The organism is Streptomyces sp. NPDC034099 (assembly GCF_055575415.1).
Genome location: NZ_JBVISR010000002.1, coordinates 1 through 115,343 on the forward strand (window position 1 = coordinate 1; position 115,343 = coordinate 115,343).

Genomic DNA, 115,343 nt, shown 5'->3' on the forward strand with positions numbered 1-115,343 from the left:
CCGAGGACGGACACCCCCCGGCGCGGCCCCGACCCACCCACCGAACCCAAGGCGCTACGCGCACCCCCACCGAACCCGCACAGGCGCCGCAGGCATCCCGCCCGGACGGTCAGACCCGCACCGCCCGCGCCACCCGTGTGCACAGCGCCGCGCGTGGCCGGTTGTCCGGGGGCCGGCGGCGTGGGTGGACCGTGTTGGCGAGGAGGACCGCGAAGGTGTCCGTCGCCCGGTCGAGGACCAGCATCGTCCCCGTGAACCCGGTGTGCCCCGCCGCCCCGCGCCCCGCCAGCTCGCCCATGAACCACGGCTGGTCCAGGGCGAAGCCCAGCCCCGGTTCGGCCAGCAGCAGCTCCACGAAGTCCGGCCCGAGGATCCGCGCCGGCCCGTGGGAGCCGCCCGCGAGCAGCGTCCGGCAGAAGACCGCGAGGTCCCGCCCCGTCGAGAACAGCCCCGCGTGCCCGGCCACCCCGCCCAGCGCCCACGCGTTCTCGTCGTGGACGACCCCGCGCAGCATCCCCCGGTCCACCTTGGCCCACGGCCGCCGCTGGTCCTCCGTGGCCGCGGCGTCCGGACACGGTCCGAAGCGCGTCGCCGTCATGCCCAGCGGCCGGGTGATCCCGTCCCGGACCAGGACGTCCAGACCCCGCCCGGTGATCCGCTCCAGCACCTGCTGCAGGAGCAGCATGTTCAGGTCCGAGTAGCAGTACGTGCCCGGCACCCCCACCGGCGGCTCCGCCCGCAGCCGCCGCAACCGTTCCTCGCCGTCGGCACAGTCGTACAGCGGGAGTTCGGGCCGCAGCCCGGAGGTATGGGTGAGCAGTTGCCGTACGGTGACGTGGTGCCGGGCCGCGGCGCGGAAGTCCGGCAGGTAGGCGCCGACCTCCGCGTCGATGCCGAGCGTGCCCCGCTCGAGCTGCTGCACGGCGGCGACCGCCGTGAACAGCTTCGTCAGCGAGGCGAGGTCGAACGGCGTGTCCACGGTCACCGGCACCCGCGAGCCCGCCGGCAGCTCCACGCCCGTGTCCGTGCGCGGGTCGTGGGAGGCGTAGCGCACGGCCCAGCCCGCCGCCTCCTCGACGGCGAGCACGGGCCCGCGTCCGACGGCCACGACCGCGCCCGCCGCCCAGGGGCGTTCGCCGGCGGTGAGGCCGTGCACCTGGCCGACGACACGACGGAGCTGCCCGGGGTCGAGTCCGGCCCGCTCCGGGGTGTCGCCGCGCAGTCTCGGAGCGCTCAGCTGTCCTCCCCCTTGCCTGCTCCCTGCCCGGCCGGGGTCCGGCACAGGGTGACGAGGAACCCGAGCGCCACCACCGCCGCCGCCAGCTGGACCACGGCCATCGGTACGGCGGTGTCCTCCCCCGCGATCCCGACCAGCGGCGAGGCCACCGCGCCGATGAGGAAGGAGGACGTGCCGAGCAGCGCGGAGGCGGAACCGGCGGACTTCTTGACCCGCATCAGCGCGAGTGCCTGCGTGTTGGGCAGGCTGATGCCCATCGCCGACATCAGCACGAACAGCACGGCGGCGACCGGCCCGAGCCCGACCTCGCCGAAGACGCCCAGGGACATCAGCAGCAGCACGGTCGCGGCGGCGATCACGACGACGAGGCCGAGGCCGAGCACCCGGTCCAGCCTGACCCGCCCGACGAGGATCTTGCCGTTGATCTGCCCGACCACCACGAGGCCGATCGAGTTGAGGCCGAACAGCAGGCTGAACGTCTGCGCGGAGGCCCCGTAGATCTCCTGCATGACGAACGGCGACGCCGCGACGTAGGCGAACAGCGAGGCGAAGGCGAAGCCGCCGACGAGCATGTACCCGGTGAAGGCCCGGTCGGCGAGCAGGCCGCGCATCGCGCGCAGGGTGTCGCCGACACCGCCCGCGTGCCGCTCCTCGACGGGCAGCGTCTCCGGCAGCCTGGCCCACACGACGACGCCCAGCACCACCCCGACCACCACGAGGACGACGAACACGCCCCGCCAGTCCGTCACGCGCAGGATCTGCCCGCCGATGAGCGGCGCGACGACCGGCGCGACACCGGAGATCAGCATGAGGGTGGAGAAGAAGCGGGCCATGGCCACACCGTCGTACAGGTCGCGTACGACGGCTCGGGCGATGACGATCCCGGCGGCGCCCGCGAGCCCCTGGACCAGCCGGAAGGCGACGAGGAGTTCCACGTTCGGCGCGACGGCGCACAGCGCGGTGGCGACGACGTAGACGGCCAGACCGGCCAGCAGGGGACGCCTGCGCCCCCACTTGTCGCTCATCGGGCCGACCACGATCTGCCCGAGGGCCATGCCGGCCAGGCAGGCGGTGAGCGTGAGCTGGACGGTCGCGGCCGGTGCGCTCAGGGACCGGGTGACCTCCGGGAGCGCGGGGAGGTACATGTCCATCGCCAGCGGCGGCGTGGCGGTCAGGCTGCCGAGGATGAGGGTGACGAGCAGACCTATGCGCCGGGCGGCGGGCAGTGTCTGCGGTATGGATGACGACTGAGATGTTTGCGGCATGTGCGTCGACGGCCCGCGCTCGGGCATGTGATGTGCCCCTCCCTCTTCTACAGATCCGCCACCTATGCTCTCAGCTCGTACGGACTCGAACGAACAAACTCGAACGACGCACGCACGACGAACGAACGACGAACGAACCTGAGCGAGGGTGGGGCAGGGTGTCAGCGGTGACCGGACAGAAGGTGCGCTGGGGGATTCTCGCGACCGGCGGGATGGCGGCGCGGTTCACGGCGGATCTGGTCGATCTGCCGGACGCGGAGGTCGTGGCGGTGGCCTCGCGGACCGAGGCGTCGGCGAAGGCGTTCGCCGAACGGTTCGGGATACCGCGGGCGTACGGCGCCTGGGAGGCGCTGGCGCGGGACGAGGACGTCGACGTGGTGTACGTCGCGACCCCGCACTCGGCGCACCGGACCGCGGCCGGCCTGTGCCTGGAGGCGGGCCGGAACGTGCTGTGCGAGAAGCCGTTCACGCTGAACGCGCGGGAGGCGGCGGAACTGGTCGCGCTCGCCCGGGAGAAGAACGTCTTCCTCATGGAAGCGATGTGGATGTACTGCAACCCGCTGGTGCGGCGCCTGAAGGCGCTGGTCGGCGACGGTGCGATCGGCGAGGTCCGCAGCCTCCAGGCGGACTTCGGCCTCGCGGGTCCCTTCCCGCCCGCGCACCGGCTCCGCGATCCCGCGCAGGGCGGCGGCGCGCTGCTGGACCTGGGGGTGTACCCGGTGTCGTTCGCGCAGCTGCTGCTCGGTGAGCCCTCGGACGTCGCGGCGCGAGCGGTGCTCTCCGAGGAGGGCGTCGATCTCCAGACGGGCGCACTGCTCTCCTACGAGAGCGGCGCTCTCGCCTCGGTGCACTGCTCCATCACCGGCGGTACGCCCAACTCCGCGTCGGTCACCGGCTCCGAGGGCCGCATCGACGTCCCGAACGGCTTCTTCTTCCCGGACCACTTCGTGCTGCACCGCACCGGCCGGGACCCGCAGGAGTTCCGCGCCGACCCGGCCGACGGGCCCCGGGAGAGCCTGCGGCACGAGGCAGAGGAGGTGATGCGGGCCCTGCGCGCCGGGGAGACCGAGTCGCCGCTGGTCCCCCTCGACGGCACGCTGGCCGTGATGCGGACGCTCGACGCGATCCGGGACCGCGTCGGCGTCCGCTACCCGGGAGAACAGGGCGAACCGGGCGTACGGGGCGAAAAGGGAGAAGCGGCGGAGCCGGTCGTCACGCCGGCTTGAGCCCCGGCTCCCCCGCCTCCGTCACGAAGGACCCGGCGGTGGTGAGCGGCGCGCCCTCGGTGGTGACGTGGGACACCGTCTTGAAGTCGGCGCGCGCCGACTCGCGGCCGAGTGCCACCGTCGCGTAGCCGCGCTGCCCGTTGAAGAACTTCAGGTGCGGGTTGGCGGTCATGAGGGTGTCCCAGTTGGACGGCTTCGCCGAGCCGTCGCCGCCGCTGGTGATCGAGGTGGTGACGATCTCGGTGCCCAGGGTCCGGGAGTCCGGGTCGTCGAAGTCGCGCTTGATGTCGAAGCCGTAGGAGACGTGCACGTCGCCGGTGAGGATCATGAGGTTCTCGATCCCGGCGGCCTGCGCGCCGGCCAGGACCCGCTCGCGGGAGGCCGGGTAGCCGTCCCAGGAGTCCATGGAGACCTTGGACGGCGTGGTGGTCATGTTGTGGCGCTGGGCGAAGGTGACCTGCTGGGGCACCACGTTCCACAGGGCGTTCGACCGGTGCCAGCCGTTGATCAGCCAGCGCTCCTGGGCGTCGCCGGTGAGCGTGCGGCTCGGGTCCTCGGACTCGGGCCCGGGGAACTGCCAGCCGTCGCCGTACGCCTGGTTGGAGCGGTACTGCCGGGTGTCGAGCACGTCGAACTGGGCCAGGCGCCCCCAGTGCAGGCGGCGGTAGAGCTTCAGGTCGGGGCCGTCGGGCAGCTGGGGCCGGCGCAGCGGCATGTTCTCCCAGTAGGCGCGGTAGGCGGCGGCCCGGCGGATGAGGAACTCCTCCGGCGGGACGCTGTTCTCCGGCGTCTCGTCGGCGTAGTTGTTCTCGGTCTCGTGGTCGTCCCAGGTGACGACGAACGGGTGCGCGGCGTGCGCGGCCCGCAGGTCGGGGTCCGACTTGTAGAGGGCGTACCGCAGGCGGTAGTCCTCCAGCGTCACCGTCTCGTGGTTGAAGTGGGCGGGCAGGGTGCCCGCGGGGTAGGCGCGGGAGCCGCCGGTGGCCTTGACGGCGTACTCGTAGAGGTAGTCGCCGAGGTGGAAGACGACGTCCACGTCCTCCTGGGCCAGGTGCTTGTAGGCGGTGTAGTACCCCTCGTCGTACTTCTGGCAGGAGACGAGGCCGAAGGTGAGGCCGGAGACCCGGCTGTGCTGGGCGGGCGCGGTGCGGGTGCGGCCGGCCGGGCTGACGTACCGGCCGGCGCGGAAGCGGTAGTAGTAGACGTGGCCGGGGGCGAGGTGGTCGACCTCGACGTGCACGGTGTGGTGGAACTCGGGGTGGGCGGTGGCCCGGCCCCTTCTGACGACGCGGCGGAAGCGTTCGTCCAGGGCCAGCTCCCAGCTCACCTCGACGCGTTTGGCGGGCAGTCCGCTGTCGGCCTGGTACGGGACCGGGGCCAGGCGCGTCCACAGCAGCACGGAGCCGGGCTGGGGGTCGCCCGAGGCGACGCCGAGCGTGAAGGGGTCGGCGGTCAGCTGCGCGGCGTCCAGCTCGGCGGCGCTCGCGGTGCCGGCGGCCGGCAGGTTCACGGAGAAGGCGAGCGCGGCGGCGGCGCCGGTGACGGTCAGGAAGCGGCGGCGGCCCAGGCTGCGGGCGGCGGCGCGGAGTTCGGGCGCGTGCGGGGACTGCGACTGGGCCGGGACCGGGGTCGGGGCCTGGTGGTTCGCGGGTGTCATCCGTTCCTCCCCTTGCGGTGGTTGCAAGGGGAATTCGAAGGGCCGGGAACGACCCGAGCTTGGCGCGGACATGGCGATCGCATGTCGGACGGATGAGTTCCGCATGTTCCGCGACCCGTACGCTGCCGACTCATGAACACCGTGAGAACCAGCGACGAGGAAAGCACCGGCGCACCGAAGGTCGCCGTCGTCACGGGCGCCGGATCCGGCATCGGCCGGGCGGTCGCCGTCGAGCTGCTCACCGCCGGCTGGTCGGTGGCCCTGGCCGGCCGCCGCCCCGAGCCGCTGGCGGAGACGGCCGCGGCGGCGCCGACGGGCGGCGGCACGGCCCTCGCCGTCCGCGCCGACGTGTCGCGCCCCGAGGACGTGGCGGCCCTGTTCGACGCCGTGCGCGACCGGTTCGGGCGGCTGGACCTGCTGTTCAACAACGCCGGGACGTTCGGCCCCGGCGGAGTGCCGGTCGAGGAACTGCCCTACGAGGCCTGGCGGCACGTGGTGGACACCAACCTCAACGGGGCGTTTTTGTGCGCGCAGGCGGCGTACCGGCAGATGAAGGAGCAGGACCCGCAGGGCGGCCGGATCATCAACAACGGCTCGATCTCGGCGCACACGCCGCGTCCGCACTCGGTGGCGTACACGGCGACCAAGCACGCGCTGACCGGTCTGACCAAGTCGCTGTCGCTGGACGGCCGCCGCTACGGCATCGCGGTCGGCCAGATCGACATCGGCAACGCGGCGACCGACATGACGGCCGGCATGCAGACCGGCGCGCTCCAGGCCAACGGGGAGACGGCACCCGAGCCCGTGATGGACGTCGCCGACGTCGCGCGCACGGTGCGGCACATGGCCCAACTGCCCCTGGAGGCCAACGTGCAGTTCGCGACGGTCATGGCGACGGCGATGCCGTACGTGGGGCGCGGCTGAGCTGATTCACACACATTCGGAATTTCAACATCCGCGGTATTGCGGCCGGTGGAGAACGTATGCTCAAATCTCCTTCACCGGAACTTCACACTTGAGGCGTTGGGCTTCCGCAAGGCCCTTCCGCAACGCTCCACGGACCATACCGAGGGGGGAGGCGGCAGCCGTTCCGTCCACCGGCACTCCGGTGGACGGAACGGCTGTCGCACCGTTTTCCCGGTTACGCCTGTCCGGTCTCGAAGCGGGCGATCCGCCCGTCCTCGTCCACGGTGAAGTCCCACCGGGTCCGCATCTCGCCCCAGGTGTCGTTGCGGTAGCGGGCGATGAGGGCGCGACCGCCGTTCGTCTCCCGGTCGACCTCCAGGTGACCGTTGGAGGAGAAGATCTCCTGGTCGATCCACTGGTCGAGGTTCCGGTCGTCCCCGTCGTCGGCCATGGTGGCGTCCGGCGCGAGCAGCGCGAGGAAGGCCTCGCGGTCGTGGGCGTTGACGGCGGCGACGAAGGCGCGGACGGCCGGGTCGCTGAGTCGCGTGGTCTGAATCGTCATGGCCGCAGCGTCACACCGGCCCCGCGCCCCCGCCACCGGGCCGCCGCCCTTCACCCACCCGCCGCCACCCGAACGGCGCCCGGTGACGGGCCCGGACGCCGCCGACGGGCGACGGTGGACAGATGAGCCGCCACCGTCCGCGAGGAGTCGACGTGAAGTGCTGTGACCGGCGTGATCTGGGGCTGCTGCTACTCCGCCTGGGTACCGGCGGCGTCCTGGCCGCGCACGGTGCGCAGAAGCTGCTCGGCTGGTTCGGCGGCGCCGGCCTCGGGGAGACCGGCCGGGCCATGGAGGCCATGGGCTACGCACCGGGCCGGGCCAGCGCCACCGCGGCGGGACTCGCCGAGGCGGGCGGCGGGACGCTGCTGGCGCTGGGCCTGGCCACTCCGGCCGCGGGTGCGGCCGCGGCCGGCGCGATGGCGGGCGCCGCGGCGGTGCACGCCCCGAACGGCTTCTTCGCCCAGGCCGGCGGCTACGAGTACGCGGTCTCCCTCGGCCTGACCGCCGCGGGCCTCGCCGTCTCGGGACCCGGCCGCCTCTCCCTCGACCACGCCCTCGGCCACGCGGTCAACCGGAACTGGATGGTCCCGGCCGCCCTCGCGGTGACGGCGGCGGCCACGACGGTGGTCGTGGGGGCGCGGAACAGGCGGCTGCGCAGGGCCGCCGAGGGGCGGCAGGAAGCACTCTTCGACTGACGCCCGCGGGAACGGGGCACGCTGCTCCCCATGAGCGACACGACGGACGGCGCGCGGGCCGACGACCTCTGGAACACCGTCGAGAACCTGTGGAAGTGGCTGGAGGCGGACCAGCCCGTCGGCGGCAGGGAGGGCCTGCTGCTGCGCATGCTGAAGCTGTCGGAGGAGGTCGGCGAGGTCGCCGAGGCGGTGATCGGCGCGACCGGCCAGAATCCGAGGAAGGGCGTCACCCACACCTGGGACGACGTGGAGGCGGAGCTGTGCGACGTCGTGATCACGGCGATGGTGGCCCTGCGGACCCTGACACCCGAGGCCCGGGAGGTCTTCGGCCGGCACCTGGCGCGGGTGGCGGCACGCTCGCCGGGCGGGTGAGGGGACGAGGCCGCCGGAAGGCCCGCACCCGTGGGAGTCGGTCACGGGTGCGGGCCGGTCGCAGCCCGCTCAGCCCGCGGTGCAGGACACGGTCGGCCAGGTCCAGTTGCCGTTGGCCTGGATGGTGGCCCCCCAGTTGCCGCCGCTCCCGTTCGACTTCGCGGTCAGCGTCTGCGCACTGGGGTAGCTCGCGTTGACGTTCCAGGTCGACAGGACCTTCGCCGGGGACGGCACGTTCATCGTCACCGTCCAGTCGGCGGCACCGCTCACCGAGACGTTGAGGTTGTACCGGTCGCCCCACCGCTGCCCGGCGGACAGCGCCGCGGTACAGGCACCCCCGCCGCCCCCGCCGCCGCCTCCCTCGCCGCCGCTGCCGTCGGGGGCGACCGCGCGGCCGGTCTGCGGCGAGATCATGCCGGAGCACAGTCCCTTGCCCGCCAGGGTCTGCGCGATGCGCGGAATGGCCGCGAGCGTGTTGGCGGGCCAGTCGTGCATGAGGATGACCTGACCGTTGCCGAGGCGTGAGACGGCCTGCACGATCGCGTCGGTACTGGCGTTGTTCCAGTCCTGGGAGTCGACGTCCCAGATCACCTCGGTCAGCCCGTACTTGGCCTCGACCGACCGGAGCGTCGCGTTGGTCTCGCCGTAAGGCGGCCGGAACAGCTTGGGCGTCCCGCCCCCCGCGCCCGCGATCGCCTGCTGGGTCCGGGAGATCTCCGAGTCCATCTGGGCCTGGCTGAGCTGGGTCATGTGCGGGTGGGTGTAGCTGTGGTTGGCGACCCACATACCGGCGTCGACCTGGGCCCGGACCAGGGACGGGTTCTGGGCGGCGTACTGCCCCTGGTTGAACATGGTGGCCCGCAGCCCGTTCTGCCTGAGCGCGTTGAGCAGGGACTGGGTGGTGCCGGAGGGGCCGTCGTCGAAGGTGAGCCCGACGTAGCCGTTGCAGGCCGCGGCCTGGGCCGGGGCGGCGCCGGCCACGACGGTGCCCGCGGCGGCGAGCGCGGTGACGGCGATGCCGGTGGCCAGGGTGCGCAGGGGGCGCGAGGACGCGCGTGGTCTGGTACGCATACGAGTACGCATACGAATGGTTCCTCCTCTTCGCTGGTGGGGTGGGTCAGCCCGCGCTGCAGGACACGCTCGGCCAGGACCAGTTGCCGTTGGCCTGGATGGTGGCCCCCCAGTTGCCGCCGCTCCCGTTCGACTTCGCGGTCAGCGTCTGCGCACTGGGATAACTGGCGTTGACGTTCCAGGTCGACAGGACCTTCGCCGGGGACGGCACGTTCATCGTCACCGTCCAGTCACTGGCGCCGCTGACGGAGACGTTGAGGTTGTACCGGTCGCTCCACTTCTGCCCGGCGGACAGCGTCGCGGTGCAGGCACCCCCGCCTCCTCCGCCGCCTCCCCCGCCACCGCCGCCGGTCCCCCCGACGTTGATGTTGGAGCTGCCACTGCTCTGGTAGCCCTCGGTGGCCATGATCATGTAGTAGCTGAAGTTGCCGAGCGGCATCCCGGCCCGCGCCCACGCGTCGAAGTGGTTGCCGGTGGTGATGGTGCCTCCGGTCCGCTTCGACTGCCTGACGCTCCAGTACTGGTCGAAGGTGCGGGTGCCCTCGACGGAGGGGGCGTTGTAGCGCGTCGTCTTGTAGATGTCGTACGTACCGCCGTCGGTGGTGACGGTGCCCTTGAACTCGCCCGTGGGCCGGTAGGTGCCCCAGTTGTCGACGATGTAGTACTCGACGAGCGGGTTCGACGTCCACCCGTAGAGCGCCAGGTACGCGTTGCCGGACGGGTTGAAGCTGCCCGAGTACTGCACGGTCCTGCGCCCGCCGTTGCTCCAGCCCTTGCCCGCGACGAAGTTGCCGGTGTTGCGCCACGAGGTGCTGTACTGGCCGCCGGAGCCCATGTTCATGGAGACGGTGCCCTGGCTGTCGGTCCAGAACGAGTAGTAGTAGCCGTTGTTGGTGCCCTCCTGGTTGGTCGTGACGACCGTGTCGGCCTGGGCGGTGCCCGGCAGCATCAGCGCGGCGAGGGCGGCGAGGGCGACGGCCCACGCGCTCCTGATGAGCAGGGTGACGGGACTTCGTCTGCGACGCCTCGGCGGGACGGGCAGGTTCATGGGGGGTGTTCCTCTCCTGCGGGTTCGGACATCGGCGACAGTGTTGACCTGCACCCATCAAGCGTCAACAGTTTCGGTAAATATTTCGAAACCTTCGACGCGCCTGGCAGCGACTCTGGCATACCGAATACGCAGATCAATCCGCACTCATCCCAGGACTGCGCGCCACAAGCAGAACCCCTTCACCAGGCCCACCGGAAAGAAAGGGGCACACCACCGAAAATTTCGACGAACCCGCTCCCTGGACAGCCCCGCCCCGGACTCACATCCTCGGTAGAGGCAGAGCACCGTTCCCCACAACGGAGGTTGGCGCTCGTGAAGCCATACCCGGCGAGTGGCCAGGGGTGTCAGGGGCCCCCGTCAGGCCGCCCTGCGTGCTGCTTCCGGCACCGGCCCGGGCATCTCCGCCCCGGCGACCGGCGACGGAGCGTAGGGCTCCGCGCAGGAGTCGAGCTCCCTCACACCGAATGTGCGCGCCCCAGATTTCATACCGCAGCGCGACTCCCGCTCGTCAGACCCCGACCACATGCACATCCACTGGCGCCAGAACCTCCAGGTACGCCTGCAAGTCCCCCGGATCGGTCGTGAAGACCACCGCGCTGCCGTGCCGGGCCGCGGCCAGGGCCACCCAGGCGTCCACCGCGTCCGGCCGCTTCTTCGCCGGCAGGGTCGCACTGCCCAGCGCGGTGCCGATGCGGCGCCAGTCCGCGAGATCCGGGCCCGTCGCGCAGGCCAGGCATTCCGGACGGCCTGTCTTCGTCTCTCGCACGGGCGGCTCGGACGTCCGGGCCTGGGGGACGGTGCAGTCCTTCAACACCCCGGACAGGGCGTGCACCAGCGCCGGTTGCGGACGCCATACCTGGGCGAGGACCGGACCGAGTACCAGGGCGCGGTGCGGGAGCGTCCGCAGTCCCTCGTGGAGGGCCACCGCTTTCGCCTTGCGGTCGGCGAGGGCGATGAGCATGCCGGTGTCGTAGACCGGGACCCGTGCGCTCACGCGGCGTTTCCCGGGCGGCGGGCGTGCCGGTCCCGGCCGTGGGCGAGCCCGAGGGCCTCCTCGACCTCGCGGCGCTCCTGCTCCGTCAATTCCGCGACCGGTTCCACGCTGGACTCTGCCGACAGCCCGTCGGCCGCCTGCTCCGCCCGGGCGATGAGCGCGTCCACCTCGGCGAACTGCTCCTCTATGGCGTCGCTCTCGGCCATCTGGCGCGTCGCGGCGTGCACCAGGTACGCCGAGACGTCCATGCCGGCCCGCTCCGCGTGCTGCCTGATGCGTTCGGCCTGATCCTGGTCGAGGCTGATGCTGATCCGCGTTTTCGCCACTAATTCATCGTAATACGCGTATGACAGGGAGGCCAGCGGCACGAACGGCGCCTTCATCGCGTCTCGCGGCACCGCCGTAACGGAGTGAGTCCGATCCTCAGGGCCGTTTGTTGAGTTTCTTGGCTTCGTTGAGGATGCGGCCCCGATCCAGAAATCCGACGCCGCGGTCTCTGAGGATCTTGTCGACGTGGTGCTGCTTGCTACCGGTACGGAGCAGACCTGCCGCCTCGGCCACCAAGCCGTCCAGCCGGCTTGTGGAGGCGGCTGTCACGCGGTCGTGCGCCGGGCGCGGCACACGGGTCCCGCCCGCCCTTGTCGCCGGGTCCGTTCCCGCCCGGGACACGACGGCGACGTGCAGGGGCCGGATCCGGAGGGAGAGGCGGACACCGAACCGCGCGGCTATCAGGAACGCGCCGAGCGACCAGCACACGAGGAGGATGCCGATGAACTTCAGGACGTCCAGGGCGAGCGGCCCGGTGTAGGTCTTCTCGTCTCCGATCGAGCCCAGCGGTGCCATGAGGAGCAAAACACCGGCGATCACACGCCAGTTCCGCTGCCAGAACGTCTGGGCGCCGGCCGGCTCGGGATCCCGGGCCGGTGTGGGCACCCTGGGTACGGAGAGGCGGTGGATGCGGCGTGCCGCGTCGTTGACCGGTGTCATCGCGCCGTCCAGGTGATACCTGAAGAGCGCGATGTTCCACTCCTGGGCGTAGGCCGCGGCGGTGGACGTGTAATCGCTGCCGGTGAAAAAGATCAGCTGTGCGTCGGATCCGTAGGGGCGTGCTCCCACAAAGCGTTGCAGTTCCGGACGTCCGACCTGGGCGGCCTGGTATTTCACCTGTCCCAGCGCGCCGGTGGCGCGGACATCGATGCCGGAGTCCGGGCCTCCGGGGCGCGAGGTGGCATCGCCATAGCCCCAGTGGCGCATCCAGCGGGCCGCGTTGAGTTCGGCCTGCTGCCACGACGAGATCTGCATCGGCTTCGGCGTCACAGCCCTTGGCGGTGTCTCGGCCACGTTCCCCCTCTTGCAATGGCTCCCGGCTCGGCAGGTCACCGTGCGCGGCAGAGCGGCACGCACACCCGGCAGAGGAATGGCAGACCGGCGCCGAACCGCCCCATGGTATGCGGGGCCGGGTGACCGCAGGAGCGGGAAGCGGCGCAAAGCCGACAGTGTGAGGGACGACGGAGCGGCTGTCACCACCGCATGCCGCTCTGGCGGGCAAAGCCGCAGAGGGCGGCAGACGAGTCGGGCTGTACGCCGGGTATTCCTGAGCACCCTTGTGACCTGCGCTTTTGCGAGCCGTATCGGTTGTGACCTGCTAGGACGGGTTGCAGAGGCGATCGGAGGCAGTCAGAGGAAACCGCTCTGATTCGACCCGGGTTCGACCCGAGCTGCTCGGAGCCAGCCAGAGGCAATCGCCATCTGCTTGGCCCCGAATCAGCCGAGGTCAGGACGGTGTCGAACCGGTGAGGACTCCTCTGGCGGCCCTCCGAGTCGTTCTCGGTCGAGCCGCGATGGGGACGCCTGCCTCTGATGCGGGGCCAAACATACGAAGGCCTCCAGGACGGCAATCCTGGAGGCTTCGCTTGGCACCGATTGGAGGTCGGTTCCGGACACCACCCGTGGTTTTAGCGGGCCTGAGTGGCGTCCACGTCCTTGCGAGACGACCCCACAGTGCCACACCACACCCACCAGGCAGACCCATCCCAACGACCCATTCACCCGAGCGAGCGACTGGGGCTTCACCGGCTGTCTCCGGCTGCGGCTGACCTGGTTCTGCTCGGAGACCTCACCGGCCGCTACGCGGCGGGAAGCTACAGCAGGCTCGGCTCCGACCGCCGGAGCGTGGTCCTGCGCGCGGACCGTCAGGGCGCGGCCGAGCACGGTCACCGCATCACTGCGGCCATCGCCTGCCATGTCGCCCGCGCCGGCGGCAGCGTCGACCAGCTCACGCAGCTCCTGCTGCACCCCGAGCACGAAGGCGGACGGCACACCCGGCACATCGCGCTGCGATCCGGGCAGTCGCGCGCCCTGGACTACATCCGCCGGGTGTGGGCCAGCGCCTCGGACGCAATCAGCACCACCATCGCACTGGGCTCCCGGCACGAGGCGTACGAGGTCCTCGCCGCACTGCGCGACCGGATCGAAACGACACCGTGGCGCGGGGAACGGGGCCGGACCGCGCTGCGGGTGCTGCGGGCGCACCTGAACTTCGCCGAGATCGCGGGCGGCCCCCTGCACCACGCCAGTGAGCGGCAGACCGCGGAGGAAGCCGGAGTCTCCCGCACGACACTGCGGGCCGTCTACGAGACGGTCCTGAAGCCGGGAGGCTGGCTTCGCCGCCTGCGAGCCGGTCGCGGCCAAGAGGGCTCCACCTGGTACCTGGGCGACGGCACCATCCCCGGACACGGCGACCACGCTCTGCTGTCTCGTTTCCGGTCCACTCAGTTCCCCCCCGACCCGGCACTTGAGGAGTGGACCACCCCTGAGACGGCCACGACGGCCGACATCGACTCCACCGCCCTCAGCCACCTGATGGGCCACGACGCCTTCGCCCACCACGCCCTCGGCAGTGCCGCTCTCCTGATCATCAGTGCCATGCACCTGCGCCCCGACCAGACCGTTGCCGAGCTCGTCGGTACTTCTCCGGTCTCCCGCGCCACCACCTACCGGACCCTGAAACGCCTCGCCGACCACGGTCTCGTCCAGCACACCGGAGGGACCTGGACCCTCGCGCCACGTGCTCTGGAGGGCTTCGGTATCCGGCTCCCGGACGACGCTGGCAACGGCCACACGCTGGCACAGGGCTGGGCCGACATCGCCGAGCAACACGGCACCTGGGGCATCGCGGCCCGGCGCAAGGCCCGGCACACGGCGGAACGAGCGGCATACCAGCAGGCACTGGACCGGTTTGCGGAGCACCGCAGCAGGGCCGTGGTGCTGGTCCGCGACGGTCGTCGGGTCCTGGTACCCCTGCCGCGCCCCGACGAGATCCCGCCCACGTGGCACGCCCCGGACGGGCGCGTCCTCGACCCGGTCACCGGCCGCCCGGCCGCCGACTGGCGGGTCGCCACCGACGGCCGCCTGATCCTCATCACCCCATCCGACCAGCGCAGTTACGACGAGCTGGCCGCTGCCCATGCCGAAGCCCTCAGCGAATGGGAGTCCGTCGCATGAACCCAAATCCCCCGGCCACGCCTGGCGCGAGCGAGGCGGTGACGCCCCAGGCCCTGCGTAAGCAGTACGAGTCCGGTGCCACGGTCGACGAACTCGTCACCACCAGCGGCCTGTCCTACGGCACCGTCCTCAATCGGCTGCACGACGCCGAGACCGTCATGCGCACCTCCTGGCAGACCCGCCGGATGCGGCAGAACCCACAAGCCCGACAACGACTCGCGGCCCACCTGCGCACCCTGTATGAGCAGCACGGCGCGACCCTCACCGAACTCGCCGCAGCGGCGGGAGAGACACGGCGCGGTGCCCGGCGCCTGCTGATCGAGGCCGGCGGCACCGTGCGCACCACCCAGCAGACCCTGAGGGTGCGCGCGGCAGCGCGGGCCGCCGAACGGTACAAGGTCGCGCTGTCCCTGCGGGCGCGGTACGAGGCCGGCACCACGGTCCCGGACCTCGCCAGGGAGCACAGCTACTCCGTCGCCACCGTCTACCGGCTCCTGCACCAAGCAGGAACCCGCATGCGGCCCCAGCACGACCACGGACCGGCCCGCGACACGAGGGAGCGGCCATGAGCCCCCACGTTCTCGCAGGTGTCCCCGGCGGCACCTGGCAGATCAAGCAGGCGGTCGTGCGCCATTCCGGCCGCGACAGGGCAGCACGGGCACCCCCTCGTCGACGCGCGCACCAAACAACATCCCTTCCCCTTCTCAGGAGATCAAGCACACGTGAACGAGAACACCCGTCACAAGACCCTGGCCGCGGCCACAGAACACGTCTGGGACACGTTCGTGATCGTCGTCGGCATGCTCAAGGGCGGCACCGGCAAGACCACCTCGGCCTGGTTCATCGCCCTCTACTACGCCGTCGTCCTCGGCCTGCCCACGTTGCTGCTGGACGCCGACGCCACCAGCCAGTCCGCCTACGACTGGTTCAAGGTCGCCCAGGCCGCCGGCTTCGAGATCCCCGCCAACCTGGTTGTCGAGCGGTACCCGTTCGACGACATCGCCGAGTACATCCGGGCCAAGCGCGCCGAGTTCGGCGCGATCGTGGTCGACGCCGGCGGCGGCAGCGCCCGCATCTTCCACGAGGCTGTTACCGAGGCGAACCTGCTGCTCGTGCCGGTCGCTCCCACCAAGATCGAGCGCCGCAAGCTCGTGGCCACCTTCGACGAGGCCGAGCGCGCCGCCGCCCGCAACGAGCACGGCGTCACCGCTCACGTCGTGATGGTCAGGGCCGACGACCGCACCAGCCTGCCCCGCAACGCCAAGGACAAGCTCCTCGACCCCGCCGAGGGTGAGGGCATCGGCCCGGACCGCGACGAGGCGTTCCCGCTCGCCGAGACCACCATCCATTCCTGGGTGCACTACATGGAGGCCTTCGGCGAGATCCCGACCGAGCTGAGCGAGTACGCCGAGCTGATGAAGGAGCTGACCGCAGCATGACCGAACGTATGAAGCCCCCGGCCCGCCGCACGGGCGGCCGTACCTTGGGCGGAACCAAGAAGACCACCCCTCCGCCTCCTCCCCCGACCGCCGAGCTCACCCCCGAGCAGTACGCCGCTGAACAGGCCACCCCCAAGGACCCAGGCCGTCCCACCACCGAACCGCCGAAAGGTGAGCCTGCTCCTTCCACCGTCCTCGACGAGGCCTCGAAGCAGGGCCGGATCGCAGCAGCGCCCGAAGAGACACAGACCTCCACCCAGCCGACCATCGAGGTGGTATCGAGCGGCAGCCCGGTGCGGGAGCCGGTCACCAGTCAGCCGGTGCGCACCGCCTTCGCCGCCCCCGAGGTGGGGATGGAAACCGCTGAGGAGCGGGTGGAGCGACAAGTGCAGCATGAGCCTCCGGCTGCCGAACCTACAGCTCCAGCGGTGCGGCCCGCGCAACCGACCGAACCCGCTGCGCGACACGGCCACTCCCCCATCACGTCCGCGGCTCCTGACAGGCCCACGGCCGCAGAGGTGGCAGTCCGTCCGGCAGCTTCTCCGGTCGCGGGCGGTACCGCGTTCCCGGTGCGGAACGATGGTCCGGGATCTCACCAGGAGCAGTACGTGCGACCGGAGGAAGCACCGAGCGAGGGAACGCCGTGGGCTCACGGCCCCGGCCGCCCGAAGGACATCCCCGCGACGGCCGTGATCCTCAACCAGCGCATCATCACGCGCGAGAGCCTCGACTCGTCCGTCCCCGCGGCGCTGAAGCTGAAGAAGCGGCTCAAGCGCTTCGCGCTGGACAACGAACTCGACCACCTGCCCATCGGCGACATCGTCTCCGTCGCGCTGGACGAATGGCTCACCACCCGCGGATTTTGACGCAGCGTGCATCGCCTGGGGTGGCCGCCCTCGTAGGGAGTGCGCGGCCACCCACACGCCCGACTATTCGACTAATCCAATAGGCGGCTAGCTATCCGTCTATCCGGACCAACCGGAGCAGCTCGTGCCCGACCTCGCCTATCAAGCCCGACGACTGCGTGAGCTGGCCGACGCCTTGGAAGCGCAGTCCCAGCCCGCCGACGACCCCTTCACGCCCCACCCGAACACGCTAGAGATCATCAGCAATCGCCGTACCCATCGCGGACAGCTCAACTACGCCGTTCCCGAAGTACTTCAGCTCCAAAAACGCATCCGCCGCTACAACGCCGACCACGACGTGCCCCACGGCGACATCGTCGCACTCGCCCTCGACACCTGGCTCCGTGCCAAGGGCTACCCACCCGACCTGACGTCGCCCAACGCCGAGGCCCGGTGATCCCTTGGGTGACCCAACTGCCGCGTCACGGGGCTCATTGCCCGTTATCGCCAGGGATCAGACAACACGGGCGCAGCTCGACCTCGTTCGCCTACGGGATGGTCCCGGTCACCCCGGCGGCAGTTCGAACCGCAGACGCATGGCCGTGCCGACGAGACGGTAGCCGGCGAGACCGGGGGCGCTGAACGGGTTGGGGAGAGGGGTGATGCGTCGGTGGGTGCCGTCGAGGACGTGGGAGACGTAGACGATGGTGTACGTCTCATCCGGGCGAAGGCGACTTGCTCGTTCTACTTCGGACTCGCCGAGTTCGAACTCGCCCCTGTCCCCGGTCGAGGCCTTTACCTCGTAAAGGAGGGTGCGATCCCCGTCGTAGATGAGGAAGTCGTAGCCGAGGCTGTCGTCGCCCGAGCCGTCGGCGAAGACGTATTGGCGTAGCCCGGACTTCCAGGATTCCTCGCGGGGGACGCCGTACTGCCGCTCCAACCAAGCGGCCACTGCCACCTCTCCTGCGAGTCCGACGGCCCTGTCCTTCTGCGGGTCCCGGGGGACGGCCCGGTATCCCCCGCCGCGACCGGCGACCGCGGAGGTGGTTCGTTGTCTCGGGAGTGCAGGTGCCGACGGTGTGCCGGGATGCGGGGAGGCGGCGAGTTGGTCGGGGGTGAGGTCGGCGGCGATCTGCCGTGCGAGATCACGCAGGTTGTCCGGGCCGATCGGGAGCGCGCGGCCGTTGAGGAGGAGCGATGGACCCGGGGTGGGCCGGAGAGGGGTGCTGCCGCTGGGTTGGACCGGTCTGAAGGGTGGGGGGTCGTTGAGGCCCAGGTCGGCCGCCCGGTCCGTGGCGGGCATGCCCTCGGGCCAGTGACCATGGGTCTGGAGCCAAGCGATCAGCGTACGGACGCCGATCGGCTCGAAGTCGAGCCGGCCCTCGGCGTCCATCGCCGACGCGACCTCAGTGGCCGACGGCAGCGAGGGACCTTCGTGGCCCTGACGGTTGAGCCATGCCTCCATCCTTGCGCGCAGGCGGGGAAGGAGCGTGTGGACGGTGTCGACGCACCCCTCGTGGACCTCGGCCACCGGACGCGGCGAGTGCTGCCGGGCTGGCGCCGGAGGCAGGTGGGTGGCGGCCCATGCCTCGGCCTGGGCGTCGAGCAGGTCGGTGGTGAGATCCCAGTGGGCGAGTCCCCACTGGGGGTCCGGCTCCAGTCCGGGGAACGAGCGGAGCCGTACGTACTCTGTGAGGGGGCTGCCCGCCTTGTGGGTCGTCACGTACGCGTCACGAACTCTGTCGGCCAGTCGGGCCCGGTTCTGCTGCAACCAGGCATGGAACTGCCTTTGGTGGGTCTCCGAGTTGTCGACCGTCGGCAGGCCCAGTGCCTGCCAGGCCCTGTTGGCCTCGACCAGGGGCACACCCAGGGCGGATAGCTTCCGCTGCCAGTCATTCTCGTCCACGAGCGCTAGCAGGTGGTCGGCGCGGTCGAGATCGAGTCGCGCCACGAGCCAGTCGTGGAGTTCTTCGCGGTCGTGCAGGTCCTCCTGTCCGCGCCGCAGTTCGTCGGCGAGGTCGGGGGCGACGCAGGCGAGCAGGGGGACGAGACGGGCGCTGCCGGAGCGGATAGAGGCACGGTCGGCGAGGACGGCCTCCAGCCGCTGCGGTGAGATGCCGACCACGGCGGCGATGTCCGAGTCGATGACGTCCGTGACGGAACGGTCACGGCGCTCCAGTTCGATGAGTGCCAGCCGTACCGACGTGGCCAGATACGGGGCGCCGATCAGGGTACTCAGGGCGGTGGAGGCGGTCTGGAGCACGTGCCAGTCGGAGGACGGCTGCGCGCACACGACAACGAGGCAGGGTTCCTCCGGATCGTCGTGCAGGAGGGAGCGGTCGGCGCCGGGGCCTTCGAGGGTGTGTCCGGCTATGTGTGTGACGGTGGTGCGGGCGGACACGGCACCGCAGGTCTCCAGCCGTCGTCGTACATGGGGTGCGGTGGGTGCGTCGGGGCGGGAAGACCGGTCATCGTCGAATTCCACCAGCGCGGCCAGGAGGGTGTGCAGCCAGGGTCCGGCCAGGGTGAGCAGCGGAGTGCGAGGTGCGTCGTCGATCGGCAGCAGATCCACGCGGATGTCGATCTCCGCCTCGCTCGTCCCGCGGACCGGGTGGCGTCCCTGTGCCACCAAGTGGGCGTGAACACGTCGGCCCAGAGCCCGGTCGTCGACGGGGAGGACAGGCACAGGCACCTGGTCGAGCAGTCTGCGGTTCTGAGTTCCCGCCACATCGGGCACGTAGACCGGTTCGGCCTCGCATTCGGCCGGGAGGACGTCCAGCATCCCGGCCCTACTCACGAGGAGTTCGGGCAGGTACCCGGCGTGCCAGCCTGGGCCGGTCTGGTGCGGGGGCAGCAGATCGGCCCAGGCCTGTTCGTAGGCCCTGCCCAGAAGGTGTCCGAGGCGACCCTGCCTAAGCCGGGGCATGCGGCGCAGCAGGGTGGGCAGGTGGCGCAGCCGGTCACCGGCGGTCTCCGGGCCGTCCCAGCGGCGTACTCCGAGCAGGCGCAGGCGCCTGAGGACGCGGTCCGACTGTCGTCTGCGCAGCGCAGCGGAGGCAACGGTGAGGAAGGCGGGCGGTGCCTCCGCCGCGGCCCACCACCACGCCAGGCCGGCCGTGGTGAAATCGGGGGCGTCCTCGTCGTCGCCCGTCTGGGGAATCCACGGCACTCGGCTCAGGAAGGCTGCCAGCGGGGTGGGCCACGGTGTGCCCTGCCGGTCCGAGCCGCCCGCGAAACGCAACTCAAGGGCGTCGGCAGGCCAGGTGTCCAGACCGTGGACGATCAGCTCGGCGTAGAGTCGGCGGCTCTCCTCGTCGAATGCGGCGTACTCTCGCTGGCCGGGGAGCATGGCCACTCTCTTGCGGGTCGGGCGGTACTCGACAGTCAGGTAGAGGTCGTCGCGGCGCTTGGGCCAGCGCTCGGCGGTCGACCGCCATTGGGCCCGCTCGTCCTGGCTCAGGCTCAGTGCCCACAGTCCGGGAAAGACGGAGGGGTGGTTGAGATACTGACCCTTCACCGCCTGTGACGTTGCCACGTAGGTCGGTAGCAGGCCGTGGCGGACACCCTGCTGTTCGAGGAAGCGCCGCAGGGTCTGTGCGTCGGTTCGGGTGCCGGCGCAGACGCCCTCAGCAGGACGGACAACCCGGTCGGTGGCGGCGACCAGAGCACGGGAAACTCCCTCGGTACGGTCGAGAAAGCGGGTCAGCGTCCGGTCGATCCCGCTGTGTCCTCCTGTCCAGCCGTCGCCGAACATGGCCTCCGTCGCGGGCACCCAGCCCTTGCGGCCCGGCACCAGCAACCCTTTGATCACAGGCCCCTTGCCGTGCCCATCCAGGGAGGACGCCCACAGAGCGCAGGCGAACAGAAGGTGCTCGCGCAGGGCCTCGTCGTCCTCACGGTCCTTGCGCATGGCTTCGCCCAGCACGTCCAGGAGGGCTTGCGGACTGTAGTCGCGTACCAGCCCCTGTTCCTCCAGCCAGGTGCGGCCGCGGGAGCGCCGGCTCGTCCTCCGTCCCATCCAGGCGATCTCCGCGTGGACGAAGGAGATGCTGTTCGCGAGTCCAGGCGAAAGATCGGGCAGCGCTGCGGACGGACCGTCCGAGCGGCGGAAGAACAGCCCGGGATCGCCAGCCGGAGCCAGCTTCCCATCGGTCGTGAGGACGATCTTCCTGCCCTTCAGCTCCTCGCCGGTGCGGGCGAAGCAGACCGAGAGGTCGTGGTAATAGTCCGCCCACTTCCCCGCATCGAACTCCCTCTGGGCGAGGGCCGATGCGACGCTCTCCGCCCAGCGGGCGAGCACGGAGGCAGGCGGGAGGAGCCCCAGTCCACGCGCCGTACCCAGCGCAACCAGCCGCTCGGCGCGCAGGGGGTGGAGCTGAGGGTCGATCACCTGCCGCACCCCGGCGGCGGCCACGGCCTGCGGTGTGAACACGCGGGCCTGGTCGAGGCCGTGCCACAGGTAGCCATGGCGGTACGAGGTGCGGGCCCCCGTGGGGTGCAATACCGGCATGAACGGGAGGTCGTCGAACTCACGGTCCTGTGCCTTGAAGGCCAGCTCCAGGCGCCGAGCCTGGTCGTGCTCCCAGCACATCAGGTCGACCAGAGCACCTGCGGGCAGGGCGACGTGTCCCTCGTCGACCAGCACGGCCGCCTGTGCGCAGGCCTCGGCCACGGTGTCGAGCAGCAGGTCGTTCCACTGCGTGGACTCCGCCATGGTGCGTCGGCTCACGTCCGTGTGGAAAGGAGCGTTGAGGAACCCGCGCACCGGGCAGGTCGGCTGTGCCCCCATGGGCAGGAAGGTATAGAGCCTGCCGCGCTCCAGCGGCTCGCCCGCGGGCACTGCCACGCTGACCACAGCCGAGTCACCCAGCGCCTGCCAGCCGTCCGTCAGCGGTCCTGATTCGCGGCCTACGGCAATGGCCTCGTGCGCGCGTTCACGGTGCACGGCGGCCGTCACCATGATCAGGCGCATGCGGCGGCGCAGGGTGATCTGCTGGATCTTCAGGCCGGGAGCGGTGAAGAGGAAGTCTACCTTGCGTGTGTAGACGCTGGGGCGCCCCCGGCCACCAACCCGGTGTGTCACGGTCACTTTGCCAAGACGGTCCAGGAAGAGTTCGAACGGCGCCCCGTCATCTGTCAGTTCACGCAGCTGGCGTGATGCTTCTTGCCTCGCGTCGGCGTTCCGGAGCGGGAGTCGGACCACGGTCACCAGCCCCCGTCTGCGGAAGGACACCACCGCGGCCGGGACATCGTCCACCGGCACCGGGACCTTCAACGACGAGAGATTCGCGCGCAGTTGGCCAGCGGCCTCCGGGCGGCCGGGCGCGGCCTGGTCCGCCAGCCATTCGAAGTCGTCATCCCGGGCAAAGCGGAAACAGAACCCGTCGAAGGCCTTGGAGGTGGATCCCACGACGCTGTACAACTCGGGGGCGGAGCTGAGTTGCAGGACGCTCTTGAATCCGACGCCCTTGTGGCCGATGCCCTCGTCAGGGCGCTTACTCGACAGGCCAATGCTGCACAGCGCCTCGAAGTTCTTGTACCCGAGGGGCCTGCCGCCGTTCGCCACGTACAGAACGCCGTGCTCGCCCTCGTCCTCATCGAGCACGATCTCGACGCGACCCCCGCCGTCCCGGGCGGGGTGCGCGTCATGTGCGTTCTGGAGCAGTTCGACGAGCACGCGCCCCTTGTACTCGGGCGAGAGCATCCGCTCGGTGATCTCCTTGATTTCGAGAGCGGCACGACGTCCGCGCTTCAGGTCGGCGAGACATCCCTCGGCCTCCATCACCGCCGTCGCTATAACCCGCTTACGCCTGGCCGAGCCGCCGGAGCCCGTGGACCGCCTCGCTCGCCTCTGTCCGTCGGTCACCGTTCCCCCTGGGTCCTCCTGTAGTACTGATCCCGACGATAGGGGTGACGACTGACATTCGGATGCACAACCCGAGGCACCGTGGTCGGCGAGGGCTCATCACTCCGTCGACCGGTACGGACCGCCCTCGAAGACCTTCTCCTCCGCCCGATCGGCAAAGGCATCGTTCCATCCGCAAACACGTCCCGCCGAGCACTCGAATCGCCTCCCACTACGTCTACTACGTGTAGAGGTAAGAGCGCCTTCTATCGCCTATGCGGTCTTGGCGACGTCTCCGAAGTGCCCCGGCGAGGGCCCAGTCTCACGAGAGGCTGGAGGCAGGTCACCCGGCATATGGGGTGCGATGACCGACTCATGGGTGTATATGGGTTGAATCCCTGCTGACGCGTTGTAAGGGGCGCGGTGGTTGGGTGCGGGCACTGGGGCGACTGGGCTGCCAGTCCGGACTGGTGAGGAACAGGAGCACGTGTGCACGTCGTGACCACCAAAGTGTGGGCCCAGCAGATCGTCTTCGGTCGCAATGTGGTGCGCCAACTACTGGTGCCCTCGGGCACTTTGGATGTGGTGGAGGCAGCCACCGGGCTGGAGGTAGCCAGCGTCCAGGGCAGGTGGCCTGCGATACGAGCCGGGGGTGGGGAGCCTGTGCAGCTGACGGCTGTCATACCCACCGTCAGAACGGGCGGGCGGGTGGGGTGGATTGGCGACACGGTACTTCGCTCGCCGCAGACGGTACTGGCCTCGTTTGTTGATGGCATCGGGTTCCGCGACCACGCCGAACCGCACGCCCTGCGACGTCCCCAGATCGGTGCCCTGCACTCGGTGATCGGCTACTGGGCCTCCGGGGTGACGGCTCCGGGAATCGTGGTGATGCCCACCGGAACGGGCAAAACGGAGACGATGCTCGCACTGCTTGTGGCCGCCCGTCCTGAGCGTCTGCTGGTGCTGGTGCCGACTGCGGCGCTGCGTGATCAAATTGCGGCGAAGTTCGAGTCACTCGGCATCCTGCACACGCACCAGATTGTCACTCCGAGCGTGATGCGCCCCGTGGTGGGAAAACTCCAGCACGGCTTCCACGACGCCTCCAACGCTGCAGCGTTCGCCTCGGCCTGCAACGTGGTGGTCGCAACCCCGCATGCACTTCAGGCCTGCGAGCCGGGGGCTCGCAACGCCCTGCTGGCCGCGTTCAGTCACCTGGTGGTCGATGAGGCCCACCACGCACCGGCGCCCAGCTGGTCACGCATTGTCGACGCCTTCGCCGATCGGCGTGTCCTGCTGTTCACCGCCACCCCGTTCAGAGAGGACGGGCGGCCCGTGCCCGGGCGGACGATCTTTCGGTTCCCGCTACGGGAGGCCCAACGGGACGGGTACTTCACCCCCATCAACTACCGGGCCGTGCTAAGTCTGGAGGACACTGACCGAGAGCTCTCGAAGCTGGCGGTAGGACAGCTGCGCGAGGACCGGGCTGCGGGGCTGGATCACATCGTGATGGTGAGGGCGAGAAGCATCGCGCGGGCCAAGGAACTCGGCGAGCTCTATCAGGCACTCGCGCCGGACCTGAATCCGACGGTTCTGCACGAGAGGGTGGCGGCCAGAGCGCGGCGTGCGGCGTTGGCCGCTCTGGCAGATCGGTCGTGCCGGATCGTGGTCTGCGTCGACATGCTCGGTGAGGGCTTCGACTTGCCGGCCCTGAAGATCGCCGCACTGCACGACGTGAAGAAGAGCCTGAGCCCGATGATCCAGTTTATTGGGCGGTTCACCCGGTCCACTTCCGCGGGCTCGACGATCGGAACGGCCTCGGTGTTCGTAGCCCGTGATCCGTCGGTGGCGCTGTCGCCGCTGCGTGAACTGCTGCGCGAGGATGCTGACTGGGACACGATCCTGCATGACATCACCGAACGGGCCACGGCGAGCGTGGAGGAGATCAGCGGCTTCGAGGCGTCCTTCACCGATGCCCCGGAAGAGGTGTCGGTCGCGGTGCTGGAACCCAAGATGAGCGCCATCGCTCACAGAGCTCCTGGCCATGCTTGGACTCCCGAACGGGCGTTGGAGGTCTACGGCGACGATCGGGTCCTGGACAGCACCATCGCGGTCAACACGGCTTCCACCGTTGCCTGGTTCGTGGTGGAGAACCGCAGCGAAGTGCGCTGGGGAGCCCCTCAGGCCCTGGAGCAGGTCACCTACGAGCTGATCGTCATGTACTTCAGCCGTGACCGAGGCCTGCTCTACATCCATGGCTCGAACAACACCGGCGACTACCGGGAACTCGCCCAAGCCGTCCTGGGCATGGACTCCCGACCGGTCACCGGAATGCCGACCTTCAGGGTGCTGGGTCACATGGAGCGCCTGATCCCCACCAACGTGGGCCTGCTGGATTCACGGGACCACTTCAACCGGTTCTCCATGCATGTGGGTAGCGACGTCTACGAGGCGCTGACCACCGCCGACCGGCAGGGCAAGAGCCAGACCCACATTGCCGCCTCCGGATTCCGCAACGGGGAGAAGACCACCATCAGCGCCGCCTTGTCGGGACGGTTCTGGTCGATGCAGACCGCCCCCAACCTCAAAGCCTGGACCGACTGGTGTGACGAGCAGGGGGCCAAGCTCACCGACTCCAGCATCGACCTGGCCACCGTCATGGACGGGTTCATCTTCCCTGAGGACCTCACCGAACGCCCGGAGGGTGTACTCATCGCGGCCGAATGGCCCTGGCCGCTGTTCACCGGCAACGGACCCGGCCCGCAGATCTCCCACGCCGGCACCGCCTACTCCGCCATCGACGTCGCTCTGGAAGTGGCAGACCACTCCCCTACCGGCCCCTTCCGGATCCGTCTGACCACTCCTGCCTGGCAGATCGCCTACGGTGCCGACTTCACCGACACCGGTCTGACCTACGCCCCCGACGAGTTGGACGGGCATGTCCGCTCCGGAATCCACGAGTATTCGCTTGAGGAATGGATCAATCGGAACAAGCCCACCCTGTTCCTGGCGGGCGACAAGATGATCACCGCCGAGGACCGGCTACTCGCCCCTCGCAAAGATCTCGATCCCTTCGACCGCAGCCGATTGACCGTCCTGAGCTGGGCCGGGGTGGACATCCAGAAGGAGTCTCAGACCGCCACGCGCGAACCTGACTCCATCCAGGCCTATATATCCGCCCACCTGCAGCAGTCGCAGGAGTTCGACGTCCTCATCGACGACGACCGCGCTCGCGAGGCAGCCGACCTGGTTGGAATGAAGATCGACGGTGACGAACTCGTCGTCACCCTGGTCCACTGCAAGTACTCCTCCGAACCAACCCCTGGCGGCCGGGTGGCCGACCTGTATGAACTGTGCGGCCAGGCCGTCCGTGGCGCGAAGTGGCGGCAGAACCACCTGGGCCCCCTCCTGAACCATCTGGACCGACGCGCCAGAAGCTTCCGGGCCCGCACCGGCGTCTCGCCCTTCGAGGTCGGCAGTATCGAGGAGCTCTACCGGATCCGTGAACTCGCCCCGCAGTTGCGTCCTCGCGTCCACACCGTGCTCGCCCAGCCCGGGCTGTCCGCATCTGCGTGCACCGCGGAACACCTGCGGCTACTGGCCGGCGCCGAGACGTACGTCCACGCCCTCACCCGGGGCACGTTCACCGTGTACTGCAGCACCTGAACGCATTCGACGAGCCGACACCCGTGCCGCATCCGCACCAGCGTGACCGGGACTGGCCCGTACGCCTGCACATCAACAACGTCGGCGGCGACACCGCCTACCACATAGAGCCCGGCGGCCACACGATCCTCGGATTGTCACCTCGTACCATCAGTGGCAGATTTACCGGATTCTTCCTGGGCGATGTGATTGACGAGTTGCCCCGGTTCTACATCGAGCCCTGCAGCGATGTCCAAGAGCGTCAGAACGCTGGGACTACGCTGTCCGTGCTCGATATAGATGAGGCCGCGGAAGCTCAGCCCGCTGCGTTCTGCGAGATCTTCCAGGCTGTATTCCCGCTCCTCTCTGAGGCGACGGATCTGCATACCCAGAGACAGGAGTCGTGGGTCCGGTGACGGTTCACGTGCTGGCACACAGCGACTCGACCGTCACACCTTTGCATGCACCATGAACAGCTGTGCATAACTACTGGTTGTAGCGGACAGCATCGCCCTGGCGGGCGGAGACAAGCCGACGCGCACGTCGCCAAGCCAGTGAGAAGGGGGCGGCGACAGGTCCAGCACGCAACTCCGTTTTTCAGGGCAGGCACATGAGCCAACCAATCGAGCCGTTCGATCGCTGGCACAAGAAATATCCAAAACCAGAGCGCGGTGACGTACCGTGCCGATGTGGCGCACCACGGCAGCCTCTGTACCCGTCTGCGGATCACGGCCGAGGGCATCGCTGGCAGGCCCGGTACACCGACTGCTCAGGAAAAGAGAAACGACCAGCGTTTGCCACCTGGCAGGAAGCCCGCGACTGCCTGGACAAGGTGCTCACGGAAGCCGAAAGGAAGACATCGCGCGTCAGCAATCCAGGCAGCCTGCAAGTTGCATACTTCGCAACCGAGATGATGAACAGGAGGCGCAAGCGGAAGAAGAATGCCAACACCTGCGACACCTACGAAAGCCATCTCCGCAACCACATCCTGCCTTTCGCCGGCCACCGCACCGCAGACAGCCTGCGCCGCCCCGATTCCATGGCCTTCGTCGACTACCTCCTCGACAAGCAAGGCATCGACTCGGCCTGTACCGTCGTCCAGATCTTCAAGACCTGGCGCATCCTCGTGCATTACATGCTGGACGAGGACGTCCCGCTCCCTCCCAACATCGTGGCGCGGATCGAACTCCCGGACGTTATCCCCCGCATCAAGGTCGCACTGTCTCCTGGGCAGGTCGCCGCGGTCGCAGGGGCGATGCGGAAGGTCGCGCCGCGCTATGAGGTCCTGATCTGGCTCGGGGCCTGCGCCGGGCTGCGCCAGGGCGAGGCCTTTGGGCTGAAGCGAAGTCAGGTGGCCTGGCAACACGACCTGCTTCACATTGAAGAGCAACGACAGCGAGGCAGGGCCGTCCGCCTCAAGACCAAGGCCAGTTACGCGACCTTGCCGGTGGATCGCTTCCTGATCGAGCGGCTGATGCATCACATGTCACGGTTCTCCGAGCCGGAGCCCGTCTCGCCAGGCGCCGAACGCCGCCGCCGGGCACGCGGCTACGTCGAGCCGCCGGACGAGGGCCTGATCGTCACGAACCGTTATGGCCGGCCCGTACTGATCAGCGACTTCCATCAGAAATGGCGAAAGGCAGTGAAGCAAGCCGGGCTTCCGGACAGGACCCGCTTCCACGACCTCAAGCACTTCTACACCAGCACGCTCGGCGGCTCCGGCAGGCACGATCCGAAGACCGTGCAGGCACTCTCCCGGCACGCCAAGTTCTCCGAGACCTGGGACACTTACGCCCACCCGCCCCTCGCCGTCGAGGAGGTCACGGTCACCGTATTCGGAACCGTGTTCTCACACATCGACACACCGGCAGGCGCACTACGGAATGGGGCAACACTTGCAGCACGGGCCTCGGACACGTCTTTCCCAAAACCTTTCCGGCGTGGGCAACTCCGAGCTTGACAGCATGCCGAAAGGGAGCGGTATGGAGATGTGGCTCAGACAACTCCGGTGATCTTGAATGCAGCCCAGAACAGCGGGTTTTCGGCGACCTGTTGGTCAAGGTGGCTTCGCCAATCCGGAAGCATCGCGTCGATTGCTGATTCGGCGGCGCACACCGGACCTGCCTCCGAGGACACTCGCCACCGGTGTTCACGTAGGTAGCGGATGGTGTCGCCGTAAGCGGTGTGGGAGTCCGCGCCGACGCCGAGGTATGCGTGAAGCACAGCGGAGAACACGACACCTTGCAGGTCAGTGATGTCCCACAGAGTGGAGATCACCGCTCTTGCGCCGCGGGCAAGAAACGCGGACTCGATGCTGCGCAGAGTCTGCACAGTACGACCGGTGCCTTCGTGCGTGCCCGTTCTGCAAGCGTTCAGGATGACCAGGTCGACACTGGAGAAGGCCCCGTCTGCGAGGACCCCGCTGGAAGTGAGCATGGCCGTCCCCAGTGAACCGCCGTGCAGAGCGAGTCCTGCAGCCCAGCGATTCGGATGTGTGAGGCCGTGTGCCGCGACGTGGACGATCCGGGCCATGGGCATCATGTACAGAGCGCGGTCCGGGGTCGCCTCCTCCTGCATGAGAACTTCCACGCTGTCGTGGAGACCGGCGATCACGTCGGCTTCGCACAGTGGCCCGCTGATCAGCTCGATGCCGGGGAGGTGACCACCGCCGTGTGCCACCACCAACACCTCGATCACGGCCCCATGCCGCTGGGAACTCTCGATGGCGGACACGAGTCGAGCCGTAGGGGCGTAGACCACCTGCTCGAAAGCATCGGTCAAGCTTGAGGTGCGAGCGCTGTCAAGCGGAGCTGCGTGGAGAGGCAGTAGCTCCAGCGGAGCCGTGGGGCTGAGCACCAACCGACGGACTTCATGGGGCGAAACGGTCTCGACGACGGCTTGTGCCAGCCCACCGCACTCGGCGACCAACTGCTCCAGGTAGTCGTGCCACGCACGTCGAGGGTGATCCGGTGCTTGTCGTGTCCATTCATCAACCGCGCCGGCCAGGGGTCCGAAGGGGAATTCCTCGCACGTGACCAGATCGAAGTGCGAGTGGCCCGCACGGCTCCGGCACACCGCAAGCTGAAGTGTTCCGTACCGGTTGATGAGGTGGACGAACGCCCTTTGTTCATCCATCAAGGGCTTGCCGGAACGGCCGCTCGACCTCGCCTTGCCGTTCCCTCGCCCCGTGGCCGCCCGAAGGAGTTCCAGAGTGCGCTGCCTGCCCTCGACAGCGGCCTTCAACTCCGCGCCCACCTCCAATGAGCTTTCCCCGTCGAGCAGGTCGGCGGCATGCCGAGCACGTACCCAGGCGAGGTGGCGTGCGGATGTCATGAAAGATTCGTACTCAGCGCCGTCGGACTCCAGGGCGAGCTCGTCATGAATGTCCTCGCCCTTCGCCGTTTCGCACGTCTGGAAGGCGACCTCGGCGCCCTGATCGTGGCCCTCAAGGGCGATCCTCTGCCTTATCGTCTGCGTCTCGTCCCCGACCAGCCGGCGGAGCGCCGCGATCGCGGCTTCCTTGGCCCGGGCGCGCACCTCTTCCGGCAGACCGAGCCGGATGCTGGCCACGGCCCTGAGCTCACCGTCGCCGACAAGCCGGACGATGCTGAGGCGGGCGTAACCAACGGTCGCAAGATGCAGCAGTTCCCAAGCGTGCTCCACCCAAGAGAGGGAGTAGGTGTACGGAGCCCGGAACGGAGGGTCGGGGTCGGCCGGAAGCGTGGGGAACTCGAACCACAGCCTCAGACCGTCACCGTAGTCCTCGACTCCGATGCCATACCGTGTTGGCGGCTCCATCAACTCCCGCACGGCCGCCATATGCGTGTCCGTCTCCAATGTGGCCAGCCAGACGGGGTGAGGGCCTGCCTGTCTGTGGAGGAAGCGGGTTCCGCACGTAATGATTTCCTCGGAAATCCAGTCGGGCACCGAGGAGTTCCGGGCGACGGCATCCGGTTGCCACAACAAAGCGTCATCTGGACTCAGTTCGGCTCGATGCATGCCCCGGCCTGCCCGAAGGCACTCCTCTCCGTACCGTTCATCCTCTGTCGTGGGCACGATCAGCTTGAGCTCATGTGCTGTGAGGAGAGATAACAGCTGACCCATCTGGGCATCCCACGCGTCGAGGTCTTTGCGTAAACCCGTCAAGAGTTCTGGTGAGAGGTCCCTGACGCGATGCAGGGTGTCTTCCAGATCGACACGGTGGTGCCAGCGCTTCAGGACCTCCGTGAGGTCCGGCCTGTCTGCCAGCCCCGGCCTTGTGCTCAGAAAACCATCAGGGAGGGTGATCTTCATCAAGCCTCTGGTGATGAGGGACTGCGCGCACGCCTTTGCCATTCCGGTGGCGGATTCGTGCAGGAGATCCGGGGGCAGGAAGGCGAAGGGATCTTCAGCGTTGTCCAGGACGGTGTCGACAAGCCGGTCGTCCTCAAGGCACCAGACCGCCGTGAGTGCGTCGCGGACCTTCTCCGGCGAGTGTGTCGACAGCTGGCGTCCCGCCCACAACTCGATCAGCACTGCATGGAGTCCGCCCACGTCCCACCACCGTTCCCACGGCACGCCATCACTGCGAACCGTGTGCAGGACAGGCATGACGAGGTCACAGGCCACCACCGATCCGGGTACCTCTGGGAGGACGAGGCCAGCCGATCGGAGCCGATCACCGATGGTCTGCGGAGATCTGCATCCGATGTCATCCGCGGCAATGCGGGTCAGCACGGCGGCAAGAGCCAGTTGGTCATCCGCGACCCACGAGGGGAACATGCGGGAACGGGCTGTCTCGGGTCTGAGTTTGTGGCAGACCCTCGCTGCGAGGCCGTCGGCCCATGTGGTGCGCATGCGAAGCAGATGGTCCCGCATCAGTCGTCCCGGTCTCCCCGACAGTGAGCAATCGCCACGCCAGTATGTCTGGGGTACCCCCAAGTCATCGCGGGTTCAGGGGACATCAGGCCATCAGGTCGCGAGGATCCTGCACCCGCAGTTCGGAAGGGCATAAGACGATGCCGCACGCGCCCACCACGGTCACCCAGGTCGTGATCGTTCTCCTTTTGGTACTCCCCGGCGTGACCTACCAGTTCGTCCGCGAACGCGCCCGTGGTCTGGTCCCGGGCCACAGAGACCTCGGAGAGCGCATGCTCCGAGCCGTGACCGCGGGTATCGCTCTCGACACCCTTTACGTCCTGCTCGGCGGCCCGTGGTTGGTGCACCTCGTCTACGACCGTCGCCGGGGTTGGCTGACCGGCGCGGCCGACAACCCTCGCATCGCCGCGCTGACAGCGACAACCCTGTTGATCGTGGTGCCGGCCGCTGCCGCCGGGCTCACCTCGTGGCTGGGCTCGCGAGGAAGCCGGTCCACCTACGACCCGATCCCCACATCATGGGACAAGGTCTTCCAGCGTCGGAGCCATTGTCTGGTACGTGCCCGTCTGAAGAGCGGTCACTGGGTGGGTGGGTATTACGGGGAGAAGTCCTATACCTCCGGCTACCCGGAAGCCGCAGACCTGTATCTGCAGACCACATGGGCCGTGTCCGGCGCCGGATCGTTCGAACGTCCGCTGCCGCATTCCGGCGGGATCTATATTCGGATGAATGATGTGGAGTTCCTCGACTTCGTCGAGGTACCTCCTGGGGCCGAAGAGGGAGACACGGCAGGTGACCGAGACACGACCGCAGTTGGACCCCAACGGGAAGAGGGGGTACCGGCCCGTCGGCAGCCGACCCGAGCCGACGCAGGCTCCGCCGACGCCGCCTCCGGTCGCTGAGCCGGACACCGGCGCCGACACCGGCACCACCGCCGACGAAGAGTGACGCGAGGCGTCCACCCTGCGGAACGGTCACACCTTCACCCCAGCCCGTATCAGGGTTCGCCCGCGTCACCCGAGCTGAGTGACATGCCCTTCCCGCAGGGCGTGGGCTAGCTTGGCAGGGGCTACCTGCCCCGGTTCGACCGTGCTGAAAGTGAGGCCTCAGGTGCACATCGCCCCCCTCGGTCCCGACGATCCCGCCGAGCTGGGCGGATACGAACTGCTCGGCCGGATCGGGCAGGGCGGCATGGGCCAGGTGTACCTGGGCGAGTCGCCCGGCGGGGAACCGGCCGCCGTGAAGGTGATCAAGCCGTCCGTGGTCGACTCCGAGACGCGGACCAGGTTCGCGCAGGAAGTGGAGATCCTCAAGACGATCTGGGGTGCCAGGATCGCCGCCCTCCTGGACGCCGACCCGGAGGCGGAGCGGCCGTGGCTGGCGACCGAGTACGTCGAGGGTCTCGATCTGAGCCGCCACGTGGCCGCGCACGGTCCGCTGCCCGCGCTGCTGACGGCTGCGCTGGGCGCGACCCTGGCCGAGGCCCTGGCCACGGTGCACCGGCAGGGTCTGCTGCACCGTGATCTTAAGCCGGCCAATGTGCTCCTCGGGCCGAACGGACCGAAGGTAATCGACTTCGGGCTCGCGGTGTTCGCGGAGTCCAGTGTGTCGCTGACCGCGCCACACACGGTCGTCGGCACACCCTCCTGCATGCCGCCCGAGCAGGCGAACGGCGAGAAGCCCCTGACACCTGCGGTCGACGTGTACGCACTGGGCGCGGTCCTGCTGTTCGCCGCCGCGGGCCATCCGCCCTACCGGGCCGACAACATCAACCTCCTGTTCCACCACGTCGTCGACCCCGCATTCGCGCCGGATCTGTCCGGAGCCCCGGACGAGCTCGTGCCGCTGCTCACCGCCATGCTGGCCCACCGCCCACAGGACCGACCGGATCTCGCCGAGGTCGTACGGCGCTGCCGCGCGCTGATCGAGGCACACGGACTGAAGGTCGCCCAGGCACGCCGCAGGCTCACCACGTACACGGCCGCTCCGACCCACGTCCTGGACGACCTCCTCGCCGTCGGCCGCGCGTCCGGGCTGGGGGTGCACACGGGGCCTGGGACGGCCGGGACTCTCTCCACGGCCGAGCCAGCCGAGCAGGAACGGGAGGTGACGGGTCCCAGGTCGGCCCGGCAACAGCAGGACAGCGTCCCGGCCAGCCCCGAGGTGCCATCGGACCCAGTTCAGGCGGGCCCGGAGGTGCCGCCGGACCTCGTCCAGGCGGACCCGGAGATGCCGCCTGACCCCGCCCCCGTCGGCCCGGACGCGCCACCGGTGCCCGCTCCGGCGGAGCAGCCCGCCGATCCCCGTCTTCTGTTCCGCCGTGTCGACGTGCCTCCGGAGCCGTCTATCGACCCCCGTGCCGCCTCCGCGTCGACCACCTTTGAGCCGTCCCGGGCCGGGGCCGCCGCCGGTCCGGGCAAGGACCCGGCCTCCGGGAAATCCGCCGGTCCGTTGTCCCCGCGCCGCGCGCCGGGGCGCGGCGGCCCGGACCGCCCTTCCCTGCGGAGTTCGGCGCAGGCCCGGATCACCGCTCGGCGGCTGCGCGAGGCGTATGCGGCCAGTACACCCTTCTGACCCGTACGCCCCGCATACCCGCGATAATGGGCGGGCCCTCACGAGGGCCCGCCCACACACGCACGATCGAATCGCCTCAGGAGGCCACGGGTGACCGCCGTCAAGACCAGCGCGGACCAGACCGGCGCCACGAGCGGCCGGGACCAGTACCCGGCGGGTGCCCTAGTGGTCGTGAGGGACGAGGAGTGGCTGGTCAAGAGCTCGATGCCGACATCGGACGACGGTACGCGCATAGAGGTCGTCGGGGTCTCGGAGTTCGTGCGTGACCAGGAGGCCGTGTTCTTCTCCGGCCTGGACCGTATTGAACTGCTCGACCCGGGCGCGACCACGCTTGTACGGGACGACTCCCCGAACTACCGCCGCTCCCGGCTGTTCCTGGAGGCCGTGCTGCGCCGCACCGCGCTGCCCCAGTCGGAACAGCGCCTGGCGCTCGCCGACTCGTTCCTCATGGACCCGCTGCCCTACCAGCGGCGCCCCGCCCAGCTGGCCCTGTCCGGTGCCAATCTGCGCCCGCGGCTGCTGATCGCGGACGTGGTGGGCCTCGGCAAGACCCTGGAGATCGGCCTGACCCTGGCCGAGCTGATCCGCCGCGGCCGGGGCGAGCGGATCCTGGTGGTCACCCCGCAGCATGTGCTGGAGCAGTTCCAGCACGAGCTGTGGACGCGGTTCGCGATCCCGCTGGTGCGGCTGGACTCAGTGGGCATCGAGCGCATCCAGCGGGAGATCCCGGCCGGCCGCAACCCGTTCACCTCGTTCAAGCGGGTCATCGTCTCCATCGACACGCTCAAGAACACCGACCAGTACCAGCACCATCTGGAGCAGATCCGCTGGGACGCGGTCGTCATCGACGAGTCGCACAACCTGATCAACCGCGGTTCACTGCGCAATCAGCTCGCGCGCACGCTCGCCCCCCGCACGGACGCCCTGATCCTCGCCTCCGCGACCCCGCACAACGGCGACGCGAAGTCCTTCGCCGAACTGATCCGGCTGCTGGACCCGGTGGCGATCCGCGACCCGGAGAACTACCGCGCTGCCGACATCGAGCACCTGTTCATCCGGCGGACGAAGATCAGCCCCGAGGTCCGCGAGCAGATGAAGGGCCAGTGGGCGGACCGGGGTCCCTCCCGCTCGGTTTACTGTCCGGCCACCCCCGCCGAGGAGAAGATCTTCGAGGAGCTGGCCGCGGTCTGGCTGCCCGTTGACGGCGGCGCCTCGATCAGCGCCGTCCCCCTCTTCCCCTACACACTGCTGAAGTCGTTCCTGTCCTCCCACGCCGCGCTGCGGGCCACGGTCTCCGCGCGGATCAGGACGCTGGAGAAGAAGGAGGACCGGCGCGGCACCGAGGCCGAACTCGCCGCCCTGTACCGGCTGTCGGAACTGGCCGCCGGTCTCGGCGAGACGGACTCCGCGAAGTTCGCCGCCCTGGTCCGGCAGCTGCGCGAGGAGATCGGGGTGGGACCCGGTTCCGAGGCGCGGGTCGTCGTGTTCTCGGAGCGGGTCCAGACCCTGGAGTGGCTGGCCGGGGTGCTGCCCGCCGCCCTCGGGTTCCGGGGCCGCGCGGCCCTCGACTGCGTCCGCGTCATGCATGGCGGGCTCTCGGACGAGCAGCAGATGGCCCGCGTCGAGGAGTTCGGCCTTGCCGACACGCCCGTCCGGGTCCTGCTCACCGGTGACGTGGCCTCCGAGGGCGTCAACCTGCACCGGCAGTGCCACCAGCTCATGCACTACGACGTGCCCTGGTCGCTGATCCGGATCGAGCAGCGCAACGGCCGTATCGACCGGTACGGGCAGGCTCACCCGCCGGAGTTCCGGGCGCTGATCCTGACCAGCGAGGTGGCGGGCGCCAAGGACGACACGGTGGTCGCCGAGCGGCTGCTGGAACGCGAGGACCAGGCGCACCGCTCGCTGGGCACGGCGGAGGCGGTGACCGGCCTGTACCGGGCGGAGGCGGAGGAGCGGTCCCTCATCCAGGACCTGCTGAGCGGCAGGACCGTCGACGAGTCCCTGGACACACACCGCTCCGCAGCCGACGGCCAGGACGCCGGTCTTGAGGACTTCCTCGCGGACTTCTTCGGCTCGGTGGACGCGACCGCGGGAACGTCCGGGGCTCCGGGCGCCGACGAGCACGCCGCGCCGACTCCGGCCGGAGCGCTGCCGTCGGCCGGCGCCGACGACGCGAGCCCGGTACTCCCCCGGCTCTTCGACTCCACCGCCCACTTCATGGACGAAGCGCTACGGGAGGTGTACCCGGACGCTCGCGACCGGCTGGACCTGGACCGCGACCAGCAGTCCGGGCTGCTCTCATTCCGCCCGCCGGCTGAACTCGTCCACCGCCTCAAGGCGCTCCCCTCGGACTATCTGCGCGAGCAGCGCCTGCGGGAGCGGCTGCTGGTGACCTTCAACCGCCGCCTCGCCGAGCACTCACTGCAACGCGCCCGCCAGTCGTCCACGTCGAGCTGGCCCGAGATCTCCCTGCTCACGGACCTGCACCCGGTCGTCGACTGGCTCACCGACAAGGTCCTCGTTGGACTCGGCCGCCAGGAGGCGCCGATGATCACGTCGAACGTGGCGGAGCCGGTCTACCTGGTCCAGGGCGTGTACTCCAACAAGCTGGGCCGACCCACCGTCGTGAAGTGGATGGGCGTGACCTGGCGGCAGTTCGTCGTTGTGGCGGAGGACGGGAAGAAGAACTACTTCTGGGAGGGACTGGCCGTCGACGACATGGTCTCCCTGCTGCGCCGCGCCGGCGTCGGCCCGGCCATGGCGAACAAGCGGGGCTACCGCGATCCCGAGCCCCTGCGCGCCGCCCTCCCCCGGGTGCTGGGGACGGCCGAGGCGTTCCTCAACGCCCACCGCGACGCCTGGGACGAACCGCTGCGCCGCCCTGTCGAGGAGTACAAGCTGCGGCTCGGCGCCTGGGAGCAGCCCACGCTGGACGGGGAACGCACCCGCGAACGCCTCGCCGATCTCGCCGACTCCCTGCTGACGACGGGCAGGCCCCTGCTGCGGGTCCTCGCGGTGCTGGTACCGGACTCCGAACCCGCCGGCGACCGCGGGAAAGGCAACGAAGCCCCGCCCGTCTCGCTCGCGACGTCGCCGTCCGTCTTCCGCTACGTGCCCTCGAACGCCACTCTGTGACCCCGGTCTGTGCCCCCCTGAGAGAAGCCCTGTCATGACGTACGACTCCCTGGTCAACCGTGGCGACTACTTCTCGGCTCACTACCTGGCCGAGGTGCTGCCGAAGGATCTCAAGTCGGGCCTGCTCCAGAGGTGGAAGGAGCGCGAGGAGGCGGCGGAGCCGCCCGCCGGTGACGACGGCGGAACCGAGGAGGAGACGTCCGCCGCGCCGACGCCCGGCCGTACCGAACTCCCGGTGACCCCGCGCGCCGGACTGCGGGCGCTGCGCCGGGACTACTTCCGCGCGCGGTCCTCGTTCGCGCTCCCCAAGGATGAGGACAACATCCCCGTGGCGCGGGAAGCCGACGAGGAAAAGGCCACGTACGGCAATCCGCAGTGGCGGGATCAGGTACGGGCGCTCAATGCCGAAGTACTGCGGGCCCTCGGATACGACGCCAAGCCCACGACCCACACGGTGGTGCGTGCCGGCCAGACATACGAGGTCCCCGTCGCGCACTGCGAGAAGGGCCTGGTCGCCCTGGACTGTGGCTGGGCCGCCGAGCCGGACGCCGCCGCCGACCCGAAGGGCCGGGGCCGACTGTTGGAGCCAGTACCACTCGACGGCCCGACACCAGTGGAGACCGGTGACAAGCTGGCCAAGTTCCTCTTCGCCTGCGAGGAACCGCCCCGGTACGTGCTGCTTCTCGGCGGCGGGGTGATCGTCCTCGCCGACCGCGCGGTGTGGGGCGAGGGACGCTATCTCGGGGTCTCCCTGGACACCGCGCTCCAGCGCAACGACACCCGGGCGGGCGGCGAACTCGACACCGTGGCCGCGCTGTTCGGCGCGGACTCGCTGCGTACGCCGGAGGAGGGCGGCGAGAACCCGCTGGCCGAGCTGGTCGGCAAGTCGGCCAAGCACGCGGTCGGCGTCTCCAGCGAACTCCGGGACGGCCTGCGCAAGAGCGTCGAACTGATCGCGAACGAGGTGCTCCAGCGGCTGCACGGGCAGGGCGTACGCCCCGAGGACATCGGCGAACTCCCCGACCTCGGACGCCGGTTGACCCGCGAGTCGCTGCGCTACCTCTACCGGATCCTGTTCCTGCTGTACGCGGAGGCCCGCCCCGAGCTCGGCATCCTGCCCGCCGACTATCCCGAGTACCAGCAGGGCTACGGGCTCGGCCGGCTCGGTGAACTCGTCGCCGAGCGCGAGCCGGTGGGTGACACCGCCCGCAACGGCTTCTACCTCTACGAGTCCCTGGACCTGCTGTTCAGCAAGGTCCAGGACGGCTACCGCCCGCGCCGCACGCACGGCGTGGAACCGGCCGACGACGACACGGCGGACGAGAAGACGAGCGAGGACGTCGGCCTGCGCTTCGAGCCACTGCACAGCAAGCTGTTCGAACGCGACGCGATCCGCCTGATCGGTGCGGACAGCCTCCCCGACCCGCGCCACGACTCGGACGAGGCCCTCGCCCGGGGCGAGTCCGTCCGCTACCTGGACACCCGGCTGCGCAACGCCACTCTCCACCAGGTGCTGCACAGCCTGATGATCACCCAGGGGAAGCGGGGGGAGCGCGGCGGCTTCATCTCGTACGCGCAGCTCGGCATCAACCAGCTCGGCGCGGTCTACGAGGGCCTGATGTCGTACAGCGGCTTCATCGCGGGCGAGGAGCTGTACGAGGTCGCCAAGCACGGTGACCCGAAGGACGGTTCCTGGCTGGTCCCGAAGTCTAAGATCGCCGACTACGACGACTCCGTGTTCGTACGACGCCGGGACCGGGTCACCGGTGAGGAGCTCCGCGTGCGGTACGCGCCGGGCTCGTTCGTGTACCGCCTCTCCGGCCGCGACCGGCAGACCTCCGCGTCGTACTACACGCCCGAGTCGCTGACGCGGGTCACCGTGCAGCTGGCCCTCCAGCAGCTCCTCACCGACACCACGGAGGCGAAGGACCTCCTGGACTGGCGGATCTGCGAACCTGCCCTTGGCTCGGGCGCGTTCCTCAACGAGGCGATCAACCAGGTGGCGGCGGAGTATCTGCGGCGCAGGCAGACGGAGTTGGGCCGCTCCATCGACACCGACCAGTACGCCGTCGAACTCCAGAAGGCCAAGGCCTACATCGCCCTGCACAACTCCTACGGCGTCGACCTCAACGAGACGGCCGTGGAACTGGCCGAGGTGTCGTTGTGGCTCAACACCATGCACCCCGGTATGGAGGCCCCCTGGTTCGGTCTGCACCTGCGGCGGGGTAACTCGCTTATCGGCGGGCGGCGGGAGGTGTACTCCCCCGACCGGCTGAAGAAGGGCGGCTGGCTGGGGACCACTCCGGAGCGCTTCCCGTTGGCGGAGGCAGTGGAGGGGGCGCCGCTTCCGGAAGGCTCGGTGCACCACTTCCTCCTCCCGGCGAAGGAGTGGGGTCCCGTCGCCGCCGAGAAGGAGGCCAAGGCACTCGCCCCGGCCCAGTCGAAGGCGCTGGCCGCGTGGCGGAAGACGGTCACGAAGTCCCCGACGGCGAAGCAGACGGCCCGGCTCCAAGGGCTGGCCCGCCGTGCCGAGTACCTGTGGGGCCTCGTAGTACGACGGCTGGAGCTGTCGGAGCGGGACATCTCCCGTCGCATCCAGGTGTGGGGAGCGGACGACGACTGGCTGCGCCGGCCGGAGGTCGCAGTACAGCGAGACACGGTGCTGGCCGAACTCCAGGCGGAGGACACCCCCTACTGGCGCCTCAAGACGCTCATGGACGCATGGTGCGCACTGTGGTTCTGGCCCGTGCAGAGCACGGCGCTGCTGGACGGTACGGACGAGCGGTACGCGCGGGCGAAGGCGCTGGCCGCGCGGGCGGCGGAGTTCGAGGTGGTGAGCGCTGAGGGCGGTGAGGAGACCGGCGTCGACGATGTCCTGCTGGCCTGGGAAGCGGATGCCCTACCAGGTTTCAGCGCCGAGCCCCAGCAGATGACGCTGACGCGGGATTCGGTGTCCCGCCGCCGCGCCGGCCGCCGCGCTGAGCAGATCAGGGGCGAGCGCCGCGACGTCATCGGCCTCGCCGACCTGGACGACTGGATCGACTTCGCCGAGGCGCTGCTGGGCACGCAGGATGTGCCGGAGGAGTCGCTGGTGCCGACGTTTCAGACGCTGAAGCGCCTGTCCGATTACGAGGACGAGCTGCCCGAGTGGATGGGCATGGACCGGTTCCAGTCGCTGGAGGAGCGGTTCTTGTGGGCGGGCGCGGCGAGAGATGTGGCCAAGGCGCAGGGGTTCTTCCACTGGGAGTTGGAGTTCGCGCAGGTGTTTGCGCGTGGTGGGTTCGAGTTGCAGGTGGGGAATCCGCCTTGGGTTCGGCCGCAGTGGCGAGAGGACCTGGTTTTGGCGGAGTTGGAGCCGTGGTTTGCACTGGTGGAACGGCCAGGCGCGGCAGAGTGGCGACTTCGCAAGGGAGATGTGGTAGGCGCGAGTGCAGCCGCTCAAGAATTCCTTCTCGCTGAGCTAGCAACACATACTGGGGCCGCCTCAATGCTGGGGAGCCCAACCACGTATCCCCTCCTCGTCGGTACGCAGGGTGACTTGTATCGAGCTTTCATGACGCGGGTATGGCAGCAGATCACGTCTCATGGCGGCGCGGGATTGATCCATCCCGATACACACTTCCGAGGTGTGCGCGAGGGCGCCATTCGGGCTGCCGCGTACCGGCACCTTCGAATCCATGCACATTTTGTAAACTCGGCGTACTGGGCATTCGAAGACCTCACTGACTCTCGCGAGTTCGGGATTCACATCTACGGCGATCCACAAGAGCCCGACTTCCTACATGTAAGCGAGCTTCGCAATGCGGAAGTCTTGCCCAATTCAGTCACACACGATGGAACAGGCCCGGCACCCAGCATTAGACACAACGGTTCCTGGGATATCCGCCCGCACCGTGAACGCGTAGTCCATGTGGATACTGCGCTACTGACCAGTTGGCACGCCCTGACAGGTTCAACGGGTGGGGTGGAGCAGGCCCCTCTGCTCTATCCAGTTCTTGTTGGCGAGCAAGGTGCAATCGAAGCGCTGGCCTCTTACAGTAAGAGTCTGAACGACTACGAGCCGATGATCTCAAGCGGTTACCATGAATCTAACGCCAAAAAGGACGGGCTGATCCGCTGGGCCAACCAAGCCGTACCCGAACTCTCGGATGTCATCCTGCACGGTCCACATTTCTCCTCGGCTCTCCCCTTCTCAAAGGAACCGAGGATCCCATGTAGAAGCATTCAGGACTGGAGCCTGCTCACACCTACTAATCTAGATGAGTCCTATGTACCCGTAACCAATTACGTACGGGCTACAGGAAAAGAGAGATACCTGCAGAGCCAAGATACCTGGCATGGTGAGCCTTACAGCCACTTCTTTAGGATGGCATGGCGGAGAATGATTCCCTTCAACTCCAGCCTAAGCCTCCACGCAGCCCTAATTCCTCCAGGCCCTACCCATGTCGATGGCGTGAATTCAGTCGCCTTGGAGAATAATCTCCTCACCGTCTTGAACGCAGGGTTCTGGGCATCACTGCCTCTTGATTATCTACTGCGCGTCACAGGTCGTTCCAACCTACTTAGCGGAGAGGCCCGCAAGATGCCAGCCCCAGAACCAACGCATCCGCTAAGCCCCGCACTGCTTCTCCGCACTCTTCGTCTGAACGCTCTCACTACGCACTATGCCCCGCTCTGGAAGGAACTGTTCGACCCCACCTGGGCAGGCTACGAGAAATGGGCCAACCCCTCCTGGCCGTACCTGAAGCCTCTCGCCGCCGGCCTCAATCCAACCTGGACGTACACCACACCACTCCGCACCGAGCACGAGCGCCGCGCCGCTGGTGTAGAGATCGACGCGCTGGTCTCCGTCTGGCTGGGCATCACGGCCGACCAACTCGTGGCGATCTTCAAGTCCCGATACCCGCAGCTGTACGACTTCGAATCAGTGACCTACTTTGCCGCCAACGGCCGCAAGATCTCGGGCGCATTCCACGCCTACGGCCACGGCCAGACCAAGCAGGACTACCTCGACCTCATTGCCCACTTGGAAGATCCGGAGCACACCCAGCCCCCCGAGGGCTACGAGGCTCCCTTCTACAAAGCCGACCGCGAGGCCGAGATGCGGGCGGCTCACGCACACTTCCAAGCGCGGCTGGACGCCGAGATCGCCGCAGGCCGCTGGACACCGCCCGCCCCCAAGAAGGCGAACGCGTAGTCGGCCAACGCGGCCTGACACAGGTCTGCACCCGGTACAGAACCGGGGGCAGACCTGTCGCCTACTGAGCAGCGAAGCCGACAAACGCCGCCCAGGCGGCAGCAGCGACCGAGAGAGCAGGTCGGCTCGTATCCTTGGAGTCACGAACACGGACCACATGGGCGCAGTCAGCGACCTCGACGCACTCTCCTCCAGCCCCACCGCTGTGACTGCTCTTGCGCCAGGTCAGTTCGTCCACCGCACCGGGGGTCTCGTTCACCTTCACACCTCTCCAAGCAGCTTCTCAACGAAGTCCAGCGACTCGCGCGGCGTGAGAGCCTGCGCACGGATGATGCCGTACCGCGACGCGATTCCCTGAACCTCCTGCCGGTCACTGACCATTGTGCTGCGCCCCTGCGCTTCCAGGTAAGCCACTTGATCACCTCCAGCGCGGTACAACAAGGTGAACGGCCCGTCCACGCCTGCGTTGTCCTCTCGGTCGAGTGGCATGATCTGGATCTCGACGTTCCGGAACGCTCCGACCAACATCAACTGTTCCAGTTGACCACGCATGACCGACCAGCCGCCCAACGGCCGACGTAAACCGCCTCGTCGATGACAAAGCTCAGCAGCGGCGCAGGCTTGCGCTCGAAGACATGCTGGCGTGCGAGACGGGCCGCAACTCGCTGTTCCACGGTTTCCTCGTCCAGCAACGGACTCCACATGCCGAACACCGCCCGCATGTACTCCTCCGTCTGAAGCAGTCCGGGCACCGCCTGAGTCGCGTACACCCACAACTCAACCGCCTCCCCCTCCAATCGCGCCGCATCCCGAAAGAACGCCGGATACTGTGCCCGAGCCACTTCCTCCTTCATCTCCTGGAGGACCCCGCCCGCGTCCAGTACCTCGTCCGCCCTGTCGATGAACCTCGGCGGTGCCACCCGGCGTCCCTGCTCGTACGCCGCGATGGTCGACACCGAATACCCCGTCAGCAAACCGAACTCGGCCCGTTCCAGACCAGCCCGGACCCGAAACCGCTTCAACTGCCGCCCGAAGACCCGCAGAACACCTGAGCCAGCGTCGGATTCCGGCTGCCGCCCCTCTCCGTCGCCGCTCTCCGGCGCCTCGTCCACAAGCCCCGTCGGTTCACTCATCCCCTTACCACCTCCCCCGGCCAACGCGCCCTCGAGCCGACCGTCACGCTCTGCCCCGCCTACACTCGCGTACCGCACACCTACAGCGACTCTCCGTGTGCGCGCCGTATCTGGTCACGCTAGGACGACACCGGCAGCGTGGGCCACATGAACAGCCGAACTTCCCCCACACGGCGAACCCCCGAAGCCGACACGGAAGCCGATGCCGATGCCGCACGCGAATCCGAGACCACCCGCCCCCTCCACGAGTTCGCAATGGCCTTCACCTCCTCCCCGCGCGGCGCACGCCTCGCCCGCAGGCTGGTCTCTCACCGGCTCGACACGTGGGGGCATCCGTACGGCGGCCGGGTCAACGACACCCTCACGCTGATCACCGCAGAGCTGACCGCCAACGCCGTACGGCACGGGCACGTCAACGGAAGGGACTTCCACGTGCGGCTCACCGAGCACACCAACTCTCTGCGAGTCGAGGTCACCGACACCCGGACCGAACGCGTGCCGCTGCTCTCCGACCGGGAACAGCCCGGCGACGCCGAGTCCGGCCGGGGCCTGCTGATCGTGGCGGGGCTGGCGACCCGCTGGGCGGTCGCCCCACGCGCGGGTGCGCCGGGGAAGACCGTGTGGGCGGAGTTGCGCCTGACGCGGGACACGCACGCCCCGGCCATCGTCGACCGGTTTCACGCCAACGGCCGGGACGACAGTCCCACTTGGCCGTCCGGTGTCAGTGGCGGCCACTAGTCTCGTTCGCCCGGCAAGGAGCCGGTGAATCCAGGGGGAGTACGAGACCGCCATGCCCGACAACCACACCGGATACCTGATCTCCGTCGTCGACGAGGATCCGCTGCGCGCCCGCAAGGACGCTCGGGAACTGCTCGCCGCGCTCGGCGAGGTGGACCCCACGGCCAGGCTGGACCTTCCCGAGCCCGGCAGTCTGGCGGGGGCCGGCGACAAGGGCGGGCCGTCCGCCGAGACCGTCGGGCTGCTGCTGAGCGCCGGTTCGTTCGTCGTCGCGCTGGTGCAGACGTGGCTGGCGCGGGTCCCGCAGCGCACCATCGTGGTCAAGCGGCCCGACGGGGCGGTCCTGCACATCACCGGCAAGGAGGCCCGCGAGGACGACACACTCATCGAGCGGTTCCTCGCGGACGACAGGGTCGACGACGGCACGACGGCGACGACGGCGGGCTGAGCGGCGATGACCGACAACGACCGGCACGCGTTGCTCGTCGGCGTCTCCACGTACGACAGCGAGACGTACGCCGAGCTCCCGGCCGTACGGGCCGATCTGCACTACATGCGGGCGGTGCTGGAGAACACCGAGATCGGCATGTACAACGAGTGCGCGCTGGCCGCCGAGCCGACGCGCACGGAGATGCTGCACGCGGTCGAGACGTTCCTGGAGGCACGGCAGCCGAGTGAGACGGCGCTGCTCTACTTCAGCGGGCACGGCGAGTACTGCGAGCAGGACGGCCAGCTGTACTTCCTGACCCGGGACACCGACCCGGCCGACCTGCCGGGCACGGCCGTACCGGCGGAGTTCCTGGAGCGGATGCTGCAGTCCTGCCGGGCCGCCTCCAAACTGGTGCTGCTGGACTGCTGCTCCAGCGGGTCCGTCGTGCAGGGCTGGACCGCGAAGGGCCCGTCGGGGGAACCGGACCGGCCCGCGCCGAGCACCCTGCTGCGGCCGACCGGCGTGTACTTCATCACCGCGTCCGACGCCCTCCAGGCGGCCTCCGCGTTGGCGCCGACCGGGTCGGACCTCGGCACCTCCCGGTTCACCGGGGAGATCGTCGAGGGGCTGCGCAACGGGCGGATCAAGGAGGGCGGCTGGATCACCCCGGACGACCTCTTCGACTACCTGACCGCCCAGATGACCCGCGACGGCGTACCCGAGGAGCAGCGGCCCACCAAGTCCACGATCAGGGCGACGCGGAGCCTTCCCTTCGCCCGGTCGGTGGCACGGCCGGTGCGGCTCCCCGCGCTCCCCCACGACGCCGCCGGAACCGTCCGGCGCTCCCCCGCGCTGCTGAAGGCCCGGGAGCTGGCGGAGGCGGACGAGCGGGACGGCGTCGACCGGCAGCGGCTGCTGCGGTACTACGCGGACTGCCTCACCGCGCAGGCGGCGGCCGGAATGCGGCCCGAACGGGACAGCAGCCGGAACAAGAAGTACTTCCTGCTGGCCCAGGGCGAGGAGACCATCCAGTCGGGGCGCGGACCGCACATCGTCGCGCCCGGAGCGCTGCTCGGGTTGCAGGAGGGGCGAAGCGGCCCGGACACCGAGGCGGGGACACGGCAGGAGTACTGGTACGGCTATCCGGCGATCACGCTGCCCGCGCGGGACGCCGGCCGGGGGCGGCGCGCGACGGTGGAGCTGGCGCCGCTGCTCATCCAGCAGATGGAGCTGGCGCCGGACGAGGAGGGCCGGGACGTGCTACGGCCCAGCGGGGTGCCGTCCCTGCACAGCGGCGTCGTCTCGGAACTCCTGGACGCGGGTGACGCGGCCGACCTGGTCGCACGCTGGCAGCCGGCCTGGCAGGAGGGCAACGACGCGCAGATGCTGCGCGCGATAAGGGAGTTGTTGGACGAGCTGGGGCTGCCGGAACTCGAACCGCTGGACCCGTCCGCGCTGAGCGACCGCACGGTGATGCAGGCTCTGCGGCCCGGCGCGCACAACGCGGCCGTGCTGCTGGTGCCTTCGGGCGCGGAGGCCATGGCCACCCAGGCACTGGTGGAGAACCTACTCCAGATCTCCGCGCGGACCACGCAGATCGCGGGCACCGCCCTGGACGCGCTGCTGAACGGCGGGGCCCGGCAGGTGCCTGCGCCGACCGCCGTCGCGGCGAGCCCGGTGACGCCGGTCGCTCCGGGACCGTGCAACGAGAGCCAGGAACTGGTGATTTCGTCGGCGATGACCCAGCCGCTGACGGTGGCGACCGGGCCGCCCGGCACGGGCAAGAGCGAGGTCGTCACGGCGGTCGTCACCACCTGTGTCGCCGCGGGGCAGTCGGTGCTGGTCGCCTCCACGAACAACGAGGCCGTGAACGTCGTCGCCCAGCGCTGCGACGACATCGCCCCCGGGCTACTGATGCGGACGGGCAACGCGGAGGCGCTGGAGCGGGAGGCGGCCAAACTGGAACGCCTGCTCGCCGAACCGGCCGGGGCGCCGCGGCGCGGGTCGGCCACCGTGGGCGGCGAGCTGCGCAACACCCGGGGAGACGCCGACCGACTGCGGGCGCAGGCGGCACATCGCGTCGGCGAGGAGGGACGGCTGCTGGAACTGCTCCGCAACCGAGAGGAGCGGGCTGCGGCTCTGGAGCTGCCCCTACCCCTACTCGAAGGGGTCTGGGCGGCGGATGTCGACGGCGTGGCAGCGCTGGGCCGGTGGGCGGAGCGGGCGCGGAAGACGGCCGTGGCCCGCTGGTGGCAGCTGGGGTCGTGGCGGCGCGGGCGGACGCTCGCCGCGCTGGTCACGGCGGGGGTGGAGCGCCCGGACGGCGCCGGACCGGCATGGCCGGAGTGGTCGACGGAACGACCCGTGCCGCCCGAGCTGCTGGAGTCCCTGGCCGGGACCGTGTCCGTGGAGCGGGAGGTGCGGGAACTCGTCCACCGGCACGGGGAATGGGACGAGGAAGGGCTCAAGCAGTCCCGGCTCGCGACGGCGGAGGCGCTGTCCGGGCTGTCGGCGGAACTGTCCCGCGCGCTGTCCGCCGAGGCCCTGAACCGGGCAACCGGGCTCATGAACCAGCGGCTCCAGGCGCTCCGCCGCCGCTCCGGCTACCAGCGCAGCCAGAAGAACCTGATGACGCACATCAAGGGCTGGGCCGTCAGCACCCACTCGGTGCGGCAACTGGAACTCACCCCGAAGCTGTTCGACCTCGTGGTCATCGACGAGGCCAGTCAGTGCTCCATCCCGTCGGTGCTGCCGCTGCTGTTCCGGGCCCGCCGGGCACTGATCATCGGCGACCCCATGCAGCTCGGGCACATCCCCGGCGTGTCACCGCAGCAGGAGCGTCAGGCACGGGTACGGGCCGGGCTGAGCGCCGCGCAGCTGGAGCATCACCGCCTCACCTACCACGTGTACTCCTCGTACCACGCGGCCGAACAGCACGGCGACAGCGCGCTGCTCCTCGACGAGCACTACCGCTGCCACCCGCGGATCGCGGACGTCGTCAACGGCCACTGCTACGGCGGCCGGTTGCGGGTGCTGACCGACGTGCGGCGGCAGGTGCCGGCGCACGACCCGGTGGGAGCGGCCGACCCGGCGCCGGTGCTCGGCTGGGTCGACGTACCGTCCGGGGAGTCGGCGCGCGGTGGCGACGGGCAGTCCTGGCGCAACGCGGAGGAGGCGGCGGCCGTGCGGCACGTGGTCGACGGACTGCTGGCGGGGCTTCCGCAGGACGCGACGGTAGGAGTGGTCACGCCGTTCCGGGCGCAGAAGGAGACACTGGCACGGATGTGGCGGGACGACGACCGCGTCCGGGTCGGCACCGTCCACACCTTCCAGGGCGGACAGCGGGATGTGATGGTGCTCAGCCCGGTGGCCGCGCACAACACACCGCCCCGGACGACACACTGGGTCGCGAGCCAGGTCAACCTGTGGAACGTGGCGGTCACCCGGGCCAAGTCGCAGCTGATCACGGTGGGCGGCCGTGCCTTCTGGCAGGACCAGAGCGGCCTGCCCGCCCTCCTCGCCGGGCGTTCGGCGCCTCTAGGAGCGGGCGACGACGGCACGACGGCCGAGGCCGGCGCGCCCGGCCCGGTGACCGAGGCCCGCGCAGACCTCGCCGACCGCCTGCAGCGGTACCTGGCCGGACGGGGCATCACCGATCTGGAGCGGGCCGTGCTGGTGGGCGGCCACCCGGTGGACCTGCTGCTCACCGACGCCGGCGAGAACACGGCGGTGCTGATCGACCCCGGCCCAAGGCCCGGTGCGGACCCCGCGCGGCACCTCCGGCTGACCCACGCGCGAGGCGACCTGCTCGCCGGACTCCCCTCCGGTGGTCACGGGGCCAAGCCCTGCCCCGTGAGCCGGACGGTGCGGGTGCCCGCCTGGCGGATCATCGCGGGTGAGAGCGCGCTGGCACCGCTGTTCGACTGAGCGCCGGGCAGGTCTGCTGGGCCGGGGCGGCCAGGCCCGGCGGCCGCTCAGCCGCCGGGCAGGCTCCGCACGAGGTGCGTCATGTGCTGGACGTTGCCCTCCCGCAACCACTCCGTGGGCCCGCCCACGCCCTCGCTGGTCGAGAGCGGGCCGTGTGCGCAGTCGCTCAGCCATTCCTCGCCCTGTCCGTCCCCCGCCCCTCTGAACTCGGGCAGTTCGACGATCCGGCGGGCCGCGCTCCGGTTGACGGCGATCCGGTCGGGCCCCCGGGTCAGCGTCTTGAACATGAGGTACGAACTATCGGTGGTGTAGCGGAGCACGCCCCAGGGCGGCCCGCCCTTCCTTCCCGGTGCCCGGGCCTGCGCGAGGGCGCTCGGGGGCTGTACCCCGTAATCGCCGTAACCGAGCAGCGGAGCATAGGCATGACCCGTCGCGCGCACCTCGTGCCACATGCGCCATTCCGCCCGCGACCTCTCGCACCATCCTTCCTCCAGCATGTCGGCGGTGACGCGGGGAAAGGCCCCTCCGAGCAGAGCGGCGCTCCGCCAGTCGGTCATGGGCATCAGCGCGTCGAGAGCGCGCAGCGCCTCCTTGCCCGCGTCGGGCCGGTCGTCGAGAACCGCGCCCATGTCGAGCAGCAGATCCACGGGCACCTCAGAACCGGTTCGGGCCAGCAGGTCCCGGACGTCCTCCCCGAGGCCGTCGTCCCACTCCCTCGGGACCCGCACCCGAACGCCCAGTCCGCGCAGACAGCGGCGGGCCGTCTCCACGGCTCCCGTCTGCTGCGCCTCGGTCCGCTCTGGACCGGTCACCGGACGGAGCCGCCCAAACTCGCAGTAGACGGACAGCGCTTCGGCGAGGGCGGCGGTCTGGGCGTCCTCACCGAAGGGAGCGTCTATCCATCCGCCATGACGGCTCACGGCGCTCACCGGGTCGACGTACTTGCCGACCACCGTGGGCAGTGTCTCCGGGGTTGCTCCGGGCAGCGGCGGTAGGTTCCACAGCGGCCCGATCGCGGCCCGGACGTCCGGCCACAGCAGTCGGAACGCCGCGGCGGCGTGCGGCCGCGTCGGCAGAACGGGAACATAGAGCGGTCCGGACATCGCGGCTCCCCCTCGGCACCGTCCGTGCGCATCCCTTCCCACCAGAGTCCGTTCGCCTCGGAGCACTTGAAAAGAGAGCGATTTCGGCCCGCGTGGCCGATGTGTTCAAGTACCTGGTGACGGTGTGACGTAAGTTGTACGCTTCGTGATGCTCGGTGGTCGGACGCGCCAAGTGGACGATGCACATGGGGAACTGAGCGGCACTCAGCGGCATGCCTCGGGACCGTCCGCCGTGCGCCAACCAGTTCGCTGCCCGGGCGCCACCGCCCGGCCGTTCCACGATGGGCGCGAGGCGTGAACCACCGGATACTCGGTCTGACCGTGCGGAACTTCCGCACCCTGACCGACACGAAACTGCCGCTCGGGCCACTGACCGTCATGGTCGGCCCGAACGCGGCAGGCAAGTCGAACGTCTTCCACGCTCTGGAGTTCCTGCGCAGCGTGTCCGAAGACGGCATCGAAAAGGCGCTGGAAGAGCGAGGCGGCTTCGAGACCGTGGCCTTCCGAGGCGGTTCCAGACCGGTGTCCCGGATCACGATCGGAATCGAGGGCATCTGGTCGGACTACGCGTCGAAGGAGCAGCCGGACAGCTATGAGCTGAGCGTCAACCGGCGGAGCGTGTCATCGCGCAGCCAAGTCCTCTACCGGCAGGAGCGGTTCACCCAGCACCCTCGTCGGGACACGCAAACCTCCCTCAACCTCAAGAGCACGACCGCGGAGATCAGCAGCTCCCTCGCGTCCGACGGCCTGAAGGACGCCGTCGGACTGGACCGGATGGCGTCCGCTCTCCACCAGCGACTGCCCTGGGTCGCGGACAGTCCGACCGCCCTCGCGGTGGAGGAGATCAAAGGACACCTCGCCGGCATCCGGGTCTTCGACCCGGATGTGCGGGCCGCGCGGAAACCCGCCCCGATCAGCAGCTCGGGGCGCCACCTGAAGGACGACGCCTCCAACCTCGCGGACTTCCTCAAGACGCTCCAGGCCATCAGGGACGAGCAAGGCCGCAGGCACATCTGGGAGGCACTGCTGCGGGACGTCAGGGCGGTGATCCCCCACATCCGCGAAGTCCACATCGTGGACACCCCAGGGACGTACGACCACCTCTCGATCGAGCTGGAGGAAGAAGGCCTGCGAGGACGCACCCGCCTGGAGGACGCCTCCTTCGGAACGGTGCGCGTCCTGTGTCTCCTGTCGATCTTCCACGACCCCGAGCCGCCGGTGCTCACCTGCATCGAGGAGATCGACCACGGCATCCATCCGCACGCGCTGGAACTCCTCGCGGCGCGCCTGCGGGAGGCGAGCCGCCGGGCGCAGTTCCTGGTCACCACGCACTCCCCCGTGTTCGTCAGCGAACTGACCCCGGACGAGTTCGTGGTCTGCGAGCGGGACGCGGACGGATCGTCACGCATCCCGGCACTCACACCGGACGAGGTGCGCGAGGTCATCGAAGCGTCCGAAGGCATGCCCATCGGGGAACTGTGGTTCGCGAACACGTTGGGGGGCGGGCTGTGAAAGGCAAGGGAAAGGCTGGCCCGAGGAAGAACCCCGTCATAGTCGTCGCGGGCGAAAGCAACTTCGACCGGGAGGTCCTGAGCCACCTGCTCAGGGCGTTCCGCCCGAACACCAAGATCGTCAACATCAAGGAGAAGACCTACCTCAGGGAAGCCGACAAGGAGCTGACCCCGCGCATCGACAGACTGCGCACCCTCGTCCAGGGCGCGTCCGCGCGGGCGGAGCTGGCGGGCATCGTGGTGCACGTGGACCTCGACCTGGTGAACGAGGAGAAGTACCACGAGGTCCGCGCACGCATCAAGAACGAACTTGAGAACACCTTCGAGTGTCCGTTGGCGGTGGCGCTGGCCGCCTTCGAGATGGAGGCCTGGCTCATGCAATTCCCCTCCGCTTTCACCAAGGTCAATTCCACCTGGGTCCTCAAGGCCAGGTACCAGGGCTGTGACCTCACCAAGGTCCACGACCCCAAGAAGGTCCTCAGAGAGCACTCGTGGCGACCCGCCTACGACGTGTCGGACGCCCCCCGCATCATGGAGAAGGCGCTCGGCGACGACGGAAAAGTCATCCCTCCCCGGGGGAGCAACCAGTCGTACGAGGACTTCGTCTCCGAGCTGGCCGCCTGGTAGCCAGCCCACCTGACCTGCGGCTCCGGTCGGTGATAGGCCGCCGGACCGACCGCACCGCGGATATACGGTGGTACCGATCACCAGGGCACCGGCAACGCAAGGGGGACCGTCGTGAAGCCCACCATGGCCGCCGCGCAGCTCCGCGGCAGTCTGACGCAGTACCTCACGACGACGTACGCCCTCGCCGACGAGACCACCCGAGGTGCCCTCGAACGCTTCCTCGGGCACCCGGAGACCGGCATCTTCCGCGGGCCCTACCTGCGAATCCGGACACCGTTCCATGTCGCCGACGACGGCTGGCGGCGCGACCTGGAGTGGTCGGCGGGATTCCCCGAGTTCGCTCCGTGGCGGCACCAGGCGAAGGCGTGGGCCCGGCTGTCCACGCTGCATGGACCCGCCCGGCCGACCCTGGTGACCACCGGCACCGGCTCCGGCAAGACCGAGTCCTTCCTGATCCCCGTACTGGACCACTGCCGGCGCCAGAAGGCCGAGGGCGTGCGCGGGATCAAGGCAGTACTGCTCTACCCCATGAACGCGCTCGCCACCGACCAGGCGGGACGTATCGCCGATTACCTGGCGCGTCCGGAGCTGGCGCAGGTCACGGCGGGTCTGTACATCGGCGACCGGCCCGACACCGACTTCCGCCGGGTGATGACACGGCGCGAGGAGATGCGGCTGACGCCCCCCGATGTGCTGATCACCAACTACAAGATGCTCGACCTGCTGCTCCAGCGCGGCGAGGACCGGGCTCTGTGGGAGGGCGCCGAGCCCGCGTACGTCGTACTGGACGAGTTCCACACGTACGACGGCGCACAGGGCACCGACGTGGCGATGCTGCTGCGCAGGCTCGCCGCCGCCACCGGCGCGGCCCGGCCGGGCCGGCCCCTGGGGTCGATCTGCCCGGTGGCGACCTCGGCGACCCTCGGCGAGGGAGCGCCCGGGAAGGAGGCCGGGGGCATCCTCGACGTGGCGGCCAGGGTGTTCGGCATGCCGTTCGCGGCGGACGCGGTCATCGGCGAGGAGCGGATGACCGCCGAGGAGTTCACCGGCGCCGTCGACTACGAGCTACCGGAGCCGCCGACCCCGCAGGAGGTCGTCGCGGTGTCCGGCGGACCGGACGTCGAGGCCCGGCCCGACCTGCTGGACCTGAACGCGCTCGCCACCCTGCTGCTGGGCCGGTCCGGCCTGGACGCCTTCCGCGTCGGAAGGCTGCTGAAGCGGCACGACTTCACCCTCGGCGTCCTGTCGCTGCTCGACGGCGAACCGCTGGACGAGTGGACGCTGCGGGACCGGCTGGGCCGGTTCGGCTACTCCTGGGGCCGCACCGCGCGCGAGAACCCCCGGCTGGCGCTCCAGGCGCTGTCCCGGTTCGTGGCGCTGCTGTCCGCCGCCCGCGACCCGGACTCCGACGAGCGCAGGCCCCGGCCGCTGCTGCACATCGAGGCGCACTTGTGGGTGCGGCCCGTGACACGCGTGCTGCGCGGCGTGGGACCGACCCCCGAGTTCCGCTGGTACGAGGACGACCGGACCGCGGCGCGCCGGGCCGCGCTCAACGCCGCGCCGCCCGGCGAGGACGACTCCGAGGCCTCCTCGGGGAGCATGCCGTCGTACTCGTCCAGCCGCCGCCCGGAGCCCCTCCCGGGCTCCGACACAGCGCCGCGCCCCGCGCAAGTGCACCTTCCGGCCGTGTACTGCCGCAACTGCGGGCGCTCCGGATGGGCGGCCCTGTCCCCCGAGGCCGACCCGCAGCAGCTCGTGACCGCGCAGGACCGCATCTGGCGGGCCGGCGTCGGCCGGGACAAGCGGCGGCTGCGCTACTTCATCGCCGCCACCCCCGGCGAGCGACGGCGGACACTCGACGCGCTGACCGGCGCCCGGCCCTCGGACGGCGGCGTGGACCCGCTGTCCGTCGTCGTCCTGGACGGCGGACGGGGCACCTACCGGCTGCCCACCACCGCGGACGACGGGGAGTTGGTCGACGCCTGGTTCGCGCTGGCCCTGCTCGACCGGAAGAGCGCCGACAAGGCCGCGAAGGACGACCGATGCCCGGCCTGCCAGACCGACAACAGCATCCGCTTCCTCGGTACCGCCCAGGCGGCCCTCGCCTCGGCCACGGTCACCCAGCTGTTCACCGGCGGCGACATCGCGCTCGTCCCGGAGGAACGCAAGACGCTGCTGTTCAACGACTCCACCCAGGACGCCGCGCACCGGGCGGGATACGTCGCGAACGCCTCGTACAAGTTCTCACTGCGCTCGCTGCTCGCGCACAACCTGGACGAATCAGAGGCACCGACCGCGCTCAACGACCTGATCGGCTTCGTCCTGGAGTCGGTGGACGACCCCGAGGCGCTGGCCGCCGTGGTGCCTCCCGACCTCCACGACGAGCCGGGGGTCGACCGGCTGCTGTCCGGCCGGGGCACGGGCGACGCGCGGACCTGGCGGCTGATCGGCGAGCGTCTGGCCTTCGCGACGGTCATGGAGTTCGGGCTGCGCAGCCGCATGGGCCGCACCCTGGAACTGACCCGGACCGCGGCGGCCGAGGTGATGCTGGCCGACCCCGACGGCGTCACCGACCTGGCCCGGGACGTGCACCTGGCGCTGCCCGGCCAGCTGCTGGCCGTGGGCGGGCTGCCCACCCCCGAACGCTACCTCGCCTATGTCCGGGGCCTGCTGGAACGGCTGCGGCTGCGCGGCGCGGTGCGGCACCACTGGCTCGACACCTGGATCAGGGAAGCCGGCACCAACCGCTATCTCATCTCCGGTCGCAGGCCCGACGGTATGCCCGCCTTCCCTGAGGGCGTCGCTCCGCCACGGTTCCTGCTCGACGGGCAGAAGGACGGATCCGAGTTCGACGCGGTCACCGGAAGGCTGGGCTGGTACCAGGACTGGACCCGCAGATGCCTGGACCTGGACGCCGCCGGGGCGACCGAGTACCTGCGCAGACTGCTGCCCCACCTCGCGGACGCGGGCGTCCTGTCGGCGCGGACCACCCGCGACCGGCAGACCCGGGTGTACGGGATCCAGCCAGGTCACATCCAGGTCCGTCTGCTCGACGACGCCGTCGTCAACAAGGCCTTCGTTGCCTGCGAGGACTGCGGCTGGCAGCAGGTCGTCGTCCCCGAGCGGCGCACCCGCTGGTACGGCCATCCCTGCCCCCGCTACCGGTGCAAGGGACGGCTCACCGCGCCCCAAGGCGACATGTCCTACGCCGGAGCAGAAGGCATCCGCCCCGACAGGCCCGTGCGGGAGCGGGACTACCGGCGGGACTACTACCGTCGCCTCTACCTGACGGGCGGCACGTTCCGCGTGGTGACGGCCGAGCACACCGGCATGCTCACCCGCCCCGAACGCGAGCGCGTGGAGCGCGCCTTCAAGGCGGGCACGCACTACACCGACCCCAACGTCCTGTCGTGCACCCCGACCCTGGAACTCGGCATCGACATCGGCGACCTGTCGGCCGTCCTGCTCGGCTCGCTGCCCGCCGGACCGGCCAACTACGTGCAGCGGGCCGGGCGCGCCGGACGACGCACGGGCAACGCGCTGGTGGTCGCGTTCGGCGGACGCAGGGCGCGCGACCTGTACTACCTGGACGAGCCGCGGGAGATGATCGCCGGGACCATCCTGCCGCCGGGCTGCTATCTGTCGGCCGTGGAGATCCTGCGCCGCCAGTACACAGCCCGGCTGCTGGACCTGGCGGCTCGCGGGGAACTGCGGACCTCGGACGGCGAGACCCTCGCGCCCGTGCCCCGGCTGTCGTCCGCCCTGTTCGGCGCCAGCGGATGGTGCCAGGATCTCGCGGACGCCGCCCAGACACACGGGGCGCGCCTTGTGGAGGAGTTCCTCGCGTTGTTCCCCGCCGACGGCGGCCAGGACACCGACACGGAGGGCGTCTCCGAGCACGCGGCGGACGAACTGCGCGCGTACGCGGCGGGTGGAATCGTCCGGGTGCTCCAGGAGGCCGAGGAGGACTGGACCGGCCGGCGCGAGGAGGTGCGCCGCAGAATCGCGGCGATCGACGAGGCGGCCGGGCAGCTGGCCCGCTCCGACGACTCACAGGACCGGGAGCGGCGCGAGCTGCTGGCCGAGCGTCGTGCCGCCGGGGACCTGCTGCGGGAGCTGAGTCAGTCCGCCGCGCACGCCACGCTGGTTGACCTCGGGCTGCTGCCGAACTACAGCCTGACGGACACCACCACCATGCTGGAAGCGACGCTGTACTGGTCGGAGACCCCCGACGAGGAGGACGCGCCGCAGGAGGAGGGAGCCCGGCCGCCCGGTGCCAAGGTGTACCGCAGTGAGACCCGGGACTACGAACGGTCCAGCGCGCTCGCCCTGACCGAACTCGCCCCCGGCAACAGCTTCTACGTCAACGGCTACCGGCACGTGGTGCGCGCCCTCGACATCGGCGGTCCCGACCGGCGTGCCTGGTCGGTGTGGCGGCTCTGTCCCGCCTGCGGTTACGTGCGGACCGAGAACGCCGAGCGTGACACGACGCCGTGCCCGCGCTGCCGTGGCCGGGAGATCGCCGACGCGGGTTGCGTCCAGTACGTCCTGCGCCCCCGGCGCGTGCTGTCCCGCGACAAGCGCGAGGACGCCAGGGTGCGCGACGACCGGGACGAGCGCGACCGCAGGCACTACGCGACCCTCACCACCGTCGACATCGACCCCGGCCGCCTCGTTCCCGGATCCTGGCGGCACGACGAGGCCGTGTTCGGCGTGGACTTCACCCGCCACGCCGTGATCCGGACCCTGAACCTCGGTCTCGACCGCGAGGACGGCAGCAGCACGGTACCCCTCGCCGGGGAGGACGTCCGCCTCAACCCGTTCTACGTCTGCACCTCGTGCGGCGGTGCGACCGCGGACGGCAGGCCCGTGGTGGATGTGTCCCAGCATGCGCTGACCGAGTCGGGGGCGACGAGTGTCCCGGCTTCCGCGCACCATCTGCTGTGGTGTCCGCGCCGTCGGGTCCGCGGCGCCGCGGCGGGCACGGCCGGAGTGCAGGGCGCTGGCCAGGACGTGCCCCTGCTGCTGGCCCACGAACTGACCACCGAGGCCGTCCGCATCCTGCTGCCCGCCTCGGTGGCCCGCGTCAAGGAGCGCCTCGCGTCGTTCACCGCCGCTCTGTTCGCGGGGATCGCGGCCCGCTACGGCGGCGATCCCGACCACATCGACATCGCCGAGGCCACCATGCCGGACGACGCGGGCGACCCGGATGCCGACTGGCCCCGGCGGTTCCTGGTCGTGTACGACCGGCTGCCCGGCGGCACGGGGTACCTGCACCGGCTGGCCTCCTCGGACGGCTTCCGGGAGGTGCTGCTCAGGGCTCGCGACGTCATCGAGCACTGCGCGTGCCGGGAGAAGGGCCTGGACGGCTGTCACCAGTGCCTGCTGCGCCGGGTGCCGGCCTCCGACTACGACAAGGTCAGCCGCAACGAGGTCCGGCAGATGCTGGACGAGCTGCTCGGTGCCGACGGAGAACGCTGGCGCACCTCACGGGTGACGACCACCCAGGACATCCCGCTCCAGCGGCAGGCAGAGAGCGACCTTGAGATCCTGTTCGTGGAGACGCTGCGGGACTGGGCGAAGCTGCCGGAGTCGAAGGCCACGGCGGACGCCTACACCACCTCGGCCGGCACCTACGCCCTGGACCTCAGGCTCACGGCACCGGATGGGTCCACCGTGAGCTGGCGTGTCTCCCAGCAGCGTGCGCTGGAGGACACCCGGCCCGACATACTCCTGGAGCGGCTGGACTCCCCCGGTCCCCGCGTCGCCCTGTACCTCGACGGCTACGCGTACCACGCCACCCGTGAACACGACCGGCTCGCGGACGACGCCAGGAAGCGCACCAGGCTCCGCGCCGAGGGGCTGCGGGTGTTCCAACTCACCTACCACGACGTGATCGCATGGCGGCGCCGGATCAACGACCCCGGATACACCGGAACCGACACGGACACCGCCGTCTGGACGCCCTACGGCAACGCCGGACAGCAACGCGCCCGCGACTACTACGACCGGGTGGGCCGCGGGCTGCCCGGCGAGCTGGCCGAGGCGATGTGGGTCAACCCGGCGCGGACACTCCTGGCCTACCTGCGATCGCCCGATCCCGAACGCTGGCGGCGGCGGGCCGAGGCGGTGGCAGCAGGCATGAGCGGGGCGGACGGGACCCGCGGTGCCGCCCTCAGCGGTGCCGAGGCCGCGACCGGCATCAGGGAGGCGCTGCGCGGGGGCCCGCCCGCCGGGACCACGGGGCCGGTGCGGATGCTGTACGGCTCCGATGCGTCGGGCTGCCGTCTGGTGCTGGCCGCCGACGGCAGGCGGACACCACCCGTGTGGACTGGTCTGGCCGTCCTCGACGACGGGGTCGCGGCCATGGAGGAGGGGCCGGCGCACAAGCGGCGCTGGCGCGCCTGGCTCTGGTGGAGCAATGTGCTGCAGTTCCTGGAACACGGCGGCGGTGACAGCGCGCAGCTGACGTCGGGCATGGTCGACGGCTTCCGTCCCGAGGTCCTCACCGTGACCGGCGGAGAGGGCTGGCTGACGTCCATGCGTGTCCCGGTCGACCGGGCCGAGCAGGAGCCCTCCGTCGTGGAAGTGGCCGCCGTGTCGGCCGTCCCCGCCGTACCGGCCGTCCCCGCCGTCATCGGGGACGAGAAGACGTCCGCACGCGAGCTGGAGGTGGCCGAGCAGCCCGGCGGCACCGGGCCCGCATTGGATCCCCGCTGGGACCGGGTCATCGAGTTGCTGGACCCGGAGGAGCCGGAACTCACCGCCCTCGCGCACACGCTGGCGTCGGCGGCGGCGCCGGTCCCCCGAGACGGCTACGAACTGGACGGTCAGGGCTGGCAGGCTGAACTCGCCTGGCCGGACGTCAGGATCGGCGTGGTCAGGGCCCCCCGCCCGACCGGCGACGAGCCGGACTACGAGGCCGAGGACCAGAAGCACGCCTTCGCGGCGGCCGGCTGGACGGTCCGTACGGCGGACGAGTGGGACGGCACGGAACTGATCGCCCGGCTCGGCGGCCGGGGCCGGAACGAGAACAGCACCAGCGACGGGGAGCCGAAGCGATGACCACCACCGGCGTCACACTGCGCCTGCTCGACAGGGCCGACAAGGAGATCCTGAAGCTGCCGCGCACGGTCAAGGGCGCCTTCTTCGACTTCCAGCACAAGTTCAGGACCAACCCGCACACCACCGGTCTCAAGCTCCAGCAGCTCAAGGGCGACCACCGGCTCTGGTCGGCACGCGTCAACGACGAGTACCGTGCCCTGCTGCTGCGGCTCGCCGACGACGACTGGCTGATCGTCTCCGTCAAGCACCGCAAGGACGTCTACAACCGGCTCTCGTACGGCGTCAACCAGGTCACCGGCGGCATCGAGTACGTCGATCTGGAGGTCGTGGAGGACAGCGTCCTGGGCAGGCTGCCTGGCGCGACCGCTCAGCCGCAGCCCACTCCCGAACCGCGGCCGTCGGCGCCCCTCCCGGAACTGCTGTTCACCGCCTGGTCCGACCGTCAGCTGACCGAACTCGGTGTCGCGGAACCCCTGTTGCCCGTCATCCGTACGCTCACGACGGAGGACCAACTGCTCGGGCTCGTCGAGTACGCGCCGCAGCTGACCGGCGAGGTGCTGATCGCGCTGTTCGACGGCGCGTCCTACGAGGACGTACTCGACCAGGTGACCAGGCCGGTGGCCGCCACCGAGCCGGTCGACCCGGACGACCTCGCGGCAGCCGCCGAGCGGCCGGCGACGGTCGTCACCACCACGGACGAGGACCTCCGGGGAGCGCTGGAGAGCGGTGACTTCGGCCGGTGGAAGAGCTTCCTGCACCCCACACAGGCCAAGCTCGTCGAGCGCCGCTACAGCGGTCCTGCCCGAGTCGGAGGCGGGCCCGGGACGGGCAAGACGGTCGTCGCGCTGCACCGGGTGCGCCACCTCGTCCGGCAGCTCTCCCCCGGGCACGACAAGCCCGTCCTCCTCACCACCTTCAACAAGAACCTCGCCGCGGACCTGCGCTCCCGGCTGCTGGAGCTGGGCGGCAACGAACTGCTCAGCCGGGTCGAGGTCAGCCACGTCGACCAGCTGGCGCTGCGCGTCGTCCGCGAGGCCGAACCCGGCAACGGCAAGCAGGCCATCGACGACGGACAGGCCGTACGCGAGTGGCGCGCGCTGCTCGACGAACTGGGCGAGGACACCTGGGACCCGGAGTTCCTGCACGAGGAGTGGACCCAGGTCATCCTCGGTCAGGCCGTCGGCAGCCGCACCGATTACTTCCGGGCCCGGCGGGCCGGGCGGGGCAAGAGCATCGGCCGCGCCGAACGGGCCGAGATCTGGCAGCTCGCCGAACGCTTCACCCAGCGGCTCGACCGGCTCGGACGGCAGACCTGGGACCAGATCGCGGAGCGCGCGGCACGCCTGGAGATGGGCCGCGAGCAACGCATCGAGAACATCGCGCGGCAGCGGGAGGAAGCGGGTGGCCTCGACAACATCCACCTCCAGGACGGCTCCGGGGGCTGGCTGCGCCACCGCTACCGCCACATCGTGGTGGACGAGGCCCAGGACCTGCGCCCCGCCCACTGGAAGATGCTGCGCGCCATGGCCCCCCGTACGTCGGACGACCTGTTCCTGGTGGGCGACACCCACCAGCGCATCTACAAGAACCAGGTGACGCTCGGCAGTCTGGGCGTCAACATCCGCGGCCGATCAGCGAAGCTGACCCTCAGCTACCGCACCACACGGCAGATCCTGCGCTCGGCCCTCGGAGTCCTGGGCGAGACGACCTACGACGATCTCGACGGCGGCACGGAGACCCTCGCCGGTTACCGGTCCGTGCTCAACGGCGGGCTCCCCGCCGGGCACGCCTTCCCTGACTGGGACGCGGAGCGGGAGGGCGTGGCCGCTCTGATCACAGGGTGGGACGCGGACACGGACACGGCTGTCCCGCACGAGCAGATCGCGGTGTGCGTCCCGACCAACCAGATGGCGACCGAGATGGGGTACACGCTGAAGCTGCACGGCATCGACGCGGTGGAGATCCGCTCCGACGGACCCAACGGCTCCACCGGCGTGCACATCGGCACGATGTTCCGGTTCAAGGGGCTGGAGTACCAGCGGATGATCATCGCGGGCGTGACCGACGGGCTCGTCCCGCGTGCGGACGTGAGCCGACTGCGTGACGTCGAACCCACGCGCTACCGGCACGAGATCCAGCGGGCCAGGTCTCTGCTCTTCGTGGCCGCGACCCGGGCCCGCGACAGCGTGGACGTCTTCTGGCACGGCAGGCCCAGCCCATTCCTGGACAGCTCGTGGGTGGAGACGGAGCACGGGGGCAGGTGACACCCGGCTCAGGGCGAGTCCCGCCTTGTGCCACCTGCGCTCCGACTAGCGCGACGCTGGCGCGGTTGCGTCGCTGTTGAGAGGGCGTACTTCGCAGCACCGTCGACGTGCCGTTCACGGACGGTGGCACCTACACGACCATCCCTCACTTCACTGCGGAGTATCACGCAGCAAACCAGGTTCTCGTGGAACACGTCGCCGCACCCACCCAGAGCACGGGCGGCACGCCCGGGTAGGTCGCCCTCGCCTAACTCCTCGCCCATCACCCACAGCGCGCGGGCCATTGTGGGTTCAAGCTGATCAACGAGGAGGCCGGGAAGGCGGACCGGACTGGCCCTAAGGACGCTCATCCCCAGTGTTCCTCCTGATAGCGCAGGAGGTCATCGCCATGGAGTTGCCTGGTGGCGTTGCCGACCCGGACCCAGAAGTCGGTGGCGCCGTTGCCGCCCTTGGCGGGCTTGGCGAACACCGGCCTACCTGCTGCGGCAACGCTGATCTGACAGACGACGTTGCCAGAAATTTCGGGGAAGTGTACGCGGACGGTGGTCGCTGTCGGGGTCGACAGGCTGCTGTCGAGGAGTTGGCGTACGAAGAGCTCGTACCCGTCGACGCTGGCCTGCGACTCCAGAGTGGCGAGGTCGTTCTCGATACCGAGGACAGTCCCGTCGTCAGCGACGCCGATATACAGGTTTCCGCCCTCGCCGTTCAGGAAGCCGCAGACGGCCTTGACGATGTTGTGCCGGAGGGACTTGTCGGCCTGCCGGGTGTGCACGTTCCAGCGGGCGCTTGCCTTGAACTCGGTGCCCTGGGACTCGCCGGCGGCGATCATGTCGGCCGGGGTGGTTGGGACGTACGTAGGGCGTTCTCCCGTGAGGGTTTCGAACGCTTCCCGCACGACCTTGGCGATTAGCTGGCGCCGCCGTTCCAGGAAGGTGAAATAGTCGAGCTGCTCCCAGCCGACCGGGAGCGCGTGCCACCGTACCTGCCGCTTGAGCGCCTCCGGGTCCATCGCGTCCGTGATTCTCGGCCAGTAGTCATGTGGTGCGTCGGTGTTGGACTGCTCGTCTGCTGGCCACGTCACGTAGGCCATGTTGGCGATGGCATTGACTTGGCGCCGGTCGGTGATACCCAGTCCGGCGAGTGTCTTGCGGTGGAACAGGTTGTCCCTGTCGACAGCCTTGGCTGGTTTGACTGAGGGGTCCAGCAGATCACGGATTCGTTGGTCGCCGAGGAGCATTTCGGCGTCAAGGATGTTGAGCGCCGCCTGGTAGGCGAACAGCACCGGTGAACGCGACGAGGATGTGTCCAACCGGTTCGGCAGGGAGATGTCCCAATAGTCGCCGGTGAAGTTCGCTGCGATGATCCGGTCGAGTTCCGCGGTGAAGGCTCGGCCGTCACCTGACGGCAGACTGCCAATGCGTCCCAGGTCGAACTCCATCTGTGACTCCGGTGAGTTGGAGTACCGGCCGGTGGTGTGCGCCATGAAGAACCACCGGCCGATCACGGGACGGAGTTCATCGGCCGTCAGCCCGAAATCGTGGCGTCCGATCAGCCAGATCGTGTAGCTGTACAGCAGGGTGTTGTCGGAGGTGATCATCTTGCGGCTGCGGAAACCAGCCGCCGTGACGCACTGGAAGAACTCGTGCCAGCTGGTCAGGTCCAGGACCTTCATGTGTGCTTGGGCGAGCCGGTCGAACTGCTCCTGCCGTCGAACGGCAGTGACCTTGCCGGTTTCGAGGTCCTTTCCTCGTAGGACGCTATAGACGTGCTGCAGCCGGGCGCGCCGGAAGGCGACGGCGACGGCTACACGCAGCAGTTGGTCCGGGCTGGGATCCAGAAAGGCGTTCCGAGGACTCGGACCGGGAAGTCCTACGATCACCGCGCTGCGGCTGAAGTCTTCGAGCTGGCGGCGCCCCTTCTCCCAATGCACTGACATCAGGGTGAGGATGAAGTCGGACTGGTTGAGCTTCACGCCTTCGGAGTTGATGCGCACGAAGATGTCGGCGACCTGCTCCTCGTTGGCCGAAGCGCCCAGCTCCACAACCTGGAAGCGAAACTCGTGCAGGTCCCGGACCCTGTCTATGCGTTCTTCGAGCTCATCCTTGGCAGCATCCGACAAAGGCTGTCCGCTGGCCTGTTCGAGCCGTTGAAAGAACTGCCGGACGGTGGGCTTGTAACCGCCTCGGGCCCAGAGCGCGGTGATGTCCGGTATGAAGTGAGCGTCACGCTCGATCGCCGCGTCCGCGACCTCGAACGTCTGGTCCTCCGGGTGGAACGCGATGCGAACGTTGATCTCGTCGAAGGACTTGGTGACGATCTTGCGCCCGGTGAGGACGGCGAACAGGGCAGTGAGCCGCTGCTGCCCGTCAACGACCAACAGCTGGGGTGTTCGATCGCCGGCTTCCGTTCCGATCTGCCGCGTCCCCACCTCAGCGCCGGTCTCCCAGAACATTAGGGTGCCGATCGGGTAACCCCGATACATCGAATCGAAGAGATCGCGGGTCTTCGCCGCGGACCAGACGAACGGGCGCTGAATGTCGGGGAGTCCGATGCGACCGCCTTCGATGTTATCGATCAAGTGCCGGAGCGTGTAACCAGTGTCTCGATACAAAGTAGGTGGCACAGCCGAGGGCTCCTGACGTTCGAGGGCAGCTGGTCGGCGGAAGCGGTCAGAGCGTGGGAACAGCATCAGGTTTCTACCACGCGGACACGCTGCAGCGTAGGGCCAATGGCACTCGCCACAAGGAGGAATGCACAGCGGCGGCACCCAACTAGCCTCGCCCTTTCACGAGGCGGGCTGTCCGGCTGGTGAAAGCCCGAGGCTAGAACAGCAAACACACTCAACATGCGATGTCATCGGAAACAAGTCCGTTGAGCAGCACCGGATCCGACTCGCCCCTGCCCCATGACACCAGCCCTCTACACATGGGACGCGCCGGACAATACTGCTGAGTGCGCTCGACGCTTCCCATCCCGCCGTCCGCCGCCTTCTGAGCCCCCTTGCACCCCCAAGATGTTCGAAATGACCCGTCTGCCCCTCGGCGGGTTGGACGCGCCGGACAATACGCGACGGCGAATTCGACCCGGATTCGACCCGAAGAGTTTGTTCAAGTGCTAAACATGGCCTCTGACCTGCGGAAACGCGAAGCGGCAGACGAGTCGGGCTGTACGCCGGGTTCTGTTCCGGAAGGTCCTCGCGGGCCTTCCGGCGACGGCCATCCATCTAGGGCCGGCGTTGCCACCGGCCTCCAGCGGTCTACCCGCGGACTCGGGCGGGCAGCCCTCGATCGTCCGCGCAGAAGCACCGAGGTGCTTCCTCTTGACCTTGCTCCGGGTGGGGTTTACCTAGCTGCCCAGGTCGCCCTGGGCACTGGTGGTCTCTTACACCACCGTTTCACCCTTACCGGGGGCCGAAGCCTCCGGCGGTCTGCTTTCTGTGGCACTGTCCCGCGGGTCACCCCGGGTGGCCGTTAGCCATCACCCTGCCCTGTGGAGCCCGGACGTTCCTCGGGAAGTCCCGTGAGGGACTCCACGCGGCCGCCCGCCCGGCTCGTCTGCCGTGTCGACCATGGTACCCGGCGGACCTCCCGCCCCGGACCGGCGGCGGCCGTCGCGAGGACCGAGCCGGCCAGGATCAGGGTGAAGGCGACGCCGATGCCGAGGGTCAGCTCCTCGTCCAGGAGGAGGGCGCCCGCGGCGACGGCGACCGCCGGGTTGACGTAGGTGATGACGCCGGCCCGGGTCGGGCCGACCTCCTTGATCAGCTCCAGGAAGGCCACGAAGGCGATCGCGGTGCAGACGACGCCGAGGCCGGCCAGGGCTGCCAGGGCCTCGCCCGAGGGCAGGGCGGGGGGCCGGGTCAGGAAGGCGGCGGGAGCGTAGACGACGGCGGCCAGGGTGAGGCAGGGGGTGATGAGCTGGAGGGTGGGGACGTCCTTGAGGTGGCGGGCGGCTATCAGCGGAGCGGTGGCGTAACCGACGACCGTCACCAGCACCTCGGCCAGCGAACGGGCGTCGCCACCGGTGAGGTGCGGCACGGTGAGGACGGCGACGCCCCCGAGGCCGAGGCCGAGGCCCGTGACACGGCGGGCGCCGACCCGTTCCTCGGCGCCGAAGAAGCGGGCCAGGAGGACGGCGACGATCGGCACGCCCGCGATCAGCAGTCCGGCGGTGGAGCTGGACAGGTGGCGTTCGGCGTCCGTCAGGGTCCACCAGGGGCCGATGATCTCGATCACCGCGAAGGCGAGCATCGGCTTCCAGTGGCGTCGCACGGTGCCGAGGAGGTCTCCCTTGCACAGGGCGAAGGGGAGCAGGAGGACCGCGCCGAGGGCGCAGCGTGCGAACACCACTCCGGACGGGGACACCTCGTCCACCGCCACCTTGATCATCAGGTAGGGAACGCCCCAGACCACTCCCATCAGGGAGAACAGGAACCAGCCGCGTGCAGTCATGCGGCGAGTCTCGGCCGTCTCACCCCACCTGGTCTTGAACGCTGTTGCGGTACGCCGCCGGGGTCACCCCGAGGACCCGCCGGAACCAGCGGGTCAGGTGTGCCTGGTCGGCGAAGCCCACCAGCGCCGCCACCTCGGCGGGGCGCAGGCCCGCCTCCAGGAGTCCGCGCGCCCTGGCCACCCGGTGCTGGGCGAGCCAGGCGTACGGCGGTATCCCCGTCGCCGTACGGAAGGCCCGCAGGAGTTGGTAGCGGGACAGGCCGAGGTCGGTGGCGAGGGCCGCGAGGGAGGGCGGGGCGAGGAGTTCGTCGGCGAGGCGGTCGCGTACGAGGCGGGCGACGCGGTCGGCGCCGGGGACCGTGTCGTCGGCCGCGCGGGCCGTGGAGTGGCGGCGGGCGAGCGCCGTGAGCAGCCAGGGCAGGCGGGACTCCGCCTCCAGGGGGTCGGGGCAGCGGGCCAGGTCCGTGTGGGCGGCGCGCAGGGCGGCGGCGAGTTCGGGATCGTCGAGGACGGGCTCGCGGAAGTGCGGGAGGGCGGCGGCGCGGGTGCCGTCGGTGAGCAGGCTCGGGGTCGCGTACAGGGCGCGGTACGAGTAGCCGTCGGGCGCGGCGGGGCCGCCGGTGTGCACCTCGCCCGGCTCCAGGACGACGAGGGAGCCCGGCCCGGAGTGGATGTGCCCGCCCCGGTAGGCGATGACCTCCAGGCCGCCGACGGTGACGCCGACCGTGTACTCGTCGTGGGCGTGCGGGGCGTAGACGTGCCGGTCGAAGCGTGCGGTGAGGAGGTCGAGGGGCGGGCCGGCCGTCCCCAGCCGTGCCCTGGTCCAGCGCGCCTGCTCGCCACGTGCGTCCACCGCCGCCCACCCCCTGCCCCTACGGGATCAGAGGAAGTCGGTGGTGTCCAGGTCGAAGGAGAAGGGGGCGGGCAGAGTGAGTGACTTGCCCAAGGGGCGGGTGCAGTGCTCTCGGTAGTCGTCCCGATGGTCGATCTTCTGCGGGGTACTGAACAGCGTGATCGAGGACGCCTGCCGGTCGACCAGCAGGTAGAGGGGAATACCGCCACCTGCGTAGCAGCGGCGCTTGGCCTCGCGGTCGACCCGGGGTTTGCTCGACGTCACCTCCAGGACCATGGCGACTCCCTGACAGGGCATCCAGGGGTCGGCGCCGCGAAACAGGCGCAGGTCGGCGGGAGCGAAGGTGGCGTCCGGGATGACGTGATCCATGGGAAGGTCAAGTCCGCCCCTGAGCTTCAGCCCCTTGTTCCCGGAGACGTCCATGTCCGTCCTGGCCCTCCTGATCACCTGCTTCACAATCAGGTTGATGTAGTCCTCGTGGTCCCCGTCCGGCGGAGGTGTCACAACGATTTCCCCCTCGATCAGCTCGGCCCGGAAGCCTTCCGGCGTCTCCAGGGCGAGGAACCCCTCCAGCAGGACATCCGCCTGTGTCAGCGGCTCATGGGCCATGGCAGTCACGTCACGCCCCTCCTTCGGTCGCTCGCCAGACTGGGACATCGGCTGATCACCTGTCCGAGAGATCGGGAACCGTTCCCTCGATCGTGGCACAGGAGCGAGGTCCCTGTCCGGAAGGCGAGCTCGCCGCGCTTGACCCTGTCGCAACGTCAACGTTTCTACTGGGGCCATGCGGATCGGAGAACTCGCCGGCGCCGTCGGCGTCACCACGCGGACCGTGCGGCACTACCACCACCAGGGCCTGCTGCCCGAGCCGGAGCGGCTGGCCAACGGGTACCGGACGTACACCCTGCGGCACGTCGTCGTGCTGGCCCGGATCCGGCGGCTGACCGAGCTGGGGCTCGGGCTCGCGGAGGTGCGGGACGTGCTCGCGGACGAGGCCGGGAAGGATCTCGCCGAGGTGCTGGAGGAACTGGACGCGGATCTCGCGCGGCAGGAGGCGGCGGTCCGGGAGCGCCGGGCGCGGTTGCGGGCGCTGCTGGAGACGGAGGGCGGGCTGCCGGCCGAGGGGCCGGTCTCGCCGGAGCTGGCCGGGTTGTTCGCCGGGATGGGGGACGTGTCCGGTTCTCCGATGGCCGTCCGGGACCGGGAGATGCTGGCGTTCATGGAGAGCGCGGTGGGCCCGGAGGAGCGCGAGGGGCTGCTGGCCACGCTGCGCGGCGCGTTCGAGTCGCCGGAGGCGGTGGCGCGCGCCCACCGGGCGTACGCCCTGCTGGACGAGCTGGCGGACGCCGATGCCGACGACCCCCGCGTGGCCGGGGCCGCGCGGACGCTCGCCGACTGCATCCCGGCGGAGCTGCTGCCTGCGGAGGGCGTCGACCTCGATTCCGACCACGGCGTCCTGCGCGCCATGTACGCCGACTTCGCGCCGGGGCAGGCGGAGGCGGTGCGGCAGGCGCTCGCCCTCGTGTCGCGGGAGCGGCGGTCATGACGCGCCCGGGTCCGGGCCCGTCCCTCGTCGCCCTCCCGCGCCTCATGATCCGGCACGAGCTGCGGCTGCTGGCCAGTCTGTGGCTGTGGGCGGTCCGGCGGACCCACGGGGCGGTGGCCGGCGGGTCGGTCTTCGGGTACGCGCGGGGGCAGGGCGCGATGATGTTCGGGTTCGCGTTCGTGTGTGTCGTCGAGTCCGTGATGATGTCCGTGCTGCTGCGGGGCCGGCCCGCCGTGCACCACGTGGTGCTGGTGCTGGACGTGTACACGGTCTTGTTCGTGGTCGGGCTGCATGCCGCGTCCGTGGTCCGGCCGCACGTCCTGGACCCGGCTGCCGGGACGCTGCGGATCCGGCGGGCCGTCCACGTCGACGTGCGGATACCGCTGGAGCGGATCGCCTCCGTCCGGCGTGAGCTGCGTACGACGCACGCACCGGCCGACGGCGAGCTGGATCTCGCCGTGGGGTCCCAGACCTCTGTCACCGTCGAACTGGCCGAGCCCGTCGCCCACGTCTCCTTCTTCGGGCGGCGGCGCGAGGTCCGCGTGGTGCGGTGTCACGCCGACGACCCCGGGGCGCTCGTACGGGCCGTCGAGCAGGCACGGGAGGGGTACGCCGTACCCTGACCGGGGGCCCGGAGCTTGTTGTGAAGGAGTACGTGTGCTTGTCCTGCTGCCGCCGTCCGAGGGGAAGGCCGCGTCCGGCCGGGGCGCCCCGCTGAAGACCGGGTCGCTGTCGCTGCCGGGGCTCACCGCCGCCCGGGAGGCCGTCCTCGGCGAGCTGGTGGAGCTGTGCGCCGCCGACGAGGAGAAGGCCCGCGAGGTGCTCGGGCTGAGCGAGGGGCTGCGCGGCGAGGTCGCCAAGAACGTGGAGCTGCTGACGGCGGGCGCGCGTCCGGCCGGGGAGATCTACACCGGTGTGCTGTACGACGCCCTGGACCTGGCCTCGCTGGACGCCGCCGCCAAGCGGCGGGCCGCCAGGTCGCTGCTGGTGTTCTCGGGGTTGTGGGGTGCCGTGCGGGTGACCGACCGGATCCCCTCCTACCGGTGCTCGATGGGCGTGAAGCTGCCGGGGCTCGGGGCCCTGGGCGCGCACTGGCGGGCGCCGATGGCCGAGGTGCTGCCGGAGGCGGCCGGGAACGGGCTGGTGCTCGACCTGCGTTCGGCGGCGTACGCGGCGGCGTGGAAGCCGAAGGGCGAGGTCGCCTCGCGGACGGCGACCGTGCGGGTGCTGCACGCGCCGACCCGGAAGGTGGTCAGCCACTTCAACAAGGCGACCAAGGGGCGGATCGTACGGAGTCTGCTGGCGTCCGGGACCGCGCCCGCGGGACCCGTGGAGCTGGTGGAGGCCCTGCGGGACCTGGGGTACGAGGTGGAGGCGGCGGCGCCCGCGAAGGCCGGGCGGCCGTGGTCGCTGGACGTGCTGGTGGACGAGGTGCACTGATCCGTCGATCGATGCGCCGATCGATCCGCCGATCGCGTCCGTTGCGCTGACTGCAACGGTGATTGCAGGGAGTGCGTTTGGGCGGCACGATGAGGGCATGAGTTCTCCGCTGCCCTCCTCCCCCGCCGCCTCGGTGCTGGATCTCGCGCCCGTCGTACCCGTCGTGGTGGTCGACGACCTCGCCGACGCCGTGCCGCTCGCCAGGGCGCTCGTCGCCGGTGGGCTGCCCGCGATCGAGGTGACGCTGCGGACACCGGTCGCCCTCGACGCGATCAGGGCCATCGCCGGTGAGGTGCCGGGCGCGGTGGTCGGCGCGGGCACGGTCATAACGGCGGAGCAGGTCGCGGAGGTCGTGGCGGCCGGGGCGCGGTTCCTGGTCAGCCCGGGGTGGACGGACGCGCTGCTGGAGGCGATGCGGGCGTCCGGGGTGCCGTTCCTGCCGGGGGTGTCGACCACGTCGGAGGTGGTGGCGCTGCTGGAGCGCGGGGTGCGGGAGATGAAGTTCTTCCCGGCCGAGGCCGCGGGCGGCACCGCCTATCTCAAGGCGCTCGCCGCGCCGCTGCCGCAGGCCCGCTTCTGCCCGACCGGCGGCATCTCCCCGGCCTCCGCGCCGGAGTATCTTGCGCTGCCCAATGTCGGCTGCGTCGGGGGCAGTTGGATGCTGCCCAAGGACGCGGTGGCCGGCCGGGACTGGGGGCGTGTCGAGGCGCTGGCCCGGGAGGCGGCGGCGCTCGGCGCGGGTGGACTCAGCGCAGGTGGGACGTCTCGTTGAACAGGCGGACGCTGGCGCCGCCGTCCGCGTAGTACGCCACCGCCGACAGCGACGCCGCCGACAGCTCCATCCGGAACAGCGACTCGGGCGGGGCGCCCAGGGCGAGTCGCAGGAACGTCTTGATCGGCGTGACGTGGGAGACCAGCAGCACCGTGCGTCCCGCGTACGCCGTGACGAGCTTGTCGCGGGTGACGGCGATCCGGGCGCCGGTGGCCGCGAAGCTCTCGCCGCCGCCGGTCGGTTCCGCGTCCGGGGAGGCCAGCCAGGCGTCCAGGTCGGCGGGGTAGCGGTCGCGCACCTCCCCGAAGGTGAGCCCCTCCCACGCGCCGAAGTCGGTCTCGCGCAGCCCCTCCTCGACCGTCACCTCGAGCCCCAGGCGGGCGGCGACGATGCCGGCGGTCTCGCGGGTGCGGGCCAGGGGCGAGGCGACGACCGCCTCGATCGTGCCGCGCCGGGCAAGGCTCTCGGCGGCCCTCTCGGCCTGCTCGCGGCCTACGGGCGACAGGGACGGATCGCTGCCGCCGCTCCCGGAGAACCGCTTCTGCGGGGTGAGGGGCGTCTCCCCGTGCCGCAGCAGGACGAAGGTGGCGGGGGCGCCCATGTCGGGAGGCCCCCAGCCGGGCGAGGCCACGGCCTTCGCGGCCCGCACGTCGGCCTCGCCCGAGGTCTCGGCGGCGAAACGGGTGGCGGGAACGCCGACGACGCCGCCCGTGGCCAGGTCCGCCGTCGACGTGGACGGTGACCACCGTTCGCCGCGTGCGCCCGCGTCCATCGCCTCGTTGGCCAGGCGGTCGGCGTGCTTGTTGTCCGCGCGGGGGATCCACTCGTACGTCACACGCCCCGGTGGGAAGACGCGGGCCGCCTCGGCCGCCAGGGGCTTCATGTCCGGGTGCTTGATCTTCCAGCGGCCCGACATCTGCTCGACGACGAGCTTGGAGTCCATGCGGACGTGAACGACGGCGTCCGGGTCCAGTTCCCTCGCCGCGCGCAGGCCGGCCAGCAGGCCCCGGTACTCGGCGACGTTGTTGGTGACGACCCCGAGGTACTCGGCGGCCTCCGCCAGGGTCTCCCCCGTCGCCGCGTCCAGCACCACCGCGCCGTAGCCGGCGGGCCCCGGGTTGCCCCGTGACCCGCCGTCGGCCTCGACCACGAACTCCCGCGCGGAACCGGTCACCGCGTCTCCCGCCGATCAGCCACCGACCGGCCCCCTACAGCCCGGAGTCCGCCGTGCGCACCAGGATGCGGCGGCAGTTCTCGCAGCGTACGACCGTGTCGGGTGCCGCGGAGCGGATCTCGCTCAGCTCGGTGATGGCCAGCTCCTGGCGGCAGCCCTGGCAGCTGCGCTGGTACAGCTTGGCCGCGCCGACGCCGCCCTGCTGCTCGCGCAGCTTGTCGTAGAGCTTCAGCAGGTCGTCGGGGACGGAGCCCGCGATGACCTCGCGCTCCTTGGTCACCGAGGCCACCTCGCCGTCCAGCTCCTCGACGGCCGCGTCACGGCGCACGGTGGCGTCGTCGATCTTGCCCTGCACCGCGCCGACCCGCTCGGTCAGCTCGGCGACCCGCTCCTGCGCGGACTCGCGGCGCTCCATCACCTCGAGGACGACGTCCTCGAGGTCGCCCTGGCGCTTGGCGAGGGAGGCGATCTCGCGCTGGAGGTTCTCCAGGTCCTTCGGGGAGGTGACGGCGCCGGAGTCCAGGCGCTGCTGGTCGCGGACGGCGCGCTGGCGCACCTGGTCCACGTCCTGCTCGGCCTTGGTCTGCTCGCGGGCGCAGTCGCTCTCCTCGGTCTGCGCGGCCACGAGCAGGTCGCGCAGCTGGGTGTGGTCCTTGGTCAGCGACTCGATCTCGGCGTGCTCGGGCAGGGACCGGCGCTTGTGCGCGAGCTGCTGGAGACGCGTGTCGAGGCCCTGGACGTCGAGGAGTCGGATCTGGTCGGCGGGCGCGGCTTTCAGTTGGGGGCTCCCATTGCGCTAGAGGTCGGGGCGGACGCCACGTGGGCGGTCCAGGGGTCGGTGACCGTCTTCGAGACGTGGACCCTGAGGTCCCAGCCGTTGCGGTCGGAGATCTCGTCGAGCTGGGCCGCGCCCAGCTCGCACCAGGGCCACTCGGTGGCCCAGTGCGCCGCGTCGAGCAGCGCGAGGGGACTGTGGGCGCGGTCGGCGGAGAACTCGGACGCGGGGTGATGCCGCAGGTCCGCGGTGAGGAAGGCGTCGACGCCGGCCGCCCGTACGTGGTCGAAGAGGCTGTCGCCGGAGCCGCCGCTGACGGCGACGGTGCGCACGGTCGCCTCCGGGTCGCCGGCGACGCGGATGCCCTGCGCCGTGGCGGGCAGCCGCTCGGCGGCGCGGGCGGCGAACTCGCGGACCGTCAGGGGGTGCCGCACCTCGCACACCCTGCCCAGGCCGCGGCGCCCCTCGGGGTCGCCCGGGTCCGGCACCAGGGGCCGTAGGACGGTCAGGTCGAGGGCACCGGCCAGCGCGTCGGAGACGCCCGGGTCGGCGGTGTCGGCGTTGGTGTGGGCGACGTGCAGGGCGATGTCGTTCTTGATGAGCGTGTGCACCACGCGGCCCTTGAAGGTGGACGCCGCGACCGTCGTCGTCCCGCGCAGATACAGCGGGTGGTGGGTGACGAGCAGGTCGGCGCCGAGCTTCACGGCCTCGTCGACGATCTCCTGGACGGGGTCCACGGCGAACAGGACGCGGGAGACCTGCTGGCCGGGCTCGCCCACGACGGTGCCGACCGCGTCCCAGGACTCGGCCCGCTCGGCGGGCCACAGGTTGTCCAGCGCGGCGATGACTTCTGACAGACGGGGCACGCGTGCAAGGCTACCTGGAGGTTCTGGGCCGTTGTACCCGCCGATGCGCACCCCGCCCGCCGCCGCGGCCGTCCGCTCCGGCGCAGCACACGCCGTGCCCTTCCCTCAGGCGAATCGTTCCTGTGACACACGTATGTGTGATGGGGGCGGCTGCCGGTCCCCCGCCCGCGCGTACGAAAACTAGCTTCGTCGCCGGAGGTGACCGAACGATGACGGCCTGTGCGATCGAGCCTTCGGCGGACCCCGGGAACGGCGGGGGCCCGCAGGCGGACTGCAGCATCACCGCGGAGGGTGCCTACGCCGCGCGTCTCGCCCGGAGCGGGGAGGGCGGCGACTCGTGGTACCCGGAGCGCTGGACCCTGGACGGCCCCGAGCCGTACGCGGTGCCGCTGCCGGGCAACCAGCCCGAGGAGCCCGGCACCGAGGTGCAGCCGATGGGCGACGGGCGGGTCCTGGTCCACCGGATCACGGCCGGCCGGCACGTCTTCGCGCTGCTGTACCCGACCGGGCCCGGTACCGGCGAGCTGCCGCTCGGCGCGGTCGAGTGCCCGGCGGACGGCCACGGGCTGCGGCTGCTGCCGCCGGTCCCGGGCGGCGACCGGGCGTACGCCCTCGCGGCCGGTCCGCGGTCGACGGTGCTGTGGCAGGTGGCGGGCGGTGCCTTCGGGCCGGAGCGGGCGGCCGAGATCCCCGGCCGGTGCTCGGGCGGGGTCTGGCTGGACCGCACCGGCCGGATGCTGGCGGTGGACCGGGAGACCGGCGGGCGGGTCAAGGCGGTCGTGGTGGACCTGGAGCGGGGCGGCGAGGTGTCGCCGCTGCTGCAGATCGCGGCGGACAGCGACGACCGGCTCCTGCTGGCCGACCCCGACAGCGGGCTGGTGCTGATCGGCTCGGACGCGCCCTCGCCGGGGCGGGAGCGGCTCGGCTGGGGCGTGCTGGGCAGCACGCTGCCGGTGCGCTTCCCGGAGTGCCTGCGGCTGCCGGACTGCGTCGTGACGCCGTTCGCCGTCCAGCCGGGGCAGGTGCTGACTCCGGAACGCTGCGCGGTGGCCCTGCGGGTGGACGGCGCGTTCGGCAGCTGGGTCGGAGTGTGGCGGCCCGCCGAACGGCACGTACGGCATCTTCCGGCGCCCGAGGGGTGGTTGACGGGCGCCGGGCTGTGGACCCGGGACGGCGAGCTGCGGCTGCCGTGCTCCACACCGCAGTCGCCGTGCGGCGTGGCCCGGCTGGCCGCACCCGGCGTTCCCGGCACGGGCGGCGAGCGGCCCGGGGACCCGGCAGAACCGGCTCCGGAGGATACGGCTCCAGGCGAAACCCGCGAACCCGGCGAACCCGGCGCGACGGACACCTCGGCGCCCGCTCCCGCCCCCGCTCAGCCCCGCCCCGTACCGCTGCAACAGGCCCCGCTGGCACGGCTTGTAACGAAGTAGTGCCGGTTGGCGCGGCCGCCTGGATTCCGCCCGAGGTGTGCCGGTTAGACTCGCCCGGCTGTAGGAAAGATCATGTTGACGGGGTGAATTCCTTCCGATGAACGACACCAGCACGACCCAGCCGATGCAGGCCGCCGGTGCCGACGTTTCCGAGTCCGACACCGGCCACGGCAAGCACCGCGGACCGGTCTCCAGCCAGGAGGGCGTGGCGACTCCCAGGGGCCGCCACCGCAGGCCGGCCGCGGAGTCCGAGACGGCCGCCTGACGGCACGGACCGGCACCCGCACAGGTGCAGGTCAGGTACAGGTACAGGCACGGAAAGCAAGCGGCTCCGGCCCCGTTCGTCGCATCCGGCGGACGGGGCCGTTGTCGTTCACCCGTACCGGACGACCGTGTCGGCGAGAACGGGCGCGTCGTCGCGCTCGACGGCGCTCACGGCCACCCGGACCTCTCCCGCCCCGGCACCACCCGCCCCGGCGGGCCCCCACATCCGCACCCGCAGCGTCTCCCCCGGGTACACCACCCCGGCGAACCGCGTGCGGTAGGCGCGCACCCGGGACACGTCCCCGTCCAGCAGCGTGTCCACGACCGCCTTGAGCGTGGCGCCGTAGGTGCACAGGCCGTGCAGGACGGGCCGTTCGAAGCCGGCGCGCGCGGCGAACTCCGGGTCGGCGTGCAGGGGGTTCCCGTCGCCGGAGAGCCGGTAGAGCAGCGCCTGGTCCTCCCTCAGGGCCCGTTCGGCGACGTGGTCCGGCGGCCCGGCGGGCGCCGGCGAGGGGCGTCCGGACGGGCCCCGCTCACCGCCCCAGCCGCCTTCCCCGCGGACGTAGACCTCGGCCTCGTCGGTCCACAGCGGTCCGTCCGCGTCGGTGACGTCGGTGCGCAGCACGAGGACGGCCGCCGTGCCCTTGTCGTACGCGGCGACGACGCGCGAGGCCGCGGTGGCCCGGCCGCGCACCGGAAGGGCCCGGTGCAGGAGCAGTCGCTGCCCGCCGTGCAGGACGTGGGCGAGGTCGACGTCGACGCCGGGCACGGACAGCGCGCGGATCACGCCGGGGGCGCCACCGCCGGCCACCGTCGCGAAGCTCGGCAGGACGTGCAGCCGGGACTCCAGGGTGTAGCGCAGCTCGCGCGGGTCGGTGGCGGGACGGCCGGCGCCGACGCCCAGGTGGTAGAGCTGGACGTCCTTGTGGTCCCAGGCGATCTCCCGGACCCGGGGTGCGGCGCCGAGTGCCCCGGCCGCGTCGATGGGCATGGCCCTCCTGCTCTCCCTGTCACGGCGACCCGGTCACGACAACCCGGTCACGGCGACCCGGTCACGACGACGATCACGGACAGCCCCGACCGTACGGGACACCGGCCACCCATGACATTTGTCATCGTCAACTCCGGACAACCGCATCTGCCGCCCGTCCCCGCCCGCTCCGTAGCGTCACCGGTATGAGACCGACACAGGGCGCCACTCCCGCCGTGTCCTTCACGGGGGCATCCAAGGCGTACGGCGACGTCCGCGCCGTCGACGGCGCGGACCTGGACATCGAGCGCGGTGAGACGGTCGCGCTGCTCGGCCTGTGCCCGCCCGACGGGGGCACGTGGAGCTGTTCGGCGGGCCTCCGGAGCGTGCCGTGCGCCCAAGGGGAAGGGAGCCGACATCCATGACCGGGACCCGAGGGCGGCTGCGCGGGATGTCGTGCCGCCTGGACGCGTGGCAGCTGGCACGGCAGTCCGATCCGGCCGAGGCCGGCGAGCGCCCGGAGCGGATCGGTCCGCCGCCCACCGGGTTCACGCTGCTGCCGTGGCTGCTGATGGGCCTGGGCAGCCTGGCGAACATCTTCCAGGGGAACAGCGCCAACCCCTGGGTCGGCGGCCTGGGCCTGTTCGTCTTCAACTCGCTCTACATCTACGTCGCCTTCCGCTCCTTCGACAAGGAGTTGCGCCGGTCGCCGTCCACGCGGCTGGCGCTGGCCGCCATGGCGCTGGTGACCTGCGGTCTGGCCCTGGCGTACGGGGGCAGTTGGCTGCTGTTCTTCCCGCTGCTCGGCCTGGCCGCGGGGGCGGCGCTGCGCGGCCGGTGGCTGGGCCGCTGGGGCTGGTCGCTGGCGGTGGCGGCGGGTGTCGTGGCGGGCGTCAAGGACGGCTGGAACGGTCTGAACATCGCCTACGGGACCTTCCTGTCGACGATGGTGACGGCCGCGATCCTGAGCCTGTCCGACGCCGTACGGCAGTTGCGCGCCGCCAGGGAGGAACTGGCCACCCGGGCGGTGGCGGAGGAGCGGCTGCGGTTCTCGCGCGATCTGCACGACCTGCTGGGGCACACGCTGTCGGTGATCGTGGTCAAGTCGGAGGCGGCCCGTCGGCTGGCGCCCCGCGACCTGGACGCGGCGCTGACCCAGATCACGGACATCGAGTCGGTCGGCCGCCAGGCGCTGACCGAGGTCCGCGAGGCGGTCACCGGCTACCGGGAGGGCAGCCTCGGCACCGAGCTGGACCGGGCGCGCTCCGCGCTGAGCGCGGCGGACGTCGACCCGGTGGTGCGCCGCTCAGGGCCGCCGCTGCCGCCGCAGGCGGAGGCGCTGCTGGGGTGGGTGGTGCGGGAGGCGGTCACCAACGTCGTACGGCACAGCGGGGCGAGCCGGTGCGAGATCGCGGTCGCGGGCAGCGGAGACCGGGTGCGGCTGACGGTCACGGACAACGGCGCGGGCACCGCCCTCTCCAGCCAGGGGACCCAGGGGCCGGGCACCGGTCTGACCGGGCTCAGGGAACGCCTCGCCACGGCGGGCGGTTCGCTGACGGCGGGGGCGGAGCCGCGGGGCGGCTTCTCGGTGACGGCGGAGCTGCCGGTACGGACGGAGGGGGAACCGGTGGGCGCACCGGTGTAGCCCGCGCGTCGTGCGACACCCCGGCCCCCGACGCACCCGCCCTCTACCCTTGCCCCGTGACCGACGAGACGCCCCGCGCCCATCCCGTCCGCGTCCTCCTCGCCGAGGACCAGGGCATGATGCGGGGCGCGCTGGCGCTGCTGCTCGGGATGGAGGCGGACATCGAGGTGGTCGCGCAGGTGGCGGCCGGTGACGAGATCGTCCCCGCCGCGCTCGCGCACCGCCCCGACATCGCCCTCCTCGACATCGAACTGCCGGGCCTGAGCGGCCTGGACGCCGCCGCCGAGCTGCGGGAGCGGACGCCGGGCTGCCGGGTGCTGATCCTGACGACGTTCGGCCGCCCCGGGTACCTGCGGCGGGCCATGGAGGCGGGCGCCGCGGGTTTCCTGGTCAAGGACGGCCCGGTGGAGGAGCTGGCCGGCGCGATCCGCCGGGTGCTGGCCGGAGAGACGGTCGTCGACCCGGCGCTCGCCGCGGCCGCGCTGAGCGCGGGGCCCAGTCCGCTCACGGCGCGGGAGTGCGACGTCCTGCGGGCCTCGGCGGACGGGGCGACGGTCGCCGACATCGCCGGAGCGCTGCATCTGTCCGAGTCGACGGTCCGCAACTACCTGTCCGCGGCCATCGGCAAAACGGCGACCCGCAACCGGGCGGAGGCGCTTCGCGCTGCGCGGCGGCAGGGGTGGCTCTGACCGGTCCAAGGGGCGGTTCGTCGACTGCGGGGCGGTGGGGGTTGATCGCGCAGTTCCCCGCGCCCCCTTGGGGCGCTCCACGTGCCCGGCGACACGGGGGCGACCCGAAAGGGTGCCGGGGGCCGTGCGTCGGCCGCGGGCCGGTGGGGATTGATCGCGCAGTTCCCCGCGCCCCTTTCAGGGGCGCTCCAGGAAGCCGGCGACACGGGGTGATCGCGCCCCGCGGCGGAGCCGTACATGGATAGCGCGGGTGCGCCGGACGGTGGTCAGGGTGTGTTGCGGGACTTCGGCTCGGGGTTCGGTCGTCCTGCTGGGAGCCATGCCCACATGAGTACGGCCGCGGCGAGCAGAACCGCCGCGCCCGTGCGGAAGACCAGCGCGTAGCCGTCCGTCAGGGCCACCGGGTCCGCGTCCTCGCCCCCGGCCCGGGCCGCCGCGATCGTCGACATCACCGCGAGCCCCAGCGAACCGCCCATCGTCCGGGAGGTGTTGATCAGCCCGGAGACCAGTCCGGCGTCCCCGGGCGCCGCGCCGGAGATGGCCAGCGAGGCCAGCGGGGTCGCCGCGATGCCCGCGCCCAGCATCATCAGCACGCCGGGGATCATGATCGCGGTCAGATAGCCGCCGTCCGCGGTCATCGTCGACTGCCAGCCGAAGCCGACCGCCGCGACGAGCGTGCCGAGCACGGCCACGTTGCGTGCCCCGAGCACCGGCAGGAACCGCGGGGCCGCCTTCGAGCCGAGGATCACCGCCAGGGAGCTGGGCACCAGGGCCAGGCCCGCCTCCAGCGGGGAGTAGCCGAGCACGTTCTGCGCGTACAGGGTCATGAAGAACCACATCGAGAACATCGACGAGCCGGACACCAGCATCGCCACGTTCGCCGACGCGACCGACCGCAGCCGCAGCAGCCCCAGCGGCATCAGCGGCGCCGCCGTCCGCGCCTCGACGAGGAGGAAGAGCCCGAGCAGCGCGAGCCCGGCCAGCAGCGGCACCAGGGTCGCCGTCGCCGCCCAGCCCTCGGACTCGGTCTGCGAGATGCCGTAGGCCAGCGTGGCGAGACCGGCGGTCACCAGCAGCGCGCCCGGCAGGTCGAGGCGGCGCCGTGGGCCGCCCTTGCTCTCGGCCAGCCACAGCGCGGCGCCGGCCAGCACGACCACGCCCACCGGCACGTTGATCAGCAGCACCCAGCGCCAGGACAGCCCGTCCACCAGGGCGCCGCCCACCAGGCCGCCCGCGGCACCGCCGCCCGCGCCCACCGCGGTCCAGGTCGCGATCGCGCGGGCCCGCGCCGCGCCCTCCGGCACCGCGGCGGTCAGGATGGTCAGCGTCGAGGGGGCGAGCACGGCGGCACCGAGCCCCTGCACGGCGCGGGCGGCCAGCAGCTGCCAGCCCTCCTGGGCGAGACCGCCGCCCAGCGAGGCCAGCGTGAAGAGCCCGAGCCCGACCAGGAACATCCGCTTGCGCCCGTACAGGTCACCGGCCCGTCCGCCGAGCAGCATGAACCCGGCGAAGGCGATGGCGTAGGCGTTGACCACCCACTGCAGCCCCTGTGCGCTCAGCCCGAGGTCGGCCCGCATCGACGGCAGGGCGACGTTGACGACGGACACGTCGAGCACGACCAGGAACTGCCCGGCGCAGGCGAGCGCCACGACCAGCCAGGTCGGTGGGGTACGGCGGCGCGGCGATACTCGGGATGCGGTGGAGGTACCGCTGGCTTCCAGCATGGGTGTCATGGTCTCAACCCGGCCGTGCCCCTTGCATCGGTATTTCGGCCCCGGACCGGCCTAGGTCCCGCGACCTACTCGTCACCCCCTGGCCATCCCAAGAGAAGGTCAAGAATTAGTTAGCGACTCGAAGCAACGGAATAGTTGCCCGGGCGCACGAGGTTCAGTCTGCACACATCCCGATCACGCACCGCATCCGCCACCTTCGGCCTGGAGGCCCCACCCCATGTCCCACACGACGACCGACGAACCCGCGCGGCGAGCGAGCGGGGCCACCGTCCCGGTACTCGCGTTCGCGGGCATCGTCGTCGCGGTGATGCAGACCCTGCTGGTCCCGGTCATCAAGGACCTGCCCCGACTTCTGGACACCTCACCCAGCAACGCCACCTGGGTCCTGACCTCCACGCTCCTGTCCGGAGCCGTGGCCACCCCGATCATGGGCCGGCTCGGCGACCTGTTCGGCAAGCGCCGCATGCTGATCGCCAGCCTGTCGGTGATGGTCGTCGGCGCACTGCTCAGCGCGCTCACCGACGCCCTGATCCCGATGATCGTCGGCCGTACGCTCCAGGGCTTCGCGATGGGCGCCATACCCCTCGGCATCGGCCTGATGCGCGACATGCTGCCCCGTGAGCGGCTCGGCTCGGCGATGGCGCTGATGAGTTCCTCGATCGGCGTCGGCGGCGGCCTCGCGCTGCCCGCCGCGGCCCTGGTCGCGCAGCACACCGACTGGCACGCCCTGTACTACGGCGCCGCCGGCCTCGGTGTCGTCTCCATCGCCCTGACCCTGCTCGTCGTGCCGGAGTCCCCGCTGCGCGCCAAGGGCTCCTTCGACCTGCCGGGCGCGCTGGGCCTGTCGGCCGGTCTGATCCTCTTCCTGCTGCCGATCAGCAAGGGCAGCGACTGGGGCTGGTCGTCGCCCACCACGCTCGGCCTGTTCGCCGCCGCCGTCGTGGTCCTGCTCCTGTGGGGCCTGATGGAGCTGCGCGTCGCGGCCCCGCTGGTCGACCTGCGCACCACGGCCCGCCGCGAGGTGCTGCTCACCAACCTCGCCTCGATCATGGTCGGCGTCTCCTTCTTCGTCATCTCCCTCGTCCTGCCGCAGCTCCTCCAGCTGCCCTCCGAGACCGGCTACGGCCTCGGTCAGTCGATGGTCGTCGCGGGCCTGTGCGTGGCCCCGCTGGGCCTGACGATGATGTTCACCGCCCCGGTCTACGCCCGCCTGTCGGCCCGCTACGGCCCCCGCACCACCCTCATCATCGGCCTGGTGATCATCGGGATCGGCTACGCCGGCGGCCTCGGCCTGATGAGCGCCGCCTGGCAGACCGTCGTCACCTCGGTGCTGATCGGCGCGGGCATCGGCCTCGCCTACTCCTCCCTGCCCGCCCTGATCATCAGCGCGGTCCCGGCCTCCGAGACGGGCGCCGCCAACGGCCTCAACACGCTGATGCGGTCCATCGGTACGTCGGTGTCGAGCGCCGTCATCGGCATGGTGCTCGCCAACACGGCGAACGACGCGGGCGGTGTCGCCGTCCCCACACTGCACGGCTTCCGCGTCTCCTTCATGATCGCGGCGGGCGCCGTCGCGGTCGGCCTGGTGCTGGCCTTCTTCCTGCCCCGCCGCACGACGGCGACGGTGTCGCAGCTGCGCGCGAGCAGCGAGGAGGACGCGAACCTGGCCCGCGCCGAGCAGGCGCTCGCCGGGGCCGGACAGCCGCCGCACGGCTTCCGCGGCCGGGTGCTGGCCGCCGACGGGGCCCCCGTCCCCCGCGCCAAGGTCACGCTGATCGACCGGCACGGACGGCAGGCGGGCGCGACCCTCTCCGCGGGCGACGGCAGCTACGCCCTCGCCGTGCCCGCCGAGGGCCCGTACGTCCTGGCCGCCCGCGCCGCGGGCCACGCCCCGCTCGCCCACGCGGCCACCCACGGCGGCGACCGCCCGGTCGACCTGGACCTGTCGCTGCCGGGCGAGACGGTCCCGGCCTGACCCCGCCCGGCCCCGGCCGGTCCCCGCACCCCCTGTCGCGCCACGCGGCAGGGGGTGCGGCAGCATGGGGCGCCGGCACATCCCGCCCCACCGGACCGGCGCCCCGTCCCCGCACACCCGCACCCGCACCCGCACCCGCACCCGCACCACCGAAAGGCCCCCATGACCGCGGCCCCCGACTCCGTCCCCGCTGCCTCCCCCTCCCCCGACGTCCTGGCCGTCTTCGAGGCCGCGAAGGGGTTCATGCCCGCGCACGAGGGCCGCGCGCTGTACGCCGCCGCCGTGGCCGCGGGCGGACTCGGGCTGCCGCTGCTGGAGGTCGGCACCTACTGCGGGCGCTCCACCGTCCTGCTGGCCGACGCGGCCCGCCGGGCCGGGGTCATCGCACTCACCGTCGACCACCACCGGGGCAGCGAGGAACAGCAGCCGGGCTGGGACTACCACGACCCGGAGACGGTCGACCCGGAGCTGGGCGTGATGGACACCCTGCCCACCTTCCGCCGCACCCTGCACCGGGCCGGTCTGGAGGAGCACGTGGTCGCTCTGGTCGGACGCTCCCCCCAGGTCGCGGCGGTCTGGAACACCCCGCTCGGCCTCGTCTTCGTCGACGGCGGCCACACCGACGAGCACGCGAACGCCGACTACGAGGGCTGGGCCCCGCACGTGGCCGACGGCGGGCTGCTGGTCATCCACGACGTCTTCCCGGACCCGGCCGACGAGTTCACCGGCCAGGCCCCGTACCGCGTCTACCTCAGGGCGCTGGCGTCCGGCGCGTTCACCGAGGTCTCCGCGACCGACTCGCTGCGCGTCCTGCGGCGAACCGGCGCGGGGATCTGAGGGCCCGGTTAGAGTCGCTGACGTGTCGTACACAGGCCCGGACTTCGAACCTCCCCAGCCCCGCCGCTCCCCGCTGCGCCGCCCGCTGACCGTGGCGGTCGCCGCGCTCGTGCCCGGGGCGCTGCTCGGCTGGGGGGTGTACGCGGCGGTCGGCGGCCCGGACGACGGGGGCGGCGACAGCGGCCACGCTGCGGGCGTACGGACGTCGGCGGCCGCCTCGCCCGACGCCCCCGGCTCCCCGGGCGGCGACGCCGAGAAGCCCACGGGTCCGTCACCGGCACCCACGTCCGACAAACCGTCCGCGTCCGCCTCGAAGTCCGCGCCCGCCGCGGGCTCCGGCGCCCTCAAGGGCAAGGTCGTCGTCATCGACCCGGGCCACAACCCCGCCAACTTCCAGCACGCGTCCGAGATCAACCGCAAGGTGAACGTCGGCACGCACTGGAAGGAGTGCGACACCACGGGCACGGCCACCGACGCGGGCTGGCCCGAGGCGAAGTTCACCCTCGACGTGGCCCACCGGCTGCGCACCCTGCTGGAGGCGCGGGGCGCGACCGTGAAGCTGACGCAGGACGGCGACCGTCCGTACGGACCCTGTGTGGACGAGCGGGCCCGGATCGGCAACGAGGCGAAGGCCGACGCCGCGATCTCGATCCACGCCGACGGGTCGGGGGCCGGCAACCGCGGCTTCCACGTGATCCTGCCGGGTCCGGTGCACGACGGGGCCGCCGACACCCGCGCGATCGTGGCGCCCTCCGCCGAACTGGGCAAGCGCGTCGCGGGCGGCTTCGTGCGGATCACGGGCACCGCGCCCTCCAACTACCTCGGCGACGGCACCGGTCTGGTCACGCGCACGGACCTGGGCGGTCTCAATCTGTCAACGGTTCCCAAGGTGTTCATCGAGTGCGGCAACATGCGCGACGCCAAGGACGCGGCCCTGCTGACCAGCGGCACGTGGCGGCAGAAGGCGGCGCAGGGGATGTCTGAGGGAATCGTGAGCTTCCTGCGCGGGTAGTGATCAGCGTCCCCATCCCTGCGGACAGCCCCGATGTCCGGACGATAGTGTCGTCCCTACGATGAGGGGCCACCCCCGCGCTTCACACCGGAACCTTTCGGCGCCATCGTGACAGCGACGCCTCTATTGACGACGAGACGACCTACGAAGGACCTGAAGTGAATATCCGCTCCCTCACTCGAGGCGACGGCGTGGTGATCGGAGCAGCGGTTCTGCTGTTGATCGCGTCGTTCCTCAGCCTCTACTCCGTCGAAGACGCCCCCGACAGCCTCGAACTGCCCAACCTGTGGGGCAGCGGGCCGGTCGTACTCAGCGTCGTGCTGGCGGGCATCATCGGCGCCGCACTCATCGTGGTGGCCCGCGGGCTGCCGCAGCCCAAGAAGGTCGTCGGCCTGGACCTCGGCCAGTTCGGCATCGCGTTCACGATCTTCGCCGCGTGGAGCGCCCTCGGCAACGTCTTCGACCCGGCGAGCGGTGTCGACAACGTCGGCGGTGGCTCCGACGGTCCCGACCTCGGCTTGGGCCTGATCCTCGCCCTCATCGCCACGCTGGTCATGGCCGCCGCCGCGGTGGCCACTCCGCTGCTCCCCGCCCTCAAGGGCACCCTGATCCCGGCCCCCCGCCCGGCCGCGCCGCAGCCCTACGGCGGCCAGCCCCAGGGTGGTTACGGCTACCCGGGCGCCCAGCAGCAGCCGTACGGCGGCCAGCCGGGCCACCCCGGGCAGCCGGGTCAGCCGGGTCCGGCCTTCGGCGGCCAGCCGCAGCCGGGCCAGCCCCAGCCGGGCCAGCCGCAGCCCGGTCAGCCGCAGCAGGCGCAGGCCCAGCCGGCCGGGGACTTCTCCCCGTTCTGGTTCGCCGTGCCGGTGCCGCGTCCGCTGTTCGCGGAGGACGGCTCCCCGACGCCGATCGCCGAGCTGGCGCCGGGCACCTGGTACCTGGCCGTCGAGCAGCGCGGCGCCAACCTGGTCGCGCAGACCCAGGACGGCCGTCGCGGCGTCCTGCAGGACACCTCGGGCATCCAGCGCGGCTGATCGCGCCGACGCCGCCGACACCTCAACGGCCCCTCGTCCGGACCCGGTTCCGGACGAGGGGCCGTCGGCACAGGTTTCCTCCGGGCCTGCGGGGCCATACGGAAGGCATGTCTAGATACCACGGTTCCACCTCCGCCGGCCGGGCCATCGCGATCGTCGCGGACATCATGGCCTTCATCCTCGGCCTGTGGATCCTGATGTACCTGTTGGACGCCAACCGGGCCAACGACCTGGTGCAGTTCGTCCATGACGCGGCCAACTGGCTGGCCGGCTGGTCGCACGACCTCTTCACCTTCGACGAGGACTGGGCCCGGGTCGTCGCCGGCTACGGACTGGCCGCGGTCGTCTACCTCTTCGTCGGCCACGCCGTCGCCAATCGCCTCGGCCGTCACTGACCGCCGGGCCCGGGCGGCTCAGACGCAGCAGTCCGGGTCCAGTCCCCTGGGCAGCCGGTCGCCCGCGAAGACCTGGCAGGTGGCCTCGTGGCCGCCGAGCGCGGCGACGGCGAGCAGCAGCGAACCGGCCGTCCAGGTGGTCAGCTCGCGCGGCCATATGGCGTCGTCCTCGAAGACGTAGCCCGTCCAGTACAGGCCGCTGTCCGCGTCCCGCAGGTGCTGGATGGACTGGAGGATCTCCAGGGCGTGGTCCGACTCCCCCACCGCCCACAGGGCGAGCGCGAGTTCGGCCGACTCGCCGCCCGTCACCCACGGGTTGGGGACGACGCAGCGCACGCCGAAGCCCGGGACCACGAAACGGTCCCAGCTCTCCTGGATGCGAGACCTGGCCTCCGTGCCGGTCAGCGCGCCGCCCAGCACGGGGTAGTACCAGTCCATCGAGTAGCGGTCCTTGTCCAGGAACCGCTCCGGATGGCGGCGGATGGCGTGCCGCAGCGCTCCCGCCGCCAACTCCCAGCCGGGCTGCGGCTCTTCGCGCTGCTCGGCGATGGCGAGCGCGCACCGCAACGCCTGGTGGATGGAGGAACTGCCGGTCAGCAGCGCGTCCGTGGTGCCGGTGCCGTCGTCGCCCCTGCGCCAGCCGATCTGTCCGCCGGGCTGCTGGAGGCGCAGCACGAACTCGACCGCCGCGTGGACGACGGGCCACATCCTCTCCAGGAAGGTGTCGTCGCCGGTGGCGAGGTAGTGGTGCCAGACGCCGACCGCGACGTAGGCGACGAAGTTGGTCTCCCGGCCGCGGTCGGTGACGTCGGCGAAGTCCCCGTCGGCGTAGGCGGCGTACCAGGAGCCGTCCGGGTTCTGGTGCCGGGCCAGCCACGCGTACGCCCGCTCGGCGGCCTCGTGCTCGTCGGCCGTGTCCAGGGCCATGGCGGCCTCGACGTGGTCCCACGGGTCGAGGTGGTGTCCGCGGAACCACGGGATGGCGCCGTCCTCGCGCTGGACGGCGAGGATGCCGCGGACGGTCGCGGCGGCCTCGGCCTCGGTGAGGACGCCGGGCAGGACGAGGTGTTCGGTACGGGGCGTGCGGGGCGAGCGCGAGGTCGTCACGCGGCGTCCACCGGCGGCAGGTGCGGCTTGGTCGCGTAGGCCACGAAGCTCTTGCCGATCAGCGGGTTCAGCGCCTGCTCGGCGACCCGGGTGGCCAGCGGCTTCTTCATGATGTCCCACACCAGCAGCTTGTGGTACGCCCGCACCGGCAGCGCCTTGTCGTTGTCGACGCCGAACGCGCACTTCAGCCACCAGTACGGCGAGTGCAGCGCGTGCGCGTGGTGGGTGCCGTACGGCTTGAGTCCGGCCTCGCGGATGCGGGCGAGGAGCTGGTCGGCCCGGTAGATGCGGATGTGGCCGCCCTCGACCTCGTGGTAGGCGTCGGAGAGGGTCCAGCAGACCTTCTCGGGACCGTAGCGCGGCACGGTGATCGCGATGCGCCCACCGGGCTTGAGGACGCGGACCATCTCGGCGAGGACGCCCTTGTCGTCGGGGATGTGCTCCATCACCTCGGAGATGATGACGACGTCGAAGGACTCGTCCGGGAAGGGCAGGGCCAGGGCGTCGCCCTCCATGGCGGTGGCGGTGGCGCCGGCCGGGGCCTCACCGGCCTCCTCCATCGCGGCGAACCACTTGGCGACCTCGCGGATCTCCTCGGCGTTCCGGTCCAGCGCGACGACCCTGGCCCCGCGCCGGTAGCACTCGAACGCGTGCCGGCCGGCGCCGCAGCCGAGGTCCAGGACGCGGTCGCCCGGGGCGAGCGGGAACCGGGAGAAGTCGACGGTCAGCACGTGGCCCTGCTTTCGGGGTAGACGCCGGTGTCACTGGGGGTCGGGGTCGCGGGCACGATCCTCGGGGTGGTCGTGGGGGCGGCGCCGATGGCCTCGCGGTAGCGGGCGACGGTGCCCTCGGCGGCGCGCGCCCAGGTGAAGTGCCGCAGTACGCGTTCGCGCCCGGCGGCGCCGAGCCTGATCCGCAGTTCGCGGTCGCCCAGCAGCCGGTTCAGCCCGGCGGCCAGCGCGTCGGCGTCGCCCGGCGGCACCGCGAGGCAGGTCTCCCCATCGGGTCCGGCGACCTCGGGGACCGCCCCGCCAGTGGTGGCGAGCAGCGCGGTGCCGGTCGCCATGGCCTCGGCGGCGGGCAGCGAGAACCCCTCGTACAGCGAGGGCACGCACGCGACCTCCGCCGAGCGCACCAGGTCGACCAGTTCGGCGTCGGAGATGCCCTTGACGAACTCGACGGCGCCTTCGAGGCCGTAGCGCTCGATCGCCTGGGCGACGGGCCCCTCGGCGGGCCGCTTGCCGACGACGACGAGGTGGGCCCGGGGATGCTCGGTGCGCGCCTTCGCGAGCGCCTCGACGAGGAAGACCAGGCCCTTGAGCGGCACGTCCGCGCTGGACGTCGTCACGATCCGGCCCGGCACCCGGGGCACCGACGGGTCGGGCGAGAACAGGTCGGTGTCGGCGCCGATGTGGACGACGTGGATGCGGTCGTCCCGTACGCCGAGGTGGTCGACGATCTCCTGGCGGGAGGTGCCGGAGACGGTGAGCACGGAGGGCAGGCGGCGCGCGACGCGCTTCTGCATCCGGGTGAAGGCGTACCAACGGCGCACGGAGTAGCGGCGCCCCCGGCTGTCGGCGGCGTCGAGTTCCAGCTGCCGGTCGACGGTGATGGGGTGGTGGATGGTGGTGACGAGGGGCGCGCCCACGTCGCCCAGCAGGCCGTAGCCGAGGGTCTGGTTGTCGTGCACGACATCGAAGTCACCGCGGCGGGACCGCAGATGGCGGCGGGCGCGCAGCGAGAACGTCAGCGGCTCCGGGAAGCCACCGGTCCACATCGTGCCGACCTCGAGCGCGTCGATCCAGTCGCGGTACTCGCCGCGCCTCGGGGTGCGGAAGGGGTCGGGCTGGCGGTAGAGGTCGAGGCTGGGCAGCTCGGTGAGGGACAGCCGGTCCTCGCGGCCGTCCAGGACGTCCAGGACGGGATAGGGCTGGGCGCCGATGACCTCGACGCGGTGGCCGAGGCGGGCCAGTTCGCGGGAGAGGTGGCGGACGTAGACGCCCTGGCCGCCGCAGAACGGGTTCCCCTTGTAGGTGAGGAGTGCGATGCGCAGCGGTGGCGAGCCGTCGGCGGCGGGCTCCGGACGGGGACCCCTCTGACTGGCCTCGGCGGTCACTCTGGGCCCCCTTCTCACTGCGCTGTCCCGCGACACTACGTCGGGAGGTTAATCTAGAACAAGTTTCAGACTTGATCGTCAGCGGCTTCGAATCTACCGGCAGGTAGCCGGGCTGTGACGAGTGGATCAGGTGATTCACGCCACGGGGGAGAAGGTGAGCGAGGTGGACCACCCGGGCCAGGCAGCGGAGGCATCCGGTCCGGCGCACCGCTCCTCCGCACCGCCCCTGACCGAGCGGCAGCGGGAGCGGCGCCGTCGCATCCTGCACGCGACCGCGCAGCTGGCCTGCCGGGGCGGCTTCGAGGCGGTGCAGATGCGGGAGGTCGCGGAGTCCTCGCAGGTCGCCCTCGGCACGCTGTACCGGTACTTCCCGTCCAAGGTGCACCTGCTGGTCGCGACCATGCACGACCAGTTGGAGCGGCTGCACGGCACCCTGCGCAAGAGCCCGCCCACCGGCGAGACGGCCGCGGACCGGGTGGCGCAGACCCTGATGCGGGCCTTCGGCGCCTTGCAGCGCGAGCCCCGGCTGGCCGAGGCGATGGCCCGCGCCCTGACCTTCGCCGACCGCAGCGTCTCCCCGGAGGTCGACCAGGTCTCGCGGCAGACCACGGCGATCATCCTGGACGCGATGGGCGGCCTGGAGAACCCGACCGCCGAGCAGCTGTCGGCGGTCCGGGTCGTCGAGCACACCTGGCTCTCGACCCTGATCACCTGGCTCGCCGGCCGTACCTCCCTGGCCCAGGTGCGGGTGGACATCGAGACGGTGTGCCGGCTGATCGACCTGACCGAGGCCGGGAGGGAAGCGGAGGCCGCGCACCGCTGAGGGCGACCGGTCACCCCAGGCGGGAGCGGATCAGCTCCTCGGCCGCGGGCAGCGCCGCCACCTCCTGCGGGCCCATGGTGGGGTTGGCCGCCCGTCGCCGCAGCGCCTCGGCGAGGCCGTCCGGCGTGAGGGCGGACGGATCGGCGAGCAGCGCGGCCAGCATGACTCCGGCGGGCTCGGCCATCGGGCCGCCGACGGCCGCCACCTGGGCGAGGATCACCGCGGACGTGCCCCAGTCCAGACCGGGGTCACCCTCCTCGGCGTTGGACCAGTCGATCACCCGGGGACCGTCGGCCGTGAGGATCACGTTGTCCGGGTGCAGGTCCAGGTGGAGGACGCGCACGCCCGAGCCGGTGGAGCGGTACGGGGGCACCTGGTGCAGCAGCCGCAGCAACCGCGCGAGCATGCCGCCGGCGTCCTGGGGCGTCAACGCCCCGTCCAGGCAGGCCCGCAGCATCGTCGGCCCGGACAGCCGCTCCATGACCAGGTCCCTGCGCGGGTCGGTCTCCGGCGCCTCCGGGCCGGAAGGCCGCACCCGTGGCACCGGGTAGCCGTGCGCCCGTACGTGTTCCATCACCGCGCCCTCGGCCACCGCGTCCCCGACGCCCTGCCGGTCGCGCCGCAGCACCCACCCCGCGCCGGCCTCGTACACGTCGGCCGTGCGCCCCGCCCCTATCAGTCTCCCCGTGCGCATGCCCGGAACGTATCCCCCGGCCGCTCCTCCCGTCCGGCCGCCCCTCGGCCCGGCCCCGGGGGGCGGGTAAAGTGGCGGCGTCGTCATCACCCGTACGGGGGGAAGCCGGTGCAATTCCGGCGCTGACCCGCAACCGTGAGCCGCCGCCGAGCCCCTTGAGACTCCCGGCCGGTGAGCCGGACTGCCCCGCACGGATGTGACCGGCTCACGTGCCCGGCGCCCGCCGGTGCGCGGGCACCGTCGAGGCATACGGGGCCGAGCCGCCGGGGGTGCCCCGTGCTGCCGGTCCCCGCACAGGGAAAGGCACCCGCCGATCATGAACGTCCGCCGTCGCAGCAGCGCCGCGGCTCTGGCCGCCATAGCCGTGATCGGCGCCGCCACCGCGCCCGCGGTCGCCGCCGATCCGTCACCGTCCGCCTCCCCGTCCGCGTCCGCACCGTCCGGGCTGTACGGGACCACCGACCCCCAGTACGACGGTGTCTGGCGCCAGTCCCTCGCGCTGCTCGCGCAGGACACGGCGGGCGTGGTCCCGTCCTCGACGGCCGTGAAGTGGCTCACGGACCAGCAGTGCGCGAACGGCGCCTTCGCCCCCTTCCGCGCCGACCCGTCCAAGTCCTGCGACGCCAGGACGCCGGTCGACACCAACAACACGGCCGCCGCCGTCCAGGCGCTGTGGGCCGTCGGCGGGCACGGCGACGTGATCGAGGAGGCCCTCGGCTGGCTGAAGTCCGTGCAGAACAAGGACGGCGGCTGGGGCTACAGCCCCGGCACACCCAGCGACGCCAACTCCACCTCCGTCGTCATCGGCGCCCTGACCGCCACCGAGACGAACCCCGAGGACGTCGAGAAGGGCGGCAAGTCCCCGTACGACGCCCTGCTGACGTTCGCCCTGCCCTGTGCGAAGGACAAGGGCGCGGGCGCCTTCGCCTTCCAGCCCGACAAGGACGGCAAGCTGCTCGCCAACGCGGACGCGACCGCCGCCAGTGTGCTCGGCGCGCTCGGCAAGGGCCTGGTCACCGAGGCCGGTGAGAAGACCGGCGCCGCCTCGTGCGCCGACGCGGGCAAGCCCACCCGCGAGCGCGCCGCCGCCAACGCCGCCGCGTATCTCACCGACACGCTCGCCAAGGACGGCCACCTCGTCTCCGCCCTCGGCGGCTCCGCCGACCAGCCCGACTACGGCAACACCGCCGACGCCGTCGTCGCCCTCGCGGCGCAGGGCGGCGCGGACAAGGCGGCCCAGCCGCTGGCCTGGCTGAAGAAGAACGCCGCGAAGTGGGCCGCGCAGAGCGGCCCCGCCGCCTACGCCCAGCTGATCTTCGCCGCCCACGCCACGGGCACCGACCCGCGCGACTTCGGGGGCACCGACCTGGTGGAGAAGCTGAACGCGACGGGACCGGCTCCGCAGGGGGTGACGGCGAAGGACACCGCGTCCGCGAACGCGGACGAGAAGTCGGACCAGAAGAAGGACGACGACTCCCCGTTCGGCGTCTGGTGGTTCGTCGGCGTCTGCCTGGTCTTCGGCATCGGCATCGGCTTCCTGCTCAGCAACCGCAGCAAGAAGCAGCAGCCGTGACCCCCCGCCGCCTCGTCCTCCTCTTCCTGGCCGCAGTCCTGCTGACCGGGACCGCGGGCCAGGCACAGGCCGCCGGGTACCGCTACTGGTCCTTCTGGGACCGCGACGGCGGGAAGTGGGTCTACGCCACCCAGGGCCCGTCCCTGGTCCGCCCCTCCGACGGTGATGTGCAGGGCTTCCGCTTCGCGGTGAGCGAGAACTCGGGCGACGCGGCCCAACCGCGCGGCACGGCTGACTTCGCGTCGATCTGCGCGAAGACCCCGGCCGAGGACGGCAGCAAGCGGGTGGCGCTGGTCCTCGACTTCGGCACGGCACCCGACGCCCCGTCCGGCGAGACCCCGCCCGCCCCGCGCACGGCCTGCGCCCGGGTCTCCCCCGACGCGACGGCGGCCGACGCCCTGGCCGCCGTCGCCGGCCCCCTCCGCTACGACACCAACGCCCTGCTGTGCGCGATCGCGGGCTACCCCAAGTCGGGATGCGGGGAACAGGTGTCACAGAAGCAGAACGCGAAGCCCACGGCCGCCCCGGAGACCGCGGAGGACGACGAAGGCCCGTCCGTCGGCCTCTACGCGGGCATCGCGGTGATCGCCGCCTTGGCCGCCGCAGGCGCCTGGCAGGCAAGGCGGCGCAGGAATGCAACCCGCTGAGGCTGCGGGCAGTAGTGCCGCTCCCCCTGCGGGTAATCGTGCCGCTGGGGCGATGGGGGTCCCCCCGCGCGAGCGAAGCCGAGCGTGGGGGAGGGTGGGCGCAGACGGCACCCCGTCAGCGCGGGCGAGCGTCCCCACCCCCCACCAGCGCCGCGGAACCCTGCACCCCGGCGCCTGGTGGCTCTGGGCCCTGGCCCTCGGCACCGCCGCCACCCGCACCACCAACCCCCTCCTCCTCGCCCTCCTCATCACCGTCTCCGCCTACGTCGTCATCACCCGCCGCCCGCACGCCCCTTGGTCCCGCTCCTACGGCGCCTTCGTCAAACTCGCCCTCGCCGTCCTCCTCATCCGCCTCCTCTTCACCACCGTCCTCGGCTCCCCGGTCCCCGGCACCCACACCCTCCTCACCCTCCCCGAAGTCCCCCTCCCCGACTGGGCGCAGGGCATCCGCCTCGGCGGCCGGGTCACCGCGGAGGGCCTCACCTTCGCGCTGTACGACGCGATGAAGCTGGCCACCCTCCTCATCTGCGTCGGCGCGGCGAACGCCCTCGCCAACCCGTCCCGCCTCCTCAAGTCCCTCCCCGGCGCCCTGTACGAGATGGGCGTCGCCGTCGTCGTGGCCCTCACCTTCGCGCCGAACCTGATCGCGGACGTCCAGCGCCTGCGCGCCGCCCGCCGACTGCGCGGCCGCCCGGACCACGGCGTACGGGGCCTGCTCCAGGTGGGGCTCCCCGTCCTGGAGGGCGCCCTGGAACGCTCCGTCGCCCTCGCCGCCGCGATGGACGCCCGCGGCTACGGTCGTACCGCGCAGGTCCCGGCCCGGGTCCGCCGGACCACCGCCGCCCTCACCCTGGGCGGCCTGCTCGGCGTCTGCGCCGGCACGTACGGACTGCTGACCGCGGCGGGCGGCACGTACGGCATCCCCGTGCTCCTGGCCGGTGTCGCCGCCGCACTCGCGGGCCTGTGGCTCGGCGGCCGGCGCACGGTCCGCACCCGCTACCGTCCCGACCGCTGGGACGCCCGCGCCTGGCTGGTCACCGCCTCCGGCGCGACGGTCGCGGCGCTCCTGTTCCTCGCCGCCGCCCGCGACCCGGCGGCACTGCACCCGGGCGTGGTCCCGCTGGTCGCGCCGTCCCTCCCGCTGTGGCCCGCGGCGGCCGTACTCGTCGGCCTGCTCCCGGCGTTCATCACCCCCGCACCCGAGACCGCCGTGAAGGAGCCGTCGTGATCCGCTTCGAGGACGTGTCCGTCACGTACGACGGCGTGGCCGAACCCACCGTCCGGCACGTGGACTTCGAGGTCCCGGAGGGTGAACTCGTCCTGCTCGCCGGTCCCTCCGGCGTCGGCAAGTCCACCGTGCTCGGCGCGGTCGGCGGCCTCGTCCCGCACTTCACCGGCGGCACGCTGAGCGGCCGGGTCACCGTGGCCGGCCGCGACACCCGCACCCACAAGCCGCGCGAACTCGCCGACGTGGTGGGCACGGTCGGCCAGGACCCGCTGTCCCACTTCGTGACGGACACCGTCGAGGACGAACTGGCCTACGGCATGGAGTCCCTGGGCCTCGCCCCGGACGTGATGCGCCGCCGCGTCGAGGAGACCCTCGACCTGCTGGGCCTGGCCGGCCTTAGGTCCCGCCCCATCGCCACGCTCTCCGGCGGCCAGCAGCAGCGGGTCGCCATCGGCTCGGTCCTCACCCCGCACCCGGACGTCCTGGTCCTGGACGAGCCGACCTCCGCCCTGGACCCCGCCGCCGCCGAGGAGGTCCTGGCCGTCCTCCAGCGCCTGGTCCACGACCTCGGTACGACGGTCCTGATGGCCGAGCACCGCCTGGAGCGGGTCATCCAGTACGCCGACCAGGTCGTCCTGCTCCCGGCCCCCGGCGAGGCGCCGCTCATCGGCGCTCCGGCGGACGTGATGGCGGTGTCCCCGGTGTACCCGCCGGTGGTGGGTCTGGGCAGGCTGGCGGGCTGGTCCCCGCTGCCGCTGACGATCCGGGACGCGCGCCGCCGGGCCGCTCCCCTGCGCGAACGCCTGGCCGGCCGGGAGATCCCGGACCGCACCCCGCCGCCGTCCGCCCCGCTCCCGGCGCCCCCCGCCCCGCGCCCGGTCGCCTCCCGTTGGCGCCGCCGCCGGAAACTCCCGGAGGCCACCTCGGCCCCCACCCCGTACGCCGCCGAGGTCCGCTCCCTCGCCGTGCGCCGCGACGGTGTCCAGGCCCTGCGCCACGTCGACCTGACCGTCTCCCCCGGCGAGACGGTCGCCCTCATGGGCCGCAACGGCGCCGGGAAGTCGACCCTGCTCTCGGCGCTCGTCGGCCTGGTCGAGCCGTCGGCGGGTTCGGTCCGCGCCGGGGACGCCGTGCCGCACCGCACGGCGCCGCGCGACCTCGTACGGCGGGTCGGCCTGGTCCCGCAGGAGCCGCGCGACCTGCTGTACGCCGACACGGTCGCCGCCGAGTGCGCGGCCGCCGACCGGGACGCGGAGGCGACCCCGGGCACCTGCCGCGCCCTGCTCACCGAACTGCTCCCCGGCGTCACGGACGACACCCACCCCCGGGACCTCTCCGAGGGCCAGCGCCTCACCCTGGCCCTGTCCGTCGTCCTCACCGCCCGCCCTCCGCTCCTCCTCCTGGACGAGCCGACGCGCGGCCTGGACTACGCGGCGAAGGCCCGCCTGGCCCGCATCCTGCGCGGTCTGGCCGCCGAGGGCCACGCGATCGTGCTGGCCACGCACGACGTGGAACTTGCCGCCGAGCTGGCCCACCGCGTCGTCCTGCTCGCCGACGGAGAGGTGATCGCCGACGGCCCGGCGGCGGACGTGGTGGTGGCCTCCCCGTCCTACGCGCCGCAGGTCGCCAAGGTGCTGGCGCCGCGCAAGTGGCTGACCGTGGCACAGGTACGGGAGGCCCTGTCGTGACCGGCGGCTCCCCTCCCCAGCGCCAGGCCCGCGCCGTGCGCCTCGGCCCCCGCTCGGTCGCCGCCCTCCTGCTGGTCAGCGCGGTCGGCGTGGCGGGCTTCGGGTGGCCCTTCCTGGCCCCGCCGGACGCCTCCCTGAACGCGCACGCGCAGGACGCGCCGTGGCTGTTCGCTGGCCTGCTGGTGCTGCTGGTGGCGGTGGTGGCGGCGACGATCTCGGAGTCGGGGCTGGGCCCGAAGGCCGTGGCGATGCTCGGCGTGCTGGCGGCGGCGGGCGCGGCGCTGCGCCCCATCGGCGCGGGGACGGCGGGCCTGGAGCCGATGTTCTTCCTCATGGTGCTCAGCGGCCGGGTCCTCGGCCCCGGCTTCGGCTTCGTCCTCGGCTCGGTCACCATGTTCGCGTCCGCGCTGCTCACCGGCGGGGTGGGGCCGTGGATGCCCTTCCAGATGCTGGCGATGGGCTGGTTCACGATGGGCGCGGGCCTGCTGCCGGGCCCCGACCGCCTGCGCGGCCGCGCGGAGCTGCTGATGCTGGCCGTGTACGGCTTCCTGGCGGCCTTCGCCTACGGCACGGTGATGAACCTGGCGGGCTGGACCTTCATGAACACCCTCGCCTCGAACATCGCCTTCGACCCGGACGCGTCGATCGCGGACAACCTGGCCCGCTTCCTCGCCTACTGCCTGGCGACGTCGCTGGGCTGGGACGGTGGCCGCGCCGCCATGACGGTTGTCCTGACCCTCGCCCTCGGCACCCCGGTCCTGAAGGCACTGCGCCGCGCGACCCGCAGGGCGGCCTTCGAGACGCCGGTCACGTTCCAGAAGTCCGACGAGGTGAGCCGCCCGTCGTAGCGGAAAACCTGCCGACGGTGAGCGAACGCGCCCCTATGGTGGCCCGATGACGTCGATCAAGAAGTTCCAAGTCACCTTCGACTGCGCGGAACCCGAGCGCCTCGCTCGATTCTGGTGCGAGGTGCTGGGGTACGTCGTACCGCCGCCACCGGCGGAGTTCGACACCTGGGACGACTACAAGCGCTCGCTGCCACCTGAGCGGCAGGACGCGTGGTTCGCCTGCGTCGACCCCTCGGGCGTGGGCCCGCGACTGTACTTCCAGCGCGTTCCCGAAGGGAAGGCCGCCAAGAACCGGCTGCATCTCGACGTGCGGGTGGGCACCGGGCTCGTGGGCGAGGAGCGCCTCGCCGCCCTTGAGGCCGAGTGCGCACGCCTGGTCCCGCTCGGCGCGGTCCACGTGCGCACGCTGTACGACGGCAACGACGCGTGCATCCCCATGCAGGACATCGAGGGCAACGAGTTCTGCATCGACTGAGGACCGCGAACGCGCCCTTCCCGCCTTCCTGTGGCACGACAGGCCCTAGCGGTGGGCGCTCACGCTCGTCCGGAACCGGCGGCGGTACTCGGTCGGGGTCGTGTCGAGTCTGCGGCGGAAGGCTCTGATCAGGGTGTCGACGGTGCCGAAACCGCAGGCGGAGGCGATGCGTTCCAGGGTCGCGTCGGTGGATTCGAGCTGCCGGCGTGCCACTTCCACGCGCGCCGACTCGACGTAGGCGTACGGGGTCGTGCCGAGTTCGGTCTTGAAGATGCGGGTGAGCTGCCGGTCGCTGACGTGGGCGTGGGCCGCGAGGTCGGCGACGGTGAGCGGTGCGGCGATGTTGCGCATGATGTGGTGGCGGAGGTCCTCGACGCGCCGGGTCGTGGAGACCTGCTCCAGCGGCACGCTGAACTGGCTCTGTCCGCTGGGCCGTTTCAAATACATCACGAGCTGCCGGGCCACCCGCAGCGCCACCGCCTCGCCGAGGTCGTCGGCGACGAGGGCGAGGGAGAGGTCGAGGCAGGAGCTGATGCCCGCGCCGGTCCACACGTCGCCCTCGCGGATGAAGATCGGGTCGGCGTCGACCTCGACCTCCGGATGCTCGTCGGCGAGCTGCCGCGCGGTCGACCAGTGCGTGGTGGCCCGCTTGCCGTCGAGCAGCCCGGCGGCTGCCAGGACGTGCGCTCCGACGCAGACGGACGTGACCCGCCGGGTCCGTTCCGCGAGCCGCCGCACCCAGTCGACCACCGTGGGATCGGTGAGCGCCCGGACCCGGCGCCGATCGTCGACCTCGACCGCGCCGGGCACGATCAGGGTGTCGATGCGCCGCGCGGACAGCTCCTCGAAGGTGGCGTCGGGCAGGACACGGACACCGGCGGCGGTGGTGACCGGGTCCGTGGTCCCGGCGGCGAGGACCACCTCGTAGCCCGCCGCGTCCTCCGTCTCGCGCCGCGCGAGGGAGAACACCTCCGGCGGCCCGGTGACGTCGAGCAGGTCGACGCCCTCGAAGAGCACGACGACGATCAGTCGTCCGACGGAGTTCACGGTTTTCTCCCACGGTCGCACGGCCATGTCGGTATCTGCAGGTTAGACGACATTGCCGACATCCCATGACCGGCCCTAGCGTCGTAGGCGCGGGTCGATCCGTCACCGCACCACCCCGAACGACACCAGGGAGTTCCCATGCCCAGAACCACGCTGCGCCGTCTCAGCGGGCTCGACGACACCCCCGCCAAGCTCGCCGACTCCACGCTGGTCCTCGTCGACTACCAGAACACCTACACGACCGGCGTGATGGAACTCGACGGCTGGCAGGACGCGCTCGACGCGGGCGCCCGGCTGCTGGCCCGCGCCCGCCGGGAAGGCGCCAAGGTCGTCCACGTCGTCCACGACGGCGGCGAGGGCAGCCCGTACGACCTCGGGGCCGAGATCGGGCAGATCCACCCGAGCGTCGCGCCGGTCGAGGGCGAGCCCGTCGTCACCAAGAAGGCGCCGGACTCCTTCTTCGGCACGGACCTCGGCGAGCACGTCGACGCGGCCGGAAACGACGACCTCGTCGTCGTCGGCTTCATGACGCACATGTGCGTGGCGTTCACCGCCCAGGGCGCCTTCCTGCGCGGCAACCGCCCCACCGTCGTCGCCGACGCCTGCGCCACCCGCGCCCTGCCGGTCGCGGACACCGAACTCGACGCCCGCCAGGTGCACTACGGCGCCCTCGCCACCGTCGCCGACATGTACGGCGTCGTCGTACCGTCGCAGGAGTCCCTGACCTAGCCAGGGCCTGTTTCTAGCGCCGAGGCAGGACAAGCGCGCACAGGGCGAAGACCAGGGCGCAAGCCGCCTGGACGAGCATGCAGATGGCCAACGCGGTCGTATAGGCCTCACCTGCCGGGGCGGTGGAGCCGGACAGGGCCGCGCCCAGCAGGCCGCCGGCGACGGCGACGCCGAGGCCCATCGCGGCTTGCTGGGTGGTCTGCAACGTGCCGGACGCCGCTCCCGCCATGGTCGACGGGACCTCCGCGATCATCGCTCCGACAAGCGGCCCGAACATGAAGGCCTGTCCGACCCCGACCCCGACGAGCAGAGCGCCGAACGTCCACGAGTCCAGGCCGGAGCCCTGGACGAACACGGACCCGGCCGTGCCGCTCAGGAGCGCGGCCTGAATGACTCCGCCGACGACCAGGAGCCTGCGGAACCCGAAGCGGGGCGCGAGCTTTCCCGACCAGATCGACACGGTGAGGAAGCACAGGGAGAACGGCAGCAGCACGAGGGCCGCGTGCATGGGTGACCAGCCGAGCCCCGTCTGCGTGGAGATCGCGTAGAGGAACGTGAACGCGCCGAACGCCGACTGGAGCAGCAGCGCCATCACCAGTCCGATCCGGTACGACCTGAGCCGGAACAGCGGCGGCGGTACGAGCGGCACGCCGTCGCCGCGGTGCAGCCGCAGCTGCCACCGCCAGAACACCGCGAAGAGCACCGGCGTCGCCCCCAGCAGCGCCCAGCACCAGACCGGCCAGCCCAGGGCGTCACCCTGGGAGACCGGCAGCATGAGCGCCAGCAGGGCGAGCCCGAGCAGAGCGGTCCCGGCCAGGTCGAGCGACCGGTGGCCGGGCGCACGGGTGTCGGGCAGCCAGCGCAGCGCCGCGCCGAACGCCAGCACGCCCATGACCACGCTCATCGCGAAGACCATGCGCCACGGAGCACCGAGCAGCGGGGCGGACAGCAGCACGCCGCCGAGGACCTGACCGATCGCGGTGGCCCCGCCCGCGGTCGCGCCGAACAGCGCCACGGCACGAGCCCGTTCGGCCCCCTGGGTCGACGCCGTGATCGTCGCCAGCACCTGAGGGACCATGGCCGCCGCGGAGATCCCGGTGAGGGCTCGCGCGACGATCAGCACGGTGATGTTCGGGGCGAGCGTCGCGCCCAGGGAGAACAGGGTGAAGCCGGCCATGCCGACCAGGAAGAGCAGGCGTCGCCCGTACAGGTCCCCGAGCCTGCCGCCGAGGACCATCGGGACCGCGAACCCCAGCGCGTACACCGACACCACCAGGGACTGCTCGGCGGCAGTGGCTCCCAGGGACGCGCCGATGTCGGGTACGGCGATGCCCGCGGCCGAGAAGCTGACCACCGACAGCAGCAGCGCCGACAGTGTGGTCAGGAGCCGGCCCGTCCCCAGCCCGGGAGCCGACGGTTGCGAGGGGGCCTGCGCGGACGGTGGCGCGGCGCGATCGTTCCTCGGCGCGGAAGATGCGGAAGATGTCGTCATGACCTCGACCCTGAAGGGCTGCTTATCCTGGCACCAGGAGCCCGTTTATGGGGGTACTGACCAGCACCTGGATGCCAGGTTCTCCGTACGGGAGACTGATGACATGACAGCGTCCAGGTCCGCCGCGATCCGGCGTGAACTCGGTGACTTCCTCCGGAGCCGCCGCGAACGCGTGACCCCGCAGCAGGCGGGCCTGCCGTCCACCGGGCGAAGGCGGACGCCCGGCCTGCGGCGTGAGGAAGTCGCTGTCCTCGCCGGAGTCGGCGTCACCTGGTACACCTGGCTCGAACAGGGTCGGCCGATCAACGTCAGCATTCAAGTCCTCCGGGCGGTCGCCCGCGTCCTGCAACTCGATGACGTCGAACAACGGCACCTGCACCAGCTCGCCGGATCGAGTACGCCGAAGGACGAGCCCGCCGAAGACGATCCGGGGCTCCCCGCGGCGTTCCAGCCCGTCCTGGACAAGCTCGACCCCTTCCCCGCATGCCTGCAGACGCCGCTGTTCGACGTGCTGGCCTACAACCGTGCCTACCGGTTCCTCTTCACCGACATGGACCTCATCCCGCCCGGTGAGCGCAACTGCGCGGTGCAGTTCTTCACCGACCCGGACTGGCGCAGCCGCTATGTCGACGGCGATCTGGTCGCCGCCCGGATGGTCGCGAGGATGCGTACCGAGACCGGCACCGAGCTGGGGGCCGCTGCCGCCGCCGGCATCGTCGACGACCTCCGGGAGCGATCGGAGGAGTTCGCCCAGCTGTGGGCCCGGCACGACGTGCTGCCCCAGCAGTACGAGACGAAGCGCCTCGACAGCCCCCTCGTCGGGCAGCTCCAGCTGAACTTCGTCTCCACCCATGTCCCGGACACCGGACACCGGATGACGGTGATGACGCCGGCCGACGAGTCCACCGCCCGGCGCCTGGCCCGGATGCTCTAGGCAGGCGCGCACTCGAACCACACGGTCTTGCCGCCCCTCGGCCCCGGCTCCACACCCCACTGGTCGACCACCGCGTCCAGCAGCGTCAGCCCCCGGCCGCACTCCGAGTCCTCGCTCACCGGCCCGGCCGGCACCGGCTGCCGGGGGCTCCCGTCCGACACCTCCACCCGGACCCCGCCCCCGCCCCCGCCCATCCGGCGCAGCAACAGCAGCGTGCAGCGGCGGTCCGGGACATGCCGTACGACGTTCGCCAGCAGCTCGGTCACGGCGAGTTCGACCGCGTCGGTCAACTCGGCGAGGTCCCACTCGTGCAGGTACGAGCGGACGATGCGCCGGACGTGCCGGGCCGAGTGGGCACCGGCCGTGAAGCTCATCCGGTACTGGTTCGCGCAGTGGCCCAGGAGGACCGAGGGAAAGTATTCGTTCACGGCACGAGCCTGACGTCGGGCGACTACCGTGAGCTACCGAACGGATACAACCGGTCCCGCCGTGGACCGAGTTGTGCGAGAGGGGGCTCTTCGCATGACCCACATCAACGTCCTCGACCCCGGCGCCTCGCCGCTCGACTACTACGGCTTCGAGCTACGGCGCCACCGAGAGGCCGCCGGGCTCACGCAGCGGCAGCTCGGCGACATCGTCAATTACACCGGCTCCCTGGTGGGCCAGATCGAGACGGCGAGGAAGGTCCCGACGCCGGAGTTCAGCGAGCGCGTCGACGCGGCACTGGGCACGGGAGGGTTACTGTCCCGACTCGTCGACCTGGTGATGCGCAGCCAGGTACCGGCCTGGTTTCAACAAGTGGCCGAGTTGCAGGCACGGGCCACGGAGATCTATTCGTTCGACACGCACATGGTCCACGGTCTCCTCCAGACCGAGGCCTACGCGCGTGCCGTCCTCGGGGTGCTGGACCAGAGCAACCTGGACGATAGGACATCAGTGCGGATCGCGCGACAGAAGATCTTCGAGAAGGACGAACCCCCGGTCTTCTGGGCCGTGCTGAGCGAGTGCGCGCTGCGCCAGGAGATGGGCGGCCGGGAGACCATGCGGGAGCAACTGGCCCACCTGTTGACCTTCGAAACCAACCCGCGGGTCAACGTCCAGATCCTGCCCTACTCTGCGGGCGCGCACGCGGGACTCCAAGGCTCATTCGACGTCTACCGCTTCGCGGGCGACCCGCCCATCATCTACACCGAGGGGTACGGCAGCGGGCATCCGACCGCCAACCCGAACACCGTCAAGGACTGCTCACTCCGATACGATCATCTCCAGGCATCCGCACTCTCCCTCAGAGACTCGGCGGAGCTGATCCGGCGCTTGATGGAGGAACGCTATGGAGAGCAACGTGACTCTGACGGGGATCCAGTGGCGTAAGTCCAGCTACAGCGGCGACCAGGGCGGCCAGTGCGTGGAGTGCGCGCCGCTCGGTCGGCTGGCCTGGCGCAAGTCGTCGTACAGCGGCGACCAGGGCGGCAACTGCCTCGAAGTCGCCGAACTGCCCGCCACCGTCGCCGTACGCGACTCCAAGACCCCGGCGGGCCCGACCCTCACGCTCGCCCCCGCCACGTTCAGCGCTTTCGTCGGCTGGGCCGCCACCGCCGAGTAGTCGGGCCCCGGTCCAGGTCAACGTTTCTGTTCGATTTATCGTCTTCGCACGTGTCCCTGCCGTGCACCCCGATGACGCCGAACGGAAACCTCGACCGTGGTCCCTGCCGAACTGACCGTCCTCCGGCCCGAACGGCGACGGGACAGACGCGCGAGCGACGCCCTGCGCGGCTTCGGGCGTCGGCATCGCGTGCCGTTGCTCGCGACCCTGCCCACCATCCCGCTGTACGCGGTGTGGTGGGCGTTTCTCGCCACCGGCGGCGGTGACCTCGCCGCGCAGGAGGCGTGGGCGGACTTCGCGACGGGGCACGGGAGTTCGGCGTACGGGCTGTTCTGGTACGGCGGGATGCACACCGCCAACTACAGCGTCATCTCCCCGTACTTGATGGCCGCGCTGGGCGTGCGCACGGTCACGGTCGTGTCCGGTCTCGCCGCCTCCTGGCTCGCGGCCGTGCTGGTGGTGCGGTGCGGGGTGCGCAGGCCCGTGTGGCCCGCGCTGCTGGCCTCGCTCGCGCTGTGGTGCGACGTGGCCTCGGGCCGGGCCACCTTCGCGCTCGGCGTCGCCCTCGCGCTGGCCGCCTGCGTGCCGCTGGTGCGGGAGCGGCGGCCGTGGCTCGCCGCCGGGTACGCGGCGCTGGCGACGATGGCCTCGCCGGTGGCCGGGCTGTTCCTGGCCGTGGTCGGGGCCGCGTTCCTGCTCGTCCGAGACTGGCGGCGCGCCCTCGTGCTGCTCATACCCCCGGCGGCCGTGGTCGGGCTGACGACGCTGTTCTTCCCCTTCACGGGGGAACAGCCGATGCCGTTCGCCCGAATATGGCCGCCGGTCGTGCTCGGCCTCGCCGTCACCGTGCTGGCCCCGTCCACCTGGCGGGTGGCCCGGTGGAGCGGGGCCGTTTACGCGCTCGGGACCGTGCTGACGTATCTGATCGCCTCACCGGTCGGCACGAACGTCGAGCGGTTCGCGGAGCTGTTCGCGCCCGCCGTGCTGCTGGCCGCGCTGCTCTCCGCCCCTCCCGCGCTCACCGCGGCCCGGTCGCGGCGGCTGGTGTCGGGGTTGCTGGCCGTCGCGGTCGTCTACTCCGCGGGCTGGGTGGGCAAGAAGACCGTCGACGACCTGAAGGTGTCCACCGTCGTGCCGGCCTGGGCCGCCGAGACGGACGGTGTCGTGGACGCCCTGGAGGGGCTCGGCGCCGACCGCACGCGGGTGGAGGTGGTGCCCGCCCGCAACCACCGCGAGGCCACCCTGCTCGCCCCGCACGTCAACCTGGCCCGCGGCTGGAACCGGCAGCTGGACGTGGAACGCGGGCGCCTGTTCTACGACGGCTCCTTCTCCGCGGCCACCTACCGGCAGTGGCTCGACCACTGGGCGGTGGGCTTCGTCGTCCTCCCGGCCGCCAAGCCGGACGGCCCCGCCGAGGCCGAGGCGGCGCTCGTGCGGGACCCGGAGCTGCGGCCCGAGTGGCTGGAGCAGGTCTGGCGGGACGCGCACTGGCAGGTCTTCCGGGTGCGGGACGCCGTACCGCTCGCCTCCGCGCCCGGCTCCGTCGTGAGTACCGCCCCCGCCGACCTGGTGCTGCGCGTGGAGGAGCCCGGCGCGGTGACCGTGCGGGTCGCCTGGTCGCCGTGGCTGCGCAGCGACGGCGGGTGCCTCACCCAGGACGGCGAGTTCACCCGGCTGACCGTCGAGGCGCCGGGCGAGTACCGGATCAGCTCCCGGTACGGTCCTTCGCCGGGGGCGGGGGGTCACTGCTGACGTCCGCCGCGGGTTCCCGGGCCGTCTTCGTCGTCGCCGCTGCCGCTGCCGCCGTGACCGTCCTGGCCCGCGGCCCCTGGAACCAGTACGTCAGCCCGAAGCCCGCCGCGACCACCGCCGCGCCGCCCACCGCGTCCAGGACCCAGTGGTTGCCGGTCGCCACGATCGCCGAGACCGTGAAGAGCGGGTGGAGCAGGCCCAGGGCCTTCATCCACACCCTCGGCGCGATGACCGCGATCACCACCCCGCACCACAGCGACCAGCCGAAGTGCAGCGACGGCATCGCCGCGTACTGGTTGGTGAGGTGCGTCAGCGTGCCGTAGTCCGGCTTCGTGAAGTCCTGCACGCCGTGCACGGTGTCGATGATCCCGAGCCCCGGCATCAGCCGCGGCGGGGCGAGCGGGTAGAGCCAGAAGCCGACCAGGGCCAGCAGCGTGGCGAAGCCCAGGGAGGCGCGGGCCCAGCGGTAGTCGACCGGGCGGCGCCAGTACAGGACGCCGAGGACGGTCAGCGGGACGATGAAGTGGAACGACGTGTAGTAGAAGTCGAAGAAGTCCCGCAGCCAGCCGACCTTGACCACCGCGTGGTTGATCGCGTGCTCGATGTCGATGTGCAGGAAACGCTCGATGTCGAGGATCTGCGTCCCGTGCTCCTCGGCCCGCGCCCGGCCCGCCGAGTTGCTGCCGCCGGTCGCCGCGAGGCGGACCTGGGAGTAGGCGGCGTAGGTGACCCGGATGAGGAGCAGCTCCAGGAGGAGGTTGGGGCGGGTGAGGACCCGGCGCAGGAACGGCAGCAGCGGGACGTGCTTGAAGCGGGTCGGGACCGGCGGCGCGTAGGCCGTCGGGACCGGCGTCCCGAAGTACGGCGACGTGCGCGGCAGGAAGGGCACGGCGACGGCGGCGGCCAGCGCGGCGAGCAGCACGACGTTGTCCCGCAGCGGGTACAGGGCGGCCATGTTCGGCAGCATCATCTTCGCGGGCAGCGTCATCACCAGGACGACGGCGACCGGCCACACCAGCCGGTCGGAGGCCCGCTTGCCGACCCGGCCGACGACCGCGGGCAGCACCCACAGCAGCTGGTGCTGCCAGGTGGCCGGCGAGACGACGACGGCCGCGCAGCCGGTGACGGCGACCGCGAGCAGCAGCTGGCCGTCGCGGGCGTAGCGCACGGCGCGGCGCAGGGCGAGGACGGCGACGGCCGCGCCGAGCAGCAGGAAGAGGGCGATCTCCAGCGGACCGTTCAGGCCGAGGCGGAGCAGGGCGCCGTGCAGCGACTGGTTGGCGAGGTCGTCGGCCTCGCCGCCCAGGCCGACGCCGGCCATGTGGTGCACCCAGTACGTGTACGAGTCGTGCGCCATGGCCGCCCAGGCGACGGCCGTGCAGGCGACGAACGTGATCCCGGTCGTCACGGCGGCGCGTCTGCGGTCGGTGAACCACAGCAGCGGGACGAAGAGGAGGACGGTCGGCTGGAAGGCGGCGGCGACACCGATCAGCACGCCGCCCACGCGGTCGCCCTGGGCCCCCCGTACGGCGAAGCAGCCGAGGAGGACGAGGAGGACCGGGATGATGCTGGTCTGGCCGAGCCAGAACGCGTTGCGCACCGGCAGCGACAGCATCAGCAGGCTGATGGCGACCGGCGCCGCCAGCAGCGCCGTACGGCGTCCGACCGGCCGGGGCAGGGCGCGGGCCGCGACCAGGCCGAGGGCGACGACCAGCAGCAGCGAACCGAAGGTCCAGCCCCAGCCGAGGGCCTGCTCGGCGGCGCGGGTGAAGGGTTTGAGGACCAGGCCGACGAACGGGGTGCCGGTGAACTGCGTGGAGTCGTAGAGGGACCCCTCCACGTGCAGGACGCCGTGCTCGCCGACCCAGGTCTCCAGGTCCGTCAGCCGTTCCCCGCGCGGTGTGCCGAGGACCGCGGCCACCTGTCGTACGGCCAGGACGGCGGCGATCAGCCACAGGCCGAGGCGTGCGACGCGCAGTCGTGCTCTGGTCGCGTCGGCGGCCGAGGCTCCGAAGGACTCCGCCGGTCGCCCACTGTGCTCCGCATTCGCCACGCCTCGTCGGCCTCCGCCCCGTTCGTAACGTCCGTACGTACCGTACGTACCGCGTTCGTGTACGCGGTGTGTCGTCCCTGCGAACCCTATGAGGCTCGCACCACCCCCGGAGGAGGACGCGAGCACCCCCCACTCAACCTGACAGCCGCCCGCTTTTTGCTTCGGGGAGCGAGAAGGATCACAGCTCGCGGGTGGACGGACGGCGCGCGGCACGCGCATGTGCCCTGCGTGGACGCCTTTTTGGTGCAGTGTGCAACGAAAAGCATACCGGGCGTAAGCGGCGCATCAGCGCCTATGGTCGCTTTTCCGCCCGTGGCCGAGAGCCGCGGGTTCTTTCCGGCCCGGCGACAGCGCCGCCGTGCGGGTCGTGGCGTTCCCGCCTCCGTCCCTGTCCCCGTCGAAAGTAGGCGAGCGTAGTTTTGTCGGCCGCCCCCGTCGCCGCTGCTCCTCCGTCCCGTACGGCCCCCGTCCCCGTCCCGTGTGCCGCCGGCGCGCCCACCGCCACCGATCCCGCGCTCGTGAGGCGCGCCGTCAAGGCGGCGGCGCTGGGCAACGCGATGGAGTGGTTCGACTTCGGCGTCTACAGCTACATCGCCGTGACGCTGGGCAAGGTCTTCTTCCCGTCGGGCAACCCGACCGCGCAGCTGCTCTCCACGTTCGGCGCCTTCGCGGCGGCGTTCCTGGTCCGGCCGCTGGGCGGCATGGTCTTCGGTCCGCTCGGGGACCGGGTCGGGCGGCAGAAGGTGCTCGCCGTGACGATGATCATGATGGCGGCGGGCACGTTCGCCATCGGCCTGATCCCGTCGTACGCGACGATCGGTGTCTGGGCGCCGGTGCTGCTGCTGGCCGCGCGGCTGGTGCAGGGCTTCTCCACCGGCGGTGAGTACGCGGGCGCGTCCACGTTCATCGCCGAGTACGCGCCGGACCGGCGGCGCGGGTTCCTGGGGAGCTGGCTGGAGTTCGGCACGCTCGCCGGGTACATCGGCGGCGCCGGTCTGGTGACGCTGATGACGGCGCTGCTGTCGGACGGCGACCTGATGTCCTGGGGCTGGCGGATCCCGTTCCTGATCGCCGGGCCGATGGGCATCGTCGGGCTGTACCTGCGGATGCGCCTCGAGGAGACGCCGGCGTTCGCGGCCGAGGTGGAGAAGGCAGAGACGACGCGGCGCAAGGTGCCGCTGCGGGAGATGGTCACCGGTCAGTGGCGGGCGCTGCTGCTCTGCGTCGGCCTGGTGCTGGTCTTCAACGTCACCGACTACATGCTGCTGTCGTACATGCCGAGCTACCTGACCAGCGAGCTGAAGTACGACGAGACGCACGGGCTGCTGGTGGTGCTGGCCGTGATGGCGCTGATGATGGTCGTCCAGCCGTTCGCGGGCGCGCTGACCGACCGGGTCGGGCGGCGGCCGGTGATCGCCGCGGGCTGCGCGGGCTTCCTGCTGCTGTCCGTCCCGGCGCTGCTGCTGATCCGCCAGGGCAGCCTGCTCGCGGTGGCGCTGGGCATGGCCGCGCTGGGCCTGCTGCTGGTCTGTTTCACGGCCTCGATGCCGTCGGCGCTGCCGGCGCTGTTCCCGACGCGGGTGCGGTACGGCTCGCTGTCGATCGGCTTCAACGTCTCGGTGTCCCTGTTCGGCGGGACGACGCCGCTGGTGGTGACGGCGCTGATCGGGGCGACGGGCAACATGATGATGCCCGCTTACTACATGATGGCCGCGGCCGTGGTCGGCGGCGTGGCGGTGTGGTTCATGACGGAGTCGGCGGGACGCCCGCTGCCGGGCTCGGCACCGGCGGTCGAGGAACGCGAGTAGCCCGGACCGGCCGGAACCGTCGCGCTTCGCCGCGGCCCCCGGGCCGCTCTGCCCGACGGCCGGGGTGATGGGTCAGACTTGCGGAAGAGCGGGACTCCTCTCCCGCCGCACCGTTGCCGCAGGAGGCCCCGCATGAGCGAGTCGCAGCTCTGGGACGACGTCGACACCTACTTCATCAGCCACCTCGCACCCGACGACGAGGCCCTGGCGGCCGCCCGCAGGGAGAGTGACGCCGCCGGGCTGCCGCCGGTGAACGTCACCGCCAACCAGGGCAAGCTCCTGCAGCTCCTCGCCCAGCTCCAGGGCGCCCGCACCGTCCTGGAGATCGGCACCCTCGGCGGCTACAGCACCATCTGGCTGGCCCGCGCCCTGCCCGCCGACGGCCGGCTGGTCACGCTGGAGTACAACGCCCGGCACGCGGAGGTCGCCGTCCGCAACATCGCCCGGGCCGGCCTCGACGCCCTCGTCGACGTACGCGTGGGCCCGGCCCTGGAGTCCCTGCCGAAGCTCGCCGACGAGAACCCGCCGCCCTTCGACCTGGTCTTCATCGACGCCGACAAGGGCAACAACCCGCACTACCTCGAGTGGGCGCTCAGACTCACCAGCGCCGGCAGCCTGATCGTCCTCGACAACGTGGTCCGCGGCGGCCGGGTGGCCGACGCCGACGACAGTGCCGACGACGTGCGCGGCACCCGCGCCGCCATCGAGCTGATCGGCGGCCACCCCCGGCTCAGCGGCACCGCGCTCCAGACGGTCGGCGGCAAGGGGTACGACGGGTTCGCGCTGGCGCGCGTGCTGCCCTGAACGCGGGCCGGGCCTACACCTCGTGGTAGAAGCCGACGTTGACGCTGCGCGGCTCCGCGCGGTCCTGGACCACCACCTCGCCGCTGCCGCCCCTGGGCAGCGGCACGGTGCCGCCGTACGTCATGGGCTGCGCCTGCGCGTGTCCGGCGACGGTCAGCCGGACCTCGCAGGAGGGGTCCGGCTGGGAGCCGCGGAGCCAGGTCAGCCGCCAGGTGCCGTCCGGGCCGCACCGGAACTCCAGGTGGACCCGGGAGACGAACAGCCAGTCGTCCGGCGTCGACAGCCGGCACACGGACCTGTCCCTGCCCACCCGCAGCACCGCGTCCGGCTCGCTGGGCGCGTCGGCCATCTGCATGCCGGCCGTGGCGCCCGCGTCCGCCGCGGAGACGGCGGCCATGGTGAGTTCGAGCACGGTGCGCTCCTTCGGGTCCGTTGGCTTGTCGCCGCCGCATGATAGATCGACCGGTGGAGTGGTGTCCGGCACAATGGGGTCATGACCGAGCGAAAGCCACCCGGCGTCGACTTCGAGTCCTGGGTCGACAAACAGATTCGGGACGCCGAAGCCCGCGGCGAGTTCGCCGACCTGCCCGGCGTGGGCAAGCCCCTGCCCAGCGAGATGGACAGCACCTACGACGAACTGTGGTGGGTCAAGCGGAAGTTGGCCCGCGAGGGCTTCTCCGTGCTGCCGCCCACGCTGGCCCTGCGCAAGGAGGCGGAGGACGCCCTGGAGGCGGCGGCGAAGGCGCCGTCGGAGCGGGTGGTCCGCCGCATCGTCGAGGAGATCAACGTCAAGATCCGCGACGTCATGTTCAAGCCGCCGCCCGGCCCTCCGCTGGGTCTGAAGCCCTACGACGTCGAAGAGGTCGTACGGCGGTGGCGGGAGGGCCGGGCGGCGGGGTGACGCCCGTGGTTCACACGCGCATCAGGCGGTCCGCCAGCTCGCGGTAGTCCCGCAGGGCCAGGCGGAGCTGCTCGGTGTCCGTACTCGGCGCGCCGCTGTCCGGCCCGGCCTCCTGCCAGGCGGTGCGCAGGGTGCGGCGGTGGTGGGTCACGGCGTCCGTGAAGCGGGCGGCGACCTCCTCCAGGACGCGGTCGGCCTCCTCGACGGAAGCGCGTGGCGCGTCGACGAACCCGGCCACCGCACGGTGCAGCCGCTCACCGAGCCGGTCCAGCTCATCGGCCGGCAGGAGCGGCCCGACGGCCGCCGCGGGGGCGGAGGTGGACGCGGAAGCGTCCACCGGGGTGGCCGCCGGGGGTGCTGCGGCGGTGCTCCCGGGCTCGGGCTCGGCGGTGACCACCCCGGGTTCGGACCGGGCGGTAGTCCCGGCGCCCGGTCCGGCGGTGGTGCCGCGCCGAGCGGACGTGCCGGGCCGGGGCCCGGCGGTGGTGCCGGGCTCAGCGGTGATCGCGGGCTCGGGCTCGGCGGTGATCCCGGGCTCGGACCGGGCGCCAGCCGCGGCGCCGGACCGGCCGGGGTCGCCCCGCCGAGCGGTCGTGCCGGGCTCGGCGGTGGTGCCGGGCTGGGGTTCGGCGGTGGTGCCGGGCTGGGGCTCGGCGGTGGTGCCGGGCTCGACCGCGGTGTCGCGGCGGGGTTTGCCTGCCATGTCGGGCATCGCTTCAGCTCTCCTTCGGTCGGCGCTTGCCGAGCGACCACGTGTGGGGCTCGTGGGATGCGGGGGCGGCGGGAGCCGGTTCACCGGCTTCCGTACCGGTCCGCTGCCGCCCGGCGTCGTGGCGGCCCGTGCGTACCAGGGCCTCGAACAGCGCGCGGGCCTCGACCATGGACGCGCGCATCTCCTCCGTGCCCGCACCGCCGCCCTGCGCCTCGTCCGCGCGCGCGTGCGTCACGCGGTGCACACGGCGGTAGCCCTCGACATGGTGGGCGTGGTGCACGGACAGCGCCGTGAGCTGCTCCTCGTACTGGCCGCCGTCCGGGAAGCCCCGCGCGGCGGCCAGTTCCGCGAGCAGCCGGTCCGCCTCGCCGACCGCCTCGCGCGGGGAGTCGACGAAGCGCTCCTGGGCCGCGGCCCAGCGCGCCTCGAAGCTCTCGCGCTCGGCGGGCTCCAGGGGCCGGGTGCGCAGCGACCCGTGTCGCCGCACCCGTTCGGCCAGTTCCCGTTCCGCGGCCTTGGTGTCGCCGTCGTGCCGGGCCACGGCCAGGTCGTACTCGGGCCCGAAGCGCCGCTTCAGGCTTCCGCCGTGCTGGGGGCCCCGTGCGCGCAGGGCAAGAACGGCCGCGACGGCGAGCACGGCCGCCACGATCACGATCAAAGCGATGATCACGCCTGTGGACATGAGTGCCTTCCGGGTTCTTCGGCCTGCCGGCTCTCCGAGCGGGCCGGTTCGCCGTTCGTGTTGCCCCGCAGTCCGGGCTCAAACGGCGCACCGGGTGCGCCGACGGCACACCGGTGGGAAAATACGCTTGCCCACCGCACCGGTCCCTGCCGACCATGCCCGTCATGACCTGGACCGTCGCCCCGGAACCGTACGACTCCCCCGTAGCCACCGCCCTCTGGCGTGCGTACTACACGGAGGTGAGCGACCGCTGGTACCAGCTGTACGAGGGGCGCTCCACCGACCCGGCCGAGCTGGAGCGGGAGATCGCCGCGTATCCCGGCGCCGATCTCGTGCCTCCCCGGGGGCAGTTGCTGGTCGCGCGCTACGGCGGTGAACCGGCCGGCACCTCGGGCGTACGGCTGCTGGACGACACCACCGCCGAGCTGACCCGGGTGTTCCTGTACGGCGCGATGCGCGGCCGGGGCGGCGCGGCGCTGCTCGTACGGGCCGCCGAGGACGCGGCACGGGCGCTCGGGGCCCGCCGCATGGTCCTCGACACCCGGGGCGACCTCGTCGAGGCCCGCGCCCTGTACGCACGCCTCGGCTACACCGAGACCGAGGCGTACAACGACAGTCCGTACGCCGAGCACTGGTTCCGCAAGGCGCTGCGCCAGGAGTCCTGAGACGGCTCTCGGAACAGGGCTCGTCGGCGGGCTCCCGGCGGCTCCCGGGAGCGCTCAGCCCGCCCGTGCGGGCGTACGACCCTCGTGCGGGCGCTCCCGCTCCGAGCCGCACAGTTCGCCGGTCAGTTCCCGCACCAGCCGCACCAGGTCGGTCGGGCGGTCCGGGCCCCACCAGTCGCCGAGCAGCTCGGCGAGCGAGTCCTCGCGGGCCAGCGCCAGCCGTTCGGCGACCTCGCGGCCCCGGCCGGTGAGGACCAGGTCGGGGCCCTCGCGGACGGCCAGGTGCCGCTCCTCGACCTGGCGGGCGGCGGCCATCACGGTGGCCAGCGGGACCGGGCTGCGCTCCGCGAGCTGGGCCGGCTCGACCCGGCCGTACTTCCTGACCCGCAGCAGCATCCAGCTCGACGCGGGCAGCAGGTCGTAGCCCGCGCGCGCGGTGATCCGGCGGTAGATCTCCCGGCGGCCCTCCCGGGTGCCGAGGACCGACAGGGCACGGCACACCTCGTCGTGCGAGGAGCGTTCCACCGGGTTGCTCGCGAGGGTCTGGGTGGCGTCCGGCGCCGTGACCGAGCCGCGCAGCCTGTCCTCCTTGAGGAACCAGGCCAGCAGGAAGGCGACGAGGGCGACGGGGGCGGCGTACAGGAAGACGTCGGTGATGGAGGAGGCGTAGGCGTGGATCGCCCCGGGGCGCAGCGCGGGCGGCAGGGCGCCGATGCCGCGCGGGTCGGCCTTGAGGGTGTCCACGGAGACGCCGGGCGGCAGGGCGGCGCCCCGGAAGGCGTCCGTGAGCTGGGTGCCGAGGCGGCTCGCGAAGACCGTGCCGAAGATGGCCACGCCGAACGACGCGCCGATGGACCGGAAGAAGGTCGCGCCGGAGGTGGCGACGCCCAGGTCCTCGTAGGGGACGGCGTTCTGCACGATGAGGACGAGGACCTGCATCACCAGGCCGAGTCCCAGGCCGAAGACGAAGAAGTAGGCGCTCACCTCGGCGGTGGAGCTGTGCTCGTCGAGCCGGTGCAGCAGGAGCAGTCCGAGGGTGGTGACGGCGGTGCCCGCGACGGGGAACACCTTCCAGCGGCCGGTACGGCTGACGATCTGCCCGGAGACGGTCGACGACAGCAGCAGGCCGAACACCATCGGCAGCATGTACACACCGGACATGGTGGGCGTGACACCCCGCACGACCTGCAAGAACGTCGGCAGGTACGTCATCGCGCCGAACATCGCGAAGCCGATGACGAAGCTGATGACGGCGGAGAGCGTGAAGGTGCGGACGCGGAAGAGCTTGAGGGGCAGGACGGGCTCGGCGGCCCTGCGCTCCACGGCCACGAAGCAGGCGGCCAGGACGACCGCGAGCACCGCGAGGCCGATGATCTGCGGGGAGCCCCAGGCCCAGGTCGTGCCGCCGAGCGAGGCCACCAGTACCAGGCAGGTGGCGACGGAGGCGATGAGGAGGGTGCCGAGGTAGTCGATGACGTGCCGGGTGGTGCGGCGCGGGATGTGCAGGACCGCCGCGATCACGGCGAGCGCGACGACGCCGATGGGCAGGTTGATGTAGAAGACCCAGCGCCAGCTGAGGTGCTCGGTGAAGACCCCGCCGAGCAGCGGTCCGAGCACGCTGGTCGCACCGAAGACCGCGCCGAACAGCCCCTGGTAGCGGCCTCGTTCGCGGGGCGGCACCAGGTCGCCGACGATCGCCATCGACAGCACCATCAGCCCTCCGCCGCCCAGGCCCTGGAGGGCGCGGAAGGCGATCAGCTCGGACATGCCCTGCGCGATGCCGCACAGCGCGGAACCGACCAGGAAGATCCCGATCGCCAGCTGGAACAGCTTCTTGCGCCCGTACTGGTCGCCGAGCTTGCCCCACAGCGGGGTCGCCGCGGTGGCCGCCAGCAGATAGGCGGTGACCACCCAGGACAGGTGCTCCAGGCCCCCCAGGTCGCTGACGATGGTCGGCAGCGCCGTCGACACGATGGTCTGGTCGAGCGCGGCGAGCAGCATGCCGAGGAGCAGGGCTCCGATGGAGACGAGTACGCCGCTGGAGACCTGCTCCCGCTCCCCCGGTGCCGCGGGCCCCGCCGGGTCCGGCTCCCTCGCCTCGCGCACATCTTCGGCCATCGCGACCTCCACAGGTGTCATGACCCTCACGGGGTGCCGACGCGCACTGCCCATCCCGGTCGGTGTGACCGGTTATGGCCGTTTCAGTCCTCCAGGAAGCCGACATTCCGGGGGCGTGTGCGCCGAAGTGTGGAGAAGATCTGCATAATCTCTGGAGTTCGCGAGGGGAGTCGCGAGGGGAGGGACGAACGCGTGGATCAGCACAAGGAGCCGTCGCAGGAGCGGCCTGCGGGGGCCTCGTGCCCGGAGTGCGGCACACCCAGGGCGGCGGACAACACCCCGTCCTGCGCCTGCGGCACCAGGGCGTCCGACGCCCTGCGCGACGCCCGCACGGCCCAGGCAGCGGCGGCGGAGGACTTCGACCCGCTGCGCATACGGCCGTACGTCGAGCTGGACGGGGCCGGGGAGGCCCCGGAAGCACCCGACGCGTCCGGCGGGCCCGCGGAGCACCTTGACGCGCCCGCGTCGCCCGCGCCCCCCACGGAGTCCGCGTCGCCGGGGTCCGACCCGGACGCCACCATGGCGCTGCGGGCCGTCGACGCCGGAGCCGGTGCGGGTTCCGGTGCCGGTGCGGGTTCCGCAGCCGCTTCCGGTGCCGGCTCGCCCGACGGGGGCACGGAGGCGACCTCCGCCCTGCCGACGCCCCTGGCCCCGTCGGCCGGCTCGCCCAGCGCGCACGACCTGCGCCTGTTCGAGACCTCCGCCACCGCACCCCTCCCCCGGGCGGACCCGGGGACGGGCGACTCGGGCGGGGGCGGCCGGCCACCGCGGAGGCGGCGCAAGGGCGTACTGCTGAGTGCCGCCGGAGCGGTCGTGGTCGTGATCGGCGCGGCGGGATTCGCGAGCGGGCTGTTCTCGTACGACACCCCGTCGCGGGACGGGGCGCTGCCGGACGAGGTCCGGGCGAGCGTGCCGGACCCGTCGACCAGCGAGGCCGCGCCGAGCGCGGAACCGAGCGCGTCGTCCGCCGCGCCCTCGCCCTCCTCGTCCCCCTCGACCTCCGCGTCCGCCTCCCCGTCGGGCGAGGCGAGCGCTTCGGCCTCACCGTCCCCGTCGGCGTCGAGCGCCTCGCCCACACCGTCCCGGTCGGCCGAGCCGACGCACAGCACGACCGCGCCGGACGTCGACGCCTCGCAGGAGTCCGAGGACGACGGCGACTCCGGCGGCGGCCCCACACTGCGGAGCGGCGACCGGGGGCCGGAGGTCGTCGAACTCCAGCAGCGCCTGAAAGAGAAGTGGATGTACTGGGGCGACCTCGACGGCGACTACGACCGCCAGGTCGAGGACGCCGTCCGCCAGTACCAGTGGGAGCGCGGCATACGCACCGACGGGGCCGGCGTCTACGGCCCGGACACCCGCCGCAGGCTGGAGTCCGAGACGCGGGAGCCGTAGGGCCGGGGTCCTCGGCGGGCTGCGTCAGCCGATGTGCGGACCCAGGGGCCCGGCAGGCGCCCTCAGCCGATGTGCAGGCGCAGGGTGCCGTCCGCGCCGGCCTCGACCCGTACCCGCGTCAGGTCCTCCACGACCGCGTCCGGCCCGTGCAACCCGGCGCGCGGGCCGACCCCGACGACCCGCATCCCGGCGGCGCGCGCGGCCGCGATGCCGGCGCCGGAGTCCTCGAAGGCGACGCAGTCGGCGGGGGCGACGCCCAGTTCGGCGGCGCCCTTGAGGAAGCCCTCCGGGTCGGGCTTGCTCGCGCCGACCGACTCGGCGGTGACCCGGACATCCGGCTGCGCGAGCCCGGCGGCGGCCATCCGCGCGGTGGACAGCGCCACGTCGGCCGAGGTCACCAGGGCGTGCGGCAGACCGCGCAGCGAGGCGAGGAAGTCCGACGCGCCGGGGATCGCGACGACGCCCTCGGTGTCGGCGGTCTCCTCGGCGAGCATGCGCGCGTTGTCGGCGTGGTTCTGCTCCATGGGCCGGTCGGGCAGCAGCAGCGCCATCGAGGCGTAGCCCTGCCGTCCGTGGACGACCTTCATGACCTCGTCGCCGTCCAGCCCGTGCCGGTCGGCCCAGCGCCGCCAGACGCGCTCCACGGCGGCGTCCGAGTTGACGAGGGTGCCGTCCATGTCGAGCAGCAGGGCGCGGGCGGGCAGAACGGTGGTGGTGGC

Annotated in this window: 88 protein-coding genes, 1 other RNA gene and 2 pseudogenes (1 of these 91 running past the window's edge); 53 read left to right on the forward strand and 38 right to left on the reverse strand. The window is 71.2% G+C overall.

Annotation, left to right across the window (positions count from 1 at the left end; all coding sequences use genetic code 11):
* Positions 1–109: 109 nt before the first annotated feature.
* Both ACZ56V_RS05155 and ACZ56V_RS05160 read right to left on the reverse strand, forming a co-directional pair.
* Positions 110–1,282, reverse strand: coding sequence for a serine hydrolase domain-containing protein (locus ACZ56V_RS05155; protein WP_468939416.1), 1,173 nt, complete (start codon positions 1,280–1,282; stop codon positions 110–112).
* The gene (locus ACZ56V_RS05160) at positions 1,234–2,529 is read right to left on the reverse strand and encodes a multidrug effflux MFS transporter (RefSeq protein WP_468939419.1); all 1,296 of its coding nucleotides are present in this window, start codon (positions 2,527–2,529) and stop codon (positions 1,234–1,236) included. The genes ACZ56V_RS05155 and ACZ56V_RS05160 overlap by 49 nt, the downstream gene beginning before the upstream one ends.
* Before the next feature lie 140 nt (positions 2,530–2,669).
* On the opposite strand from ACZ56V_RS05160, the gene ACZ56V_RS05165 reads away from it, so the two are divergent.
* Positions 2,670–3,728, forward strand: a complete 1,059-nt coding sequence (locus ACZ56V_RS05165) for a Gfo/Idh/MocA family protein (protein ID WP_398914033.1) — start codon at positions 2,670–2,672, stop codon at positions 3,726–3,728.
* Here ACZ56V_RS05165 and ACZ56V_RS05170 read toward each other — a convergent pair.
* Positions 3,715–5,385: an alkaline phosphatase D family protein gene (locus ACZ56V_RS05170; protein WP_398914035.1), complete on the reverse strand. Its 1,671-nt coding sequence runs from the start codon at positions 5,383–5,385 to the stop codon at positions 3,715–3,717. The two genes, ACZ56V_RS05165 and ACZ56V_RS05170, sit on opposite strands and share 14 nt — an antisense overlap.
* 132 nt (positions 5,386–5,517) lie before the next feature.
* Here ACZ56V_RS05170 and ACZ56V_RS05175 point away from each other — a divergent pair, with 132 nt between their 5' ends.
* Positions 5,518–6,309: an SDR family oxidoreductase gene (locus tag ACZ56V_RS05175; RefSeq protein WP_398914037.1), complete on the forward strand. Its 792-nt coding sequence runs from the start codon at positions 5,518–5,520 to the stop codon at positions 6,307–6,309.
* Positions 6,310–6,526: 217 nt separating this feature from the next.
* On the opposite strand, the gene ACZ56V_RS05180 is transcribed toward ACZ56V_RS05175, so the two are convergent.
* Positions 6,527–6,853, reverse strand: a complete 327-nt coding sequence (locus tag ACZ56V_RS05180; protein ID WP_356362149.1) for a nuclear transport factor 2 family protein — start codon at positions 6,851–6,853, stop codon at positions 6,527–6,529.
* 152 nt (positions 6,854–7,005) lie between these two features.
* Here ACZ56V_RS05180 and ACZ56V_RS05185 point away from each other — a divergent pair, with 152 nt between their 5' ends.
* Positions 7,006–7,548 (forward strand): DoxX family protein, encoded by a 543-nt coding sequence (locus tag ACZ56V_RS05185; protein WP_356362305.1) that lies wholly within the window; start codon positions 7,006–7,008, stop codon positions 7,546–7,548.
* Positions 7,549–7,578: 30 nt separating this feature from the next.
* A complete protein-coding gene (locus ACZ56V_RS05190; RefSeq protein WP_356362147.1) occupies positions 7,579–7,920 on the forward strand; it encodes a MazG-like family protein in 342 nt (113 codons plus the stop codon).
* 69 nt (positions 7,921–7,989) lie between these two features.
* Here the strand turns inward: ACZ56V_RS05190 and ACZ56V_RS05195 are convergent, their stop codons facing one another.
* From ACZ56V_RS05195 to ACZ56V_RS05215, 5 genes are all read right to left on the reverse strand, one after another.
* Positions 7,990–8,991, reverse strand: coding sequence for a polysaccharide deacetylase family protein (locus tag ACZ56V_RS05195; protein ID WP_468939425.1), 1,002 nt, complete (start codon positions 8,989–8,991; stop codon positions 7,990–7,992).
* Positions 8,992–9,037: 46 nt separating this feature from the next.
* On the reverse strand, positions 9,038–10,039 hold the full coding sequence (locus tag ACZ56V_RS05200) for a glycoside hydrolase family 11 protein (protein ID WP_468939427.1): 1,002 nt from the start codon (positions 10,037–10,039) through the stop codon (positions 9,038–9,040).
* A 511-nt stretch (positions 10,040–10,550) separates the two neighbouring features.
* Positions 10,551–11,036 (reverse strand): hypothetical protein, encoded by a 486-nt coding sequence (locus ACZ56V_RS05205; RefSeq protein WP_398914043.1) that lies wholly within the window; start codon positions 11,034–11,036, stop codon positions 10,551–10,553.
* The gene (locus ACZ56V_RS05210; RefSeq protein ID WP_398914045.1) at positions 11,033–11,362 is read right to left on the reverse strand and encodes a plasmid mobilization protein; all 330 of its coding nucleotides are present in this window, start codon (positions 11,360–11,362) and stop codon (positions 11,033–11,035) included. The genes ACZ56V_RS05205 and ACZ56V_RS05210 overlap by 4 nt, the downstream gene beginning before the upstream one ends.
* A gap of 97 nt (positions 11,363–11,459) precedes the next feature.
* Complete coding sequence (locus ACZ56V_RS05215) at positions 11,460–12,377, reverse strand: restriction endonuclease (RefSeq protein WP_398914047.1); 918 nt, start codon at positions 12,375–12,377, stop codon at positions 11,460–11,462.
* Between the two features lie 831 nt (positions 12,378–13,208).
* Between ACZ56V_RS05215 and ACZ56V_RS05220 the strand changes: the two genes are divergently transcribed.
* The 5 genes from ACZ56V_RS05220 to ACZ56V_RS05240 all read left to right on the forward strand — a co-directional run bounded on the left by ACZ56V_RS05220 (position 13,209) and on the right by ACZ56V_RS05240 (position 17,281).
* Positions 13,209–14,540 (forward strand): helix-turn-helix domain-containing protein, encoded by a 1,332-nt coding sequence (locus ACZ56V_RS05220; RefSeq protein ID WP_468939432.1) that lies wholly within the window; start codon positions 13,209–13,211, stop codon positions 14,538–14,540.
* Entirely contained in the window at positions 14,537–15,109 is a 573-nt protein-coding gene (locus tag ACZ56V_RS05225; protein ID WP_468939435.1) for a helix-turn-helix domain-containing protein, read from the forward strand. The genes ACZ56V_RS05220 and ACZ56V_RS05225 overlap by 4 nt, the downstream gene beginning before the upstream one ends.
* A gap of 153 nt (positions 15,110–15,262) precedes the next feature.
* Positions 15,263–15,979, forward strand: a complete 717-nt coding sequence (locus tag ACZ56V_RS05230) for a ParA family protein (RefSeq protein ID WP_468939438.1) — start codon at positions 15,263–15,265, stop codon at positions 15,977–15,979.
* Positions 15,976–16,845, forward strand: coding sequence for a hypothetical protein (locus tag ACZ56V_RS05235; protein ID WP_387687976.1), 870 nt, complete (start codon positions 15,976–15,978; stop codon positions 16,843–16,845). The genes ACZ56V_RS05230 and ACZ56V_RS05235 overlap by 4 nt, the downstream gene beginning before the upstream one ends.
* Before the next feature lie 124 nt (positions 16,846–16,969).
* Positions 16,970–17,281, forward strand: a complete 312-nt coding sequence (locus ACZ56V_RS05240; RefSeq protein WP_387687978.1) for a hypothetical protein — start codon at positions 16,970–16,972, stop codon at positions 17,279–17,281.
* 108 nt (positions 17,282–17,389) lie between these two features.
* Here the strand turns inward: ACZ56V_RS05240 and ACZ56V_RS05245 are convergent, their stop codons facing one another.
* The gene (locus tag ACZ56V_RS05245; protein ID WP_468940429.1) at positions 17,390–22,606 is read right to left on the reverse strand and encodes a sacsin N-terminal ATP-binding-like domain-containing protein; all 5,217 of its coding nucleotides are present in this window, start codon (positions 22,604–22,606) and stop codon (positions 17,390–17,392) included.
* A gap of 552 nt (positions 22,607–23,158) precedes the next feature.
* On the opposite strand from ACZ56V_RS05245, the gene ACZ56V_RS05250 reads away from it, so the two are divergent.
* Positions 23,159–26,332 (forward strand): DEAD/DEAH box helicase, encoded by a 3,174-nt coding sequence (locus ACZ56V_RS05250; RefSeq protein WP_468939442.1) that lies wholly within the window; start codon positions 23,159–23,161, stop codon positions 26,330–26,332.
* Positions 26,333–26,469: 137 nt separating this feature from the next.
* Here ACZ56V_RS05250 and ACZ56V_RS05255 read toward each other — a convergent pair whose 3' ends face one another.
* Positions 26,470–26,697 (reverse strand): helix-turn-helix domain-containing protein, encoded by a 228-nt coding sequence (locus ACZ56V_RS05255; protein ID WP_387687980.1) that lies wholly within the window; start codon positions 26,695–26,697, stop codon positions 26,470–26,472.
* A 224-nt stretch (positions 26,698–26,921) separates the two neighbouring features.
* Here ACZ56V_RS05255 and ACZ56V_RS05260 point away from each other — a divergent pair, with 224 nt between their 5' ends.
* Positions 26,922–28,271, forward strand: a complete 1,350-nt coding sequence (locus ACZ56V_RS05260; protein ID WP_468939446.1) for a tyrosine-type recombinase/integrase — start codon at positions 26,922–26,924, stop codon at positions 28,269–28,271.
* Positions 28,272–28,306: 35 nt separating this feature from the next.
* On the opposite strand, the gene ACZ56V_RS05265 is transcribed toward ACZ56V_RS05260, so the two are convergent.
* Complete coding sequence (locus ACZ56V_RS05265) at positions 28,307–31,147, reverse strand: CHAT domain-containing protein (RefSeq protein ID WP_468939448.1); 2,841 nt, start codon at positions 31,145–31,147, stop codon at positions 28,307–28,309.
* A gap of 161 nt (positions 31,148–31,308) precedes the next feature.
* On the opposite strand from ACZ56V_RS05265, the gene ACZ56V_RS05270 reads away from it, so the two are divergent.
* The 4 genes from ACZ56V_RS05270 (at position 31,309) to ACZ56V_RS05285 (ending at position 42,077) form a co-directional block, all read left to right on the forward strand.
* A complete protein-coding gene (locus ACZ56V_RS05270; RefSeq protein ID WP_468939450.1) occupies positions 31,309–32,070 on the forward strand; it encodes a DUF6338 family protein in 762 nt (253 codons plus the stop codon).
* Between the two features lie 208 nt (positions 32,071–32,278).
* The gene (locus tag ACZ56V_RS05275; protein WP_468939453.1) at positions 32,279–33,742 is read left to right on the forward strand and encodes a serine/threonine-protein kinase; all 1,464 of its coding nucleotides are present in this window, start codon (positions 32,279–32,281) and stop codon (positions 33,740–33,742) included.
* A gap of 90 nt (positions 33,743–33,832) precedes the next feature.
* Entirely contained in the window at positions 33,833–36,880 is a 3,048-nt protein-coding gene (locus ACZ56V_RS05280; RefSeq protein ID WP_468939456.1) for an SNF2-related protein, read from the forward strand.
* A 34-nt stretch (positions 36,881–36,914) separates the two neighbouring features.
* Positions 36,915–42,077, forward strand: coding sequence for a DNA methyltransferase family protein (locus ACZ56V_RS05285; protein WP_468939459.1), 5,163 nt, complete (start codon positions 36,915–36,917; stop codon positions 42,075–42,077).
* 61 nt (positions 42,078–42,138) lie between these two features.
* Here ACZ56V_RS05285 and ACZ56V_RS05290 read toward each other — a convergent pair whose 3' ends face one another.
* Positions 42,139–42,336, reverse strand: coding sequence for a DUF397 domain-containing protein (locus ACZ56V_RS05290; protein ID WP_387687994.1), 198 nt, complete (start codon positions 42,334–42,336; stop codon positions 42,139–42,141).
* A gap of 2 nt (positions 42,337–42,338) precedes the next feature.
* Positions 42,339–43,210 (reverse strand): annotated as a pseudogene (locus tag ACZ56V_RS05295) (helix-turn-helix domain-containing protein).
* A 255-nt stretch (positions 43,211–43,465) separates the two neighbouring features.
* Here ACZ56V_RS05295 and ACZ56V_RS05300 point away from each other — a divergent pair.
* The 3 genes from ACZ56V_RS05300 to ACZ56V_RS05310 are packed head-to-tail and all read left to right on the forward strand — an operon-like array spanning position 43,466 to position 48,305.
* Positions 43,466–43,948: an ATP-binding protein gene (locus tag ACZ56V_RS05300; RefSeq protein WP_468939463.1), complete on the forward strand. Its 483-nt coding sequence runs from the start codon at positions 43,466–43,468 to the stop codon at positions 43,946–43,948.
* A gap of 52 nt (positions 43,949–44,000) precedes the next feature.
* The gene (locus ACZ56V_RS05305; protein ID WP_329524246.1) at positions 44,001–44,396 is read left to right on the forward strand and encodes an effector-associated constant component EACC1; all 396 of its coding nucleotides are present in this window, start codon (positions 44,001–44,003) and stop codon (positions 44,394–44,396) included.
* Positions 44,397–44,402: 6 nt separating this feature from the next.
* Positions 44,403–48,305 (forward strand): caspase, EACC1-associated type, encoded by a 3,903-nt coding sequence (locus ACZ56V_RS05310; RefSeq protein ID WP_468939467.1) that lies wholly within the window; start codon positions 44,403–44,405, stop codon positions 48,303–48,305.
* A 47-nt stretch (positions 48,306–48,352) separates the two neighbouring features.
* Here ACZ56V_RS05310 and ACZ56V_RS05315 read toward each other — a convergent pair whose 3' ends face one another.
* Positions 48,353–49,408 carry a beta family protein gene (locus tag ACZ56V_RS05315; RefSeq protein WP_468939469.1) on the reverse strand — a complete coding sequence of 352 codons (1,056 nt, stop codon included), beginning with the start codon at positions 49,406–49,408 and terminating at the stop codon, positions 48,353–48,355.
* Between the two features lie 294 nt (positions 49,409–49,702).
* Here ACZ56V_RS05315 and ACZ56V_RS05320 point away from each other — a divergent pair, with 294 nt between their 5' ends.
* The 4 genes from ACZ56V_RS05320 to ACZ56V_RS05335 all read left to right on the forward strand — a co-directional run bounded on the left by ACZ56V_RS05320 (position 49,703) and on the right by ACZ56V_RS05335 (position 60,875).
* Positions 49,703–50,920 carry an AAA family ATPase gene (locus tag ACZ56V_RS05320; protein ID WP_387688004.1) on the forward strand — a complete coding sequence of 406 codons (1,218 nt, stop codon included), beginning with the start codon at positions 49,703–49,705 and terminating at the stop codon, positions 50,918–50,920.
* Positions 50,917–51,546: a hypothetical protein gene (locus ACZ56V_RS05325; protein ID WP_468939473.1), complete on the forward strand. Its 630-nt coding sequence runs from the start codon at positions 50,917–50,919 to the stop codon at positions 51,544–51,546. The genes ACZ56V_RS05320 and ACZ56V_RS05325 overlap by 4 nt, the downstream gene beginning before the upstream one ends.
* Positions 51,547–51,657: 111 nt before the next feature.
* Positions 51,658–58,611 carry a DEAD/DEAH box helicase gene (locus ACZ56V_RS05330; protein ID WP_468939476.1) on the forward strand — a complete coding sequence of 2,318 codons (6,954 nt, stop codon included), beginning with the start codon at positions 51,658–51,660 and terminating at the stop codon, positions 58,609–58,611.
* Positions 58,608–60,875: a UvrD-helicase domain-containing protein gene (locus ACZ56V_RS05335; protein ID WP_468939479.1), complete on the forward strand. Its 2,268-nt coding sequence runs from the start codon at positions 58,608–58,610 to the stop codon at positions 60,873–60,875. Before ACZ56V_RS05330 ends, ACZ56V_RS05335 begins: the two co-directional genes overlap by 4 nt.
* A gap of 346 nt (positions 60,876–61,221) precedes the next feature.
* Here the strand turns inward: ACZ56V_RS05335 and ACZ56V_RS05340 are convergent, their stop codons facing one another.
* The 5 genes and pseudogenes from ACZ56V_RS05340 to ACZ56V_RS05360 all read right to left on the reverse strand — a co-directional run bounded on the left by ACZ56V_RS05340 (position 61,222) and on the right by ACZ56V_RS05360 (position 66,788).
* The gene (locus tag ACZ56V_RS05340; RefSeq protein WP_468939481.1) at positions 61,222–63,453 is read right to left on the reverse strand and encodes a GmrSD restriction endonuclease domain-containing protein; all 2,232 of its coding nucleotides are present in this window, start codon (positions 63,451–63,453) and stop codon (positions 61,222–61,224) included.
* A 573-nt stretch (positions 63,454–64,026) separates the two neighbouring features.
* Positions 64,027–64,428, reverse strand: an RNA gene (rnpB, locus tag ACZ56V_RS05345) — RNase P RNA component class A.
* Between the two features lie 70 nt (positions 64,429–64,498).
* A pseudogene (locus tag ACZ56V_RS05350) lies at positions 64,499–65,326 on the reverse strand (DMT family transporter); the annotation flags it as partial.
* 19 nt (positions 65,327–65,345) lie between these two features.
* Positions 65,346–66,179 (reverse strand): AraC family ligand binding domain-containing protein, encoded by an 834-nt coding sequence (locus ACZ56V_RS05355; RefSeq protein ID WP_467383168.1) that lies wholly within the window; start codon positions 66,177–66,179, stop codon positions 65,346–65,348.
* Positions 66,180–66,206: 27 nt separating this feature from the next.
* On the reverse strand, positions 66,207–66,788 hold the full coding sequence (locus tag ACZ56V_RS05360) for a Uma2 family endonuclease (RefSeq protein ID WP_468940431.1): 582 nt from the start codon (positions 66,786–66,788) through the stop codon (positions 66,207–66,209).
* A gap of 175 nt (positions 66,789–66,963) precedes the next feature.
* On the opposite strand from ACZ56V_RS05360, the gene ACZ56V_RS05365 reads away from it, so the two are divergent.
* The 4 genes from ACZ56V_RS05365 to eda all read left to right on the forward strand — a co-directional run bounded on the left by ACZ56V_RS05365 (position 66,964) and on the right by eda (position 69,937).
* A complete protein-coding gene (locus ACZ56V_RS05365) occupies positions 66,964–67,725 on the forward strand; it encodes a MerR family transcriptional regulator (RefSeq protein ID WP_468939485.1) in 762 nt (253 codons plus the stop codon).
* Positions 67,722–68,348 (forward strand): hypothetical protein, encoded by a 627-nt coding sequence (locus tag ACZ56V_RS05370; protein ID WP_468939488.1) that lies wholly within the window; start codon positions 67,722–67,724, stop codon positions 68,346–68,348. Before ACZ56V_RS05365 ends, ACZ56V_RS05370 begins: the two co-directional genes overlap by 4 nt.
* A 34-nt stretch (positions 68,349–68,382) precedes the next feature.
* The gene (gene yaaA / locus ACZ56V_RS05375; protein WP_468939490.1) at positions 68,383–69,165 is read left to right on the forward strand and encodes a peroxide stress protein YaaA; all 783 of its coding nucleotides are present in this window, start codon (positions 68,383–68,385) and stop codon (positions 69,163–69,165) included.
* A 97-nt stretch (positions 69,166–69,262) separates the two neighbouring features.
* The gene (gene eda, locus ACZ56V_RS05380) at positions 69,263–69,937 is read left to right on the forward strand and encodes a bifunctional 4-hydroxy-2-oxoglutarate aldolase/2-dehydro-3-deoxy-phosphogluconate aldolase (RefSeq protein WP_468939493.1); all 675 of its coding nucleotides are present in this window, start codon (positions 69,263–69,265) and stop codon (positions 69,935–69,937) included.
* On the opposite strand, the gene ACZ56V_RS05385 is transcribed toward eda, so the two are convergent.
* The 3 genes from ACZ56V_RS05385 to ACZ56V_RS05395 are packed head-to-tail and all read right to left on the reverse strand — an operon-like array spanning position 69,912 to position 72,752.
* Positions 69,912–71,111 carry a bifunctional RNase H/acid phosphatase gene (locus tag ACZ56V_RS05385; RefSeq protein WP_468939496.1) on the reverse strand — a complete coding sequence of 400 codons (1,200 nt, stop codon included), beginning with the start codon at positions 71,109–71,111 and terminating at the stop codon, positions 69,912–69,914. The genes eda and ACZ56V_RS05385 overlap by 26 nt on opposite strands.
* A gap of 34 nt (positions 71,112–71,145) precedes the next feature.
* A complete protein-coding gene (locus tag ACZ56V_RS05390; RefSeq protein ID WP_398914290.1) occupies positions 71,146–71,889 on the reverse strand; it encodes a zinc ribbon domain-containing protein in 744 nt (247 codons plus the stop codon).
* Entirely contained in the window at positions 71,886–72,752 is an 867-nt protein-coding gene (locus ACZ56V_RS05395) for a Nif3-like dinuclear metal center hexameric protein (protein WP_467383155.1), read from the reverse strand. The genes ACZ56V_RS05390 and ACZ56V_RS05395 overlap by 4 nt, the downstream gene beginning before the upstream one ends.
* Before the next feature lie 209 nt (positions 72,753–72,961).
* Here ACZ56V_RS05395 and ACZ56V_RS05400 point away from each other — a divergent pair, with 209 nt between their 5' ends.
* Positions 72,962–74,182 (forward strand): hypothetical protein, encoded by a 1,221-nt coding sequence (locus ACZ56V_RS05400; RefSeq protein WP_468939499.1) that lies wholly within the window; start codon positions 72,962–72,964, stop codon positions 74,180–74,182.
* A gap of 97 nt (positions 74,183–74,279) precedes the next feature.
* Positions 74,280–74,447, forward strand: coding sequence for a hypothetical protein (locus ACZ56V_RS05405; protein WP_468939502.1), 168 nt, complete (start codon positions 74,280–74,282; stop codon positions 74,445–74,447).
* Between the two features lie 108 nt (positions 74,448–74,555).
* Here the strand turns inward: ACZ56V_RS05405 and ACZ56V_RS05410 are convergent, their stop codons facing one another.
* Complete coding sequence (locus ACZ56V_RS05410) at positions 74,556–75,437, reverse strand: MaoC/PaaZ C-terminal domain-containing protein (RefSeq protein ID WP_468939504.1); 882 nt, start codon at positions 75,435–75,437, stop codon at positions 74,556–74,558.
* A 185-nt stretch (positions 75,438–75,622) separates the two neighbouring features.
* Here ACZ56V_RS05410 and ACZ56V_RS05415 point away from each other — a divergent pair, with 185 nt between their 5' ends.
* From ACZ56V_RS05415 to ACZ56V_RS05425, 3 genes are read left to right on the forward strand one after another with little or no spacing between them, the layout of a single operon-like run.
* Positions 75,623–75,841: a hypothetical protein gene (locus tag ACZ56V_RS05415; protein ID WP_468939507.1), complete on the forward strand. Its 219-nt coding sequence runs from the start codon at positions 75,623–75,625 to the stop codon at positions 75,839–75,841.
* On the forward strand, positions 75,838–77,061 hold the full coding sequence (locus ACZ56V_RS05420) for a sensor histidine kinase (protein ID WP_468939510.1): 1,224 nt from the start codon (positions 75,838–75,840) through the stop codon (positions 77,059–77,061). Before ACZ56V_RS05415 ends, ACZ56V_RS05420 begins: the two co-directional genes overlap by 4 nt.
* Before the next feature lie 56 nt (positions 77,062–77,117).
* Positions 77,118–77,750, forward strand: coding sequence for a response regulator (locus tag ACZ56V_RS05425; RefSeq protein ID WP_468939513.1), 633 nt, complete (start codon positions 77,118–77,120; stop codon positions 77,748–77,750).
* A 266-nt stretch (positions 77,751–78,016) separates the two neighbouring features.
* Here the strand turns inward: ACZ56V_RS05425 and ACZ56V_RS05430 are convergent, their stop codons facing one another.
* Complete coding sequence (locus ACZ56V_RS05430; protein ID WP_468939515.1) at positions 78,017–79,483, reverse strand: MFS transporter; 1,467 nt, start codon at positions 79,481–79,483, stop codon at positions 78,017–78,019.
* A 217-nt stretch (positions 79,484–79,700) separates the two neighbouring features.
* On the opposite strand from ACZ56V_RS05430, the gene ACZ56V_RS05435 reads away from it, so the two are divergent.
* From ACZ56V_RS05435 to ACZ56V_RS05455, 5 genes are all read left to right on the forward strand, one after another.
* Entirely contained in the window at positions 79,701–81,458 is a 1,758-nt protein-coding gene (locus ACZ56V_RS05435; RefSeq protein ID WP_467383146.1) for an MFS transporter, read from the forward strand.
* 162 nt (positions 81,459–81,620) lie between these two features.
* On the forward strand, positions 81,621–82,295 hold the full coding sequence (locus ACZ56V_RS05440; protein WP_467383145.1) for a class I SAM-dependent methyltransferase: 675 nt from the start codon (positions 81,621–81,623) through the stop codon (positions 82,293–82,295).
* Positions 82,296–82,317: 22 nt separating this feature from the next.
* Positions 82,318–83,307 carry an N-acetylmuramoyl-L-alanine amidase gene (locus ACZ56V_RS05445; protein WP_468939520.1) on the forward strand — a complete coding sequence of 330 codons (990 nt, stop codon included), beginning with the start codon at positions 82,318–82,320 and terminating at the stop codon, positions 83,305–83,307.
* A 158-nt stretch (positions 83,308–83,465) separates the two neighbouring features.
* Entirely contained in the window at positions 83,466–84,338 is an 873-nt protein-coding gene (locus ACZ56V_RS05450) for a hypothetical protein (RefSeq protein WP_468939523.1), read from the forward strand.
* A 107-nt stretch (positions 84,339–84,445) separates the two neighbouring features.
* The gene (locus ACZ56V_RS05455) at positions 84,446–84,733 is read left to right on the forward strand and encodes a hypothetical protein (RefSeq protein WP_104630940.1); all 288 of its coding nucleotides are present in this window, start codon (positions 84,446–84,448) and stop codon (positions 84,731–84,733) included.
* A gap of 18 nt (positions 84,734–84,751) precedes the next feature.
* On the opposite strand, the gene ACZ56V_RS05460 is transcribed toward ACZ56V_RS05455, so the two are convergent.
* The 3 genes from ACZ56V_RS05460 to ACZ56V_RS05470 are packed head-to-tail and all read right to left on the reverse strand — an operon-like array spanning position 84,752 to position 87,956.
* The gene (locus ACZ56V_RS05460) at positions 84,752–85,840 is read right to left on the reverse strand and encodes a prenyltransferase/squalene oxidase repeat-containing protein (RefSeq protein WP_468939526.1); all 1,089 of its coding nucleotides are present in this window, start codon (positions 85,838–85,840) and stop codon (positions 84,752–84,754) included.
* Positions 85,837–86,571 carry a class I SAM-dependent methyltransferase gene (locus tag ACZ56V_RS05465; RefSeq protein WP_030181520.1) on the reverse strand — a complete coding sequence of 245 codons (735 nt, stop codon included), beginning with the start codon at positions 86,569–86,571 and terminating at the stop codon, positions 85,837–85,839. The genes ACZ56V_RS05460 and ACZ56V_RS05465 overlap by 4 nt, the downstream gene beginning before the upstream one ends.
* Positions 86,565–87,956, reverse strand: coding sequence for a glycosyltransferase family 4 protein (locus tag ACZ56V_RS05470; RefSeq protein WP_398914084.1), 1,392 nt, complete (start codon positions 87,954–87,956; stop codon positions 86,565–86,567). Before ACZ56V_RS05470 ends, ACZ56V_RS05465 begins: the two co-directional genes overlap by 7 nt.
* Positions 87,957–88,110: 154 nt before the next feature.
* Here ACZ56V_RS05470 and ACZ56V_RS05475 point away from each other — a divergent pair, with 154 nt between their 5' ends.
* Positions 88,111–88,779, forward strand: coding sequence for a TetR family transcriptional regulator (locus tag ACZ56V_RS05475; protein ID WP_398914292.1), 669 nt, complete (start codon positions 88,111–88,113; stop codon positions 88,777–88,779).
* A gap of 10 nt (positions 88,780–88,789) precedes the next feature.
* Here the strand turns inward: ACZ56V_RS05475 and ACZ56V_RS05480 are convergent, their stop codons facing one another.
* On the reverse strand, positions 88,790–89,473 hold the full coding sequence (locus ACZ56V_RS05480) for a phosphotransferase (RefSeq protein WP_468939528.1): 684 nt from the start codon (positions 89,471–89,473) through the stop codon (positions 88,790–88,792).
* A gap of 316 nt (positions 89,474–89,789) precedes the next feature.
* Here ACZ56V_RS05480 and ACZ56V_RS05485 point away from each other — a divergent pair, with 316 nt between their 5' ends.
* The 6 genes from ACZ56V_RS05485 to ACZ56V_RS05510 all read left to right on the forward strand — a co-directional run bounded on the left by ACZ56V_RS05485 (position 89,790) and on the right by ACZ56V_RS05510 (position 95,932).
* Complete coding sequence (locus tag ACZ56V_RS05485; protein ID WP_468939531.1) at positions 89,790–91,046, forward strand: prenyltransferase/squalene oxidase repeat-containing protein; 1,257 nt, start codon at positions 89,790–89,792, stop codon at positions 91,044–91,046.
* A complete protein-coding gene (locus ACZ56V_RS05490) occupies positions 91,043–91,693 on the forward strand; it encodes an SCO2322 family protein (RefSeq protein ID WP_468939534.1) in 651 nt (216 codons plus the stop codon). The genes ACZ56V_RS05485 and ACZ56V_RS05490 overlap by 4 nt, the downstream gene beginning before the upstream one ends.
* Positions 91,694–91,787: 94 nt before the next feature.
* A complete protein-coding gene (locus ACZ56V_RS05495) occupies positions 91,788–92,921 on the forward strand; it encodes an energy-coupling factor transporter transmembrane component T (RefSeq protein WP_468939536.1) in 1,134 nt (377 codons plus the stop codon).
* Positions 92,918–94,609 (forward strand): ABC transporter ATP-binding protein, encoded by a 1,692-nt coding sequence (locus ACZ56V_RS05500; protein ID WP_468939538.1) that lies wholly within the window; start codon positions 92,918–92,920, stop codon positions 94,607–94,609. The genes ACZ56V_RS05495 and ACZ56V_RS05500 overlap by 4 nt, the downstream gene beginning before the upstream one ends.
* On the forward strand, positions 94,606–95,457 hold the full coding sequence (locus ACZ56V_RS05505; RefSeq protein WP_398914097.1) for an ECF transporter S component: 852 nt from the start codon (positions 94,606–94,608) through the stop codon (positions 95,455–95,457). The genes ACZ56V_RS05500 and ACZ56V_RS05505 overlap by 4 nt, the downstream gene beginning before the upstream one ends.
* 46 nt (positions 95,458–95,503) lie before the next feature.
* The gene (locus tag ACZ56V_RS05510; RefSeq protein WP_398914099.1) at positions 95,504–95,932 is read left to right on the forward strand and encodes a VOC family protein; all 429 of its coding nucleotides are present in this window, start codon (positions 95,504–95,506) and stop codon (positions 95,930–95,932) included.
* 45 nt (positions 95,933–95,977) lie between these two features.
* On the opposite strand, the gene ACZ56V_RS05515 is transcribed toward ACZ56V_RS05510, so the two are convergent.
* Positions 95,978–96,979 (reverse strand): GlxA family transcriptional regulator, encoded by a 1,002-nt coding sequence (locus tag ACZ56V_RS05515; RefSeq protein WP_468939542.1) that lies wholly within the window; start codon positions 96,977–96,979, stop codon positions 95,978–95,980.
* Between the two features lie 138 nt (positions 96,980–97,117).
* Between ACZ56V_RS05515 and ACZ56V_RS05520 the strand changes: the two genes are divergently transcribed.
* A complete protein-coding gene (locus tag ACZ56V_RS05520; protein WP_398914103.1) occupies positions 97,118–97,708 on the forward strand; it encodes a cysteine hydrolase family protein in 591 nt (196 codons plus the stop codon).
* A 13-nt stretch (positions 97,709–97,721) separates the two neighbouring features.
* Here the strand turns inward: ACZ56V_RS05520 and ACZ56V_RS05525 are convergent, their stop codons facing one another.
* A complete protein-coding gene (locus ACZ56V_RS05525) occupies positions 97,722–99,200 on the reverse strand; it encodes an MFS transporter (protein ID WP_398914106.1) in 1,479 nt (492 codons plus the stop codon).
* Positions 99,201–99,303: 103 nt separating this feature from the next.
* Here ACZ56V_RS05525 and ACZ56V_RS05530 point away from each other — a divergent pair, with 103 nt between their 5' ends.
* Positions 99,304–100,134: a helix-turn-helix transcriptional regulator gene (locus ACZ56V_RS05530; protein ID WP_467383128.1), complete on the forward strand. Its 831-nt coding sequence runs from the start codon at positions 99,304–99,306 to the stop codon at positions 100,132–100,134.
* Here ACZ56V_RS05530 and ACZ56V_RS05535 read toward each other — a convergent pair.
* Positions 100,131–100,562, reverse strand: coding sequence for an ATP-binding protein (locus ACZ56V_RS05535; protein WP_467383127.1), 432 nt, complete (start codon positions 100,560–100,562; stop codon positions 100,131–100,133). The genes ACZ56V_RS05530 and ACZ56V_RS05535 overlap by 4 nt on opposite strands.
* A gap of 94 nt (positions 100,563–100,656) precedes the next feature.
* On the opposite strand from ACZ56V_RS05535, the gene ACZ56V_RS05540 reads away from it, so the two are divergent.
* The 3 genes from ACZ56V_RS05540 to ACZ56V_RS05550 all read left to right on the forward strand — a co-directional run bounded on the left by ACZ56V_RS05540 (position 100,657) and on the right by ACZ56V_RS05550 (position 103,489).
* On the forward strand, positions 100,657–101,505 hold the full coding sequence (locus ACZ56V_RS05540; RefSeq protein WP_398914112.1) for a helix-turn-helix domain-containing protein: 849 nt from the start codon (positions 100,657–100,659) through the stop codon (positions 101,503–101,505).
* Positions 101,465–101,737 (forward strand): DUF397 domain-containing protein, encoded by a 273-nt coding sequence (locus ACZ56V_RS05545; RefSeq protein ID WP_468939547.1) that lies wholly within the window; start codon positions 101,465–101,467, stop codon positions 101,735–101,737. Before ACZ56V_RS05540 ends, ACZ56V_RS05545 begins: the two co-directional genes overlap by 41 nt.
* A gap of 96 nt (positions 101,738–101,833) precedes the next feature.
* Positions 101,834–103,489 carry a hypothetical protein gene (locus ACZ56V_RS05550; protein WP_468939550.1) on the forward strand — a complete coding sequence of 552 codons (1,656 nt, stop codon included), beginning with the start codon at positions 101,834–101,836 and terminating at the stop codon, positions 103,487–103,489.
* Here ACZ56V_RS05550 and ACZ56V_RS05555 read toward each other — a convergent pair.
* Positions 103,443–105,542, reverse strand: a complete 2,100-nt coding sequence (locus ACZ56V_RS05555; protein ID WP_468939553.1) for a bifunctional glycosyltransferase 87/phosphatase PAP2 family protein — start codon at positions 105,540–105,542, stop codon at positions 103,443–103,445. The two genes, ACZ56V_RS05550 and ACZ56V_RS05555, sit on opposite strands and share 47 nt — an antisense overlap.
* A gap of 419 nt (positions 105,543–105,961) precedes the next feature.
* Here ACZ56V_RS05555 and proP point away from each other — a divergent pair, with 419 nt between their 5' ends.
* Both proP and ACZ56V_RS05565 read left to right on the forward strand, forming a co-directional pair.
* Positions 105,962–107,350 carry a glycine betaine/L-proline transporter ProP gene (proP, locus tag ACZ56V_RS05560; RefSeq protein WP_468939556.1) on the forward strand — a complete coding sequence of 463 codons (1,389 nt, stop codon included), beginning with the start codon at positions 105,962–105,964 and terminating at the stop codon, positions 107,348–107,350.
* Between the two features lie 132 nt (positions 107,351–107,482).
* The gene (locus ACZ56V_RS05565; protein ID WP_398914121.1) at positions 107,483–108,154 is read left to right on the forward strand and encodes an O-methyltransferase; all 672 of its coding nucleotides are present in this window, start codon (positions 107,483–107,485) and stop codon (positions 108,152–108,154) included.
* Between the two features lie 13 nt (positions 108,155–108,167).
* Here the strand turns inward: ACZ56V_RS05565 and ACZ56V_RS05570 are convergent, their stop codons facing one another.
* Positions 108,168–108,566: a hypothetical protein gene (locus tag ACZ56V_RS05570; RefSeq protein WP_467383118.1), complete on the reverse strand. Its 399-nt coding sequence runs from the start codon at positions 108,564–108,566 to the stop codon at positions 108,168–108,170.
* Between the two features lie 81 nt (positions 108,567–108,647).
* Here ACZ56V_RS05570 and ACZ56V_RS05575 point away from each other — a divergent pair, with 81 nt between their 5' ends.
* A complete protein-coding gene (locus tag ACZ56V_RS05575; protein WP_467383116.1) occupies positions 108,648–109,055 on the forward strand; it encodes a DnaJ family domain-containing protein in 408 nt (135 codons plus the stop codon).
* Positions 109,056–109,065: 10 nt separating this feature from the next.
* Here the strand turns inward: ACZ56V_RS05575 and ACZ56V_RS05580 are convergent, their stop codons facing one another.
* Together ACZ56V_RS05580 and ACZ56V_RS05585 are read right to left on the reverse strand one after the other, a co-directional pair.
* On the reverse strand, positions 109,066–109,767 hold the full coding sequence (locus tag ACZ56V_RS05580; protein ID WP_468939561.1) for a hypothetical protein: 702 nt from the start codon (positions 109,765–109,767) through the stop codon (positions 109,066–109,068).
* 4 nt (positions 109,768–109,771) lie between these two features.
* Complete coding sequence (locus tag ACZ56V_RS05585; RefSeq protein ID WP_468939564.1) at positions 109,772–110,449, reverse strand: hypothetical protein; 678 nt, start codon at positions 110,447–110,449, stop codon at positions 109,772–109,774.
* Between the two features lie 164 nt (positions 110,450–110,613).
* Here ACZ56V_RS05585 and ACZ56V_RS05590 point away from each other — a divergent pair, with 164 nt between their 5' ends.
* Positions 110,614–111,114: a GNAT family N-acetyltransferase gene (locus ACZ56V_RS05590; protein WP_398914127.1), complete on the forward strand. Its 501-nt coding sequence runs from the start codon at positions 110,614–110,616 to the stop codon at positions 111,112–111,114.
* A gap of 54 nt (positions 111,115–111,168) precedes the next feature.
* Here the strand turns inward: ACZ56V_RS05590 and ACZ56V_RS05595 are convergent, their stop codons facing one another.
* Positions 111,169–113,232, reverse strand: a complete 2,064-nt coding sequence (locus tag ACZ56V_RS05595; protein WP_467383312.1) for an MDR family MFS transporter — start codon at positions 113,230–113,232, stop codon at positions 111,169–111,171.
* Positions 113,233–113,424: 192 nt separating this feature from the next.
* Between ACZ56V_RS05595 and ACZ56V_RS05600 the strand changes: the two genes are divergently transcribed.
* Positions 113,425–114,624 (forward strand): peptidoglycan-binding domain-containing protein, encoded by a 1,200-nt coding sequence (locus ACZ56V_RS05600; protein ID WP_468939567.1) that lies wholly within the window; start codon positions 113,425–113,427, stop codon positions 114,622–114,624.
* 62 nt (positions 114,625–114,686) lie between these two features.
* Here ACZ56V_RS05600 and ACZ56V_RS05605 read toward each other — a convergent pair whose 3' ends face one another.
* Positions 114,687–115,343, reverse strand: partial view of an HAD-IA family hydrolase gene (locus ACZ56V_RS05605; RefSeq protein WP_398914131.1) — the 3' portion only. It continues 6 nt past the right edge of the window; the window shows 657 of its 663 coding nt (coding positions 7–663); its start codon lies beyond the right edge, outside the window; its stop codon occupies positions 114,687–114,689.

Bases quoted from the DNA above. Each gene is read 5' to 3' on its own strand.
- ACZ56V_RS05585 (WP_468939564.1), bottom strand. From the start codon at position 110,449: ATGTCCACAGGCGTGATCATCGCTTTGATCGTGATCGTGGCGGCCGTG.
- ACZ56V_RS05170 (WP_398914035.1), bottom strand. From the start codon at position 5,385: ATGACACCCGCGAACCACCAGGCCCCGACCCCGGTCCCGGCCCAGTCG.
- ACZ56V_RS05565 (WP_398914121.1), top strand. From the start codon at position 107,483: ATGAGCGAGTCGCAGCTCTGGGACGACGTCGACACCTACTTCATCAGC.
- ACZ56V_RS05180 (WP_356362149.1), bottom strand. From the start codon at position 6,853: ATGACGATTCAGACCACGCGACTCAGCGACCCGGCCGTCCGCGCCTTC.
- ACZ56V_RS05310 (WP_468939467.1), top strand. From the start codon at position 44,403: ATGACCGACAACGACCGGCACGCGTTGCTCGTCGGCGTCTCCACGTAC.
- ACZ56V_RS05305 (WP_329524246.1), top strand. From the start codon at position 44,001: ATGCCCGACAACCACACCGGATACCTGATCTCCGTCGTCGACGAGGAT.
- ACZ56V_RS05235 (WP_387687976.1), top strand. From the start codon at position 15,976: ATGACCGAACGTATGAAGCCCCCGGCCCGCCGCACGGGCGGCCGTACC.
- ACZ56V_RS05225 (WP_468939435.1), top strand. From the start codon at position 14,537: ATGAACCCAAATCCCCCGGCCACGCCTGGCGCGAGCGAGGCGGTGACG.
- ACZ56V_RS05200 (WP_468939427.1), bottom strand. From the start codon at position 10,039: ATGAACCTGCCCGTCCCGCCGAGGCGTCGCAGACGAAGTCCCGTCACC.
- ACZ56V_RS05575 (WP_467383116.1), top strand. From the start codon at position 108,648: ATGACCGAGCGAAAGCCACCCGGCGTCGACTTCGAGTCCTGGGTCGAC.
- ACZ56V_RS05435 (WP_467383146.1), top strand. From the start codon at position 79,701: ATGTCCCACACGACGACCGACGAACCCGCGCGGCGAGCGAGCGGGGCC.
- ACZ56V_RS05315 (WP_468939469.1), bottom strand. From the start codon at position 49,408: ATGTCCGGACCGCTCTATGTTCCCGTTCTGCCGACGCGGCCGCACGCC.
- ACZ56V_RS05245 (WP_468940429.1), bottom strand. From the start codon at position 22,606: ATGGAGGCCGAGGGATGTCTCGCCGACCTGAAGCGCGGACGTCGTGCC.
- ACZ56V_RS05485 (WP_468939531.1), top strand. From the start codon at position 89,790: ATGAACGTCCGCCGTCGCAGCAGCGCCGCGGCTCTGGCCGCCATAGCC.
- ACZ56V_RS05410 (WP_468939504.1), bottom strand. From the start codon at position 75,437: ATGCCCATCGACGCGGCCGGGGCACTCGGCGCCGCACCCCGGGTCCGG.
- ACZ56V_RS05595 (WP_467383312.1), bottom strand. From the start codon at position 113,232: ATGGCCGAAGATGTGCGCGAGGCGAGGGAGCCGGACCCGGCGGGGCCC.
- ACZ56V_RS05455 (WP_104630940.1), top strand. From the start codon at position 84,446: ATGTCTAGATACCACGGTTCCACCTCCGCCGGCCGGGCCATCGCGATC.
- ACZ56V_RS05365 (WP_468939485.1), top strand. From the start codon at position 66,964: ATGCGGATCGGAGAACTCGCCGGCGCCGTCGGCGTCACCACGCGGACC.
- ACZ56V_RS05285 (WP_468939459.1), top strand. From the start codon at position 36,915: ATGACGTACGACTCCCTGGTCAACCGTGGCGACTACTTCTCGGCTCAC.
- ACZ56V_RS05525 (WP_398914106.1), bottom strand. From the start codon at position 99,200: ATGACGACATCTTCCGCATCTTCCGCGCCGAGGAACGATCGCGCCGCG.
- ACZ56V_RS05270 (WP_468939450.1), top strand. From the start codon at position 31,309: ATGCCGCACGCGCCCACCACGGTCACCCAGGTCGTGATCGTTCTCCTT.
- ACZ56V_RS05440 (WP_467383145.1), top strand. From the start codon at position 81,621: ATGACCGCGGCCCCCGACTCCGTCCCCGCTGCCTCCCCCTCCCCCGAC.
- ACZ56V_RS05520 (WP_398914103.1), top strand. From the start codon at position 97,118: ATGCCCAGAACCACGCTGCGCCGTCTCAGCGGGCTCGACGACACCCCC.
- ACZ56V_RS05400 (WP_468939499.1), top strand. From the start codon at position 72,962: ATGACGGCCTGTGCGATCGAGCCTTCGGCGGACCCCGGGAACGGCGGG.
- ACZ56V_RS05545 (WP_468939547.1), top strand. From the start codon at position 101,465: ATGGAGAGCAACGTGACTCTGACGGGGATCCAGTGGCGTAAGTCCAGC.
- ACZ56V_RS05530 (WP_467383128.1), top strand. From the start codon at position 99,304: ATGACAGCGTCCAGGTCCGCCGCGATCCGGCGTGAACTCGGTGACTTC.
- ACZ56V_RS05195 (WP_468939425.1), bottom strand. From the start codon at position 8,991: ATGCGTACCAGACCACGCGCGTCCTCGCGCCCCCTGCGCACCCTGGCC.
- ACZ56V_RS05590 (WP_398914127.1), top strand. From the start codon at position 110,614: ATGACCTGGACCGTCGCCCCGGAACCGTACGACTCCCCCGTAGCCACC.
- ACZ56V_RS05580 (WP_468939561.1), bottom strand. From the start codon at position 109,767: ATGCCCGACATGGCAGGCAAACCCCGCCGCGACACCGCGGTCGAGCCC.
- ACZ56V_RS05405 (WP_468939502.1), top strand. From the start codon at position 74,280: ATGAACGACACCAGCACGACCCAGCCGATGCAGGCCGCCGGTGCCGAC.
- ACZ56V_RS05255 (WP_387687980.1), bottom strand. From the start codon at position 26,697: ATGCAGATCCGTCGCCTCAGAGAGGAGCGGGAATACAGCCTGGAAGAT.
- ACZ56V_RS05175 (WP_398914037.1), top strand. From the start codon at position 5,518: ATGAACACCGTGAGAACCAGCGACGAGGAAAGCACCGGCGCACCGAAG.
- ACZ56V_RS05360 (WP_468940431.1), bottom strand. From the start codon at position 66,788: ATGGCCCATGAGCCGCTGACACAGGCGGATGTCCTGCTGGAGGGGTTC.
- ACZ56V_RS05300 (WP_468939463.1), top strand. From the start codon at position 43,466: ATGGCCTTCACCTCCTCCCCGCGCGGCGCACGCCTCGCCCGCAGGCTG.
- ACZ56V_RS05510 (WP_398914099.1), top strand. From the start codon at position 95,504: ATGACGTCGATCAAGAAGTTCCAAGTCACCTTCGACTGCGCGGAACCC.
- eda (WP_468939493.1), top strand. From the start codon at position 69,263: ATGAGTTCTCCGCTGCCCTCCTCCCCCGCCGCCTCGGTGCTGGATCTC.
- ACZ56V_RS05415 (WP_468939507.1), top strand. From the start codon at position 75,623: ATGAGACCGACACAGGGCGCCACTCCCGCCGTGTCCTTCACGGGGGCA.
- ACZ56V_RS05260 (WP_468939446.1), top strand. From the start codon at position 26,922: ATGAGCCAACCAATCGAGCCGTTCGATCGCTGGCACAAGAAATATCCA.
- ACZ56V_RS05540 (WP_398914112.1), top strand. From the start codon at position 100,657: ATGACCCACATCAACGTCCTCGACCCCGGCGCCTCGCCGCTCGACTAC.
- ACZ56V_RS05190 (WP_356362147.1), top strand. From the start codon at position 7,579: ATGAGCGACACGACGGACGGCGCGCGGGCCGACGACCTCTGGAACACC.
- ACZ56V_RS05420 (WP_468939510.1), top strand. From the start codon at position 75,838: ATGACCGGGACCCGAGGGCGGCTGCGCGGGATGTCGTGCCGCCTGGAC.
- ACZ56V_RS05430 (WP_468939515.1), bottom strand. From the start codon at position 79,483: ATGACACCCATGCTGGAAGCCAGCGGTACCTCCACCGCATCCCGAGTA.
- ACZ56V_RS05265 (WP_468939448.1), bottom strand. From the start codon at position 31,147: ATGCGCACCACATGGGCCGACGGCCTCGCAGCGAGGGTCTGCCACAAA.
- ACZ56V_RS05480 (WP_468939528.1), bottom strand. From the start codon at position 89,473: ATGCGCACGGGGAGACTGATAGGGGCGGGGCGCACGGCCGACGTGTAC.
- ACZ56V_RS05370 (WP_468939488.1), top strand. From the start codon at position 67,722: ATGACGCGCCCGGGTCCGGGCCCGTCCCTCGTCGCCCTCCCGCGCCTC.
- ACZ56V_RS05335 (WP_468939479.1), top strand. From the start codon at position 58,608: ATGACCACCACCGGCGTCACACTGCGCCTGCTCGACAGGGCCGACAAG.
- ACZ56V_RS05160 (WP_468939419.1), bottom strand. From the start codon at position 2,529: ATGCCCGAGCGCGGGCCGTCGACGCACATGCCGCAAACATCTCAGTCG.